Below are 115,343 nucleotides of genomic sequence, written 5' to 3'. Positions count from 1 at the left end.
CCTGTTGAACAATCAAACCGCTCCCAATTGGCGCGAAGAAGTTGTTCAGCACATTCAAAACACGATCCCGCGCGAACAGCCTTACAGTGCGTATCCATTTGCCATGGTGCGCCTGTTTGACTACCCGATTATCAAAAAGTCAAATGACCGGGTCGCACAGTTTTGGCGTGCTGCATATTTGAGAGCAATCGACGCAAACGACCTTCCAGCGCCCCCAGATGTCGTGCTTGACGAGCTGCGCCGCAAGGTGGCCAAAGATGCGCAGTAAGAATGCTTGAGGTGACTTTTTCATGACCCGCTCCCTCCTCTTCCTCACCGGCACCCGCGCGGATTTTGGCAAGCTGGAACCGCTCGCCGTTGCGGCGCGGGATGCGGGCTTTGACGTGACTTTTTTCATCACCGGCATGCATATGCTGGCGCGCTACGGGCTGACCAAAATCGAAGTGCACCGCATGCCCGGTGTCACCAAACACGAATTCCTCAACCAGCGTCCCGGCGACTCCCAAGACATCATTCTGGCCAAAACCGTGGTGGGGTTTTCAGACTATATCACCGAGACCAAACCGGATTTGGTGGTCGTACATGGCGACCGCATCGAGGCACTTGCAGGCGCGCTTGTGGCGGCAACCAACTATATCCCCTGCGCCCATATCGAGGGCGGCGAGGTCTCCGGTACGATTGATGAGATCTATCGCCACTGCAACACAAAGCTCTCCAGCCACCATTTTGTCAGCTCGGACGCCGCAAAAAAACGGGTCATGGCCATGGGAGAGCCTGAAGGTGCAATCCATGTGATCGGCTCCCCAGAGCTTGATTTCCACGCGGGACCGTCGGGTGTGACGCTGGATCAGGTCAAGGCACACTATGACATACCGTTTGCCAATTTTGGGCTTGTGACTTTCCATCCGGTGACCTCCGAGCAATCCACCATGGGCGCGCAGGCGAAGGACCTGTTTGATGAATTGAACGCATCGGGCAAAAACTTCATTGTGATTGCGCCCAACAATGATCCCGGTTCCGAAGATATCTTCAAAGTGCTCGACGCGCTGCCCAAAGACCGCTTCCGCCAATACCCGTCGATGCGGTTCAATCATTTCTCAGAGCTGATGAAAAATGCCGCCTGTATGATTGGCAACTCCTCCGCAGGTGTGCGCGAAGCGCCCTTCCTCGGCCTGCCGTCACTGGATGTCGGCACCCGTCAGACCAATCGCGCGCAAGCCAGCTCTGTAGTGTCCTGCGCCGCCTCTGATCGCGCGGCAATCCGTGATTTCCTGTCCAGCCAATGGGGTAAGCCGCACGCACCGCACACTGGCTTTGGCGAAGGCCATTCCGCAGACCGCTTTGTGGATCTGCTCAACAGCGAAACCTTCTGGACCCAGGTCCTGCAAAAAGCCTTTCAGGACAACGCCTGAAAGGCTTGATGTTTCAGGACATATCCATGTCGACCTTGCCTGTGAAACGCCGCGCCTCCCAGGCGTGCGCAATCAACAGACTGCTGTCACGCATGGTGTCAAACCGAGGCATCAGCGGGTTACCGGATGTGTCCTGACCCCGCACAAGCGCCAGAAAATCACGCATCATATCCATGAACATGTCATTGCGTTCAAACACATAGGGCGTGGTCTTCATGCCCTGCCCCATATCCTCAGACAGACTCGGCGCGAGAAAATCAAGATCGACCACGCGGTCACGCCCGCGCAGCGCTGCCTTGCGCAGCGACACGGGTGAGACATAATCCATCGAAATGGTGCCCACCGCCCCCGCGGCCGTGACAACATCCACTCGGGTGGCAAAATCAATCTGCGGGAAGTCTTTATGTGCCAAAGCGCGCACATCAGAAATCTCTAGTGGGCCCATCACCGCCAGCGCCAGATCCATTTCGTGACACAGATCCATCAAGACACCGCCGCCCTCCGGCTCTGCGGCATAGCTCCCGGCAAAAGACCAGTTCTCTCGCCACTGGCGTACGTCATGGCCGATCTCGAATGAAAACCCGTAGGTCTGACTCAGATCCAGCGCGGCCAGTGCCCGCACCGCCGGATGATAGCGCATCATGAACCCAACCATGGAGCGCGCCGCCACTGGGGTCGCAGCCGCATGGATGGCCTCCACCTGCGCCACCCGCCAGGCCAGCGGTTTTTCCGCATAAAACGGCCAGTTGTGCGCGGCACACATCTCGATCAGGTCCAGACGGATTGGCGTGGAGGTGGCAATCACCACCGCCTCGATATCCTGCCGCGCCTCAAAGGCGGCGCGGTCAAACCCGCGCCAGCCAATAAGCTCAACAGCCTCACCCAAGGCTGCCAGATTGGCGGCGTGGCGTTTGCCAATCGAGCCTGCACCGATGACCGCAATCACCACGCGGAGAAGCCCCCATCCACATTGACCATCTGACCGGTCATATGGCCGGCGTGTTTGCTGGCAAGGAAGAGCATCACATCCGCGATTTCATCCGGCTGCGCCATACGGTCCTGCATGATCAGCGCGCCCACACGTTTCTGGAACTCCTCGGAATGGCCATTGAACACCGCGCCTGGCGCAATGGTGTTCACGGTGGCGTCGCGCTTGGCCCAATAGCCTGCGAGCCAGACAGTCATGCCATGGATGCCCGCCTTGGAGACCCCGTAAGCGGAGAAATTCTTGAACGGCATGCCGTCATAAATCGGATGATGCGCGCCGTTAAGCGCATACATCGACGCCACATTGATCAGCGCGCTTGGGTATTTGCCCACGATGTCGCGATCCATCTGGCGCGCAATCATGAAAGCACCGGTGAGATTGGTACGCATGGTGCGCTCAAAATCTTCCACGCTGGTGTCGGCAAAATCCGGAAACGGCTTGCCCGCGCCCATCAGCATCTCGCCGGTGATGGCCGCGTTGTTGAGCACCACATTGGGCTGCCAGCCATCTGCCATCACCCGCTTGAATATCTCGACCACTTCTTCCTCGACACCGACGTTCAGGTCGTAATAGCCAAAGTTCGGATTGTCGCCATGCGCCTCTTTGAGGGCATACGCGCGCGCGCCGGGCAGATCCGTGGCTACAACCTTTGCACCCACCTCCAACATGCGGCGCACATAGGTGGAGCCCAAGACGCCGCCAGAGCCCGTGATAAATACCGTGCGTCCGTCCAACTGTTTGTCCATCTTGCGGCCTCCTTCAGCCTTTGCTGTCGAGCTGTTCTTGAAGAAGAAGCTCTACCAATTTGAAATCAAAAGGGGAATCGATGTCGATACAGCGCTCTGGCGGCATCTCAAACGGGATCACCCGCCCCTCATAAATGGTCTGCGCCTCGCGCAAATACTTGGGTGCAACCACATAGGTGGAAGCCGCGTGCTCATAGACGGTCGGCGCCGCCTGACGCGCCCAGACCCCACCGGGCAATGGCTTGCTCACATGCAGCGCGCCGGTTTCATCCGGCTCCACAAGGTTGAAATAAGGATTTTTGCGCGCCTCACAGACGCTCATCACCATGTCCGGCTGCTCTTTCTGGTAAAGCTCCAGCGCACCCGTGATGTCTTCGGGCAGGCGCAAGGGCGAGGTGCAATCCAGATCCAGAAAGGCTGTGGCTGCTTTGCCCGCTGCCACCTCACCAGCTTCCATCGCATGTTGCCAAACACCCCATTTAGGCGCTTCATCTGTCGCCAGATGTGCAGGCCGCAGCCCAATTGGCAAAGCCCCTTTGGCCACCGCATGTTCATACATCTCTTCATCATCTGTAGAGACCACAACCGCATCCACCATCGGGTGGGCAAACAACTGATCCAGCGACCAGTCAATCATCGGCTTGCCGCATAAGTCTTTGAAGTTCTTGCGAACCACCCCTTTGGAGCCTTTGCGCGCTCCGATGTGACCAAGGATCATAAATGGCTCTCCTGTGTTGCGGGCTCTCAGCGTCTTGCCTGCCAGTATCGCAAGCGCGCCGCGCCCGTCCAGCGCGAAACGACGCGCCGCCCCGCTGTGATCTTGTTACGCAAGCCCCCAAAACCACGCAACGCCAAACTGGCAAACGGCTTGCGCGGAAAATCCGCAAACCATATGTATCGGCTATCTTGTTGGCGCAGAATGATTGATCACACCACCCATGCCGCTTTTCTCCCGCTCCTTTGGCCATTGGCTGACTGATACGGCCATCCGCAGCTTTTTGTCTGCGATGCGCAGTCTGCCCTATGAAACGCGCATCAATACCTGTGGTCAGATCATGACCAAAGTGATCGCGCCCCTCACAGGCAACCGTCGCCGCATCCGCGAAAATCTCGCCCTGGTGATGCCGGAGCTGTCAACGGAAGCGCGCGAAGCCATTGTGCGCGAGGTACCTGAAACCATGGGGCGGATGCTGATGGAGATGTATTCCGCCGAGGAATTCTCTGCGCGTGTGGCCAGCTATCCGATCAAAGGCCCCGGCCTTGCCGCTCTGAAAGCGGCAAAAGAAGAGGGCAAAGGCGCCATGCTGGTCACCGGCCATTTTGGCAACTACCTCGCCGTCCGCGCCGCCCTTCTGGCGCAGGGCATCCCGGTTGGCGGGCTCTACAAAAAGATGTCCAACCCCTATTTCAACGCGCACTATGTGGCTGCGATGGAAGACTTCGGCAAACCCGTGTTTGAGCGTGGCCGTCGCGGCATGTCCGGCATGATCAAGCATCTGCGCAGCGGCGGTTTTCTGGGGATTGTGCAGGATCAGCGTATAAATGATGCGCCTGTGATGGACTTCATGGGCAAACCTGCGCGCACCGCGACCTCCGCTGCCGAACTCGCGCTCAAGTACAAAGTTGACCTTGTGCCCTGCTATGGCATTCGCCAGCCCGACGGCACCTATGTGATTGAGACCGAGGCTCCGGTGCCGCACACCACTGCAGAAGAAATGACGCAGGCCCTGAACGAGAGCCTTGAGGCGCTGATCCGCGCCTATCCCGGTCAATGGATGTGGACACATAACCGCTGGCGTGGCGCTGGAAATGACACATCTGAGGATCGTGCGCAGTAAATGCCCTGAGCATTCGCTGCAATTTTTCCACAAAATCATCCCATTTGCGCAACTTTTTAACCATTTCGCTCCTTTAGCAAGGTCAGTGACCCTGAAACGACTTTGCGGGTTACTGTTGCCAAAGGAGACTGTTGTGTTCCACGTCCGCTCGTCCACCTACGCCAAACCCGCGCGTCATGCGCGCCTGTTTGAGCTGCTGCGCCAGCAAAATCTGGCCCTAGCGCATGAAGAGGCGCTCGCACGCCAACCCGTTGATATGTTTAAGGCAGATCACTTTGAATTTCGCGCCGAACGCATGGTGAAACACGCCGCAGAGTCCCTGCTGCGCAGCGCCTAACCACCTCAACAACTGAGGGCTTTAGCCACGGAACCCTGTGGCCACCACGAATTTCTCGGAACTGTCCGCGCGGCTGCTTGGGGGTTTCACATTCGCCACTTTGGTGAATTTCTGCTTCAGAAGCTTTTGCAGCTCCCCTTCGGCACCACCAGCCAAAACCTTGGCCACAAACGTGCCGCCTTCTTCCAGCACATCAAAGGCAAAATAAGCCGCCGCCTCACACAGGGCCATAATGCGCAGGTGGTCGGTCTGCTTGTGGCCCGAGCTGGCCGCCGCCATGTCGCTCATCACCACATCCGCTTTGCCGCCCAGCCAGTCTTTGACCTTCACATCCGCATCGTCTTCCATGAAGTCGAGCTGATGGATGTCACAGCCAGCAATGGCTTCCACTTCCTGAAGGTCGATCCCCAGAATAGTGCCAACCTTTTTGCCGGATTTTTCACCCAGCGCGTTTACACGAGGCACGGCCACCTGGCACCAGCCACCCGGCGCACAGCCAAGGTCCACAACCCGGGCACCGGGCACCAGAAAGCGGTATTTGTCGTCCAACTCCATGATCTTAAACGCCGCGCGGCCACGATAGCCTTCGGCCTTTGCGCGCTGTACATAAGGATCATTGAGCTGACGTTGCAGCCAGCGGGTGCTCGACAGTTTGCGCCCGCGCGCAGACTTCACCTTCACGGTCAAATCGCGCTGTCCGCGCCCGGATGTGTTCTTGCCGGTCGGTTTCTTGGCCATATCGCTCACCACTTTGCTTTGAAACAAAGCCTTCTAGTCATTTTTGCCGTCACTTCAAGCTGTCTTGCACGCTCAGAACGGCCCATCCTCTAGCACGCCATCCGCGCTCATCTGCGCATAAAGCAGCCCTTCACGCAGCCCACGGTCCGCCACAGAAAGCCGATCTGTCGGCCAGCAGCGCAGCAGCGCCTGCAAAATCGCCGAGCCACTCATGATCAGGGCCTGCCGGTCCTGCCCGATCCGCGGGTCATTGCGCCGCCCCTTGGGGCCAAGATCGAGATAGCCCCGGATGACCTTGTCAATCTGGTCACTGGTCATGCGCAGACCATCCACTTTGGTCCGATCATAGCGGCGCAGCCCCAGATGGCTTGCTGCCACGGTGGTCACCGTGCCGCTTGTGCCGATGATCTGAAAGCCTTCGCTCGGCGGCGCATCCTTATAAGGAGCAAACTCGCTGAGGTTTTCCTCAAAGAACCAGCTCATCAATGCAAAGCGTGCGGCATCATCTTCCACGTCGCGAAACTGGTCGCGCAAAGTGGCCACACCCAGCGGCACGCTGATCCAGTCCACCACTTTGGCGGCTGGAAACGGGCTGTCCGCGGTGTGAAACCCGCCGCGCAGACGCATGATCGCGCGCGACCGCTCTATCGGCGGGACAGAGGACAGGTCGATCCAGACAAGTTCTGTTGACCCGCCGCCAATATCCACCACCAAGAGCTGCTCAGTCTTCATGGAGACAAGCGGTGCACAGCTGATCACCGCCAGACGCGCTTCTTCCTCGGCCTGAATGATTTCCAGCTGTAATCCTGTCTCGCGCCGCACCTGCCGCACAAAGTCCCGCGCATTCTTGGCGCGCCGACAGGCCTCAGTGGCCACCAAACGCATACGTTTGACCTTATGGCGCTTGAGCTTCTGCTGACAGATCCGCATCGCTTGGATTGTACGCCGCATCGAGCCACGGGAAAGCCGCCCGGTGCTTTCCAGCCCGGAGCCCAATTGGACAGACTTGCTAAAGCTGTCCACCACATGAATTTGACTGCCCTTGGGTTGGGCAATCAACATGCGACAACTGTTCGTGCCCAGATCCAAGGCCGCGTAAAGCGTACTTGGATCAGGCGGTTTCGGCGCGGGGCTCTCAACCGGTTTTGGGAATGCGCCCGCACCTTTGGGACGCTTGGGCGCCATCGTCACGCCCTCCATTTCGTGTTGCCTTCAACCTAGTCTCTCGCTGCCCCCCGCGCAATCCCTCCTTGGGTGACGCCGCGCATCTTTGGGGCACGCTCTTGGCGCAACGCCCCGGAAGCTCATCTTTTTCATGCAAAGATTTCACGCGCCCTGCCATAGCCAGAGCGCCGCTCAGACCGCTACAAGCAGCTCACAACAAAGCGCTAGGTCGCGGAATGCTGTCTTCGTGTCGAAATTGACACAAAGCGACAGGCGGCCCTGATTTACGTATGATGTACTGATACCGGAGGAATCAAACCCATGCCTGATGTCACCATTGTCTACTGGCGCGATATTCCTGCTCAGGTGATCGTTGGCAAAGGGCGTCGCGGCGCAAAGAAACCTTTGGCTGAACGGTTTGAGCAAGCCATCGACCGAGCAGCAATGAAGGTCGGCGCATCCGACACGGATGCCTATCTAGCAGAGTGGCGGAAGGCAGATCCCTATCCGGTTGAGGGCGAGCCGCAGGCGATTGTTGAACAAGAAGTCGCACGGCTTGAAGCAGAGTACGATCAGACGCGCATCAAGGCGCTGATCGACAATGAAGGCTGGGCATGACACGCCCCTCGATTTGGGAGGCCGCAATGGCTTTGTTGAATTTCAAGCGCAAGACCGATGAGGTCAAATCCGCCACACCGGAAATGGAAGCTTTCCTGAAAGGCTACTCCATCGAAGTGATGCCGCGCACGGCCGCCAAAGTCGACGACTTCCGCGTGCTTCTGCCTGAGGGCACCCGCGTCTATATCGCCCACATCGAGGGCACCCCGATCGAGGATATGGTCGCCACCGCCAAGCGCATCAAAGGCGAAGGCTATGACGTGATGCCCCACTTCCCGGCGCGCATCATCAAGGACAAGGCAACGCTTGAGAACTGGATCTCCATGTATCAAGGCGAAGCCGACGTGAAACAGGCGCTTCTGCTGGCCGGTGGCGTTGCCAACCCACACGGCGATTTCTCTGACTCCATGCAGCTGCTGGACACAGGCCTGTTTGACAAAGCCGGTTTCACCAACCTGCACGTTGCGGGCCACCCAGAGCCCAACCTGGACATCGACCCGGACGGCGGTCGCGCCAACACCTACGCCGCTCTGGACTGGAAACTCGAGTTCTCCAAGCGCACAGATGCTGATATGGCGCTGGCCACCCAGTTCTGCTTTGAGGCAGAGCCGGTGATCGAATGGGCCAACACGCTGAAAGAGCGCGGCATGACCCTGCCGATCCACATCGGCATCGCGGGCCCTGCCAAGCTGCAGACCATGATCAAATTCGCCATTGCCTGCGGCGTTGGCCCGTCTCTCAAAGTGCTTCAGAAGCGTGCCAAAGACGTCTCCAAACTGCTGCTTCCGCATGAGCCAACCGAAGTTCTCGCCGGTCTGTCGGCCCACAAAGCGGCAAACCCGGATTTCAACATCGAGAAAGTCCACTTCTTCCCGCTTGGCGGCATCAAAACCAACGCCAACTGGGCAATCGAAAACGGCGGCGCCTCCACGCAGCCAGCCGCCCCACAAAGCACCTCTGTCTGACAGGATAAAACATGACCCGGACCATCATTGAATCACAAACAAAAACAGCGATCATGGGTTTTGACCAGCCGTTCACCGTTATCGGTGAGCGCATCAACCCAACCGGCCGCAAGATCCTGAACGCAGAGCTGGAAGCGGGCGATTTCTCCCGCGTGCAAGCCGATGCGCTGGCGCAGGTCGCTGCAGGTGCCACTGTTCTGGACATCAACTCCGGCGCGGTCTTCTCCAACAAAATGGCCGAAGACCCACGCTACGCAGACAACAACTTTGTTGAGCCTGACCTGATGCGCCAGCTGGTGGAAAAAGTTCAGGAAGTCACTGACTGCCCGCTCTGCATCGACAGCTCCGTGCCCGGCGCGCTTGAGGCTGGCCTGGAAGCGGCCAAAGGCCGTCCGCTGCTGAACTCCGTGACAGGTGAAGAGGAGCGCCTGGAAATCGTTCTGCCGCTGGTCAAGAAGTACAACGTGCCTGTGGTGGCGATCTCCAACGACGACACCGGTATCTCCGAGGATCCGGAAGTCCGCTTTGCCGTGGCCAAAAAGATCGTTGAGCGCGCAGCCGACTTCGGCATCCCGGCGCATGACATCGTGGTTGACCCGCTGGTGATGCCAATCGGCGCCATGGGCACTGCTGGCCTGCAGGTGTTTGAACTGAACCGCCGCCTGCGCAACGAGCTGGGTGTAAACACCACCTGTGGCGCGTCCAACATCTCCTTTGGCCTGCCAAACCGTCACGGCATCAACAACGCCTTCCTGCCCATGGCGATGGCGACCGGCATGACCTCCGCGATCATGAACCCGATTGCCCTGCCTGTTGGCCCCAAAAAGCTGGCCGAGAAGAAAGCCGAAATCGCCGCCAAAGGCATCATCATTCCAGAGGACATGGACGACGAAGCCTTCTGCGAAACCTTCGGTCTGGGCTCCACCAAAGCCCGCGCAGGCAAAGAGATGGAGGCCATCCGCGCCGCCAACTTCCTGACCAACAACGACGACGGTGGTGCTGAGTGGATCAAATTCAACAAGCCACCAGCCGCTGAAGGCGAAGGTGGTGCACGTGGCCGTCGCGGTGGTGGCCGTCGCCGTCGCGCCTAAGCGCTCCCTGATACTACGAAGAAGCCCGCATCCTTTGATGCGGGCTTTTTTGTTTTCTGTGAGGGGTTTATCCGCGCTTCTTAAGAGTGCGAAAGTCACCAGCCCCCGCCGTGGGATCGTCACCTTCACCAAACAGGCTGTGTTTCTGAATCTTCTGTGTGCCGGTCACCGGAATATCCGGATGGAACCGGATCCAGCCCGGTGCTTTGTAATAGGCCAGCCGCGCAAAGCACCAATCAAACAGCTCCTGTGACAGGGTCTCGCTCTCCTCGCCGATCACCTGCACACAGGCCATCACCTCTTCATCGCGCATCTCGTCTGCCACAGCCACCACCGCCACGCGCTCAACAGCCGGATGATCCTGCAGACAGGCCTCAATCTCCGCCGCCGCAATATTTTCGCCAGACCGGCGGATGATGTTTTTCTTACGGTCCACAAAAGTGATCATGTCGGTTTCATCCATCACCACCGTGTCGCCGGTGTGAAACCATCCTCCGCGCCAGGCCTCTTCTGTGGCCTCCGGCAGGTTCAGATAGCCCGAGAAAGCGCCGCGTCGCGGGGTCTCTTCACTGTAGCGCAGCACCATTTCGCCCGGTGTGCCCCGTGGCACTTCTTGGTCGTCGCCATCCACCACGCGCACATCCAAACCGGGTTGCGGGCGGCCCATGGCGCGGGTGTCGATGCGGCGCGGCTCCTCATAGTCGCCCAGCAGACGGCACATCTCCGTCATGCCCCAGACCTCGATCAGCGGAAAGCCAAAGCGCTCTTCAAACGGGCGGTGCAGCGTGGGTTCCACCCCTGCCCCGACGGCGAATTTCACCTTATGTTTCTTTTCCCACGCCTCAGGTGCTCGGTTCATCAACGCCGGAATGACGATCCCCAGATAATGCGCCGCCGTGGCTTCTGTTTCCGCCAGTTCGCGCCACCATGCGCTGGCCCGGAACCGCTCCGGCGCAATCTGCGCGCTGCCGGTTTCAATCACCGCCATGAACAGCAGGATCGCGGCATTCACATGGAACAGCGGCAGCGGGCAATAGACCTTGGTCACCCCCGCCTCAAACTGAATGAGGCCGCCACGAGAGGCATACCACTGCCCCATCTCCACCTCATAGCCATGGCTCAGCATACAGCCCTTGGGCCGCCCCGTGGTGCCTGAGGTGTAGATCAGGCTGGCTTCGGTCTCCTGCGTGATCGGGTCTGCCTTGGGCGCAGCGGTTTTGCTCTGCGGCAGCACAGGCAAAGTTGTGCCCATCTCCACCATCGGCACATCCAGACCGCTCTCCCCAATCCCGGCTTCCATCAGCGCGCGCTGCTCCCTCACCACAAGCGCCAGCTCCGCGCCGCTGTCTTGCAGCAGATAGGCCACCTCTGCGGGGCGGTAATCCGGGTTCACAGGCACCCAACTGATGCCCAACTCTGACAAGGCCAATTTCAGCAAGAGCATCTCAGGGCGGTTTTCCAGCAGCGCTGCGATCCGGTGTCCATGGCCATAGCCCGCGGCTTTCAGCGTGGCCACCATCGACGAAACCTGCGCCTGCGCATCGTCATATGTGCAGAGGTATCCCTCCGGGTGATATGCGCGCTCTGCGTTGGCTGGAACCTGCAAAAACAGCTTGTCGGCATAGGTCTCTGCCCGTGCGGCAAACAGCGCACCAATCGTCATGCTCATGAGCCTTCCTCCCTCTTCTTGGCGCGCGACTTTAGCGGAGCGCACAGCGAGCGCAATCACCGTAGAAACACCTAGGCGGCGCCGCGTTCCTGCATCTTGCGCGCATCCATCAGCTGGCCGTTGAATTCCGCGCTCAGAACAAAAATCGCCGACATCAGATAGAGATAAACCAGCGTCGACATGATCCCGGCAAGCCCCGCATAGGTCACCGAATAGGTTGAAAACCGGCTGAGGTAGAACCCAAATCCCTTGGACACCGCCCACCAGAGGACAATACAGAGCAAGATACCGGGCAACAGCTCGCGCGACGAATGCGGCATGCCCGGCAGCCATTTGTGACAGGCAAACAGGAAGAAGACTGAAACGGATAAGGTCACAATCTGGCGAAACTGTTCGTTGCTCAAAATCGACTGTCCCAACCATGGGACCAGATCATCAAAGTAATGCACCGCCAACGGCACAATCACGTTAAACGCCCCGGCCACGACAATCACGCCAGACCCCGCAATCACAAACAGGATCGCCAGAGCGCGCGTTTTCCAAAACGGCCGCGGATCCTCATCGCGGTACGCATCCGTGATCACCAAACGAATGGCCTGCACCCCGTTTGAGGCAAAAAAGATCGCCAGAACCGCCCCGAAGGTCAACGTGGAACTCCCCGCCTGCAGCACTGCACGCAGCTCGCTCTCAATGGAATCGGCAATCGCATCCGGCCAGGTGCCAATGGTGAACTCAACCACATCGTCGATATGCGCCTGCGGGCTCAGCACCCCCGCCAAGGAAAGCGCAAACAGACAGAAGGGAAAAATCGCAAAGAGAAAAGACAGCGCAAGGTGCGAGCTGCGCACAGCACCGCCTTTTGCCCCAAATCTGCGGACGGCTTCAAAAAAACTTTGCAGGAAATTCAACAGACCCACTCACATTCAGCGACTTCAGTTCGCCACTATAATAGATTGAATAAAAGGGGTTTTCCATGACCCCAATCCAACAATCCCAGCTCTGATGCAGGGGATTTGGGCTGCCTCCTAAATTTTTAGGTAAATTCAACTAAAAACTGATGACAGTCTAAAAGGATATTTTCAGAAACTCGCTCTAACACTGATCTCAGAGGGAAGACGCGGTCTGGGGACACAGCCGCAGCCTTCCTTAAGGGTCATGCAGCAGCCTCTCCAAACGTGCTGCGTGGCCCCGGACGACCGGCGCGCGCTCTCCCTCCCGGTGGCGCTGGTTGGGCGCAAGATCGCTACGCCTTGGCGGTTTTGCAATGTCTGTGCCCATGCCAGACCACTCACAGAACCAAGGCTGGTGCTGGCTCTACTCCAAGGAGCCAGCACCAAATTCCCCAACCGAACTAAAGCACCGCGCAGAAAAAAGGCGCCCCAACCCGGGACGCCTGAAACCCTGCTTTATGGATACGTTAGTTTGCACCCAGATAGGATTGAATATCGCTTTGCGCGCGGGCCACGTCACGGCCCTTGGGCGCGGGGATCTCTCCGGCCTCTGCCATCTCTTCCACCAGCGACCGGTAGGTCTCCAGATAGTTCTCCGGCAGATTATGGGCGATGCCCTGGTGGCAATCGATACAGGTTTTGCCTTCATCCAGCGCCTGCTGGTGATTGGCCGCCGCGCGGTTCTCTTGAATGGTGAAATCCATATATTCGAAGTTGTGGCAATTGCGGCATTCGCGACTGTCGGACTTCTTCATTTTCACCCAGGATTTGGACGCCATGCCAAGCCGGTGTTCCTCGTATTTCTCCGGCGTGTTAATCGTGCCCACCAGCGTGTGATAGACATCTTTGCTGGCCAGAATCTTGGCTTTGATCTTGTGCTGCCATTCCTTTGGCACGTGGCAATCCGGACAGGTCGCACGCACACCGGAGTGGTTGTTGTAATGCACCGTCTCTTTGTACTCGACAAAGTTGGTCTCCATCTCGTGGCAAGAGACACAGAACTCCTCGGTGTTGGTCAGCTCCAGCGCCCAGTGGAAGCCACCCCAGAACAGGATGCCCCCCACAAAGCCACCAATCAGCAAACCACCCAGCGAGAAGGTTGTCGTGGGCGATGTCACCGTGCGCCACACACGCCGGAAAAAGCCGGGTTTGTCGTCATGATCAGACATGTCTCAACTCCTTTCCTGCTGCGTTATTGGGACGGGGTGAAGGTGCTCTCCACCAACGGTGGCGTGTTGGCCTGCGGCACGTGGCACTGGTTACAGAACCAACGGGTGCCCGCGACCTGATCAAGCTGTTCGCCCTCACGTCCCAGATAGTGGGTCATCGACAGCGTCGGTGCGCCGCGATCCCCGGCATTGCTCCAGTCATGGCACGCGAGACACTGGTTGGCGCTCAGATCGATTTGATACTGATCGATGGAATGCGGGATCAGCGGCGGTTGCTGGCGATAATTGCGCACAAACCGGCGGCTCTCCTGATGCAGAACCTCATCAATACGGTTGATGTGGTCGATCTGATCATTGCGCAGGCTCTTCACGGTGCCCGCCTGATCCGCGATCGCAAAGCCGCTGCCCACAACCACAGCAACCGCTGCCAAGGCGCTGACAAAACTGTATTTTCTCATCTTACAATCTCCGTAGCTTGCGGGGGTTGCCTTGGGCCGCGCCCCGCGCTGGCTATGTTGGGTGGGACGCCCCTCAGGCGCGCTCCACCTTGCAGGCACATTTTTTGAAGTCCGTTTCCTTGGACAGCGGACAGGTCGCATCCAGCGTCAGCTTGTTGATCAACTGACCCTCATCAAACCATGGGACAAACACCACGCCACGCGGCATCCGGTTGCGGCCACGGGTTTCCACCCGGCTGTGCATCTCGCCACGCCGTGTCGCTATGGTGATCTCCTGCCCGCGCCGCAGGCCGCGCTCCTTGGCATCCTCCGGGTGCATGAACACCTGCGCATAGGGATAAGCACGGTGCAGCTCGGGCACACGCCGGGTCATGGAACCGGAATGCCAGTGCTCCAACACACGACCGGTGACGAGCCACATATTGAACTCCTCATCCGGCACTTCCGCTGGCGGCTCATAAGGGGCAAAGATGATCTTCGCCTTGCCGTCTTTGTGGCCGTAGAATTTGACGCCTTCGCCTTCTTTCACGTAAGGGTCATAGCCCTCGCGGAAACGATATTTGGTCTCCTTGCCGTCAACCACTGGCCAACGCAGGCCGCGCTCTTCGTGATAGACGTCAAAGTCCGCGAGATCGTGCCCATGCCCCCGCCCAAAGGCGGCATATTCCTCAAACAGGCCTTTCTGCACATAGAAGCCGAAGTCCTCAGATTCCGCGTTGGCAAAGCCTTCTGCGGTCTCAGAAAGCGCGTATTTGTCGACCTGCCCATTGGCAAAAAGCACATCAAACAGGGATTTGCCTTTGAACTCCGGATTGGCATCCAGAATGTCGGCTGGCCAAACCTCATCTGTGGTGAAGCGCTTGGAGAATTCCATCAGCTGCCACAGATCCGACTTTGCCTCACCGGGCGCATCTACCTGCTGACGCCAGAACTGCGTGCGGCGCTCCGCATTACCAAAGGCACCTTCTTTTTCCACCCACATCGCTGTGGGCAGGATCAGGTCTGCCGCCAATGCGGTGACCGTTGGATAAGGATCAGACACCACGATGAAGTTGTCCGGATTGCGATAGCCCGGATAGCCTTCCTCATTCATATTGGGCGCGGCTTGCATGTTGTTGTTCACCTGCACCCAATAGGCGTTGATTTTGCCGTCTTTCAGGTCTCGGTTCTGCTGAACAGCATGGGAACCCGGCTTCGCATTCAGGATGCCACTGGGCAGTTTCCACTTCTTCTCGGCAATCGCGCGGTGCTCATCATTGGCCACCACCATGTCAGCCGGCAGACGGTGGGCAAATGTCCCCACCTCACGCGCCGTCCCACAGGCCGAAGGCTGCCCTGTCAGGGAGAATGGCGAGTTGCCCGGCTCAGAAATCTTGCCGGTCAGCAGGTGGACATTGTACATCAAGCCGTTCACCCAGGAACCACGGGAGTGCTGGTTGAAGCCCATGGTCCAGAGGCTCATCACCTTCCGATCCGGATCGGCATACTGCTGTGCCAGACGCAGCAGATTGCTCTCCGGCACACCGGACAGCTCACTCACATACTCCAGCGTGTATTCGCTGACATAGTCTTTGTAGGCTTCAAAATCGATCGCTTCGAGCTTGCCGCTGTTCGGGTTCGCCGCCGCTTGCTGAAGCTCGTGTTCAGGACGCAGGCCATAGCCGATGTCGGTCGCGGTTTTGGTGAAGTTGACGTTCTTGTTCACGAAGTCCCAGTTCACCGCGTCGTTTTCGATGATGTAATTCGCGATGTAGTTCAGGATGGCAAGGTCGGTCTGCGGCGTGAAGATCATGCCATTGTCCGCCAGTTCAAAGGAGCGGTGCTCAAAGGTGGAGAGCACATGCACCTGTGCGCCGGGCTTGGTCAGGCGTGTGTCGCTGATGCGTGACCACAGGATCGGGTGCATCTCCGCCATGTTGGAGCCCCAGAGCACAAAGGTGTCCGCCGCCTCAAGGTCATCATAACAGCCCATCGGCTCGTCAATGCCAAAGGCGCGCATAAAGCCGACCACCGCTGAGGCCATGCAATGGCGCGCATTCGGGTCGATGTTGTTGGACAGAAAGCCCGCCTTCATCAGCTTGGCGGCAGCATAGCCTTCCCAGACCGTCCACTGGCCGGAGCCGAACATGCCGATACCGGTCGGACCTTTGTCCTTCAGCGCGGCTTTGAACTTCTCTTCCATGATGTCAAAGGCTTCATCCCAGCTCACCGGGGTGAACTCACCTTCTTTGTCATAGACACCGTTGGTCTTGCGCAGCATCGGCTGGGTCAGGCGGTCCGCGCCATACATGATCTTGGACAGGAAGTAGCCCTTGATACAGTTCAGGCCGCGGTTCACTTCGGCCTTCGGGTCGCCTTGGGTGGCAACCACTTTGCCATCCTTGACCCCCACCAGAACCGAACAGCCTGTGCCGCAGAACCGGCAGGCCGCTTTGTCCCAGCGGATATCGGGCGTGCCCACCTGCGCCTGCGCCTCTTTGGGCAAGGTAATCCCTGCGGCAGAGGCCGTGGCCGCAGCGGCCGAGGCCTTTAGGAAACTACGTCGGGACGTTGGCAATGTCATGGCTAGACCTCCTTCAGAGCGTTTTGGATGCGGCTGCATCCGCGCCGCTTGGTTCGAAATGGTGATAGGTCAGCGTGATGGTGATCACGCCGGGGATCTGGTGCATGTCCATGATGATCTCCGAGGCCCGTCTGGTCTCGGTGTCTTCAACGGTGGTGACAATCCGCCCCTCTTCCTGGGCGTGCACCTCACAGCCTTCCGTGGCTTTGATATCAGCGACGATTTCTGAGACACGCTCAGGCATCGCATGGACTAGGCATCCGCAGATATTGTACATTTTGGCATCTCGCTGGCTTGGGTAAGGCTGGCTGGGGAAGTCTCGTCCTCCGCCCCGACTTCGGGCGCAGGATGGTGAAGCGACAGGGCATCTGCCGGACAAGGCGCAACACAGGCCCCGCATCCGCTGCAGGCATCAACATCAATGTTGGGCTGCGACCGCCCCCCTGTCATAAGGCGAAACCGAATGGCGCCTTCGTCGCAATGATCTTCGCAAGTGCGGCACATCACCCCCTGCAAAGAGAGGCAGCTCTCTGCGGCAACGGCGCGTACCTCCCATCCGTTCGCGGGCAGGATCGCACCAGCGGTGCAAACGTCAGAGCAAGCGTTACAGAACTCACAAGCGCGGGCGCTCATATCCACCACAGGAAAGCCGGCGTTATCAGCTGTGATAATGGCTTGCGGGCATGCCGCCGCGCAGTCTCCGCAATGGGAGCAGGCCTCTTCAAACAGCCCGCTCTCAAGTGCGCCCGGCGGACGCAGCGCCTGCGTTTGCGCAAACTGCCCGGTCAAAAGGGCACGGCGCTCAGGCGAATGTCGCATCTCTAACGTCACGTAAACACCGTAGAAAAATTCTGTTCGGGTCTTGAAGTCGTAAGTGCGTTCTTGCGCCACAAATAGGCTGGCGTCATTGACCTAGATCATTATGCGCCGATTTAGTGAAGCTTTTATCTGCCGAGGCAGAGGTTAAACTCAACAATTACAATTGCATATTCGCGACTTCCCCAGCGTACACCTCAAGCTATGCGTGTGTCAAAACATGCATGTTTGGCGCATCGATTTTTTGGCACTCTCAAAGCATTTCGGCAATGAGCGCTAAGACGCGGCGCATTCCGGCCCCTCAGCAGCCCCCGTAAAAAAACCTTGGCGCGCAGCGATACGACGCAGGGTCCCAATTCGAGTTCACGCTTCAACTCACTAAAGTTGTTTGTTTCATTTGCGAAGCATGTGCGGATTTTGGTAACGGAAAGCGTTACACAATTATTCTCACAATCAAAATAACGTAACTTTAACTTGCGACGAATCGAACCGACGCTTAGGAAAACACAAGGGATCGCGGCACGTGCCGATACGCAGAGATCTCGGGAGGAAATATGTCAGACGCTTTTATCTGTGACGCCACACGCACCCCCATTGGACGCTACGGCGGGGCGCTTTCTTCTGTGCGCACAGACGATCTCGCCGCAGCGCCCATCGCCGCATTGATGGCGCGCAATCCCCAGGTCGATTGGGCTGCACTGGATGACGTGATTTTCGGCTCTGCCAATCAGGCGGGCGAAGACAACCGCAATGTGGCGCGTATGGCCGCCCTGCTCGCGGGCCTGCCGACCGACGTGCCCGGCACCACCATCAACCGCCTTTGCGCCTCTGGCATGGATGCGGTTGGCATGGCCTCGCGCGGACTACGCGCGGGCGACTACGACATGGCCATCGCAGGCGGCGTGGAAAGCATGTCCCGCGCGCCATTCGTGATGCCCAAAGCCACAACCGCGTTTTCGCGCGCCAATGAGGTGTTTGACACCACCATCGGCTGGCGCTTTGTGAACCCGAAAATGAAGGCCATGTACGGCACCGACAGCATGCCGCAAACCGCGGACAATGTTGCCGAAGACTATAACATCAACCGCGAAGATCAGGACGCTTTTGCCGCCCGCTCTCAGGCGCGTTGGGCGGCTGCTCATGACGCCGGCTACTTCGCTGAAGAGATCACCCCGGTGACCGTGCCACAGCGCAAGGGCGATCCGCTGATTGTCGATACAGATGAGCACCCCCGCCCCGGCACAGACGCTGAAAAGCTCGCCAAACTGCGCGGCGTGAATGGCGCTCATCTCACCGTCACCGCGGGCAATGCCTCCGGCGTCAACGATGGCGCAGCCGCACTCTTGATGGCCACGGAAGCGGCCGCCGCCGCCAACGGACTCACCCCGATGGCACGCATCGTGGGCATGGCCGCCGCAGGCGTCGCGCCGCGCGTGATGGGCATCGGTCCGGTTCCGGCCACGCGCAAAGTTTTGAAGCGCACAGGTCTCACCATCGAGCAGATGGATGTGATAGAATTGAACGAGGCGTTCGCGGCTCAGGGACTCGCATCGCTGCGCGAACTCGGCGTGGCCGATGATGCGCCCCATGTGAACCCGAACGGCGGTGCCATTGCCATCGGTCACCCGCTGGGCATGTCCGGCGCGCGCCTCGTGCTCTCCGCCGCTTACCAGCTCAAACGCACCGGTGGCCGCTACGCGCTTTGCACCATGTGCGTCGGCGTTGGACAGGGCACCGCACTTATTCTCGAAAGGGTCTGACATTTCTCAGCCCGACGCCAGAGGAGGACACCAATCATGTACGCTCAGATGATCCAGTCAGAAGCCAGCCAGGATGATCCGCAAAAACTCGCGGAGTTTCAGGCCCGCATTGATGCCGACATCAAGATCGAGCCGCGTGATTGGATGCCCGAAGGTTACAGAAAAACCCTGATCCGTCAGATTGGGCAACATGCCCATTCCGAGATCGTCGGTCAGCTGCCCGAGGGCAACTGGATCACCCGCGCGCCTACGCTGGAGCGCAAGATGATCCTGCTCGCCAAAGTACAGGATGAGGCCGGCCACGGCCTCTACCTCTACTGCGCCGCCGAAACCCTCGGTGTGAGCCGCGATGACCTGACCGAACAGCTCCTGTCCGGCAAAATGAAATACTCCTCCATCTTCAACTACCCGACCCTCACATGGGCTGACATCGGCGCGGTGGGCTGGCTGGTGGATGGGGCGGCCATCATGAATCAGGTCCCGCTGCAACGCACCTCTTACGGCCCTTATTCCCGCGCCATGATCCGCATCTGCAAAGAGGAAAGTTTCCATCAGCGTCAGGGCTTTGACATCATGATGAAGATGGCACAGGGCACCGAGGCGCAGCGCCGCATGGCGCAGGATGCGCTCAACCGGTTCTGGTATCCCTCACTCATGATGTTTGGCCCCTCTGACGCAGAGTCGGTGCATTCCACCCAGAATATGGCGTGGAAAATCAAGATGAACACCAACGACGAGCTGCGCCAGAAGTTCGTCGACCAAACCGTGCCACAAGCGGAATTCCTCGGGCTGACCGTGCCGGATGAAAACCTTGCGTGGAACGAAGAAAAAGGCGGCTACGACTTTTCCGAGCCTGACTGGTCAGAGTTCTTTGACGTTCTGAAAGGCAACGGCCCCTGCAACACAGAACGGCTGGCGGCACGCAACAAGGCGTGGGACGACGGCGCATGGGTGCGCGAGGGCTTGCTGGCTCATGCAGAAAAGAAACGCGCCCGCAAAACCGCTGCGGAATAGGAGGCAGACATGTCCAAAGAATGGCCCCTGTGGGAAATCTTCATCCGTGGCCAGCACGGCCTCAGCCACCGCCACGTTGGCTCTCTGCACGCACCAGATGCGGAAATGGCGATCAAAAACGCGCGTGATGTCTACACCCGCCGCAACGAAGGTGTGTCCATCTGGGTGGTGGAGGCCAACCACATCGCTGCTTCGGCACCATCGGAGAAAGGCCCGCTTTATGAGCCGTCCGAGAGCAAGATTTACCGCCACCCCACCTTCTACGACATTCCTGATGACGTGGGGCATATGTGATGGTGCAGGACAAAACCCAACTTGCAGAGTTCCTGCTGCGCATGGGCGACAACGCCCTGATCCTCGGCCACCGCACCTCTGAATGGTGCGGTCACGCGCCCGTGCTAGAAGAAGACATCGCACTCGCCAACACAGCGCTTGACCTGATGGGCCAGACCCAGCTCTGGCTCACCTATGCCGCCGAGGTCATGGGCGACGGCAAAACCGCTGATGACCTCGCCTTCCTGCGCGACGTCTGGGATTTCCGCAACCTGCTGCTGGTCGAGCTGCCCAATGGCGATTTTGGCCAAACCCTGATGCGCCAATTCCTCTTTGACGCCTTCCAGTCAATCCACCTGCCCCGCCTAGCCAAATCCTCAGATCCGCGCGTGGCTGAGATTGCTGAGAAAGCCAGTAAAGAAGCCGCCTATCACGTGGAGCGGTCTGCCGACACGGTCGTTGGTCTTGGTGATGGCACCGAGGAGAGCCACAACCGTATGCAAGCCGCGCTTGATCGGCTCTGGCCTTACGTTGGCGAGATGTTTGCCACCGATCCGGTGGATGCCGCCATGGCCGAGGCAGGCATCGCCCCCGATCCCGCCAGCCTGCGCACTGAATATGACGCTCTGGTGGGCAGAGTTCTCGCTGAGGCCACGCTGACGGTCCCGGAAAGCACATTCGCGCACAAAGGTGGCCGCACTGGTCAGACGCACACCGAACACCTCGGCCATTTACTGACCCAAATGCAGTGGCTACAGCGCGCCTATCCGGGGGCAACGTGGTGATCAAAGGGCACCGCTCAACCGCGGGCGGAAGCGAAGCGCCCGCCCATGGGGGCGGTTGGGCGCTGCCCGGCCTGTCGCCGGGCGACTCGGCTTTGCCGAGTATTGAGCAAGTCTGGGCTTGGCTCCACGCCATCCCTGATCCGGAAATTCCGGTGATCTCGCTCACCGATCTCGGCGTGATCCGCGATGTGGCTTACGAAAATGAAACGCTCATCGTCACCGTGACCCCCACCTATTCCGGCTGCCCAGCCACCTCGATCATCAACCTCGATATCGAAACCGCTCTGCTAGACCACGGCATCACCGATCTCAAACTGCGAAGCCGGCTCAGCCCGGCATGGACCACCGACTGGATGACAGATCAGGGCCGCGCCAAGCTCAAAGCCTATGGCATCGCGCCTCCGACACCCACGGGCCATCCGGAATGCTGCCCGAATTGCAACTCGGAAGACCTTGAAAAGGTAAGCCAATTTGGCTCCACGCCCTGCAAGTCTCTCTGGCGCTGCAAGAGCTGCCTGGAACCCTTTGACCACTTCAAATGCATCTGAGGAGACCACCATGGCGCGTTTTCATGACCTCACAGTCACAGACATCCAAAAGACCATCCGGGACGCGGTGGTGGTCACCCTCGCCCCAACAGCAGATGACGCGGCAGTGTTTGATTTCATCCAAGGCCAATACCTGACGTTCAAGCGAGATTTCGACGGCGAAGAGCTGCGCCGCTCCTATTCGATCTGCGCAGGCAAAGACGACGGCGTGCTGCAGGTCGGCATCAAACGGGTTGATGGCGGGGCCTTCTCCACATGGGCCAACAGCGATCTGAAAATCGGCGACACGCTCTCTGCCATGCCGCCCATGGGCACGTTTTTCACCGATCTTGATGCTGATGCCGCCAAAACCTACCTCGGCTTTGCAGGTGGCTCCGGCATCACACCGGTGCTTTCGCTGATCAAAACCACCCTCAGCCGCGAACCACGCGCCAATTTCACCCTGATCTACGCCAACAAAGGCGTCTCCACGATCATGTTCCGTGAGGAACTCGAAGACCTCAAAAACCTTTATATGGGCCGCTTCAACGTTATCCACGTGTTGGAAAGTGACAGTCAGGAAATCGACCTATTCACCGGGCTGGTGACAGAGGAGAAATGCGCCCAGCTCTTTGGCTCCGGATGGATCGACATCAACAGCGTCGACACCGCCTTCATCTGCGGGCCGGAGCCGATGATGCTTGGCATCGCAAAAGCCCTGCAGGATCACGGTCTCGCCAAAGAGCAGATCAAGTTTGAACTCTTCGCCAGCAGCCAACCCGGCCGCGCCAGACAGAAAGCGGCCAGCACGACCTCAGAAGCTGACAAAGTGACTGCGACGATCACGCTGGATGGCGCCACGCAGACCATCACCATGGATCAGAACACCGCCATCCTCGACGCCGCGCGTGCGCAATCTCTGGATGTGCCCTATGCCTGCAAGGCGGGCGTCTGCGCCACCTGCCGCTGCCGCGTGCTTGAAGGCGAGGTTGACATGCACACCAACCACGCGCTGGAGGATTACGAGGTGGAAAAAGGCTACGTGCTGTCGTGCCAATCCTACCCGCTCAGCGACCGCGTGGTGGTGTCATATGACGAATGAGCGCGCTTTAAATTCAAGGCGCTAACAATCTATAATCTATGATATTTTCTTAAGTCGGGCCGTCAGTGGATGGCGCGGGGGACCCTGAGTTTTCCTCTTCGGTGTCAAACGCGCCGCCAATACCGATGCCATAGTCCAGCGCACCGATGCCGAGATCATATCCAAGGCTGAAATCGACGTAGAAATCCTCATCCAGATAGGCCGCACCCACCGTCGGCCGGATCGCGCCGGAGCCGAACTTATAGTCCGCCCCGATTGCCAGAACCGCACTTTCGGGCTCGTCATCGCTGAAAACGCGAATGCCCGCGGCAACGTCGCCGCCAAACACAAAAGTGACCCCAAAACCAAAGGACGGATCAGCTTGTGAGAAGGTCGGCCCAGCCAGCGCCGTTACCAAAACAACAGATTTCATATAGGTCTTCATGAAAATCCCTCAAACAAATTAACCAAAAAACAAATCTTAACACCGGCGCTGACCAGTGCAAATATTAACGCATATTAAGGATGTTTTGTCAGGTCAGGGTTTCCCGCCCCCGGCGGCGCCTGTGTTACCAGCTGTCCCTGTGATCCCGTTCAGCAAAAGATCGGCCACCATATCCGCATAGCGCAGCCGCGCAGCCTCATCCGCAGCGCTCTGCCACATATAGTACCAATTCAGCATGCCAAAGATCGACATGGTGGTTTCATGCAGGTGCGCCGCATCCTCGGCAAACAGCGCTGGCGCATTGGCCGCCACAACCTTCTTCATCACCGCCACCATGTCACGCTGATAGCCGCGCAGCACCTGCTGCTCTGCCTCAGGCAGGCGCGCAATGCCGCTGCTCTGCACCCGATGCTCATCGTCAGCGCCCTGATAGGCCAACAGGATTTCCCGCAACAGCGCGCGCAACTGCGCCTCGGGCGCCAACTCCCCCAGCGCCAAGCCGCAAACCCGATCTCGCAGCGCGCGCAGATAGCTGTCCAGCACATCAAACAGCAAAGCATCCTTGCCGCTGTAGTAGTGATAGATATTGGCCTTGGAGATGCCGCAAGCCTTTGCCAAAACCGTCATAGACGCGCGATCAAACCCTTCGGCGGCAAAGACTTTTGCCGCCACCTTCAGGATATGCGCCCGCTTCTGATCGTGGTCTTTGGCAATGGTGCGCGCCATGGGCTCAGCCTTCGCTCCGCCGGTCAACAACCCGGCGCGCTTTGCCCTGAGAGCGCTCGACCGAGCCAGGTGCGCCCACAGAAACCGCTGCAGAAACGCCGACCATCGCCTTGATATGTTTGCTCAAAACCCGCGTCACCTCTTCTGTATTGCCCGCTTCCGGCAGCGCCTCAACATGCACCCGCATTGCGTCCATCCGACCGTCTTTGTAAAGTTCGATCTGGTAATAGGGCGCAAGCCCCTCCGTGGCCAGCACCTGTTCCTCGATTTGTGAGGGGAACACATTCACCCCGCGCAAAATGATCATGTCATCACTGCGACCGGTGATCTTCTCCATCCGGCGCATCGAGCGGGCCGTGCCGGGCAAAAGCCGGGTCAGATCGCGCGTGCGATAGCGCACCATCGGTAGGCCTTCTTTGGTCAGGGTGGTGAACACCAGCTCGCCAATTTCGCCATCAGCGACCACTTCGCCGGTCTCAGGGTTGATAATCTCCGGATAGAAATGATCCTCCCAGATCACCGGCCCATCTTTGGTCTCCACACATTCATTGGCCACCCCCGGCCCCATGATTTCTGACAGCCCGTAGATGTCGACCGCATGCATATCAAAGGCGGCTTCAACCTCTTTGCGCATCGCGTCGGTCCAGGGCTCCGCCCCAAACACCCCAACGCTCAGCGAACTCTCGCGCGGATCAATCCCCGCCGCCTGAAACGCCTCCAGAATGTTGAGCATATAGCTCGGCGTCACCATGATCCCATCCGGTTTGAAATCTGTGATCAGCCCAACCTGTTTCTCGGTCTGCCCGCCACTCATCGGCACCACCGTCGCCCCAAGACGCTCAATCCCGTAGTGCGCGCCCAGCCCACCGGTGAACAGCCCATAGCCATAGGCGTTGTGGATCATGTCACCTGCGCGCAATCCCGACGCCCTGAGGCTGCGCGCCATCAAATCCGCCCAATTGTCGATGTCCTTTTGCGTATAGCCAACCACCGTTGGCTTGCCCGTAGTACCGGAAGAAGCATGCAGCCGCGCAATCTGCGCCCGTGGCACTGCCAGCATGCCAAACGGATAGTTGTCGCGCAGATCGTCTTTGTAGGTGAAGGGAAATTTCGCCAGATCGCTGAGCGATTTCAGATCATCCGGATGCACACCGGCCGCATCAAACCGCAGTCGGTACATCGGCACATTTTCATAGGCATGGCGCAGCGACCATTTCAGACGCGCGAGCTGCACCGCCCGGATTTCGTCAATCGAGGCAATTTCGATTGGCTCCAGCTCCTCCCGCCGTGGTGACAAATCCTTCATGAAACCCTCCCAAGTTCCCCGCTAGTCTTCTTCAAATACCGCGCCTTTGACCGCACGCGACGCCCCGCGAAAGGCGGCAATCACCTGATCGTCCTGATTGGTTACGGTGACATCATAAAGCCCGCTGCGGCCGGTGAGGCTGATCTCCCGCGCCTCGGCCCGCAGCACATCGCCTTCTTGTCCCGGGGCGAGGTAGCTGATGGCGTTGTGCTGCGCGACCGTCATCTGGTTGCGGCTGTTGCACGCAAAGGCAAACGCACTGTCCGCCAGCATAAAGGTGATGCCGCCGTGACAGATCCCATGCCCGTTGCAATGCTCAGGCCGCACCGTCAGTGTCAGCACCGCACGCCCGGCATCCACCTCGGCAATCTCCATGCCGATATGCTGACTCGCGCGATCATTCGCCCACATCGCCGCCGCAGCCTTTTCCGCCCGCGCCTTTGGCGTCAGCTCTCCCATCGCGTCCTCCCCATCACTGCCTCCCCTGCGTGATGTTCCTCTCTCCCAGCTTGCATAAACCGAACGGTTGGTCAATAAATAACCAGAGGAGACATTCAGGGAGGGGCAGCCATGTCCATTCATCAGGTGGCAAGTTTCGCCGCAGGCCAGTGGATTGCACCAAACAGCGCCGCGCGCGCAATTGACTGCGCGATCACCGGCGCGCCTTTCGCAACTGCGGGCAATGACACGCTCGATGTTCAGTTGATGCTGTCTTACGCCCGCAAGACCGGCGGCGCAGCCTTACGCCAAATGACCTTCCATGACCGCGCCCGCATGCTCAAGGCGTTAGCCTTGCATCTGCGCGAACACCGGCAGGCGCTCTATGATCTCTCCTTTCACACCGGAGCCACACAAACCGATCACCTGATCGACATCGACGGCGGCATCGGCACCATGCTGGTCTACGCCTCCAAAGGCCGCCGCGAGATGCCCGACAGCACGGTCTATCCCGATGGCGAAGTCGAGCAACTCTCCCGCAACGGCAGCTTTCTAGGCCAGCACATCTGCACGCCCCTGCAAGGCGTCGCGATCCACATCAACGCCTTCAACTTTCCGGTTTGGGGCATGCTTGAAAAACTCGCCCCCACGCTTTTGGCCGGTGTGCCCGCCATTGTGAAACCCGCCACCGCCAGCTGCTATGTCACCGAGCTTTGCGTGCGTCTCATCATCGACAGCGGCATTCTCCCTGAAGGCGCTGTGCAACTGGTCTCCGGCGGACTTGGCGACATGCTCGATCATCTCAGCTGTCAGGATGCTGTGGCCTTCACCGGCTCCGCACAGACCGCATTAAAACTGCGCTCCAACCCGCTGATTTTGCAGAACTCAACCCGATTCACGGCAGAGGCCGACAGCCTCAATGCCTCCATCCTTGGGCCGGACGCCACAGTGGGCACGCCGGAATTTGACCTTTTCATCAAAGAGGCCGCGCAGGAAATGACCACCAAAGCGGGGCAGAAATGTACCGCCATCCGCCGCATCATCGTGCCGGAAAGCGCGACGGAAAGCGTGATCGACGCGCTCAGCCAGCGCTTGGCCGACACCCTGATCGGAGACCCCCGCGCCCCCAACACACAGATGGGGGCCTTGGTCTCCGCCGCGCAGAAACGTGATGTGCATGCCAAGGCCGCGCTTCTCGCCACCGAATGTGAACAGGTGTTTGACGGGGCTGGAAACATGGAACTTGCCAGTGACCTCGCCAAGGGCGCTTTTGTGCCGCCCATGCTGTTTCACTGCTCCGATCCGGACACTGCCACCCATGCCCACGGCACCGAAGCCTTCGGTCCGGTCTCCACCATCATGAGCTACCGCACGCTCGACCACGCCATTGCACTAGCCAATAAGGGACAAGGCTCGCTGGTCACCTCACTCATCACACATGATACGGATATCGCCCGCGACGTCGCGCTGGGCAGCGCAGCCTATAATGGCCGCATCTACATCAACAACCGCGACAGCATGGCCGAGGCCACAGGGCATGGCGCGCCCCTGCCCCATATGACACATGGCGGCCCCGGGCGCGCTGGCGGCGGCGAAGAACTGGGCGGCATCCGCGCGGTCAAACACTACATGCAGCGCACCGCCATTCAGGGCAGCCCTGACATGCTCGCCAAAATCACCGGCCAGTGGGTGCCCGGGGTCGCGCAACAGCCCGCGCCTGCCCACCCGTTCACCCGCCGCTTTGGAGAACTGCAGATCGGGGAAACCCTGCACACAGAGTCCCGCGAAGTGTCGCTTGAGGACATTGAACACTTTGCCCATTTCACCGGCGACACCTTCTATGCCCACATGGATGAGGCCGCCGCCGCCCGAAATCCGTTCTTCCCCGGCCGCGTCGCCCACGGCTATCTCCTGCTGTCCTTCGCCGCCGGTCTCTTTGTTGAGCCCAACGAAGGCCCCGTGCTCGCAAACACCGGCCTTGATAACCTGCGCTTCATGAAACCGGTGGTGCCGGGCGACAGCATCAAGGTCGCGCTTACGGTGAAGCAGAAAACCAAGCGCAATGACGACTACGGAGAGGTCCGCTGGCACGTGCGCCTCACCAATCAGGATGATGAGCCGGTGGCCGAATATGAGCTCCTGACCATGGTCGCCTACTAGAGGCCCGCCAATGGGCCGCAATAAGCCGCTTGTTCAAAGGCATGCGGCGCGCTACCCCTTGGCCTGCAACCACCTCGGAGCCGCCCATGCCCCTCGCGCTCACCCAGCTTGCCGACCTCGCCGCCCTGCCGTTTGACGAGGTCATCGATGTGCGCTCCCCAGCCGAGTTTGCCGAGGATCACATGCCCGGCGCGATTAACCTGCCTGCGCTTTCCAATGAGGAACGCGCCCGCGTCGGCACCATCTACGTGCAGGAAGACCCGTTCAAAGCCCGCAAAATCGGGGCGGCGTTGGTGTCGCGCAATATGGCCGCCCATCTTGAAGGCCCGCTGGCCGATCGCGAAGGCAGCTACAAACCCTTGGTTTATTGCTGGCGCGGCGGCCAGCGCTCAGGCTCCGTGGCCATCATCCTCAAACAAATTGGCTGGCGCGCGGACACGCTGGAGGGCGGCTATCAGGCCTATCGCCGTCTGGTCTCAAAGGCGCTGTATGATGGCACGATGCCTTGCCCTGTGGTGGTGATCGACGGCGGCACAGGCACGGCCAAAACCCGTCTTTTGCACCACCTCGCGGCCCAAGGCGCCCAAACGCTCGATCTGGAGGCGATGGCCGCCCATCGCGGCTCGCTCTTTGGCCCAATCTCAGAAGCTCAACCGAGCCAGAAAGCCTTTGAAAGCCAGCTGGCCATGGGCCTCGCCGCGCTCAAGCCGGACTGTCCGGTCTATGTGGAGGCCGAAAGCTCCAAGATTGGCCGCCTGATCATCCCGCCAGCCCTCTGGCAGGCCATGATCGCCGCGCCCAATCTGCGCCTCACCGCCCCCTTGCAGGCCCGCGTCACCCACCTGATGACCGCCTATCCCGACATGCTGGAAGACAGCGCAAAACTCGCCGATGTGCTCAGCCAGCTGACCCGCTATCACGGCCATGAAACCGTGCAACAGTGGCAAGCCTTGGCGCAGGCTCGCGACTTTGCTCCCCTCATTCAGGCTCTGGTGACAACCCACTACGACCCGCGCTACGCCCGCATCAGCCGCGGGCATGCGCCGGCCGCCAAGGAGATCGCCCTGCAAGATCTGTCTGAGGATACGCTGGCCGCCACCGCCGCCGATCTGATCGCTGCGGAGTGATCAGATCAGAGTAATCGAGGGCCCGCCCTCCGTGAGGGTGCCAATCACCGCCGCGTCATGCCCCAGCGCGCGCAACTGCACCACCAAGCCAGCCGCTTCTTCCGCCTTCACCGCCGCCAACAGGCCACCCGCCGTCTGCGGATCATGCAGCAACACCGCCCGTGGGCTTTCCCCGCCAAACACCGTCGTATGCGCGGCGTTGTCGTTGTAAATCGTGCTGCGGTGCCCTGCGGCTGCCAGCGCCTCGGCACCAGCATAAACCGGCACCGCGGCCAGATCGAGCTCCGCCGCCACTTCGGAGGCTTTGCAAATCGCCATCAAGTGACCGGCAAGGCCAAAGCCCGTGACATCCGTCATCGCATGGGCACCCCGAAGGATCGCCGCCGCATCTCCCTGCGGCTGTGCCATCTGCGCCAGCGCGGCGGTCACATCCGCCCCCTGCGCTTTGCCTTGCATCATCGCCGCCAGCAGCGTGCCGGACCCGATGGGCCGCGTCAGGATCAAACGATCCCCGGCTTTCGCACCCGCCACCGTGATCGGCGCGACATCGAGCAACCCTGTGACGGTCAGGCCAATGCTCAGCTCAGCACCCATGGTCGAATGCCCGCCGACAATCTCGGCGCCCGCCTGTCGCACCACCACATCGGTTTGCTGCATCACCTCCGCCATGGCCCGCGCCTGCAGCTCTGGTGTCATGCGCGGCAGCGTCACGGACAACAGCGCAGACTGCGGCGCAGCCCCCATTGCCCAGACATCTCCCAAAGCATGTACCGCTGCAATCCGCGCCATCAGCCCGGGATCTTGAATAAAGCCGCGCAGATGGTCGACGGAAATCACCTGACGCGCCGCGCCCATCCGCAAAACCGCCGCATCATCTCCCGGCCCGCTCAACACATCCTCGCGCGTGCCCGCTGGCAAGGCTGCCACGGCCTGCGCCAATTGCTTGGGTGCCACTTTGGCCCCACAGCCGCCGCACAACATCTGATCCGCACCCAGCGACGGTCCGCCCTGCGCCACCAGCTCAGCTTTGGCAACAGGCGCCATGTTTGGCAGCTCGTCAAACTGGCGCATGAATTTCTGGTCGATCCCATCCTTGAGGGTCCACAGCGTCTTGGCCGGGCCGCGCAGCACGCGACCCCATTTCGCAGCCATCGCCTCTTTGCCCCCCAGAGAGATCAGCTTCAGGTAATCTCCCTGCGGACGGAACCTCTCATAGCTGCCCCCGGTCAGCGCAGCGCGAATATTGGCCAGAAGAACCGGCGCGGCCCGCACCGCAAACACCCCGGCCTTGGGGCGCGGCGACGCCAGCAGATGCGCGCAATCACCTACGGCAAACAGATCTTCCTGCCCCTCAACCAACAGCCGGTCATCCACCTGCACAAAGCCATCGGCGTCACAGGGAAGCCCGGAGCCCGCGACCCAGTCATGGGCAAAACCACCCGCGGTGGCCACGGTGAACTCAGAGGTCACATCCGCAGCACCTTTCAAGGCCACCGCATCCGCACGCACCTGGCTCACCTTCGCATTCACATGCACCGTGATGCCAAGCGCGGACATGGCCGCACGCAACGGCGCATCCGCTCCCGGCACCCCAGTGCCAAGCCTTGCGCCTGCCTCAATCAGATGCACCCCGCCTGGTCGACCGATCTGGCGCAGGTTGTGCGCCATCGCCATTGCCAGCTCCGATCCGGCGACCCCGCCGCCTATCACCGCCACACGGCCCTCGGCCTGTCCCATCTCGACCTGCTTGAGGAACCCCGCCCATCTGTCGGCATAGAGCCCCAAGGGCTTCGCGCCGACGCCGTATTTGGCAAATCCGGAAATATGAGGCGTGACCGCATGCAGCCCCACGTCCAGCGACGCAACATCGTAGGGGATTTCGCGCGTTCCAAGGATGGCATCTTCAACCGTCACAACGCGCGCGGTCGGATCAATCGAGGTCGCCGCCCCATCGATCAGCCGAACTCCGGCCCATGCCGCCAGCTTCACCAGATCAATATCCAGCGCCTCCCGGCTGTAGTGCCCGGCAATATGCCCCGGCAACATCCCCGAATAAGGCGCCGTCGCTCCGGGATTGATCAGCGTCACTTGCACACCGGCCACCGGCTGCATCCCCCACATACGCAACAGCAGCGCATGGGCATGGCCGCCCCCCACCAGAACCAGATCGCGGGTCAGCATCCTGTCAGCAGTCATCGGCATTCTGTCTCTGCGCCTCATCCGTCCAATTTGCCCTTGGATACCCCAAGCCAGAGCCCTGTAACACCCTTCTACCAAAACGTGATTTACGGCGACGAAAAACCTGCCTGTTGCGCGGTGTTGCGCTGCAATGCGGCGCAAAACGGCACCTCCACGATACAGCCGCAATACCGACGCGATACCGAAGCCGAAAATGAGCGGATTTCGACCGAACGGTAAAGAATTAACCCCGCCAGCGCCATGGCCGCTAGACATCGCCTGCCCACATTGTAAGTGTGCGCTCTCAACCATCAAAGAGGACGGCTATGAGCGCGCGCAAGATCATCATCGACACGGACCCCGGGCAAGACGACGCCGTCGCCATTCTGCTGGCGCTGGCCAGCCCCGAGGAGATCGACGTTCTCGGCATCACTGCCGTTGCTGGCAACGTGCCGCTCTCTCTGACTGCCAAAAATGCGCGTATTGTCTGTGAGTTAGCAGGCAAATCCGACGTAAAGGTATTCGCCGGATGTGAGCGCCCAATGGGTCGCGTTCTGGTGACTGCGGAGCATGTGCACGGCGAAACCGGCCTCAACGGCCCCGTGCTTCCCGATCCTGAAATGCCGCTTCAGGACATGCACGGCGTTGATTTCATTATCGAAACCCTGCGCGCACATGAAGCTGGCACGGTCACGCTCTGCCCGCTTGGCCCGCTCACCAATATCGCGACCGCCTTTGAGAAAGCGCCTGATATCGTTGAAAAGGTTCAGGAAATTGTCCTGATGGGCGGTGCCTATTTTGAGGTGGGCAACATCACGCCCGCAGCCGAGTTCAACATATATGTGGACCCGCAAGCCGCTGATATCGTGTTCAAATCCGGCGTTCCTATTGTGGTCATGCCGCTCGATGTCACCCATAAGGCACTGGTGACCAAACCGCGCAATGACGCCTTCCGCGCGCTGGGCACCAAAGCCGGTGTCGCAGTTGCGGAAATGACTGATTTCTTTGAACGTTTTGACCGCGAGAAATACGGCTCCGAAGGCGCACCGCTGCACGATCCCTGCGTCACCGCCTACCTGATCAACCCCGATCTGTTCACCGGCCGCCACATCAATGTGGAGATCGAAACCCAGTCTGAACTGACCATGGGCATGACCGTGGCCGATTGGTGGGGCGTCACCGACCGCAAACCCAATGCGCTGTTCATCGGCGATGTGGATGCTGACGGCTTCTTCGGCCTGCTCACAGAACGGCTCGCACGTCTATGAGCGGCGCCGTACATCTCGCCACCGAGGCAGATTTTCACCGCCTCGACGCGCTTGTGGCCGCATTTCATGCTGAAATACACATGGCGAGCTCACCAGAAAAGCGCGCCGATGCGCTGGTGCCGCTGCTAAATGGCTCGCCCTACGGAAGCGCCTATCTGATCGGCCCGCGCCGCGCCCCGGTTGGCTATCTTGTGGTGACCTTTAGCTGGTCAGTGGAGTTTGCCGGAATGGACGCCGCCATCGATGAATTCTACATCCGCCCCAATGTGCGCGGCCGTGGCATGGCCTCCAGCGCGCTTTACAACATCTGTGAAGCGCTTGAAAACAATGGCATAACTGCGTTTCATATCGAAGTGGATCGCGAAGATTCCTCCACGCAGAAGCTCTATGAGCGCGCAGGGTTCACGCGGCGTGACCGCTTCGCTTTGATGACCCGCGCGAAACGCTGACGCAAAGCCTCTGGATTTCTGGAGCGGGCGGATTATCTTGCCTCTATGAGCCTGCATATTCCCTTTGAAAACAGCTATGTCGATCTTCCTGATCGCCTGTTTGCCCGCCAGAAACCCACCCCGGTCCGAGCGCCCAAATTGATCGCCTATAACGCGTCCCTTGGTACGGAACTGGGCATCACCGAAGACACGGACGAGGCAGAACTCGCGCAGGTTTTTTCCGGCACCCAACTGCCGGAAGGCTCAGACCCGATCGCACAGCTTTATGCCGGCCATCAGTTTGGCAACTGGAACCCGCAACTGGGCGACGGTCGTGCGGTTCTCTTAGGGGAATCAAACGGTTACGACATTCAACTTAAGGGTTCTGGCAAGACGCCTTTCTCCCGTCGCGGCGATGGTCGCTCTTGGCTCGGCCCCGTTCTGCGCGAGTATATTGTGTCTGAGGCCATGCATGCCTTTGGCGTTCCAACCACCCGCGCGCTTGCCGCCGTGGAAACCGGTGAAACCGTCTTTCGCGAACGCCCACAACCCGGTGGCATCCTCACCCGCGTGGCCAGCAGCCACATCCGTGTCGGCACCTTTCAGGTCCTCGCTGCCCGTCAGGATATTGAGGGACTTCAATCCCTTATGAGCTATTCCTGCGCGCGCCACTATCCTGAGGCTTCGAGCCCTGCGGAATTTCTGGCAGCCGTCATCGCACGCCAAGCCGCACTGGTGGCGCATTGGATGGCGCTCGGCTTCATTCATGGGGTGATGAACACCGACAACTGCAGCATAGCGGGTGAGACTATCGACTATGGCCCCTGCGCCTTCATGGATGCGTTCCACCCCGGAAAAGTGTTCTCCTCCATCGACCACTACGGCCGCTATGCCTATGGAAATCAACCGGAAATCGCCGCTTGGAACATGGCACAGCTGGCCACCGCGCTGCTTCCGTTGGAAGGCAATTCCGACGCCGCTGTGCAGGAATTCACCAAGCTGGTGCACGCCATGCCCGAGATGATCCGCACCGGATGGCGCAGCCGTTTTGCCGCCAAGCTTGGCATCACGGATGTTGTCGCCGAGGATGAAGATCTGATTGCGGACCTGCTTGAAATCATGACCGACACCAAGGTCGATTTCACCAATAGCTTCAGAGTTCTAACCGATGGAACTGCCACCGATTCCTCTCTTGGTGCCAACGACACCTTCCAGGACTGGCACAGCAGATGGCAGCGTCGCCTAGAGGCGGAAACCATTGATCACAAAGCCACCATGGCTGCGGCCAACCCGGTGCGCATCCCGCGCAACCACCGCATCGAAGCGCTCATTCAGGCCGCGCTTCAGGGTGACTATGCTCCGTTTCACAGGCTGCACGCCGCACTGGCGCAGCCCTTTGAGGTCATTGATGAATTTGCCGACCTCACCGCACCTCCAGAACCGGAAGAGGTCGTCACACACACCTTTTGCGGCACCTGAACACGCTTAAAAAGCAAACACAAAGGGCTCTTTATGACCAAGTATTTTGTCTATGACGTCTTCACCGAAGCGCCCTTTGGCGGCAACCCTTTGGCGGTGATCCCCGACGCGACAACGCTCGCCGAAGATCAGCTCCAAGAGATCGCCCGCGAATTCAACTTCTCTGAAACGACCTTCGTTTACCCGCCAAATGAGGCGCAACACACTGCAAAGGTTCGCATTTTCACGCCGACCATGGAAATCCCCTTCGCAGGGCATCCGGTTGTTGGCACCGCGCTCGCGCTCGCTGATGAAGGCGCCCAGGGAGATCTGACGCTGGAGCTCGGCATCGGCCCCGTTGCCTGCAAGATCAACGGACGACATGCAGAGTTCGTCACCACCGCAGCGCTGGATTTGCAGGCCGAGCCTGACCCCGCGCTGGTCGCCGCAGCACTTGGCACCCGCACCGAAAACATCGTCTTTGCCACCCATCCGCCCGTCATGGCCTCTCTTGGACTGCCCTTCACAATCACACAGCTCAAATCCCGTGAGGTGCTCGCCAACCTGACCACGGACATTGCCGCCTTTCGGGAAGGCAACGACAAACACCCCTCCGGCCTTGATTTTGCGCAATTTGCCTATGTGCGCGACGGCAACCATGTCGATGCCCGCATGTTTGCCCCGCTGGACAATATTCCCGAAGACCCCGCCACCGGCAGCGCTTGTGCCACCCTTGGCGCTTTGCTCCATCGCATCGAAGGCGCGCCGGTGTCGCTCTCCATCGTACAGGGCGAAGACATGGGACGGCGCAGCGAGATCTCCGTGCGCGCCGACAGTGCAGGCGTGACCGTCGCAGGAAGCGCCGTGCGGGTCATGTCAGGAAATCTGACCCTCTAATCCGGAGTTTTCCCCAGAAATCTTGGCAAATTGCTGTGGAATTTGATGACGTCTTTGGATAGACAGGAAAGCCAGAAAAACAAGGCATCCAAAACGGGCGATCATGGGCGACACCATCATAGAACGCTGCGAAGCCAAAGGCTTACGCATGACAGGACAACGCAGGACCATCGCGGCCGTTTTACAGGACTGTGATGACCACCCCGATGTCGAAGAGCTCTATGCCCGCGCTTCGGCGCGCGATTCCGGCATTTCACTGGCCACCGTCTACCGCACCGTGAAACTCTTTGAAGAAGCGGGCATCCTTGACAAACATGAGTTTGGCGACGGCCGCGCGCGTTATGAGGATGCGGAGCGCGCCCATCATGATCACCTGATTGACATCAACTCCGGCGAGGTCATTGAATTTGTCGATCCGGAGATCGAAGCGCTTCAGGAAAAGATCGCGGAAAAGCTCGGCTATGCGCTCAAGGGCCATCGGCTGGAGCTCTACGGAGTTCCGATCAAGAAATAGCTGCCCTTCCGGCATAGATTTACCCCCTCTGAGGGGATCAGGTCCGTTGCGCTGCAGCGGGCCTTTTTGTTTGGGCAGACAACCAACAAAGCAGACCGCGCCCAATCGGCACCGCCAAAGATCGTGAGCCCTCAAAATCCAGATACGACACTTTCTGTCGCAATCCGACATGCCGGGGCGTTTGCGTTGTTCGCTTGATGAAACCAACAACAAGAGGGAGATCGCCATGGAGACCACCACCCGCGTGGCCGTTATTGGGGGCGGCGTTGTTGGCTGCTCGGTATTGTACCATCTGACCAAGCTTGGCTGGTCAGACGTCATGCTTCTGGAGCGCAATGAGCTGACCTCTGGTTCGACATGGCACGCTGCCGGCGGCTTTCACACCTTGAACGGCGACACCAATATGGCGGCCCTTCAGGGCTACACAATCAACCTCTACAAGGAGCTTGAAGAGCTCACCGGCATGTCCTGCGGCCTGCACCACGTCGGAGGCGTGACGCTGGCGGACAATCAGGACCGGTTTGACATGCTGTTGGCCGAACGGGCCAAGCATCGTTTCATGGGGCTGGACACCGAAATCCTCACACCAGAAGAAATTCAGAAGTTCGCCCCTGCCACCAATATCGAGGGCATCCTCGGCGCGCTCTATGATCCGCTGGACGGGCACCTTGACCCCTCCGGCACCACCCATGCCTACGCCAAAGCCGCGCGTCTTGGTGGCGCAACGATCCAGACCCACACCAAGGTTCTGGCCACCAAACAACGCACTGATGGCACCTGGGATGTGATCACCGACAAAGGCACGATCCATGCGGAGCATGTGGTCAATGCGGCGGGCCTCTGGGCGCGCGAAGTTGGGGCCATGGCCGGTGTCTATTTCCCGCTGCATCCGATGGAGCATCAATACATCGTCACCGAAGATGTGCCTTTGATTGTCGAAATGATGCAGGACGGCAAAGAGCACCCGCATGTGATGGACCCCGCTGGAGAGAGCTACTTCCGTCAGGAAGGCCGCGGCCTCTGCATCGGCTTTTATGAGCAACCCTGCCGCCCCTGGGCGGTCGATGGCACGCCTTGGGATTTTGGTCATGAGCTGCTGCCGGATGATTTTGACAAGATCGAAGACAGCATTGCCTTTGCTTATAACCGCTTCCCTGCTCTGCAGACGGCGGGTGTGAAATCGGTCATCCACGGCCCCTTCACTTTTGCCCCGGACGGCAACCCGCTTGTCGGACCCGTACCTGGCATGCGCAACTACTGGTCCGCATGTGCCGTAATGGCCGGTTTCAGCCAGGGCGGCGGCGTTGGCCTGATGCTGGCGCAATGGATGGTCGAAGGAGAATGTGAGCGCGACACATTCGCCATGGATTGCGCGCGGTTTGGCGATTGGATCACACCGGGCTACACGCGCCCGAAAGTCATCGAAAACTACCAGACCCGCTTCTCGGTCTCCTATCCAAACGAAGAACTGCCCGCCGCGCGCCCGTTCCGGCAGACCCCGATGTATGACGTGTTTGACAAAAAGGGTGCCGTCTGGGGGCAGCAGTTTGGCCTTGAGGTGGTGAACTACTTCGCAGAAGGAGATGAGCCGCGCTATGAAACCCCGTCTTTCCGCCGCTCGAACGCCTTTGACGCCACCGCGCGCGAGGTCAAAGCCGTGCGCGAAGCTGTGGGCATCAACGAAGTCCACAACTTCGGAAAATACATGGTCACCGGCCCAAATGCCCGCAAATGGCTCAACAAGATCATGGCGGGCCGCATTCCAGAGCCGGGCCGCCTGAGCCTGACCCCAATGCTGTCCCACAAAGGCCGCTTGATCGGCGACTTCACCGTATCCTGCCTGTCAGAAGACGCCTTCCAGCTGACCGCTTCTTACGGCGCGCAGGCCTATCACATGCGGTGGTTTGAGCAGAATGAGGCCGAAGGCGTTCTGGTCAAGAATGTCTCCGACCGCCTTACAGGCTTCCAGATTGCTGGCCCCAAGGCCCGCGAGGTCCTGCAGGCCTGCACCCGCAGCGATATCTCAGACATGACCTTCATGGATGTGCGGCCGCTGACCATCGGCATGGCGGACTGCATTGTCCAGCGGGTCAGCTACACCGGCGATCTGGGTTTTGAGATCTACTGCGATCCGATGGCACAACGCGCCCTCTGGAACACACTTTGGGAAGCCGGAGAGCCGCTTGGCATGCGCCCCTTTGGCATGCGCGCAATGATGTCTCTGCGGCTCGACAAATTCTTCGGCTCCTGGCTTTCGGAATATTCCCCTGATTACACCGCCGCAGAAACCGGATTGGACCGCTTCATCTCCTTCAAGAAAGAAGGCGCTTTCATCGGTCGTGAAGCCGCGGAAGCGCAGAAAGCCGAAGGTGCAACCCGCAAACTGTGCTGCTTTGAGGTAGAGGCAGAGGACGCCGATGTTCACGCTTATGAGCCGATCTGGCTTGATGGTGAGGTGGTTGGCTTCTGCACATCCGGCGGCTACTCACACCACGCGCAGAAATCCATCGCCATCGGGTTTGTTCCCACCAAACAGGTCACCGATGATCTGGAGGTCGAGATCGAAATCCTCGGAAAAATGCGCCCAGCGAAGATCATGACCACCCCGCCATTTGATGCAGACGGCACGCGCATGCGGGGCTAGTATCGCCTTAGAAAACAGAGGCGCCGCAACACCTGCGGCGCCCAAAGAGAGTGCTTGTTCAAGAAAATGATTTCGATACTGATACTTGCAGCAGGATCTTCAACCCGCATGCGCGGCGGAGACAAATCGCTGGAGGAGGTAGAAGGCGCCCCGCTGCTGCGCACTCTGGCTCTACGGGCCATGAAGACCGGTGCAGAGGTTCTGGTTGCCTTGCCCACTGACAGACCACAGCGCTGCGACGCTTTGGACGGTCTGGACGTCGGCATCGTTGAAGTTTCAGATGCACGTGAAGGCATGGCCCACTCTCTGCGCGGCGGCATTGAGGCATTGCCGGAACATACCAGCGCCGTGATGATCTTACCTGCGGATATGCCAGAGCTCACGTCAGAGGATTTTCAAACACTCACTGCCGCGCATCAAGACGAGCCAGAGGCCATTCTGCGGGGGGCAACCAGCACTAACAAACCCGGCCATCCGGTACTCTTTCCCAGGCGCTTCTTTGAAGATCTGCGCAAACTGTCAGGCGATGTCGGCGCGCGCGATATTCTTAAGGCCAACCATGATGTGGTGAAACTGATCCCCTTGCCCGGCGATCATGCCCTCATTGATCTGGACACACCGGAGCAATGGGAAAACTGGCGCGCGGCTCAGGATCAAACCCAAGCCGCGCCCTGGTCTTAGAGAAGAGATCTTAGAACAGCACTCTTAGAACAGGAAGTGGTCGCTGCTCAGATCATTGAGCTGCACATCTTCCAAAGTGATATTGTGGCTACCCAGCGAGATCACCACATCAGCCCCGCTCTGCTTGGCGTGATTTGACATCAGATCGGAGAAGCTCTTGATCTCTGTGACCTCAGAGAAGTCCAGAACATCCGCGTCGCCATCCACGTCAAAATCGGTCACCACATCGCTGCCAAAGCCATTGTGGAAGACAAACACATCCACGCCCATGCCACCGGTCATCCGGTCATTGCCCGCATCGCCGCGCAAGGTGTCATCACCACCACCGCCAATCAGCGTATCGTTGCCTGCCGCGCCACGGATATAGTTGTCACCCGCATCACCGGTCAGATGGTCGGAGGCTTCTTGCGATCCCACCAGCCCTTCGATGCTGACATAGGTGTCAGAACTGGAGTTTTCGCCGGTCTGCAGGTTGGCAGTCACGCCAGTCGCATGGCCCCAATAGCTGGCGGTGTCAAAGCCTTCACCGCCGTCAAACACATCCTTGCCGTCATCGTCGCGCAGATAGTCATCGCCCGCGCCACCTTCGAGCCGGTCATTGCCCTCGCCGCCATAAAGCCGGTCTGTGCCTTCACCGCCGATCAGCGTGTCATGCCCGTCATAGCCATGCAGCGAGTCATTGCCGCCAGCTCCGTCCAAACGGTTTGCCACCTCATTGCCGTAGAAACGGTCGTCCGCAATATTGGAGCCCAGCAGGTGCTCAATGCTGTCATAGGTGTCACCACTGGTGTTCTTGCCGGTGGTCAGGCTCGCCGCCACACCGTATTTGTGACCCCAGTAAGACACGGTGTCCTGTCCGGCACCGCCCTCAAAGACATCCCGGCCGTTCTCATCACGCAGATAGTCATCGCCATCGCCACCTCTCAGCGTGTCGTCCCCGGCGCGCCCATAGAGGCGGTCATCCCCGAAAGCGCCGTAGAGCAGATTGTCACCACGGCTGCCCACCAGCGTGTCATTGGCTTCATTGGATCCGTAGAGATTTTCGATGCTGTCATAAGTATCCGAGCTGTTGTTCTTACCGGTGTGCAGATCAACATAAACGCCGTAGTGGTGCCCCCAGTAAGAGGCCGTGTCATTGCCAGCGCCACCGACGAACTCATCCCGACCGTTTTCATCGCGCAGGTAGTCATCGCCATCCCCGCCGATCAGCCGGTCATCGCCGCTGCCGCCATAAAGCCGGTCCGCACCATCGCGCCCTTCCAAACGGTCGTCGTTGCGCCCCCCAATAACGGTGTCATCGCCGGTGCCGCCCACCAGGAAATCATCCCCGTCGCGCCCGTTGATATAGTCGTCCCCGCCGCTGCCATCAAAGCCATCTTCGCCGTCACCACCTTCCAGCACTTCTGCGGAATTGGTGCCGAAGATAACATCTTCATGCACGATGGTGATTTCAATCACCTCATAGGGATTGAGCGTCGCCGTCAGATTGGAAACATCGCTGCCAAGCGCCTGCTGCGAGACATCGGTGATCGTGCCCGTGATATCGGTTTCCGTTGCGAAATAGAAATCATTCAGGCTGGTTGCACGCGACACACCGGGGCGCAACAGAATGTCCTGTGGCTGCGGCAGGTAGGTTTTGACGTCGCCGTCAACAGTCTTGATCAGACTGTCATCCCAGGCATCTCCCAGAACATCGCGCAGCGCATTCAGCTCAGCCTGATCAATGGTCCGCCGCGGGTTGCGCGACGCCAGATCGCCATATTCATCATAAGCCGCATTGTCGCTCAAACCATCCGAGGTTGCCGCGTCAAAACCGATCAGCCGCCCGCTCCAGCTTTCAGCCATACCCGCAAGATCAGACAGATCGAGCGTAAAGTCCTGGCCAAAATTTTCGCTGTGGGAGGTCACATAGACAACCGTCCGGTAACCGTTGGTAAAGGCATTCACCTCCAACTGCGTCGGATCAAAGCCCCCCAGGCTGACGGCATACATCGCACCGTTCTCTGGGTGCAGGCTCTCGGTCATCAATTTCAGCGCGACACCCGCAGGGGTCAGTTCAACCGGACCAGCGTCATTGTTGCCGCCCGCAATCGCGGAGGCAGTGTTGTGGCGGATGGTCCAGAAATCCGCCCCATCGACACCCAGCTCCACCATGCTGTGGAATTGCTCCACAATCGCGCCAGCCGCGCGCAGGCCGAGATAGGACCAATGGCCGATTTCGACGTTCCATTCCGTAAGCTGCAGATCAAGGTCCTGAGGGATCAGCCCTTCCCAGGTTGCCAGACGCAGATCGAGGTTCTTCAGCTCCGAACGGCTTGCGGCCGGGCTGAGGTCATAACCGTCCACCTCATCATCAAAGTAGTAATGGGCAATCACCCCGTCGACGGCACCAGAGGCACTGTCTGTCTGAAAGCCGTTGGTGATATCGCGGTCCGCATCCAACTGCTCGATGAGCTCAAGGTTGCCCTTCACGATGCGTTTTTCAAAGCCGCTCAGGCTGCGATAGTAGTCTTCGCCAGATTGCGAGTCAGACCAATCCGCCGGCCGCACGTCGCGGTCCCAATGCTGCATGGCCGCAATCGCATCTTCATCCGAAATGCTCCCAAAGCTGCCACCTTTGTAGTTGGAGCCATCCCCGACGACATTGGAGCTCTGCACCCAGATATCAGGCTGATAGCCATTGATCGAAGCTCCGCTCAGGCCACGTGCAATGTCATGAGCGTATTCGCCGTATTCACGCTCATCAATGTGCTGCCAGAATTCATTGCCGATTTCATACCCGACAATCAGCTCCGCCTTGTCGCCCATGTACTGCAGCATCAAGTTGGCCCAATCGCGCACATCCTGCTGATTGGCGTTCTCAGGTGACAGCGCGGGCACCACCAAAGTGGTCCGGTTTCCGGTCTCCATCACCCAGTCGAGATAATTCCGTAGATCTTCGCGCAGCTGGTCCGTGCCGCTTTCAGAGCGGTCCAGCTCGATAATGTTCTCGCTCGCAGCGCGGCCACCGGGATAGCGCAGCCTTGTGGAGCCCAGAACATCAATGGCATCAGAAAACTCGTCTGTGGGGACGCCATTGACCTCATTGGTTGTGCCAAGGAGGTTGGCTCCAAACATGTCCGCGCGCACTTCGACTGGCGCACTACTGCGATCCACAGTAATGGTGATAGGCATCAAACTGTCCTCAGACTGAGTATTAGTGCGCGGCGCGTCCTGCGACCTGCTGTGCGGCCATGCGTCCGCCTAAGGGCATAGCGTCCTGGCTATGCGGCTTGCTCTTGGCAAAGCTGTACTGCTTGAGAAACATGACTGTGTCCCCACGATAAGGCCTTCCCAGGCCGTTACAAATCCCACCTCTATTGGTAGGACTTTCCACTTAACGAAGCCAAAACATTGAATTTTCAAGTTCTCTCAAATTTGCAGAGAACTAAAAACTTGACAGGTTTTCGACGTAAGTCACTGTAAATAATATGATTTTCAAAGTGCAACAATTCGCCAGAGAATTGCATCCTATTGTCAAAATTTTAAGAAGATGCTGATCGCCCAATTCTTGCCACATTCTAAACACGCGAGCGACTCACTGCCTCAACCTGGCTGACACAATCGATCTGACTGCCACAAAAACACCCCATTAGGGCGAGTCGCAGATTCGGTTCACGAGAGTTTTTAGTAGGGGAAATGGCGCACCCAGAAGGATTCGAACCTTCGACCTTCGCCTTCGGAGGGCGACACTCTATCCAGCTGAGCTATGGGTGCTTCCAAAACGGGGTATAGCCAGTGTGGCTACGCCCCGCAATCGCAAAATGCTTGCTTACGCAAAGAGTTCGTGGGCGAGTTCCAGCGCGTCCACCAACACATCCACCTCTTCTGTGGTGTTATAAAGGCCAAAGCTGGCACGGCAGGTGGCCGACACGCCCAGATGATCCATCAGCGGCCCGGCACAGTGGTGCCCTGCCCGCACAGCCACACCTTTCTTGTCCAGAATGGTGGAGATGTCATGCGCGTGCGCCGCGCCGTCCAGCGTAAAGCTGAAGATCGCCGCCTTATCCGCCGTTGTGCCCTGCACCTGCAGCCAATTCAGCCCGGAGAGCTTCTGCACTGCATAATCCCGCAGCGAGGCCTCATGTGCTGCGATGTTCTCCGTGCCGAGATCCATCATATACTCCAGCGCCACGCCCAGACCGATGGTCTGCACAATGCCCGGTGTACCTGCTTCAAACTTCATTGGCGGATCATTGTAGATGACAGCCTCTTTGCTGACTTCCTTGATCATGTCGCCGCCCCCGATAAAGGGGCGCATCTCCGCCATGCGTTCTGCCTTGCAGTAGATCGCGCCAGAGCCGGACGGGCCATAAAGCTTGTGCCCGGTGATCGCATAGAAATCGCAGTCGATGTCCTGCACGTCCACAGGTGTGTGTACCGAGCCCTGAGAGCCATCCACCAGCACCGGAACGCCTTTTTCATGGGCTGCTGCGGTGATGGTTTTCACATCCACCATGGTGCCAAGAACGTTGGAACACTGCGTGATGGCGACCAGCTTGGTCTTGGGGCCGATCGCGTCAATCACCGCCTGCGGGTCCAGCGCGCCGGTTGCGTCCACATCCACCCATTTGATCACCACACCCTGTCGCTCGCGCAAGAAATGCCACGGTACGATATTGGCGTGGTGCTCCATCACCGACAGGACGATCTCGTCGCCCGTTTCCATACGCGGCATGGCCCAGCCATAGGCCACCATATTGATGCCTTCGGTGGTGCCGGAGTTCAGGACAATCTCATCCTCGCTCTTGGCGTTCAGGAACTTGGCAATGATGCCCCGCACAGCCTCATATTTGTCGGTCGCCAGATTGGAGAGATAATGCAGACCGCGGTGCACATTGGCGTATTCATCGGCATAGGCCTGCGTGACCGCATCAATCACCACCTTGGGCTTTTGCGCGGAGGCCCCATTGTCCAGATACACCAGCGGCTTTCCATTCACCTCACGGCTGAGGATCGGAAAATCAGCGCGGATTTTATTGACGTCATACATGTTAGGACATCCCAATTGCGGTTGCGGCGGTCAGTGACAGCAGCATGGTCATTCCGAGCACAAGGCCCAATGAGGTAAAAAGCAGCAGCACAAAGGTTTTGCCGAGGCTGCCAATGCCATGGATCACATTGACGAAATGCAACACGATCCAGATCGAATAAAGCCCCACGCCAAGCGACAGCAGCAACGCGAAGTTTGGCAGCAAAACCATGAGGATAAGAACAAACAGTTGAACCACGAAACGCATATACTGCAGCCAGCCCATGGCCAGCAGCAGATCGTCAAACCGCCCGCGTCCGCCAATCGCACGACCGCCCCAGAAGAAGGCAAAGATCAGCACAATCAGACCGCCACCCATGGCAAAAGCATAGAGGAACGGCGCATTCAGCAAAGGTGTGGCAAACTCTTCCGGCGCGGGGAAAATGGCCAGCGTCAGGAAATGAGCAAACACGTTCAGCAGGATGCCCAGAAACAGGATCATCCAGCCAATTTGGCGGGCCACAGGGCGGCTCATGATTGCCAGGGCCGCTTCCGCAGGGTCACGGATCGTGAGCCAGAACAAAGCGCTCAATTGGTCTTTCATGCGTCTACCCTGCCCGCCTCAATCAATCCGGAAAACCAGATCCACAGAAACACCGCAAACCACAAGCCCCCCACGATGGTCAAGGCGGTGCCCTCACCGATGAAGCCCTCCACAAGCCCCACCAAAAGATAGAGCGGGCCGGTGGCGATCATCGCCCAGAACAGCGACATACGCGCACCAAAGGCACTTTGCTTGCGCCCAACGGTGCGCAGGATCAGATGTGTCACATATGCCAGAACATAGGCACAGAGCGGCAAAATGAACAAAAGCGCAAAAAGGCTGCCCCCCAGAAGCGGGTTCAGCTCGATCTGCTCAAAATGAGCTTGTCGCGCAAGCGCAGGCCAGCGCGATACAAAAATGACCGCGCAAGCGGCCATGAGGATCGCGAAAGCGCGATCCTCTCGTTCTCCCATTGCAAGCAATCTGCGCACCACAGGGCGTGGTGCGCGATAGCTCGCAACAATGTCTTGCGTGATTGACATCAGTGGTGACGACGCTCCAGCCAGCCTTGCAGACGCTCAATCAGCGCCTCACGCAGCTCTTCGCTTTCGACCTCATCCACCGCTTCGGCCACAAAGGACATCACCAACAGATCGGTGGCAATGTCTTTGGGCACGCCGCGCGCGCGCAGATAGAAAAGCGCATCTTCGTCGATCGCACCGGAGGTGGAGCCGTGTGAACAGGCCACATCATCCGCGTAGATCTCAAGCTCTGGCTTAGCGAGGAACTGACTGTCTTCATCCAGCAGAAGTGACTGGCTGATCTGATAGCCATCGGTCTTCTGTGCGCCTGCTTTCACGAGGATCTTGCCCTGGAAGGTGCCAACCGCGCCATTGCGCAGCACCTTCTTGAACACCTGACGGCTTTCACAGTTCAGCGCATCATGGGTCACAAACACCGTGTCATCATGGTGGAAGTCACCATCGCCAAGGCAGGCACCTGCCACATGAGCCACCGCATCATCCCCGGTCAGCTCAAGCACCGCTTCGTTGCGGGTCAGACGGCCATTCACAGTCAGCGTGAAAGATTTGAACACGCTTTCAGTGCCCAGACGCCCAAACAGATGTGTCACCGCACGGCGCTCGTGATCACGGCCCTGCGCCCGCACATGGTGGAACGCCGCCCCATCCGCAACATCCACTTCCATGGATTTGTTGAAACGCGCCGCTGCCGGGCCGTTTTCAAGGATGGTCACTTCCGCACCGGCGTCCAGTTTTACAACATGGTGCAGGATCGCGTCAGAAGTGGTTTCCTTGTGGCGGTAGATCAGGTTCACAGGCTTGCTCACCTTGCCGGTCACATGGATCACCACACCGTCGGTGGCAAAGGCCGTGTTCATGGCCGCCATCGGGCGCTCAACCGGATCCTGCCCCTTGGCTTCCAGATGCCCATAAAGGTCTTTGGCCCAGTGAATGTCCTTGCTGGCCACATCCGCCAGACGCTCGATGCTCAGGCCTTCACCGGCCAGTTCATCGGAGGCATCCGCGTCAAACACACCGTCCACAAAGACCACTTTGATGCGGTCAAAATTGTCAAACAGCGGTGCTTCACCGGTTTCAAACACAGCCGCCTCGGGCGCCTCTGCTTGGGTCAGCGTGTCAGGGCGGGTGAACTTCCAGTATTCGTCGCGACGATCCGGCAGGCCCATCTCCTTGAGACGGCTCAGCGCCGCCTCACGTGCCTCAGTGGCCCACTGGCCACCGGCTGGCAGGCTCAGCCCGTCCAGCCGCGCCGCCGTTGCCTCTTGTTTCTTTGCCAAAGCGGCCATTATGCCACCTCCGCCAGAATGTCGGCATAGCCGTTCTTTTCTACTTCCAGCGCCAGCTCTGGGCCACCGGTCTTCACGATGCGGCCGTTTGCCATGATGTGCACAACGTCCGGTTTGATGTGGTCCAGCAGACGCTGGTAGTGGGTGATCACAAGGAAACCACGGCCTTCATCACGCAGCGCGTTCACACCCTCAGACACCAGCTTCATCGCGTCCACATCCAGACCGGAGTCGGTCTCATCAAGGATGCACATCTTTGGCGCAAGCATCGCCATCTGCAGGATCTCGTTACGCTTCTTCTCACCACCGGAGAAGCCCACGTTCACCGGACGCTTGAGCATATCCGCATCGATCTTCAGAGTCTTGGCTTTGGCACGCACCTCTTTGAGGAAGTCCGCCGCAGAGAGCTCTTCTTCGCCACGCGCCTTGCGCTGTGCATTCACCGCGGTGCGCAGGAAGGTCATGTTGCCAACACCGGGGATCTCCACCGGATACTGGAACGCAAGGAACAGGCCAGCCGCCGCGCGCTCTTCCGCTTCCATCTCCAGCAGGTCTTCGCCCTCAAGGGTCGCTTCGCCGTCGGTGACTTCATAGCCGTCTTTGCCGGACAAAACATAGGACAGGGTGGATTTGCCGGAGCCGTTCGGGCCCATGATCGCATGCACCTTGCCCGCTTCCACTTTCAGATCCACACCTTTCAGGATCTGCTTGTCTTCTTCTTCCAGTTTGACCTTCAGGCCTTTGATTTCCAACATTTTCTATTCCTCAGAATTTCTTCGAGCGCGCGCGCCCGGTCATAACTTTTGGGGAGAAGGCGCCGCTTTTGTGCCGCCGCGCCCTCATACAGGCCGTATCAGCCCACAGAGCCTTCCAACGAGATCGCCACAAGCTGCTGCGCTTCCATGGCGAATTCCATCGGCAGCGCCTGAAGCACTTCCTTGGCAAAGCCGTTCACGATCAGCGCCACGGCCTCTTCCTCGTCCATGCCCCGCTGGCGGCAGTAGAACATCTGTTCATCATCCACCTTGGAGGTTGTCGCCTCATGCTCCACACGGGAAGAGTTGTTCTTCACCTCGATGTAAGGCACCGTGTGCGCCCCGCATTTGTCGCCGATCAGCAGGCTGTCACATTGCGTGTAGTTCCGGCTGTTCTTGGCTTTCGGGTGCATGGAGACAAGACCGCGATAGGTGTTCTGCGCCACACCTGCGCTGATGCCTTTGGAGACAATGCGCGATTTGGTGTTTTTGCCCAGATGGATCATCTTGGTGCCGGTGTCGGCCTGCTGGTGGTTGTTGGTGATCGCAATCGAGTAGAACTCGCCCTGACTGTCATCGCCACGCAGAATGCAGGACGGGTATTTCCAGGTCACAGCAGAGCCGGTTTCCACCTGTGTCCACATCACTTTGGAACGATCGCCACGGCAATCCGCGCGCTTGGTCACAAAGTTGTAGATACCGCCTTTGCCGTTCTCATCCCCGGGATACCAGTTCTGAACGGTGGAGTATTTCACCTCAGCGTCTTCTTCGATGATGATTTCCACCACGGCGGCGTGCAGCTGGCTGGTGTCTCGCTGTGGCGCGGTACAGCCCTCCAGATAAGACACGTAAGAGCCTTTGTCCGCGATGATCAGCGTGCGCTCAAACTGGCCGGTGTTTTCCGCGTTGATCCGGAAATAGGTGGACAGCTCCATCGGGCAGCGCACACCGGGCGGCACATAAACAAACGAGCCGTCAGAGAACACCGCGCTGTTGAGCGTCGCATAGAAGTTGTCGCTCACAGGCACCACGGAGCCGAGGTATTTCTTCACCAGCTCAGGATGCTCGCGGATCGCCTCGGAAATCGAGCAGAAGATCACACCCGCTTCTTTCAGTTCTTTCTGGAAGGTTGTGCCCACGGAAACAGAGTCAAACACCGCATCCACAGCCACCTTGCGGCCTTCTGCAGGGGCGTTATCAGCGCCTTCAACGCCCGCCAAAATCATCTGTTCTTTCAGAGGGATACCGAGCTTTTCGTAAGTGGCCAACAGCTTGGGATCCACCTCATCCAGAGACTTCGGCTTCTCTTCCATGCTTTTGGGGCGCGCATAGTAGTACTGATCCTGAAAATCCACCTCAGGATAGTCCAGCATCGCCCAATCGGGTTCTTCCTTGGTCAGCCAGCGCTGATACGCCTCAAGCCGCCATTCGGTCATCCACTCAGGCTCTTCGTTCTTCTCGGAAATCAGGCGAACGATGTCAGGGGTCAGCCCTTTTGGGGCGTATTCCATTTCGATCTCGGTTTCCCAACCGTATTTGTATTTGCCGCCCACTTCGCGCACGGCATCTACGGTTTCCTGATCGACGCCTTCTTTTACTTGCGTCTGGTCGATTGCCGCCATCTGCTACTCCTATGTGTTCGCTGCCCTGCCGTGTTCTTATGCAGAACGGGCAAGGTGTTTCCTCTGGACGGAGAGCCAAGCATCGGCAAACCCCATCACATCGTTCTCTGTTGTTACGGGCCCCAAGCTGACCCGGATTGCACTCGCGGCTGTGGGTTCATCAAACCCCATTGCGGTCAGCACCTTGCTCGCCCGGACTTTGCCCGACGAACAGGCTGAACCGGCAGACACCGCAAAGCCTGCCAAATCCATCTGCATGACCTGCGTCTCTCCCTTCCAGCCGGGGGTCGCAATGCAGCTTGTGTTGGGCAGACGTTTTGCACCCTGCCCCACAAAGATGGTGTCAGAGGTCTCGCTCGCAAGACGTGCCTCCAACATATCGCGCAGCTCGGCCACGTGGTCCCAAACGCCGTTGGCCAGATCACGTGCCGCGGCGCTCGCTGCGGCGGCAAAGCCCGCTGCGCCAATGATGTTTTCGGTGCCCGCACGACGGCCCATTTCCTGACCACCGCCCAAAAGCTGCGCAGGCACATCGGTGCCGCGTTTCACCACCAGCGCGCCAATGCCTTTGGGGCCGCCTAGTTTATGGGCCGAAATCAGCGCCATCTGCGCGCCGCTCCAGTTAAACGCCAGCGGCAGCTTGCCAAAGGCCTGCGTCATATCGCTGACCGCCAGCCCTTCGGGCAGATCCTGCACAATGCCGGTTTCCGAATTGGCCAGCTGCACGCAGCTTTGGCTCGGGTCAGTGATCACTACGCGTCCGTCGCCATCCACAGGCAAGGTGCCAGAGGTCCAGGCCGCTACAGCATCATGTTCCACATCCGCACCCAGCAACGCGCGCCCACGCAGCGCCAAAGCCGCCGCCTCGGTGGCGCTGGAGGTGAAAATCACATCCGCCCCGTCCGCGCCAAAGGCTGTCGCGATCTCTGCCCGCGCCCGCTCCAGAAGGCTCTTGGCCGCGCGCCCTTCGGCGTGAACGGAGGATGGGTTGCCCACCACATCCATCGCCGCGATCATCGCGTCCTTGGCCTCCTGCCGGATCGGCGTGGTGGCATTATGATCCAGATAGGCGCGCATCAGGCTTCTTCATCCACAACCGCAAACAAGGTTGGGACCGCCGGACATGGCGCAAGATCGTTCTGAACGATGTCAGACAGGCGAGTCTGATGCAGGAACACATAGACATGTGCCGACAGGCCTTCCCAAAGGCGGTTGGCCATCGACTGTGCCCGCGATCCGCTGGAGCCACCGCTCGCTCCGGCACCGGTGTGCAGTGCCGACACGGTTTCATCCACCGCCGCCAGAATATCCGCTGTCCGAATCTCAGACGCGCTGCGTGCCAAACGATACCCGCCACCCGGGCCACGTACAGATTCAACCAGCCCGGCCCGGCGCAGCTTTACAAACAGCTGCTCCAGATACGGCAGCGAAATGTCCTGACGCTTCGCAATCTCATTGAGGCTCACGAGGTTCTCTGGCGGCCGCAATGCAATATCCGCCAACGCAACCACCGCATAGCGTCCTTTTGTCGACAGTTTCATGACAGACCCCTTCGAACTGATTGACCTCGGCCACTTCTGAGCTTAAGTCGCTAGAACCTGCACGGCGCACAAGCGCCACACGATTTAGAAGCGTTCTAAGGTGATAGAGGGATTTCGTCAAGAATTCCCGGGCACCTTTCTGAGGGAGATTGACGACAAACATGCCTGAGGTGATTTTTCCAGGACCAGAAGGCCGCCTCGAAGGCCGCTACCACCCGCAGAAAGAAAAAGACGCCCCCATCGCCATCGTATTGCATCCGCATCCGCAATTTGGCGGCACGATGAACAACAAGGTCGTCTACAATCTGCACTACGCATTCTACAACATGGGGTTCACCGTTCTGCGGTTTAACTTCCGTGGTGTTGGCCGGTCTCAGGGCGAATACGACCAGGGCGTGGGTGAGCTGTCTGATGCGGCCTCCGCACTCGACTATCTGCAGTCGATGAACAACAATTCCAAGCACTGCTGGGTTGCTGGCTTCTCCTTTGGTGCCTGGATCGGCATGCAGCTTCTGATGCGCCGTCCGGAAATCACCGGCTTCATCTCCGTGGCCCCGCCCGCCAACATGTATGATTTCTCCTTCCTCGCGCCCTGCCCGAGCTCTGGTCTGATCATCAACGGCAAGAACGACCGTGTGGCGCCTCCGGCAGAAACCCATACGCTTGTGAACAAGCTTCACGAGCAAAAGGGCATCACCATCACGCACACCGAAATCGACGGTGCCGGCCACTTCTTTGAAACCGATGAGTATATGGATCAACTCACCGGCAATGTGACCGACTACGTGAAGCGCCGCCTGACGGAAAGCACCCGCTGATGAGCTCTTCGCTGGAGACGCTGGCGGCCAAACTTGCCGAAGACACTCTCAAAGCCCAGAAAGAGCTGGGTGATGAGCGCCTCTTTGTGGAAGTTGGAAATATGCTGGCGGCGTCTTCGCAGTCTCTTGAAGAGGCCTTTCTGACCGAGATCCGCGTGCGCATGTCGGAAGAGAAAGCGCGCGCCTTTCTGGTGAACAAAGTCAAAGCCGCCCGCGCGGCCAAAGCAGCAGCGGAAACAAAGCCCACATGAGCGATCGTCTCAGCCAGCAAATTGCCTTTCTGACTGAGGCGGACAAACTCAAATCTGTATATCGGGCCACCAAGGTGCTCGATGGCCACCGCAAAGAAGACAGCGGCAGCCACAGCTGGCACATCGCGCTTTATGCGATGATCCTGGCTGAACACGCCAATCGTGACATCAACATCGACCGCGTCATCCGCATGCTGCTGATCCACGATCTTGTGGAAATCGATGTGGGTGACAGCCCCATCCATGGCGATCATGACATTGCCGCGATGGAGGCCGCCGAAAGCGCCGCCGCAGATCGCATCTTCGGTCTTTTGCCTGCCGATCAAGCCAATGAATTCCGTGCCTTATGGGATGAATTTGAAGCCGCCGAAAGTGATGACGCGGTCTTTGCCAAAAGCATTGATCGAGTTCAACCGGTGATTGGCAATCTGGAAACCGACGGCGGCACGTGGCCTGAATACAACGTCACACGCCAGCAGCTTGAAGACCGCGTCGGCTGGAAAGTGGCCAAAGGCGCGCCCGCGATTTGGGATCATCTCAAGGCCCGCATTGCCGCGTGGTTTGACGGACGCGCCTAAAGCGCAGCTCACCAGCATTGCGGCCAGCCATAGCCCCAGCGCCAGGACAGCCCTGAGCACGGCCACCCGCCAAGGCGCACGGCCTCATACATCCGCTGACTGACAAAAGTGATGATCGCCGCCACTTCCTCAGCATCGCGCCCGTATTGCGCCGCCAAGGCCGCACTGTCGCGTTGCCCGACGTCTTGCACACAGCTGCGCAGCGCCTCATCCGCCTGCAGGCGCGCCCAGTAACCGGCCTCCGGCGCAGCATCATCGCCGCCCAGATGATACGCCCGATCATGGGTCACACAGCAGACATGCCACGGCGCCTGCGTTTCAAAGACCTCATAAAACCAGGGCGATTGCTCTGCCAGCGCCTCCCAAGCAGCGGACATGCCCCCCGAACACCCATCTGTGGTGAAGGGCTGCAATGCATCTGGATCGCTGTCCCGCACCAATTCCAATCGGCTGTGCCGCCAGATTTCCACCTTGGCCGGAAAGGAAAACCGCGCCGCATCGCGCTCATCCGCGAAACTCATGTGCCCCGGCACAAATGCAGCCGCGAGGCACAGGCTCAGCCGTTTAAGCATCCTCATCGCCCTGCTCCGGCAGATCCAGCCCAATGCGCCCGGCCATACCAAGGATCGCCCGCTCAATGCCGCTCAGCGTCTTGCGCTCGGCCAGCACCTGCCGCGCCAAGGCAGGCTCATCCGTGATCAAACCGTCCACACCCAGCGACAGCATGCCAGACATCGACAGCGCATCATTGACCGTCCAGACATAGACGGGCTTGCCCACCGCCTGCGCGGATTTCACCAGATCAAGCGACACGGTCGCGCTGTTCACCGCCAGAAAATCCGCATCCAGCTTCCACATATTGCCAAGCGCGGCCGAGGCCAGCAGTCCCACAGACCATTCCGGGCGCAGCCCATGCATCTTTTGCACCGCATCATATTTCAGCGACATCAACTGCACCTGCTCCACCATGCCGGTCTCTTCGACAATATCGACCACACGCTGCTCCAGCTGTTGATCATGGCCGTAGTACTTCAGCTCAATGATCACCCCGGCCTTGTCTTTGGCCGCCAAAAGAACATCGCGCAACAGCGGCACGCGCTCTGTCGCAAAAGCCGGATCATACCAGCTGCCGATGTCGATCTCCTCCAGATCCGCCAGTGTCGCGTCCCAGATCTTAATGGGATTGCCCGCAAGCTTCATGAAATCGCTGTCATGCATCACCACTACCGCGCCATCGACGGTTTCCTGCACGTCGATCTCGATCCAGTCAGCCTGATCCTCAATCGCCTTCATCACTGAAGCCATGGTATTTTCCGGGCGCGCACCCGCTGCGCCGCGATGGGCAATCACCGCCACCGGCCGTGTCTGATCAACGCGCGCCAGCTCCAGCACACCCGCACCGCCAAGACCCGCAGACCCGGCGGCCACAGCGACCACCGCGATCAACAGCCCGCGCGGCGCAAGCGCTTGGCGCTCTGCCTTGCTGTCAGGCCACTCGGCGGCATCCAAAAAGGTCACCGCCAGTGCTCCGGTGGTCCAGGACGTCAGGAGCAAATTCAAAAGTGACCAGCAAGCAACTGAAACCAATAAGAAAGCCGCAGTTGCACGCAGGTTCTCAGACAGCATATGCAGCCCCGCTTGCAGCCCAAACGCCACAAGGCCAAGCACCAGCGCACTCACCAGCGCGCCAATCAGCGCCCATGCAATGATCTGAACCGCAAACGCCATGCGCTTGCCGGTCATCATCCCTTTGCTCTCTCTGATCGCGTCTGCTGGCGCCATGCTCTCAAACAGCACCAACGGCAGCGACAGCACCCAGCCCAAACTGCGCCACAGCATCACCCCTGCCATGACAGCCAGCGTCGCGGCGATCACCAAAACGGCACGCTGAAACTCCGGCGGGCGCGTGCTGAGGTAATAGTTGATGTCATAGGCGCTCAGCCAATACCAAAACGCCAGCCCTGCCACCGCGAGAAAAGGCACGGCAAGCGCCAGCAGCCTCAGCGCAATCTGCACCGCCAGCCCCAGCACCGCAGGCAAGCGCGGCATCACCAGATCGATGCCATCCCAAAGCCCGTGTGATTTGCCCACCCGGTCTCTGAGCGCCACCGCCATCATGAACGACAGGTTCAGCGTCAGCAGCACAAGCACCATGCCAATCAACAAAAGACCGGCCACAAACCCCACCGGAGAAAGCAGGAAATACGCGATATCAAAATCCGCGAGCGCCGGTTTGCCGGAGAGCTTCAAGGCCAGAAAAATCGCACCTGCCATCATCGGCGTGAACACAGCTGCCAACAGCAGATTGAAAACCAGATGGGATTTCACAAAAGGCACCCGCAAGCGCCAGGAGTCGCCATAATGTCTTAAGACTTCTGTTGTCATATGCGGCTCAGGCTCCCAATGGCGTTAATCAATGGCCACATGGTATCCTTGCGCGTGCGTGCGGTCGAGATGCCTTCTCGCCAACCCGCAGCGCTCACGCGGCACCGCAAGGCAGAGACTTCTGCAGATGTTACGAATTTTTAGTATACTATTGCATACAATACTTTCAAATCGGCCTGACTTCCGCTAAGGAAGCGGCAAGAAGGACTCGGCTCACAGGAGACCCCCATGACCAAGATCAAAGTTGATAACCCGATCGTCGAAATGGACGGCGATGAGATGACCCGCATCATGTGGCAGTTCATCAAAGACAAGCTCATCCTGCCCTATCTCGACCTCGATCTGCTCTATTATGATCTCGGCATCGAAGAGCGTGACCGCACCAACGACCAGATCACCATCGACGCCGCCGAGAAGACCAAAGAGGTCGGCGTAGCGGTGAAATGCGCGACCATCACACCGGATGAGCAGCGCGTCGAGGAATTTGGCCTCAAACAGATGTGGCGCAGCCCCAATGGCACCATCCGCAACATTCTCGGCGGTGTGGTCTTCCGCCAGCCGATCATCTGCCGCAACGTGCCCCGCCTTGTGCCGGGCTGGACCTCCCCCATCGTTGTGGGCCGCCACGCCTTTGGCGATCAGTACAAAGCCACCGATTTCACCTTCCCGGGCGCGGGCAAGCTGACCATGAAATTTGTCGGCGAAGACGGCACGGTGATCGAAAAAGAGGTCTATGACGCCCCATCCGCAGGCGTCTATCAAGCGATGTACAACCTCGACAGCTCGATCATCGACTTCGCACGCGCCTCGCTGAACTACGGCCTCAACCTTGGCTGGCCAGTGTATCTCTCCACCAAGAACACCATTCTGAAAGCCTACGACGGCCGTTTCAAGGACCTGTTCCAGAAGGTCTATGAGGAAGAGTTTGAAGAGAAATTCAAAGCCGCCGGCATCTGGTATGAGCACCGCCTGATCGACGATATGGTCGCCTGCGCCATGAAGTGGAACGGCAAATTTGTCTGGGCTTGTAAAAACTACGATGGCGACGTGCAGTCAGACACCGTGGCACAGGGCTTTGGCTCGCTCGGCCTGATGACCAGCCAGCTGATGACCCCGGACGGCAAGATCGTGGAGGCAGAGGCGGCCCATGGCACCGTCACCCGCCACTATCGTCAGCACCAGAAAGGCGAAGCCACCTCCACCAACTCGATCGCCTCGATCTACGCCTGGACCGGCGGCCTGAAGCACCGCGCCAAACTCGACAACAACATCGCCCTGCGCGCCTTTGCCGAGACGCTGGAGCGTGTGATCATCGAAACCGTTGAAAGCGGCTATATGACCAAAGACCTCGCCTTGCTGGTTGGTCCGGATCAGGGCTGGCTCACCACCATGGGCTTCCTTGAGAAGATCGACGAGAATCTCAACAAGGCGCTTGCCGCGTAACGTTTGAGAGGGCGCCCCATGCGGGCGCCTTTTCTTTTTACCACCTGAATTTACATGCCCAAACTTCATGCAACGGCAGAGCTTTGTGCAGCGTTCATAGCTGCTTTGCCCTGCCCCCTCTGGACAGTCCGCGCTCTCTGATCCAAATCGCACCCCATGGTTAGCTTTCTGGAATCCCCTCACCCCGAAAAACACAGCCTCTTTGATGATTTTCAGGGGCTTATGGTTGGCACACTTTTGGTGGCGCTGTCTGTGACCTTCCTGCAGAACAGCGGGTTGTTCACCGGTCAAATCGCGGGCCTCGCACTTGTGGCCAGCAAAGCGCTTGGCGTGCCCTTCGCCGCGTTGTTCTTTGTGTTCAACATGCCGTTCTACGTGATCGCCTACCTGCGCATGGGGCTCACCTTCACGCTCAAAACCTTCATGGCTGTCGGGCTGCTGTCGCTCTGGTCCTATCTGCTGCCCAGCTTCTTCACCATCAGCGACCTCAACAATCTGGTGGCCGCAATCCTCGCAGGCATCACCGCAGGCTCCGGCCTGATAGCCCTGTTCCGCCACGGTGCCACCCTTGGCGGTGTGGGTATCGTTGCGGTCTGGCTGCAAGACACCCGCGGCATCAAAGCAGGCTGGACGCAACTTGGGTTTGATGTGGTCGTCTTTGCACTCGCCCTGTCGTTTTTTGACCTGAACGCTGTCGTCTTCTCGCTGATCGGCGCCGCGATCACCAATATAATGATTGCAACCAACCACCGGCGCGATCGCTACATCGCGCGCTGACCATCAGGACGCCCCATGCCCAAAGCCTATCTGATCCTCTTGATCGCCGTTGTGTTTGAAACCATCGGCACCGCCGCGCTTCAGGCAAGCCAGCAGTTCACCAAACCGATCCCCTCCATCATTGTGGTGATCGGCTATGGTCTGGCGTTCTACATGATGGCGTTGACCCTCAAGTTCCTGCCAGTGGGCATCACCTATGCGGTCTGGTCCGGCCTTGGCATCATCTCGATCTCCGTGATCGCCTATTTTGCTTTCGGCCAAAAGCTCGACCTGCCCGCCATTTTGGGAATGGGTCTGATTGTGGTTGGCATCTTGATCATCAACCTGTTTTCTAAGACCGCAGTGCATTAATTTCCCTATAAAGGGCTGGCCTTTTGTCGCAACCCGCGTTAGGGCGGGCGCGAACAGAAAAGGCTGCCCTTATGGATCTTCGCAACATCGCCATCATCGCTCACGTTGACCACGGCAAAACCACGCTTGTGGACGAGCTGCTGAAACAGTCGGGCGCATTCCGGGAAAACCAAGAAGTGGCGGAACGCGCCATGGACAGCAACGATCTGGAGCGCGAACGCGGCATCACGATCTTTGCCAAGCCAACTTCCGTGGAATGGAAAGGCACCCGCATCAACATCGTGGACACCCCCGGCCACGCCGACTTCGGTGGCGAAGTGGAGCGTATCCTGAGCATGGTGGATGGTGTGGTTCTGCTGGTGGACGCCGCAGAAGGCCCAATGCCCCAGACCAAATTCGTGACCTCCAAGGCGCTTGCGCTGGGTCTGCGCCCGATTGTGGTGCTGAACAAAGTCGACAAGCCAGACGCCGAGCCGGACCGCGCGCTGGATGAGTGTTTTGACCTCTTTGCCTCGCTTGATGCAAACGACGATCAGCTCGACTTCCCGCATATGTATGCCTCCGGCCGTAACGGCTGGGCGGATGCAGAGCTTGATGGCCCGCGCAAAGACCTGCACGCGCTCTTCAACCTGATCGTGAACCACGTTCCTGCCCCCAAGCAGGTGACCCGTCAGGACGATGATTTCCGCATGCTGGCCACCACGCTGGGCTCTGACCCCTTTGTGGGCCGCATCCTCACCGGTCGTGTGGAATCCGGGACACTGAAAGTGGGCGCAACCGTCCAGGCGATCTCCCGCATCGGCCAGAAAATCGAACAGTTCCGCGTCACCAAGATTCAGGCCTTCCGTGGTCTTGCCCAGCAGGACATCGAAGAAGCCCAAGCTGGCGACATCGTCTCCATCGCGGGTATGGCGAAAGCCACCGTGGCAGACACCATCTGCGCGCTGGCCGTGGATGAGCCGCTGGAAGCACAGCCAATCGATCCGCCCACCATCACCGTGACCTTTGGCATCAACGACAGCCCTCTGGCCGGTCGTGACGGCAAAAAAGTGCAGTCCCGTGTGATCCGTGACCGCCTCTATAAAGAAGCGGAATCCAACGTCGCGATCAAAATCGAAGACACCCCGGGTGGCGAAGCCTTTGAGGTGTCCGGCCGTGGCGAACTTCAGATGGGCGTTCTGATCGAAAACATGCGCCGCGAAGGCTTTGAGCTGTCGATCTCCCGTCCGCAGGTGATCATGCGCGAAGAGAACGGCGTGAAGATGGAGCCGGTCGAAGAGGCCACCATCGACGTGGATGACGAATACTCCGGCGCGGTGATCGAAAAACTCACCGGCGCGCGCAAAGGTGAGCTGGTTGAAATGCGCCCCGCAGGTGCAGGCAAAACCCGCATCATCGCGCACGTCCCATCCCGTGGCCTGATCGGCTACCACGGTGAATTCCTCACCGACACCCGCGGCACCGGCGTTCTGAACCGCGTGTTCCACGGCTGGACCGAATTCAAAGGCGCCATCCCGGGCCGCCGCGCAGGTGTGCTGATCTCCATGGAGAACGGCCAGTCTGTGGCCTACGCTCTCTGGAACCTCGAAGATCGCGGCAAGATGATGATCGGCGCACAGGCCGACGTCTACACCGGCATGATCATCGGCGAGCACTCCCGTGACAACGATCTCGAAGTGAACCCGCTCAAAGGCAAGAAGCTCACCAACGTTCGCGCCTCCGGCTCTGACGAAGCGGTGCGTCTGACCACGCCGATGGTGCTCTCTCTGGAAGAGGCAATTGCCTACATCAACGACGACGAGCTGGTGGAAGTGACCCCCAACAACGTGCGTCTGCGCAAACGCTATCTGGACCCGCATGAGCGCAAGCGGATGTCCAAGCAAGTTGGCTAAATGACAAAACGCCGGAGCCCCGCTCCGGCGTTTCTTTTTGGGATCTGCTGCACCATGGTTTTGCAACCGCGCGCGGCATATCGCATTAAGTCTTGAGAAAACGCGCATTTTGTTTGACCTTTGGGACAATTGATTTCCAAAGGTTCTTTTTTGTCGCCATGTTGCTCAGACTGCTTGCAGCTTTTGCCCTCAGCCTCCTTACCTTCACGCCCGCGCTCCTGCATGCCCAGATGGAAGGCTTTGGCGCGCTCCCCGCGCGACAAGCGATCACCACACAAAACGCCCATAAGCGCGTGGGCGTTGGCATCAAGATCGACCAGATCACCTTTGTTGATCAGCAGTCCGAAAACTTCGGCGTGGTCGGCACGCTATTTCTGCAGGTGGACTACCCCGATCTCGCCTTTGACGCCGAAGAACACGGCTTTGAATACAAAACCTACAGTCCGGAAGGGTTCAGCGAAGAACTGAAAGAGAGCGGAGAGTTTCTGCCCTATTTCATCTTCCGCAACCAGCAGGGCCGCCGCTTCACACAGCAATCCTCAATTCTGGTCTCTGCAACGGGTCAAACAAACTACGCCGAACGCTTCAGCGCCACCTTTCAGGCGCCACACTTCAATTTTAAAAGATATCCGTTTGATAAGCAGGAGTTTTTTGTCGAAGTCTCCTCCCTGCTTCCTACCGAATTTGTGGAATTCTACCCACTGGAGGACAAAACCGGCATGGGGGATTTGCTCGGCGAAGAGGAATGGATCCTGTCCAACTCCAGCATCGCCGCCTCAAACGTGCCCGGCATTGGGGAGCGCGAAACCTCCATGGTTGCCCTGCGGTTTGAGGGCAAACGCCATGTGCAATATTACATGCTGCGCATCATGCTGCCGCTGGTCATCATCCTCTTTGTAACCTGGGCCACGTTCTTTCTCGAAGAATATCGCCGCCGCATCGACATGGCCTCCGCCAATCTGCTGGTGTTTGTCGCCTTCAACTTCGCGATTTCCACGATGCTGCCAAAGCTCGGCTATCTCACCTTTATGGATTCCCTGCTGGCGGGCATGTTTGTCATCACCGGCTCAACCGTGCTTGTGAACATCATGCTCCGGCGCATGAAAACCACGGGCCGCGAAGCCCTGGCGCGCAAGATCGACACCTATCTGGTGATCTGGGTCTACCCGATCCTGCACGGCATCTTCCTGTTCTGGGCCGTGCGGTTCTTCCTGATCTGAGGTCAACTCAGCGGCGAGAACGGCTCGATCTCATAGCTTCCGTCTTTGTGAAAGCGGCAGAAGCTGCCCGGCGGCACCACTTCCCAGCCATCTTCGGCGGGCACCAGAGGCTCGCTCACCACCGCACGGCCGCTCCGGCTTTCGCTGATCTTGTGATAGACCGTGGGCGCGCGATCATCTGAGGCATAGCGGATCGTATAAAGCGTCTCGCCATCAGAAAACGCTGTGGCCAGCCGCATATGTGGCGTGCTGCCCCGCTCCCGGCTCATCCGCTCCAGAATACCCACGGCAATTTCCATCGCCTCACGTGGATTGTCCTGCAAGCCTTCGGTCAGCCCCAAGAGAAACAGAACTTCGCTGTCCGTTGCGCCTTTGCGTTCCTGATAGAGGTCATCTGGGATCAGCATATCAGCACGGCGGCGGAAATTTTCAAATCCCCCGATCTGCCCGTTGTGCATGAAAGACCATTTGCCCATCGCAAAAGGATGGCAATTGTTGCGGCTGGTAGCAGTGCCGGTTGAAGCGCGCACATGCGCCAGAAACAGCTCCGATTGCACCTGCGCCGTCAGCGAGCGCAGATTGGGATCAGACCAGGCCGGATGGGTGTCGCGGTACAGCCCCGGTTCCGGACGGCTTCCATACCACGCCAGACCAACGCCATCGCCATTGGTCTGGGTTTTGCATTCAGTCGCCTGCATGCTTTGCTGGATCAGCGAGTGATCTGGCCGCGTGACGAGATCTTCAAGATAACAGGGGTGCCCGATATAGGCGGCCCAACGACACATCTGGCCAGTCTCCTTCCGCTTAATCGGTGGTTTCAACCACCATCAGTTCGCGCTCACTTGCGCCACGCGCATGGTTCAGCGCCTCTTGGTATTCAGGGCTGTGATAACAGGCCACCGCCGTGTCCACATCCGGGAATTTCGCCACCACATTGCGGGGGCGCTCTTTGCCCTCAAGCTGCACAAATTTGCCGCCGCGCGCGATGAACTCGCCGCCATGTTTGGCAATCGCAGGGCCTGCGAGCTCTGCGTATTTTCCATAGGCCTCCGCGTCGGTCACGGTGACATGTGCAATCCAAAGTGCGCCCATCTGGCTCTCCAATCCTGTTGTTCTGCCCGACACTCTAAGCCAAATGCCGGGCAGTCCAAGTAGAATTTGACCAAATGGTCAGCCAGCGATCACCGCTTCAGCAGCGACAAAGGCTTCGTCTGCTTTGGAGGCATCTTTGGCACCGCCCTGCGCCATATCCGGACGACCACCGCCGCCCTTGCCACCCAATGCGCCCACAGCCGCGCGCACCAGATCCACAGCGCTCAGGTCGCCTTTCAGATCATCGGTCACGCCAGCAGCCACAGCCACTTTGCCATCGGTGTCCGCAATCAGCAGCACCGCACCGCTTTCCAGACGCGCCTTATGCTCGTCTATCAGCGGCGGCAGGTCTTTGCCGGACACACCAGAGAGCACCTGTGCAAAGAATTTCACACCGTTGATCTCTTTGGCTTCCGGGCCAGCGCCCTGACCAGCACCACCAGACATGGCGAGCTCACGACGCAGGGTCGCCACTTCGTTTTGCAGCGCCTTACGTTCATCCAGAAGCGCTTTCACACGGTCCACGATGTCAGCAGGCTGCGCCTTCAACGTGCCAGCCACTTCGGCCACACGTTTGGCTTCACGCTCCAGATGCGCAAACGCCACCTCACCGGTCAGCGCCTCGATCCGGCGCACACCGGCAGAAGACGCGCTGTCAGACAGCAGCACAAACACACCGATGTCGCCGGTCTGTTTCACATGGGTGCCGCCGCAAAGCTCCAGCGAGTAAGTGTCGCCATTGAGGCCTTTGCCGGTGTTGGCACGGCCCATAGAGACCACGCGCACCTCGTCGCCATATTTCTCACCAAAGAGCGCCTGCGCGCCCATTTCACGGGCATCATCCGGGGTCATGATCCGGGTTTCCACGGCGGTGTTCTGACGGATATAGGCATTCACATCGAGGCCAACCTGGGTCAGCTCCTCAGCGCTCAGCGCCTTATTGTGGCTGAAGTCAAAGCGCAGACGGTCATCGGCGTTGAGCGAGCCACGCTGTGCCACGTGATCGCCAAGCGCCTCGCGCAGCGCTTCATGCAGCAGGTGGGTCGCGGAGTGGTTTGCGCGAATGGCGGTGCGGCGCGCGTGATCCACGTCCATGGCAACCGGATCACCTTTGGAGATCGTACCACGCGCCACTTTGACCTTATGCGCAATCAACTTGCCATCAGCAAACTTCTGCACGTCGGTGACATGGCCCAGCTCATCGCGGTTCTCAAGGCGCGCAACCACACCATGGTCTGCCACCTGGCCACCGCTTTCAGCGTAAAACGGCGTCTGGTTCATCACCAGCCAGCCTTCTTCGCCTTCCGCCAGCGCATCAACAAGCGCACCATCCTTCAGCACGGCCTGCACCTGCCCCTCGGCGGTTTCGGTGTCATAGCCAAGGAACTCGGAAGATCCGTTGTCCTCGGCAATGTCAAACCAGATCGCGTCTTCAGCCACATCACCGGAGCCCACATGGGCCGCACGCGCCTTGGCTTTCTGCTCCGCCATCGCGGCGTCAAACCCGTCGGTGTCAACCTCACGGCCCTTCTCGCGCAGCGCATCCTGCGTCAAATCCAGCGGGAAGCCATAGGTGTCATAGAGTTTGAAGGCCGCCTCACCAGAGAGTGGCGCGCCCTCTTCCAACCCGCCAAGCTCGTCATCCAGCAGCTTCAGACCACGATCCAGCGTCGCTTTGAACTTGGTTTCTTCCTGCTTCAGGGTCTCTTCGATCAGCGCCTGCGCCTGTCCCAGCTCCGGGTAAGCTTGACCCATCTGAGTGACCAGCGCTGGCACCAGCTGATGCATCACAGGATCTTTTGCCCCCAAGAGGTGCGCATGGCGCATCGCGCGGCGCATGATACGGCGCAGCACATAGCCACGGCCATCGTTGGACGGCATCACCCCATCCGCCATCAGGAAGGAAGTGGAGCGCAGATGGTCCGCAATCACGCGGTGGTGCACGTTCTGATCGCCATAAGGATCGGTCGAGGTCACATTGGCAGAGGCCTCGATCAGCGCCTTGAACAGATCGGTGTCATAGTTGTCGTGGCTGCCCTGCAGCAACGCGCCGATCCGCTCCAGCCCCATGCCGGTGTCGATCGACTGCATGTCCAGCGCTTTCATCGAGCCGTCTTCAAACTGCTCGTTCTGCATGAACACCACGTTCCAGATCTCAATGAAACGGTCGCCATCTTCCTCAGGGGAGCCGGGAGGGCCACCCCAGATGTGATCGCCGTGGTCATAGAAGATTTCCGTGCACGGACCACAAGGGCCGGTTGGCCCCATCTGCCAGAAGTTATCCGAAGTGGCGATGCGGATGATCCGCTCCTCAGCCACGCCGAGTTTCTTCCAGATCTCAAAGGCTTCGTCATCGGTGTGATAGACGGTGGTGTAGAGCTTGTCCTTCGGAATGCCGAATTCCTTGGTGATCAGCTCCCACGCAAATGGGATCGCCTCATCTTTGAAGTAATCGCCAAACGAAAAGTTGCCGAGCATCTCAAAGAATGTGTGGTGGCGCGCGGTATAGCCCACGTTGTCCAGATCGTTGTGCTTGCCACCGGCGCGCACACATTTCTGGGAGGTTGTCGCGCGCTGATAGTCGCGTTTTTCCACCCCTGTGAAGAGGTTCTTAAACTGCACCATCCCCGAGTTGGTGAACATCAACGTCGGGTCATTGCGCGGCACCAACGGGCTTGAGTCCACAATCTCATGGCCCTGTTTGGCGAAGTAATTCAGAAAGGTCGACCGGATGTCGTTAAGGCTGGCCATGGGCTGATCTCTTTACCTGAGTTTCGGTATTGCAGCGGGTTTATAACCCCCACGCCTGCCTGTCCACATGTCAAAGAGATCAAGGCGCAGCTGGACCTATATCCGGTCGATTTTCCGCATCACATCCCCGCTGCGCACGACACCGTCCTTCTCAATGCTGCACAAAATGCCCCGCAGTCGCAGGTTGCGGTATTCCGGCGTGCGCACCCAGTCAAAAACCGGCTGACCATAGCGCGCTTTCCACTTCACACAGGCATCATTGAACACCTCAGACACCCGCAGCACCGCGCTGCCCACCGAAAGATATTGCCCCTCGGGCAGGTTCGCCTCGGTCATATCCAAATCGGCGGTAAAGGTATCACCGGGAAACAGCGCGTCATCTTCTGGGGACCAGACCAGATCCAGAACCCGTTTTGGAATCACACAGACCTGAATGCCCGGATGCGGATCACCGTTTTCCGTGCGGATCCAGGGTTGGGTCATCCACCGCTCGCCCGGAATGCCCTGCGCTTTGGTCAGGGTGATCTCATCGACAAATTTGCGCGCATTGCGTTCAGGGCGCAGGCACAAATGCGAAATGGCCGCCCCGTCTTTGGGAGCGGCCAAAACATGCGGCAAAGCCCGCATTAACTCTTCATGTGAAGGGGTCAATCTTCCAAAAGCTCTTCGTCAGCAGGTGGCATGTCGAAATCCAACCCATGTGCGGCGCGGATCTTGTCTTCGATCTCAAGCGCCATACGGGTGTTTTCCTTCAGGAAGGTCTTGGCGTTCTCACGCCCCTGCCCGATCCGCTCATCACCATAGCTGAACCAGCTGCCGGATTTCTCCACCACACCGGCTTTCACGCCCAGATCCAGCAGTTCCCCCATTTTGGAGATGCCTTCACCATACATGATGTCAAATTCCACCTGCTTGAACGGCGGTGCCACCTTGTTTTTCACCACTTTCACGCGGGTTGCGTTGCCGACCACCTCGTCGCGGTCCTTCAGCGCACCAATGCGGCGGATGTCCAGACGCACGGAGCTGTAGAATTTCAGCGCGTTACCACCGGTCGTGGTTTCAGGGCTGCCAAACATCACGCCGATTTTCATCCGGATCTGGTTGATGAAGATCACCATACAGTTGGAGCGTGCGATAGAGCCTGTGAGCTTACGCATCGCCTGGCTCATCAGGCGTGCCTGCACACCCACATTGCTGTCACCCATGTCGCCTTCAAGTTCGGATTTCGGCGTCAGTGCCGCCACCGAATCGACCACAACCATGTTCACAGCCCCGGACCGCACCAGCGTGTCGGTGATCTCAAGCGCCTGTTCCCCGGTGTCAGGCTGCGAAATCAGCAGCTCGTCCAGATTGACGCCAAGCTTCTTGGCATACTGCGGGTCCAGCGCGTGTTCCGCATCCACAAAGGCGCAGACGCCGCCTTTTTTCTGCTCCTCTGCAATGCAATGCAGCGTCAGCGTGGTTTTACCGGAGCTTTCCGGCCCGTAAATCTCAATGATCCGGCCCTTGGGCAGACCGCCAATGCCCAACGCAATGTCCAGACTCAGGGACCCGGTCGAGGTCGCCTCAATCTCCTGTGCAGGGTTGTCAGCCCCCAGCTTCATGATGGAGCCTTTGCCGAACTGCCGCTCGATCTGTGCCAGCGCGCTGTCCAGCGCCTTCTGTTTATCCGGGGATGAGGATTTCTTGGAGGTCATTGTCAAAAGATCTGCCGTTGCCATTTTGCTTGGTTCCTTATTCCACACCCGCACGCGGGCGGCAATCACTGCCTGTGTTCACCTCTTGTTCCACAATCTTATGAGATCAAAAGGAGAACAAATCAATAGAAAAGAATAAGAACATCTTCCGCAGGCGCTGGTTAACAACTAGTTTACGGATCAATAATAAGTTGAGACAAACCATAACGAGGCCGCGCAGATGCTTGTTTTCTGGAACAAAAAACTTGTGTTCCTATCGGTGCCCAAAACCGGCACCACCGCGATTGAGGCCGCTTTGGCCCCTGTGGCCGATATGGTGATTGCGAATCCCCCGGAGCTGAAACACGCGCCGGTCTATCGCTATAACCGCTTCTTCCGCCCGATGTTTGAACGCGCCTGCAACCGCGATGACATGGAACTCATGGCCGTGATGCGCGAACCTGTGAGCTGGCTGGCAAGCTGGTATCGGTACCGCCGCCGCGACAGTATGCGTGGGCATCGCAACTCCACCCATGAGGTGAGCTTTGACGAATTTGTGCAGGAATACATGAAAGGCGACAAGAAAGCGCCGTTTGCCAATGTGGGCAGCCAGGCCAAGTTTCTGGAGCCGCGCCCCAATGGCGTGCAGGTCGATCACCTCTTCCGCTATGAGGATCAGCCCAAGATGCTCGCCTTTCTTGAGGCACGTCTGGATCAGAAGATCACTCTGGAGCGGCGCAACAGCTCCCCGTCGATGCCGCTTGATCTGCCTGAGGCCACCTTGGCGAAACTGCGCCGCAAATGCGCCGCAGAATTTGAGCTTTACGAAAGCCTGTCTTAACCGCTGATCCGCGCCTGCACCGCTTCGGTGAGATCGCCAAGCGAAAACGGCTTGGGCAGGAAGCTTGAGTTGTCGATACGTGACTGATCGTCTGAAAAACTGTCTTCCGCGTAACCTGACACAAAGATCACCGGCACTTCCGGATATTCCGAGCGCGCCTGACGCACCCACGTTGGCCCGTCCATCCCCGGCATGATCACATCGCTGACAAAGACATCGATGCCGGGCTGATCTGCGGCCAAAATCTCCAGGGCTTCTTCGCCACTTGCAGCTTCAAGCACCGTGAAGCCCCGCATCTTGAGCGCACGGGTCGCAAAAGAACGCACCGGCGCCTCGTCTTCCACCAGAAGCACCACACCGCTGTGCTCCACCGCCGGCAGATCAGGGCGTTTTTCATCCAGCTCCGGCACAAATTCTTCCGCCGCGCCATAGGCCGGGAACATCAGCGTAAATGTGGTGCCCACGCCCTCGGTGCTGTCCACAAAAATGAACCCGCCGGTCTGTTTCACAATGCCATATGCGGTGCTGAGCCCCAGTCCGGTGCCCTCACCGGTCTTCTTGGTGGTGTAAAACGGCTCAAACACCTTCTGCATCTTGTCCTGCGGGATCCCGATGCCCTGATCAGCCACTTTGACCGCCACATATTTGCCAACCGGCACCACAACACGGTCCCGCTCCAGCGGCGCATCCAAGGCCACCTCTTCGGTTGTGACACGGATTTCACCGCCATCCGGCATCGCATCACGTGCATTCACCACGAGGTTCATCAGCACCTGCTCAAGCTGGCGCTTGTCTGCGCGGATCGACGGCAGCACCGGATCATTGCTCAGCGAAAGCGCCACGCGTTCCCCCACCAGCCGGTTCAGCAGATGGGTCAGATCCGCCAGCGTGTTGCGCAGATCAAGCACTTCGGGCCGCAGGTTCTGTTTACGTGAAAACGCCAGCAGCTGCCCCACAAGTGCTGCGGCTCGGTTGGCGTTCTGGTTGATCTGGATGAGGTCTGCATAATCCGCATCCCCCTGATCATGGCGCAGCAACAGCAGGTCGCAATGTCCTGAAATCGCGGTCAAAAGATTGTTGAAATCATGCGCCACACCGCCAGCCAACTGGCCAATCGCCTGCATTTTCTGGCTTTGCACAAACTGCTCTTCCAGCGATTTGAACTCAGTTGCGTCGTTCAAAACCGCGATCAGGGACCGCCCGTTGCCTTCCACAATACGGTTGAGGCTCACCTGCACGATGACCTCTTTGTCTTCGCGCTTCAGGCGCAGGAATTCACTCTTCTTGGCAGATTTACCCTGTGCAGCCTCCACCAGCCAATCGCGAATGGACCGGCCCAGACCTTCCATCAGATCGCTCATCACGGTGTCTTCGGTGATGTCCAGATGGATCAGGCTGCGCGCGGCACGGTTGGCGAGAACCACGCGGCCCTCAGGCTCAAGCTTCACAATCGGCACGGGCAGCTCATCAAACTGCATCGCACCGCCGCGGGTCACCGGGGTTTCGGTCGGCAAGAGATAGATCTCACGACGGCCCGCCGTGGCATCATATTGCGCCACCAGACACTGCTGCTCGCCGCTTGAGGTGTGGATCACCGTCGCATCACGCGGCTGCGCGACATCGGGGCCAAACACATCCGTCAGCGTCTTTTTACGCTCACCCAGCAGCGCGCGCGCCGCGGCATTCATGAACAAAATCGTGCCGGTGCGCCCGGCTGTTAGCATCGGCAGCTTTGGTCCTGTGCCCGCGCCAGCGGCGTCTTTCGCCGGGTGGGTCTTGCTCATAGTCCAGAGCAGAATATCCTCGTCAACCAGCTGAACCTTGAGCCGCAACATATTGTCACGCAACACAAGTTCGTCTTCGTGCTTGCCATCGGTCAGGCTGGTGGCAATGGCATCCGCGACCTTGTTTTCCGCATCCAGAACATGACCGGCCAGCACATCCTGCATGGTTTCGCGCGCATCGCCGCCCGCTTCCTGCGCTGTCTTGTTCGCATAAAGCACACGACCTGCAAAATCGGTAACAACCACCTGCTCTTCGGCGTCCACATGCAGCTGCGTCAGCAGCTCCACAACGCCATTCTGGACAGCGCGGCGGCGCATCGACAGCGCCATGGTCACCGCACAGGCAAAGCCCGTCAGCCCGCTGGCAAACAGCATGATCAGCCGCAACATCTCGTTTTCGAGCATAAATGTCGTGGCCACCATGGCGAGCGCGGCAAAGGCGAGAAGTCCGGCGTGATGGGGAGTTGCTGCCTTTTTGCGGGGCAGCGGTTGCGCTGCATCGGTCGAGCTAGACACGTTTGCACCTACTGTTTTTGGTTTTCGTTAATATGCGCGAAATATCCTTAATCACGCATTAACGATAACTGAGGATTCATCTATTCTACCTTATTTTCGACGCAAAACCGCGTCAAAAAATCCATCACCGCCATCGGCGAATGAATACTGCCGCGACGAGAGCGTCTCCCACCCCGGATGACGGTCGTGGAAGGCGTTGATTTGCGCCATGTTTTCGGCCTCAAGGAAAGAGCATGTGGCATAGGCCAGCACGCCATCCTCTGCGACCAAACTCTGCGCCTGATCCAGAATTTCCGCCTGTATTCGGGTCAGATCCGCCAGATCGTCTTGGCTAAATCGCCACTTCGCATCCGGTGTACGCCGCCATGTTCCGCTGCCCGAACAAGGCGCATCACAGAGCACCAGATCATATGGCGCATGTTTCTGCGGCGCATCCACCAGCGTGACCTTTACGCCCGCGCGTTTGGCGCGTTCCGGCAAATCCGCCATCCGGCGCGGGGCAGCATCATGGGCATAAAACTGCCCCTCCACCTGCCCCGCCATGGCAAGGGTTTTGCCCCCGCCGCCAACGCAGTAATCCAGTATTTTCATGCCCTTGGCCAGCGGAAGCTCTGCCACCATCGCTTGTGAGGCCGCATCCTGCAGCTCCACGGCGCCATTCAGATAAGGTCCTGCCTGCCGAATGCGCCGCGCCCCTTCCGTGACCTCCAGCGCGGTATCCACAAGCGCCACCGCGCGCGTCGCAACACCCGCCGCATCCAAGGCCGCCCGCGCCTCTGCCACAGTGGATTTCGCGAGGTTCACGCGCAGAAACACCGGCGCACGCGCACGCATCTGCTCAAGCGTTTCGTCAAATTGTCCGCCAAGACTTTCTCGTAACAGCTCAACTAGCCAGTCAGGCACATCCAAGGGCAAATCTGTTGCTGGGGCCGCGATTTCCGCATCATCCAAAGCTGCTGGCGCATAGGCCGCACCCGTGAACAACGCCGCCAAATCAGCCCCCTGCGCCCGCAGAACCCCGATCATCAGCCCGCGCCCGCTCAGCCCGCCGCCCAGATGGGCCGCCGAATTGCGCTGGCGCAAGGCATCAAACACATGATCGCGGATTGCGGCCCGGTCCTTGGACCCGGCAAACCGGCTGCGTCTTGCCCAGCCGGTCAATGCTTTCTCTGCTGGCGCGCCTTCCAGGATCTGATCCAGAACCTCAATCGCCGCCTGAACGCGCGCCGCTGGCGTCATCCGCCAATCCGGTAGTTTGGTGCCTCACGGGTGATCTGCACATCATGCACGTGGCTCTCTTTCAGGCCCGCACCGGTGATTTTCACAAACTTGCAGTTCTTGCGCATCTCTTCGACCGTCGCGTTGCCGGTGTAACCCATGGCCGCACGCAAGCCGCCCACCAGCTGGTGGATCACGGTGCCCGCCGGACCTTTGTAAGGCACCTGCCCCTCGATCCCTTCCGGCACCAGCTTGTCGCTTGCCGCATCCTTCTGGAAGTAGCGATCAGCCGAGCCACGCGCCATCGCGCCAAGGCTGCCCATACCGCGGTAGGATTTGAACGAACGGCCTTGATAGAGGATCACCTCACCGGGGCTCTCATCGGTGCCCGCAATCATCGAGCCCACCATCGCACAGCTTGCACCCGCCGCAATCGCCTTGGCGAAGTCACCGGAGAATTTGATGCCACCATCCGCAATCACTGGCACGTCACCGGCGGCGGTCGCACAATCATCAATCGCGGTCAGCTGAGGCACGCCAACGCCTGCCACCATCCGTGTGGTACAGATCGAGCCCGGCCCGATGCCCACTTTCACCGCATCCGCGCCTGCATCAATCAAGGCGCGTGTGGCGTCACCGGTGGCAACATTGCCCGCAATCACCTGCACCGCGTTGCTTTGGGATTTGATGCGTTTCACCGCTTCGATCACCCCTTCAGAGTGGCCATGCGCGGTATCGACCACCACGATGTCCACACCCGCATCAATCAGCATCTCGGAGCGCTCAAAGCCGCTATCGCCCACGGACGAGGCCGCAGCCACGCGCAAACGGCCCAGCTCGTCTTTGCAGGCGGTCGGGTTCAGCACAGCCTGCTCGGTGTCTTTCAGCGTCAAAAGACCAGTCAGCTTGCCCTGCCCGTCATGCACCAACAGCTTTTCAATCCGGCGCGCGCGCATCAGGCTCTTGGCCTCTTCCAGATCCGCAGGCTCCGCCAGCATCGCCAGATCATTGGTGGTCATCATCGCGTGTACCGGCGTGTCATCGCTCTGGGCAAAGCGCATGTCGCGGTTGGTCACAATGCCGACCACGCGGCCCTCTTCGTCCACCACCGGGAAACCGGTAAAGCGATAGCGCTCAATCAGCGCCTTGGCATCCGCCAGCGTCTGGTTCGGGGTCAGCGTGACCGGGTTATAGACAATCCCGCTCTCAAAGCGTTTCACCCGGCGCACTTCGCGTGCCTGGGACTCCGCATCAAGGTTCTTGTGGATCACGCCCATGCCACCGGCCTGCGCCATGGCAATCGCCATCCGGCTTTCGGTCACAGTGTCCATCGCCGAGCTGAGCAGGGGAATGTTCAAATCAATGCTCTTTGTGACCCGTGTGCGCGTGTCCGCCGTCGACGGCAGCACCACCGACGCGGCTGGAACCAGTAGAACATCATCGAAAGTCTGCGCCTCACGAATCTCCATCGCAAATCTCCTTGGGGGAACCTCGTTTGGCACGTCCCTATCGCACGCCCTCCGCCTGTGGAAAACCCCTAATCCGCCCCAACCTCCTCTCAGACCTCAAATAACTGCCCCGGCGGAGCCCCCCCGGTCATTTTTCGCGCATCCATCGCAATTTACGCCTGACCGTGCCGCCCACAGACCAATCCATGCCGCTCCTTGTCATTCCCGCCTGCGCACGCCAGATATGCTCTCAGACACGCGAACAGACCCAAGGCACTCCAATGAGCAGCGATCCACTTGTGATTTTCACTCCCTCCGGCAAGCGCGGCAACTTCCCGGTCGGCACCCCCATTCTCACCGCCGCACGCCAGCTTGGCGTCGATCTGGACAGTGTTTGCGGCGGGCGTGGCGTCTGCTCCAAATGTCAGGTCACCCCGTCTTATGGCGAATTTCCCAAGCACGGCGTGACCGTCGCGGATGATGCGCTGTCTGAATGGAACGCGGTTGAGCAGCGCTATGATGACAAGCGTGGCCTCACCAAAGGCCGCCGTCTGGGCTGTCAGGCCACCGTTCAGGGCGACGTGGTGATTGATGTTCCAGCGGAAAGTCAGGTCCACAAACAAGTGGTGCGCAAACGCGCCGAGGTGCGCGACATCACGCTCAACGCCACCGTGTCTCTTAGCTATGTCGAGGTGGAAGAGCCCGACATGCACAAGCCCTCCGGCGATCTGGAGCGGCTTCTGACCGCGCTGAAGACCGCCACGGGTCATGCAGAAATCGCGGTAGACACCCATCTTCTGCGCCCACTGCAGCCGCTCTTGCGCAAAGGCAACTGGGCCGTGACCGCCGCGCTGCATCAGGGCCACAACGACAGCACACCGCGTGTGATTGCGCTTTGGCCCGGCTATTTCGAAGGGCCGATCTACGGCCTCGCCGTTGACCTTGGCTCCACCACCATCGCAGGCCACCTCTGTGATCTTTCCTCCGGCGAAGTGGTGGCTTCCTCCGGCCTCATGAACCCGCAGATCCGTTTTGGCGAAGACCTCATGAGCCGCGTCAGCTACGCCATGATGAACAAAGGCGGCGATCTGGAAATGACCGAGGCCGTGCGCGAAGGTCTCAACCAGCTGGTTGTGGACATCGCGCAAGAGGCCAAAATCGAGACCAGCCAGATCCTCGACGCGGTCTTTGTGATGAACCCGGTGATGCACCACCTGTTCCTCGGCATCGACCCGTTTGAACTGGGTCAGGCGCCTTTTGCGCTTGCCACCTCTGATGCGCTCGAACTCATGGCCTCTGATCTGGGCCTTACTATCGCGCCGGGCACCCGCGCCTATCTGCTGCCCTGTATCGCGGGCCACGTGGGCGCTGATGCCGCAGGCGTTGCGCTCTCCGAGGCGCCCGACAAATCCGAAGACCTCGTTTTGGTGGTCGATGTGGGCACCAACGCCGAAATCCTGCTGGGTGACAAAGACGGCGTTCTGGCCTGCTCCTCCCCAACCGGCCCGGCCTTTGAGGGCGCACAGATCAGCGCAGGCCAGCGCGCCGCGCCCGGTGCCATTGAACGTGTGGAAATTGATCCCGTTACCAAAGAGCCACGCTTCCGCGTGATCGGCTGTGAGCTCTGGTCTGACGACGAAGGCTTTGCCGCCGCTGTCGCGGGCACCGGCATCACCGGCATCTGCGGCTCCGGCATCATCGAAGTGATCGCCGAAATGCGCCTTGCCGGTCTGGTGGATGCCTCAGGCCTCATCGGCTCAGCCGAGCAAACCGGCACCGCCCGCTGTTTTGCGGACGGGCGCACCAACTCCTACACCCTGTGGGAAGGCGACGCGGATCAGAAATCCGTCACCGTCACCAACGGCGACATCCGCGCCATCCAGATGGCCAAAGCCGCGCTCTATTCCGGCGCGCGCCTGCTGATGGACAAACGCGGTGTCGATCAGGTCGATCGCGTTGTGCTCGCCGGGGCTTTTGGTGCGCATATTTCGGCCAAGCACGCCATGGTGCTGGGCATGATCCCCGACTGCACCCTGGAGAAAGTCACCTCCGCAGGCAACGCCGCCGGCACCGGCGCGCGCATTGCGCTGCTCAACCGCGAAGCCCGCGGGCAGATCGAAACTCTCGTGCGCCAGATCGAGAAGATCGAAACCGCCGTGGAGCCACGCTTTCAGGAGCATTTCGTAAATGCCTCCGCCATGCCGAACTCCTCTGATCCCTTCCCGATCCTGCGCACCGTGGTCGATCTGCCGGAGGTGAGCTTCAACACAGGTGGCGGCGATGGCGGAGCCGCTGGCGGCGGACGCCGCAGACGTCGGCGCGGCTGACATACACAGAACCCACATCTCTGCGGCCAGCCATATGGCCGCAGGGATCGCGCAGAGGTCGCCAGGTATCTCATTCCCGAATTGTCCCCAACCCCATTCAGGCCTAGTCTTTAGACTGGTGAGGGAGTGGGTTTCATGGCGCGAAAACTGATCATCTGTCTGGACGGCACAGGCAACGAGGTTGAGAAAAACGAAAGCAACATTCTCCGCCTTTACAAGTGCCTGAAACATGACGAGCAGCAGCTTGTTTACTACGAGCCGGGCGTCGGCACCCTGTCCACCAGACCTTTCGCACGCGGCCATTTCTCAAAAATCAAACTGCTTCTGGGGCTGGCCACCGGCCTTGGGCTGCACCAGAACGTCATGCACGCCTATTCCTTCCTCTGTGAAAACTACCGCAACGGCGACCAGCTCTATTTCTTTGGCTATTCCCGAGGTGCCTACACCGCGCGCGTGCTCGCGGGCTTCATCAATGACTTCGGTCTGGTCGCGCCCCATGAGCTGCATCTGGTTGGCCCGGTGTTCAAAGCCTGGCGCAAACTGCGCACCGACAGCGACTCCAAAGATTATGCCACCCTGCGCATCTCCGAACAGTTCTTCCACATGCGCCACCCCTCGATCCGCTTTCTGGGGCTTTGGGACACGGTCAGCTCCATGATCCGAATCCGCCTGAGATGGGGCAGCCTTATCGAATTTGGCAGCCATTCCAGCGTAGATGAAAACCCAAGCGTCAAGGCGGTGCGCCACGTGCTCGCCATCGACGAAACCCGCCGCTTTTTCCGTCATCAGTTCTGGAAACCCGGGCAGAAATACTACGGCAACCGCTTCAAGAAGAAATCCGATCCACCAGATCAGGACGTCAAACAGGTCTGGTTTGTCGGCACCCACACCGATGTGGCCGGATCTGTTACCGAAAAAGAGGCTGGGCTCGCAAAAGTAACAATGCAATGGATGCGCGAAGAGCTTGATGGCCTCGACAGCGACAGCACCCTGCTGTTCCGCGATATTTTCTACAACCGCTATGTGCAGGGCAAAGAAGATGAGGTCACCAAACGCATGGGGCTGGAGATCTCCTCCCCCGATGCCAAAGCCCCGATCCACAGCCAGATGAAGCTGCGCAAATTCTGGCCCATTCTGGAGATCTTTCCCCGTCTGGTCAGCCGCAGCCGTCACCCCGATCAGAAGGGCTGGTTTGGCTACTACCTGCCCCTCGCCCAGCCCCGCTACATTGCACCCGGCTCAGACATCCATCCCACTGTGACGGAACGCAAATCTGACCCGGCCACAGACTATGATCCGCCCAATCTGCCGTGATTCCAGAATGGTCTCTTGCGCCGCCAGACACGTGGCAAAAATAATGCCCCGCCCGCCACTTGACCTTCGGACGGGTTAGAAGTAGCTCTGCCAACCAGAGCGCGGGTATGGTGAAATGGTATCATGCGAGCTTCCCAAGCTTAAGGTGCGGGTTCGATTCCCGCTACCCGCTCCAACTTCCCCCATTTGATGTCGCCTGCCGGAATGCTACGCCGCGTCTCCGCCATGTTGCGTAAGGTCATGTTTGCCGCCCACCTGACGTGCAGGTAAAGTTTCCGGCAAACATCCAAACCTATGAGCCTTCCATGTCTATCGTGACCTATGAAACCCGCGGCAAAACCGCGATCCTCACGCTGAACAATGGCGAAAACCGTCAGAACCCGGCCTTCGCCACAGCCATGCTGGATGCCTTGCAGCAAGCTGAGGACGACAAATCCATCCGCGCCGTTGTGATCACCTCCAGTGATGAGAAAAACTGGTCCCAGGGCGTCGATCTCAACTGGCTGATGGCCGCCAAACAGGCAGGCAACGTCGATGACATGCGCGCCTTCATGAACGGCATGAACGAGGTCTTTGCCCGCGTCCTGACCTTTCCGATGCCGGTGATAGCCGCGATCACAGGGCACGCCTTTGGCAATGGGGCGATGCTGGCCTGCGCCTGCGATTTCCGCTTCATGCGCGCAGATCGCGGCTATTTCTGCTTCCCGGAAGTGGACATTAACATCCCCTTCCTGCCCTCCATGATCGCCTATGTGCGCAAAGCCATCCCCGAATACCGCTTCAACGAAATGAAGCTGACCGGCCGCCGTGTCACTGCACCAGAGCTTGAGGTCGACCACGTGCTGACCGCCGCCCCTGATGCCGAAGCAACCCTGACGGCGGCGCTGGAATTTGCCGCAACCTTCTCAAAAGGGCGCGCGATCTTTGGCGAGCACAAACGCCGGATGCACAAGGATATCCTTGAAACCATGGCACGCGATGACGCGCCCCTGATCGCGGCGCTCAAGCTCACCGTTTAACGAACTTCTGGCCGCCGCTAGCGGCCAGCTCCATATCAGCTGTGAAAGCTGCGGATATAGGTCAGAAGCGCCTTCGTGGATGCGGAGGCCGCTTCCGGCGCTTCACCACTTGCCACAGCATCCAGCAATCCCCCCGCCAGCTCTTTGCCCAGCTCCACGCCCCATTGGTCGTAGGAGTTGATGCCATAGATCACCCCTTCGACAAACACCCGATGCTCATAAAGCGCCACGATCTGGCCCAACACAAAAGGGGTCAGGCGAGGATAGACAAGCGTCGTTGACGGGCGGTTGCCGCTGAACACGCGGTGTTTGGCCAGTTGATCCAGCGTCTCGCCCGAGACGCCCTTCGCCTCCAGCTGCGCGCGCGCCTCTGCCTCGCTGCGCCCCTTCAAAAGCGCCTCAGACTGCGCCAGACAATTGGCCACAAGCGCACGGTGATGGCTGCTCAAGGCAGGTTCATGCCCTTCGGCACCCACGATAAATTCACAAGGCACCACCTGCTTGCCCTGATGGATCAGCTGATAAAACGCATGTTGCCCATTGGTGCCCGGCTCCCCCCAGACAATCGGCCCCGCCACACGGTCAAGCGTTTGGCCATCCACTGCCACCCCCTTGCCGTTGCTCTCCATCTCAAGCTGCTGCAGATAGGCCGGCAAGCGCGCCAGCCGCTGCTCATAGGGCAGGACAGCGCGTGTCTCATAGCCACAAACCTGCTGATGCCAGATGCCCACCAAGGCCAGCAGCACAGGCAGGTTTTCCGCCAGCGGCGCGTCACAGAAATGGCGATCCATCGCCTGCCCGCCTTCAAGAAAGCCCTCAAAGGCTGTCGGCCCAATCGCCAGCATCAGCGAAAAGCCAATTGGCCCCCAGACCGAATAGCGCCCGCCAACCCAATCCTCAAAGCCAAACACCCGCTCCGCCGGAATGCCAAACTCGGCACAGCGCTCCACAGCAGAGGAAATCGCCACAAACCGCTCCAGCTCTGCCTCACCACCGGCCCAGTTCAGCACGGTGCGCGCGTTCATCAACGTTTCCTGCGTGGTGAAGGTCTTGGAGGCCACAATCACCAGCGTGGTTTCAGGGTCCAACCCGTCCAGCGTGTCAGTCGCGTCCGCGCCATCGACATTTGAAATGAAGTGGCATTTCGGCCCGTCGTGATAAGGCGCCAGCGCCAGCACCGCCATCAACGGCCCCAGATCAGAGCCGCCAATGCCGATGTTCACCACATCGGTGATGCGTTTGCCCTGCCCCGGAAAGCTCCCGTCGCGCACCGCAGAGGCCAGTTTCGCCATGCGCGCGCGGGTCTCCTTGATCTCCGGCAGCACGTCTTCGCCGTCAACAACCACCGGCGCGCCACTCAGATTGCGCAACGCCGTATGCAGCACCGCGCGCCCCTCGGTGGCATTGATCTTTTCCCCGCCAAACATGGCCGCCCGCTTTTCAGCCACACCCGCAGCCTCTGCGATTTCGATCAGCGCAGCCTTGGCCTCGGCGTTGATTGTGGTCTTGCTGAAATCAAACAGCACCCCATCCGCCGTCAGCGAAAACCCCGCCGCGCGCTCAGGATCATGCGTAAAAAGATCTGCAATCTGAGCATCTTGCGCGTATGTCTTCAAGGAATCCAGTTTGGTCCACATCTCACTCACTCCGTCCAATGCACATCAGCACCCGCGCAGACCGCACGGATCGGGGCGTCCACCTCAGGCAGGCTCTGCGCCGCATTCAGCGCCTCACGCTTGTCCGCCCCTTTGATCAGGATGTGCTTGCGCAAGGCCCCATTCAGCACCCGCGCCGACAGCGTGATCCGAATGTCAGGCAGATCATCGCGCCGCACAGGGATCAGGATCGGCGCATCAGCAGCCAGTGCCGCCTCAAGCCCTTCCGCGCCGGGGAAAAGCGAGGCGGTGTGCATATCCGCGCCCATGCCCATCACCGCCACATCCACCGGCAGCGATGGCGCAATGCCTGCCTCAAGCTCAGGCAAGACGTTTTCCGGCACATCCGCAGGCGCATAGAGCGGCAGGTAGCGTGCCGCCATGGCGCGGTTGGTCAGAAGCCGCGCCTTCACCAGCGCCGAATTGGAGCGCTCGTGATCTTCCGGCACCCAGCGCTCGTCGGTCAGGATCACATCCACGCGCTCCCAATCCAGATCCACCGCGCTCAACGCATCAAAAATCGGCCCCGGCGTGGTGCCACCCGGCACCGCCAACACAACCCGTTCCTTCTGGTGCAGCGCCTCGCTCAGATCGCCCGCCAGCGCTTGCGTCACATCCATCGCCAGCATGTCGGCATCGGGGTAACTCTTGAAATTCATTTGTCTAAACCTCTCCATGCGCGCGCATCCCGCCGCATCATCAATTCCGCATCATCCGGCCCGTCAGAGAACGCATCATAGGGTTTGGGCACATCGCCGCGCGCTTCCCAACCGCGAATGATCGGATCGGTCCAGGCCCAGGCCGCCTCCACCTCGTCATCGCGCATGAAAAGCGTCTGATTACCCCGGATCACATCCATGATCAGCCGCTCATAGGCGTCCGGCGTGCCCTCAGCAGAGGGACCCAAAGCCTCCGCAAAGCTCATGTCCAGCGGCACATCCACCAGCCGCATGCCACCCGGCCCCGGCTCTTTGATGGTCACATTTAATGTAATACCTTCATTGGGTTGCAGCTGAATATTCAACTCGTTGCGATGCCGTCCAGCCTCGGGGCCAAAGATCGAATGCGGCGTGTCCTTGAACACCACCGTGATCTCGCTGTCCCGCGCGCTCAGCCGCTTTCCGGTGCGCAGATAAAACGGCGTGCCCGCCCACCGCCAGTTGTTGACCTGACATTTCAACGCCACAAAGCTCTCGGTTTTGGAGCGCGCATTGTCCACATCCTCACGATAGGCCGCCGCGCCATCCGCCGCCGTGTACTGGCCGCGCACAATATGATGGGGCTGCACATTGTCCAGCGCGCGGATCACCTTGAGTTTCTCATCGCGCACCGCATCCGGCTCAAACTGCGCCGGTGGCTCCATCGCGATCAGACACAGCAGCTGCATCAGGTGGTTCTGCACCATATCGCGCATGGCACCGGATTTTTCGTAGTAATCCCCGCGCCCCGCCACGCCGACAGTTTCCGCCACCGTGATCTGGATGTGATCGATGTATTGCGCGTTCCACAGCGGCTCAAACAGCATATTGCCAAAGCGCACCGCCATCAGGTTCTGCACAGTCTCTTTGCCAAGGTAATGGTCAATCCGGTAGATCTGCCCCTCGTCAAAATACTGTGCCAGTTCGCTGTTCAACGCCTGCGCGCTCTCCAGATCATGACCAAAGGGCTTTTCCACCACGATCCGCGTGTCATCTTCCACCAGCCCATGCCGCTTCAGGCCTTTGGCAAGATCGGAAAACACCCCCGGCCCGACCGAGAAGTAAAACGCCCGCACAGAGCCCGGCGTCAACAGCGCCGCCAGCTCAGACCAGCCGCCCTCGCCCCGCGCATCCACCGCGACATAATCCACATGTTCGCAAAACTCCGCGACCTGCGCATCATCCAGCGCCAGCTCTCCGGCAAACTCCTTGAGCGCTGTGCTCACAGTGGCGCGATAGGCCTCAGAGCTTAGCGCACTGCGCGCCGCGCCAACCACTTTGCTGCCATCCGGCATCTGTCCGGAACAAAACCGCCGAAACAGCGCTGGCAAGATCTTGCGCCGCGCAAGATCACCCGTTCCCCCAAACACCACCAAATCAAAAGGCTCTACTGGAATAATACGAGAAACCATGCGGCCTCTTCCCTTGCTTTCTGCTCGGACCGTCGCTGCGGCGCCGTCCCATTGCCCCAACATCGTTAGCGCTAACGACGCTTTCGAGTGATCTAACATCGCCACTCTAACACCGCAAGCGCGCATCACAACTCTGTCAGAAGCGCTGCGGCACGGATGGTCAAGCCCTATAACATTGGGTAGGAGGCATTGGGCACATAACAGATGGCAGTTTCATGAAAGATCAGGCAAATCTCGGCAAATTCCAGGATCCGTTCATCACAGCCAAAGGCGAAGATCGGGCGCATGTTGCACTCAACAACCCTGAAACGCTGTGGTTCAACACCGGAACGCTCTGCAACATTGAGTGCGAGAACTGCTATATCTTCTCATCGCCCACCAATGATGACCTGCTCTACATCACCGCTGATGAGGTGAGCGACTACCTCGACCAACTTGAAACCCGCGAATGGAACGTGCGCGAGATCGGCTTCACCGGTGGCGAGCCTTTCATGAACCCGGAAATGATCGAAATCACCCGCCGCTCGCTGGAACGCGGCTACGATGTGCTGATCCTCACCAACGCCATGCAGCCCCTGATGCGCAAACGTGTCCGCGAAGGCCTCCTGGAGCTGCGCGAAACCTACCGCGACAAGCTCACGTTCCGCATTTCCATCGACCACTGGAACCCGGAGCGCCACGATCAGGAACGTGGTGCCGGCTCCTTTGACCGCATGATCCTCGGCATGGAATGGCTGCGCGACGAAGGTTTTCAGATGACCGTTGCCGGCCGCACCCTCTGGGGCGAGTCCGATGCGGACTCCCGCGCCGGATACGCGCGCCTTTATGCCAAACACGGGTTCGAAATCGACCCGCAGCATCCGGCGCAAACCATGCTCTTCCCGGAGATGGATGAAACCGTCGAAGTGCCGGAAATCACCACCGCCTGCTGGGGCATCCTCAACAAATCTCCCAACGACATCATGTGCGCCAGCTCACGCATGGTTGTGCGCCGCAAGGGCTCCAAAGCCCCGGCGGTCATTGCCTGCACTTTGCTGCCCTATGTCGAAGAGTTCGAGCTTGGCCAGACGCTCAAGGAGGCCGAGAAGCCCGTGCTTCTCAACCACCCCCACTGCGCCAAATTCTGCGTTCTCGGCGGCGCGAGCTGCTCCGCCTGAGCGTATTTCCCTACTGAGCTTCATTCAGCTCCGGAGAGCGCCAATATTTGCTGCCTTCCAGACTGGCGTTCACGCGCCAGCGGTTTTTGTCGAGCAAAAACACAGACCGCCCATCGCGAAAGCTGGTCTGCTCGGTGTCCCCATCCGATCCTGACTGCGCGCCGCCGCTTGCGCCCGCATCATAGCCATGGGTGACAAAATTGTTCAGATCCCCAGCGGTCTCAAACAGGATCACAAACTGATTGGTAAACCCGCCAATGCCAATCGCCCCGCCAAGCCCGCCAGTGCCCATATTCATATAGACCCGTCCAGAGCCGTCTTTGGCCATCGCCACCCCGCGCCCATAGCCAGTGGTCAGCGGGAAAATCGTCACCTTACGCGCATCAAACGCCGCATAGCCTGCGCCCTGCTCATAAAGCCGCGCCGCCTCCGGATTTTCCTTCAAAAGCCGCGCCAGAATCTCATCCGCCATTGCATCAAGCCGCGCCCGCGTCTGTTCGACTGTCTCTTCATTTGAAAGCAACTCATCGGTGGAGGTCACAGTGTTCTCAACCGCCTCAGCGCCCTCGTGGACCACGTCGCCCACGGCCTCAGCCCCGCCTTCAATCGCATGGCCTGTCGCGCTCAGCCCGTCACCGATCGCTTCACCGGCATTCTCCGCCCCGCGCTTGATCTTGTCTGCCAGTGAATCCGCCGAGGCCACAGAGGCACAGACTGAGCCAACGGCCGCCCCGCCGCACAGCGCAACAACTCTAAAAATATTCTGCTTCATAAAATACCCTCAAAACTGGTTTTACCACGGCTCCTACCAAGAACGCCGCGCTGCGCAAACCCCTGTTGGGGCAGCGGCATCCTCTGGCTAAAACCATGCGGGATTTCCCTCAAAAACTCAAAGGGCTAGGGTTTTTTCGGCGGAATAGCCGCAGGATCACCACAGCCCCATTGCACCCTACATGTCGCCTCTGATATAAGCGAGCCAACAAGATATGGACCGCCAAAAAGAAGCGAGATCGGGACTTGAGCGACACGCCGGAAACCCCTGAAAACGAAGAAGAAAACACGCATGAACGGATGATCCACGACGGTCCCACTGTGACCATCGAGGAGGAAATGCGCGCCAGCTACCTCGACTACGCCATGAGCGTGATCGTCAGCCGCGCCATTCCAGACCTGCGTGATGGCCTCAAACCGGTGCACCGCCGCATTCTTTATGCGATGCATGAAACCGGCAACACCCACGACAAAGCCTACCGCAAATCGGCCCGTCCTGTGGGCGACGTGATGGGTAAATACCACCCGCACGGCGATGGCGCGATCTATGACGCTCTGGTGCGGATGGCACAGGATTTCTCCATGTCGCTGCCGCTTCTGGACGGTCAGGGCAACTTCGGCTCCATGGACGGCGACAACCCGGCGGCCATGCGTTACACCGAGGTCCGCATGGACAAACCGGCGGCTGCGCTGCTGGCCGACATAGACAAGGAAACCGTTGATTTCCAAGACAACTATGATGGCAAAGACCAGGAGCCAACCGTGCTGCCTGCGCGCTTCCCCAACATGCTTGTCAACGGCGCGGGCGGCATCGCGGTGGGTATGGCCACCAACATTCCGCCGCACAATCTGGGCGAAGTGATCGACGCAACCTTGGCGCTGATCGAAGACCCGGATCTGACCTCTGAGCAGCTCATTCAATATGTCCCCGGCCCGGACTTCCCCACCGGTGGCATCCTTCTGGGCCGCTCTGGCGCGCGCAAAGCCTATCTTGAGGGCCGCGGCAGCGTTGTGATCCGTTCCAAAACCCGCGTTGAGGAAATCCGCAAGGACCGCTACGCCATCGTCATCGACGAAATCCCCTATCAGGTGAACAAAGCCTCGATGATCGAGAAGATCGCCGAGGCCGCGCGCGAAAAGCGTATCGAAGGCATCGCCCACGTTCAGGATGAATCTGACCGTGACGGTGTGCGCGTGGTGGTCGAGCTCAAACGCGACGCCACCGCCGAAGTGGTGCTGAACCAGCTCTTCCGCTTCACCCCGATGCAGACCCACTTTGGCTGCAACATGCTGGCCCTGAACGGCGGTCGCCCAGAGCAGCTCACCCTGCGCCGCTTCCTGACCTCCTTCATCGACTTCCGCGAAGACGTGGTTGCCCGCCGCACAGCCTACCTGCTGCGCAAGGCCCGCGAACGCAGCCACATCCTCTGTGGTCTGGCCGTGGCTGTCACCAATGTGGACGAAGTGGTTGCGACCATCCGCAGCTCCGCCGATGCAGCAGAAGCGCGTGAAAAGCTGATGACCCGTCGCTGGCCCGCGGCAGAAATCGCCGGCTACATCCGTCTGATCGACGATCCGACCCACACCATGAACGAGGACGGCACCTACAACCTGTCGGAAACACAGGCGCGCGCCATTCTCGAGCTGCGCCTGCAGCGCCTCACCCAGATCGGTGTGAAAGAGGTCACGGACGAACTCGAAGAACTGGCCGCTAAGATCAAGGAATACCTTGAAATTCTCGGCTCACGCGAGCGCATCATGGGGATCATCGGCGACGAGCTGCGCGAAGTCCGTGAGAACTTCGCCGTAGAACGCCGCACCGAAATCGTCGACTGGTCCGGTGACATGGACGACGAAGACCTGATCGAGCGCGAAGACATGGTCGTGACCGTCACCTCCGGCGGCTACATCAAGCGCACCCCATTGGCCGACTTCCGCGCCCAGAAACGCGGCGGCAAAGGCATCTCGGGCATGCAGACCAAAGAAGAGGATGTGGTCACCACCCTCTTTGTGGCCAACACCCACACCCAGCTCTTGTTCTTCACCACCGATGGCATGGCCTACAAGCTCAAGACCTGGCGCCTGCCGCTGGGGGGTCGCACCGCCAAAGGCAAGGCGATTGTGAACATCCTGCCGATCCCGTCCGGTGTTTCGATTGCTGCGATCATGCCGGTGGACCGCCCAGAGGATGAGTGGGACGATCTGCAAATCATGTTTGCGACTTCTGCAGGCACCGTGCGCCGCAACCGCCTGTCCGATTTCACCAATGTGAAATCCAACGGCAAGATCGCCATGAAGTTTGAGGATGATCACGCCGACACCAAGCTGATCAACGCCCGTATCTGTACCGAAGAAGACGATGTGATGCTGGTGACCAATTCGGGCCGTGCGATCCGCTTCCCCACCACCGAGGTGCGCGTGTTCAACAGCCGCTCCTCCACTGGTGTGCGTGGCATTCGCCTGAACGGCAATGACGAAGTGGTCTCCATGTCCGTCATCCGCCACTTCCGCGCAGAAAGCGAAGAGCGCGCCGCCTATCTCAAGATGCGCCGCGCCGTGGCCGGTCTCACCGATGATGGCGGGGATGAAGACGAGGCGCCAGCGGGCGAACTTTCCCAAGAGCGCTACGCTGAAATGTCCGCCGCCGAGAACCTGATCCTCACGATCACCGCAGGCGGCGCAGGCAAGCTCAGCTCGTCTCATGACTACCCCGTGCGCGGCCGTGGCGGCCAGGGTGTAGCAGCCATGGACAAAGCCATGCGCGGCGGCGAACTTGTTGCCTCCTTCCCGGTGGAACTGGGCGATCAGATCATGCTCGCCACCTCCAAAGGCCAATCCATCCGCGTCCCTGTGGATGGCATCTCCTTCCGCTCCCGCTCTGCTGGCGGCGTCAGGGTGTTCAACACCGGCAAAGGCGAAGAAGTGGTCTCCGTGGCCTGGATTGCGGAACAAGACGACGAGGATGTGGCGGAAGAATAAACCGCCCCACCCAAGCAACACACAAGCCCCGGCGCTCACCGCGCTGGGGCTTTTTTTCTGCAAAGACAGAGCATTACGAAGGCTTCTTGAGATGCCAGACCTGCTCCGTCGGATAGGTTTTGGCCCATTCCGCCGGGATCGCCGCCCGTGTCCCTTTCGCCCATTCCGGCGCATAGACCTCCCGATAACGCACCACCGCGAAACCGATCTCAGAAAAGAGCGCCATCCAATCGGCAATTGTCAGGTTGAAACACACCCCGCTTGGCTCAAAATCGACCTTTGTCCAATCCGCGCCCCACATATCTTTGTAGGGCCTATGCAACTGGCGATCACAGGGCGCGCCATCCAGCGGCGAACAGATCAGAGACAGCGGATGATTGCCCAGAAACACCAGCGCCCCCTCCGGCTTTAACAGCCGCCAAGCCTCCCGAAGCCAAACCTCCGGCGGGCACCAGATCGCCGCGCCATATTCCGAGATCGCAAAATCAAACGACGCATCCGGCAATCCGGTCGCCTCTGCATTGCCTTCCAGAAAGTGGATTGCCGCCCCATGGGTCTGTGCCAGTTGCCGCGCTGTCGCCAATTGCTGGGGAGACACATCAATCGCCGTCACCTCCGCGCCCCGCTGGACCATCCAGCCGGAGGCATAGCCGGTGCCGCAACCCAACTCGATTGCCGCCATGCCGCGCATGTCTTCAGGCAAGATATTCAGCGTTTCCTCGGGCGTGTTCCAGTTTCCCCAAACCGGCGCTTCCATCGCCCAAAGCCGCGCGCCAATCTCTTCCCAATTGGCCGCATCCGCCTCCCAGACCGCCTTATTGATCGCCACATGATCCCGTGTCACCGCACCACCTCCAAACCGCACATCACCAAACCTTCCGGCAAGCTTTTCCTTGCCTCACCAACATTTCTGTGTCGAAGTTCGCACAGACTATCACTGACTTTAGAAAACACCTAAATACCTATGATAAAATACCTTTCCGGCGCAGCTCTTTTGAGCGCCTGCCTCGGCCTTATGACCACCTCTCCGGCACAGGCCGCCACCCTGATTTACAACACAACCGAAAGCCAAGACGCGCTCGACAGCCGATATGGTGGCGCCGTCACAGCAGAGCAGCTCACCGGAAAATACGCCGACTGCACCCTGCTTTATGACGGTGACGTCACGCCTGGCGATCTTCAGAAGTTCCAAGCCATTTATGAGTACAACGGTCTCCCCGAAGGCGCGCGGCTCTGCCTCAACAGCCGAGGCGGCAGACTCTATGAAGCCCTTTCCATTGTGGATTTCCTGCGCGACTCCTTTGCCGATCTGCAAACCTATGTGGCAGAGGATGACCGCTGCGCCTCTGCCTGCTCCACGCTCTTCCTCGCCGGGGCACATACCTTTGAAGGAGAGAGCTACGAAACGATTGCGATGCGCGCCATTGCGCCCACCGCCCGACTGGGCGTGCATGCCCCGCGCATTGTTTTGCCAAACTATGGTGAGCTCTATGACGCCGACGAAGTCGAAGCCGTTTACGACGACGCTATCCGCGATTCCGCTCTGCTCTTTGCCTTTGCGCAAAAGGCTGATGACGAAGGTACCCCCTATCTGACACCCTATCTTTACGCGCGCAGCATCGAAACACCGCCACAGGAGATGTACTACCTCACCACCGTGGCCGATGCGCTGTTCTCACAGATCCCCGTCACTGGGATCTCCTATGACGTCACGCTGAATACAGATCTGATCACCTCAATATGCCACAATGCCTTCCTGATGGATGACGGCGCTTTCACCTGGTCTTTTGCCCCCACATGGAAGCCGCATAGGCTCGCCTCTTTTGAGGAGTTCTGGCCCAATTTTGTCGAGATTGTTCGCAGCACCTATCAACCTGACGCCCCGCAGTTTGCGACCGATGTTCAAATCGAGCAAAAAGACGGTGCCATCTACGGCGTTCAGCGTGGCTACCCGGTCGGCGGGCCTTATTATGCCGAAGACTGCCTTGTGCGTCTGCCCACCTCTGCAGAGGTTGGGGAGCAAACCAGTTTTGGCATCATTCGGGATGCCTGGGACGCCCGCATTAGCCCTGACATAGACATCCGCATCGGCACGCAATACCCACGCGGCCCCCACAGCCTGCCGGAGCCTGACCATGTGGCCACGCCTTACAGCTACTGGCAGTATGAAAGCGCCACCAGCGACAGCGAGCCTCACAGCTATCCAACTCTGATGCTGTTTCCCATGGGCCAGCCTCTCGCGGATTTGCCCCACATCCCCGAGCCAACCCAAACAACCGAAACCCCGGAAGCCCCACACACGCAACGGCTCTCCTGCGACGATCTCTGGTATCACCGCAACCGCATCTTCCATGAAAACGGCTATTGCTTCTCCTCAGAGCGCGGCATCGCCACATTCGGCAACGAAGGCTGCTTCACAAAATCCCCCGAACTCTCAGGGCGGGATGCAGAGCTGATGCAAATCATCAAAGCCGGAGAAAAAGAACTCGGATGCTAAAGCAGTTTGCGTTTTATGTGAGGCAAGTGGATCGCTTTTCGCGTTCGACCGAAAGGGAGAGGCAGCAAACAAGCGATCCAGATCAAACGGAAACTGCTATAATCCGCGCTCTGCGCTTGCCTCAACCTTGTTTTAAGGCACGCGCGCCCCGGCTTCTCATTCTTCAAATATCCCAAAAACAAAGGGGACGCCAAAGAGTCCCCTTTTTTTCATCCAACATCTGATCAAGCGATCACAGCTTGTAGATGTCACCAAACTTCTCTTCCAGATAGGCCAGCAGCGGCTCCCCGCTTGGCGCAGCGCCCGTGGCATGTGCGATGGTCGCCGCAGGCTCGCGCAAACCACCGTGCTGCTGCAGGTTTTCGCGCAGCCAGCCTGTTGCCGCCGAGGTGTCCCCCTGCGCCAATTGCGCATCCAGATCCGGCACCGCGCGGCGCAGCGCTTCATTCAGGCAACCCGCATAGACATTGCCCAGCGAATAGGTCGGGAAGTAGCCAAACAGCCCCACCGACCAATGCACATCCTGCAACACCCCGTTGGAGGGCTTGTCCACCGCATAGCCAAAATCAGCGGCAAAGCGGTCATTCCAGGCCGCTTCCAGATCATCCACCGCCAGATCCCCCTGCATCAATGCGCGCTCCAGATCAAAGCGCAGCATGATGTGCAGATTGTATTGCACCTCATCCGCCTCGGTGCGGATATAGCCGTCATTCACCCGGTTCACGGTGCCATAAAACGCCTCAGCATCCGCGATGCCAAAATCGCCAAACTCCGCCTTCATCTGCTCATAGAGCCAGCCGGTATAAGCCCGCCCGCGCCCCAGCTGGTTCTCATAAATCCGGCTCTGGCTCTCATGCACGCCCATGGAGACCCCATGCCCGATCGGCGTCAGCAGATAGTCGCGGTGAATGCCCTGCTCATAGGCGGCATGGCCCACCTCATGAATGGTGGAGTAGAAACAGTTGAACGGATCGCTCTCACTGGTGCGTGTGGTGATGCGCACATCCAGCCCGCTGCCCGAGCAGAACGGATGGGTCACACAATCAATGCGCCCATGGTCAAAATCATAGCCAAAGGATTTGGCCAGTTTGGCGGTCAGCGCCATCTGCTTGTCGCTGGCAAAGGTGCCGCTCAGTTTCGCCGGGGCCTCTGCCGCCAGCACGGCTGCGCGCAACGCCACCAGCCGGGGCCGCATCGCATCAAACATCGCCGCGATCTCAGCCGCCGTCATCTCCGGCTCATAATCATCAATCATGGCGTCATAGACATCGCCACCGGCTGCCAACGCCTGCCCTTCCTGACGCTTCAGGCTCACAACCTCCTTCAAGGTTGGCAAAAACGCCGCCACATCCTCATCACTGCGCGCCTGCGCCCAAATGCCCTGCGCACGGCTGGTGACTTTGGCAATCTCCGCCGCCAGATCCGCCGGCACTTTGGAGGTGCGCTCAAAGCTTTTTTCGATGTGGCGCAGCTGTGCACGGCCCACCTCATCCAGTTGCGCCGGATCAATCTCCGCCAGCCAGTTGCCCACTTTGGGGTCGGTGCGGCGCGCGTGCAGCACGCTTTCCATCGCCGCCATTTCTTCGGCGCGCTGCGGCGCAGCCCCTTCCGGCATGATCGCTTCCTGATCCCAGCCCAGACGTCCGGCCACCTGACCCAGCGCCTCTGTGGTGTGGCTGAACGCCATCAACTGCTCATATGCAGACATGTCTTTTCCCTCTCTCTCGGGTGAAATCTTCAGGCTGCGTCGCGCACCGACGTGGCAACTGGATAATGGCTCAGGAACCGCGCCCGCAGGATCAGCGCGACAACAAGCACCGCCATGATCTGGTGGGTGATCGCCACATGCATATGCGCGAAGGTCATCACCGTGACCACGCCCAGCACCATTTGCAAAAACACCGCTGCCAGCACCAGATTAAAGGCAAAGCGCGTGGATTTATGCGCAGAGCCCTGCCCCTTGCGCCACACCACGATAGCAAAAATCATCAGCAGATAGCCCCAGCTGCGGTGAATGAACTGCACCAGACCTGCATTCTCAAAGAAATTGCGCCACGCAGGCTCAATGTAAAACGCATCCGGCGGAAACATCTGCCCGGCCATCAGCGGCCAGTCGTTAAACGTGCGTCCCGCATCAATCCCGGCCACCAGCGCGCCCAGCAGGATCTGCACAAAGGTCATGTGCAAAAGCCCTGTGGACATGGAGAACTGCTTAGCCTCCTTGCCGCGCCGCGCCTGCATCAAATCGCGCTCGCTGCGCCCCAGCATCAGCACATACCAGCCAATGAAGGCAAGGATCAGAAAGGCCAGCCCCAGATGCGTGGCCAGACGATAGCTCGCAACGGTTGTGACCCCTTCACCGGAGGTCACGCCAGAGGCCACCATCCACCAACCAATCGCGCCCTGCAGACCACCCAAAGCACCGATCAGCAACAGCCGTCCGGTCCAGCCTGTCGGGATCTGCCGCGCCAGCGCAAAGCCGGCAAAACCAACCGCCCAGACCAAGCCGATCACCCGGCCCAGCTGACGGTGGCCCCATTCCCACCAATAGATGACCTTAAAGTCCGCCAGCGTCATCCAGTTGTTCTCAAGCGCCCATTGGTCGATCTGCTTGTATTTCTCAAACTCGCTCTGCCAGTCCGCTTCATTCATCGGCGGCACAGCCCCGGTCACCGGACGCCATTCGGTGATCGACAACCCGCTGTCCGTCAGACGTGTGAGGCCGCCCACGGCGATCATCACCACCACCAGCGCGAAGAGGATCATCAGCCAGATCCGAATGCCGCGCCGCGCGCCTTTGGCACCGGCATCAATCACGCCAACAGCCTTGGGGGCCTCTTTGGGCGCCTCGCTGCCAACCTCTTCAAAAATGCTGCGTTTCTGGCTCATCGCTGCCTCCTGATCTTGCGCGCGAGCCTAATCCGGCCACACGCGCGCTGCAACCACCCAAGGGGTTCTCAATGGTACGGATAGACTATCTGTTCAGACTTGGAATTAAGGGCGAAACTCACCCCTTTTCCTTCCAGCGGACCATCTGTCGCATGACCCCATGCAGCATCTGCACATCCGCGCGTGTCAGCCGCATCCGGCTCCACATATTGCGCAGATTGATTTTCATGCCCTCAGCCTTCTCCGGCGGAAAAAAGAAACCGGCCGCGTCCAAACGCTCCTCATAGTGACGCTCCAGCGCCTCCATCTCGGCGTGATTGGCCCAGTCGGTCTTGGTCATATCCACGCGCTCATGCACAATATCCGCGCTCTGACGCCGCCACTCATAGGCGGTCAGCAGCACACATTGCGCCAGATTGAGCGAGGCATACACCGGGTTCACCGGCACATTGATAATCGCATTTGCGCGCGCAATGTCTTCGTTCTCAAGGCCGGAGCGCTCAGGCCCAAACAGCACCGCCACTTTCTCGCCGCGCGCAATCATCTCGGCCGCCTGTTTCATCGCCACTTCCGGCGTCACCACAGGTTTGGTCAGCCCCCGCGCCCGCGCCGTGGTGGCAAAGACATAATGACAATCCTCAAGCGCCGCCTCTGTGGTCTCGGTTAGGTAAGCTGCATCCAGCACCCGCCCCGCACCGGAGGCCATCGCCACCGCGCGCTCATTGGGCCAGCCATCGCGCGGGTCCACCACCCGCATCTTATCCAGACCGAAATTCAGCATCGCGCGCGCCGCGCCACCGATGTTTTCCCCCATCTGCGGGCGCACAAGAACAAAGGCAGGCTGCGGTGTGGCGGATGTCATGGCACTCTCCGGGGCATCTCATAAGAAAATCTGGCCGCTGATACCGCTCCGGGCGGCTCAAAACAACCCACCCCGAATTCTCATTCTTCAAATATCCCCGCCGGAGGCTAAACTCTCTTGCACCACCCCCGATCCGCCGCCCAGGAGAGTGACACAGGAGAGCGACAATGGCATATGACGAAGGACACGCCACCCTGATGCGCGAAGAGCTCTATAACATCATCGGCCACAACAATATCACCGAGAAAAAGATGTTTGGCGGGCTCTGCTTTCTGCTCAACGGCCATATGGTCTGCGGTGTACACAAAGACGGCGGCATGGCACGCATCGGCAAATCCCGTGAGGCCGAGGCGCTGCGGATCGAAGGCACCGCCCCGCTCTCGTTCACCGGACGCCCCATGGGCGGCATGGTCGATCTCTCTGAGGATCTGCTGGAAGATGACAGCCGCCGCGCCGCCGTGCTGCGCCTCGCGCTCAAAAACGCCCAAAGCCTTCCGCCCAAATGAAAACCTGTTTTGCGCAGATGCGCATAGCCAAGCCGCAAAATCCGCGTTATAGCGGCGCGATCAAGACACGAGGAGCCCGCGCATGGCCGAGACAGAGCTGCCGCAGATCTATCTGATCACCCCGCCAGAGATCGAACTCTCCCGTTTCCCCGATCAACTGGCCGCTGTGCTGGACGCAAGCGACATCGCCTGCGTGCGCCTCGCCCTTGCCACACGGGACGAAGACCGCCTGTCGCGCGCCGCTGACGCCCTGCGCGAAGTGGCGCATGCGCGTGACGTGGCCATTGTGATCGACGAACATGTGCTGCTGTTTGAGCGTCTGGGCCTGGACGGTGTGCATCTCACCGATGCCGCGCGTTCTGTCGCCAAGACCCGCAAAGAGCTTGGCAAAGACGCCATTGTCGGGGCCTTTTGCGGCGCCTCCAGCCACGAAGGCATGACCGCCGGGGAAAACGGCGCGGATTATGTAAGCTTCGGCCCTGTTGGCAGCACCCCGCTGGGCGATGGCACGCTGGCGGAGAAAGACCTCTTTGAATGGTGGTCTCAGATGATCGAAGTGCCTGTGGTCGCCGAAGGCGCGCTAGACACCGACATCATCCGCACCCTTGCGCCTTACACCGATTTCTTTGGCATCGGCGAAGAAATCTGGCGCGCCGAAGATCCGGTTGCCAAACTCAAAGAGTTCGAAGCCGCCTTTGCCGGCTAAACGCGCACCCAAACCCCTCTGTGCGGGCCAGCACCTGTCTTTGGCCCGCCCACCCTGTGAGCTGCCATGACCGCGACATCTGCCACCTCATCCGCCACACATCCTGACATTCTCTGCATCGGCTCCGTTCTTTGGGACATCATTGGCCGAGCGCCCAGCCATATGCGGCAGGGCTCTGACGTGCCGGGGCGGATCTCCCGCCTGCCCGGCGGCGTCGCCTGGAACATCGCCATGACGCTTGCGCGCTTTGGCCTGCGCCCCGCCGCGCTCTCGGCCATCGGTCAGGATGTGGAAGGCGACGAGCTGATGACCGCCTGCCGCGAAATGGGCGCGATCATGGATTACGTCTACCGCTCCGCCGATCTGCCCACCGACACCTATATGGCGGTGGAAGGCAAAAACGGCCTGATCGCCGCGATCGCTGATGCCCATTCGCTTGAGGCCGCAGGCGACAAAATTCTGGCCCCGCTGGAAAACGGCACGCTTGGCTCAGGGGCCGCCCCCTATGGCGGGCTGATTGCGCTCGATGGCAACCTCACCCAGCGTCTGCTCGATCAGATTGCCCGCAGCCCGCTCTTTGCCGCCGCCGATCTGCGCGTCGCGCCTGCCTCTCCGGGCAAGGCCGAGCGCCTGATGCCTTTCCTAATGCATTCCCGTGCGGTGCTTTATGTGAACCTGGAGGAAGCAGGTTACCTCTGCCAGACCGAGTTCACATCCTCGGAGGCCGCCGCCGAAGGTCTGCTGGCGCGCGGCGCAGCCCGCGCCCTTGTGACCGATGGCGGAAATGCCGCGTCCGACGGCACCGCCGAGGGCGTCATCACCCAACAACCGCCCGCCGTTCTGGTGACCCGCGTCACCGGCGCAGGCGACACTTTCATGGCCGCGCATATCGTGGCCGAATCCCAAGGTGCCAGCCGCGACGAAGCGCTCTCCCGCGCCCTCACCGCTGCCGCCAAATACGTCTCTGGAGAACACGCCACATGACCCTGATCACTCTGTCCCCCGAAGTGTCTGAGGCCAAGAAAAACGGCACGCCCATCGTGGCGCTGGAAAGCACAATCATCACCCACGGCATGCCCTATCCGCAAAACCTCGAGGTGGCGCGTCAGGTGGAAAACGACATCCGTGAAAAAGGCGCTGTGCCGGCCACCATGGCCGTGATCAACGGCACCCTGCACGCAGGCCTGACAGATGCGCAGCTCGAAGCGCTCGCACAAGCCAAAGACGTGGCCAAAGTCAGCCGCGCCGATATGGCCGTGATCATGGCGCAGGGCCGCACCGGTGCCACCACCGTCGCCGCCACCATGATCGCCGCGCATCTTGCGGGCATCTCCGTCTTTGCCACCGGCGGCATCGGCGGTGTCCACAAAGGTGCCGAGGAGAGCTTTGACATCTCCGCCGACCTCACCGAACTGGGCCACACCCCTGTGACCGTTGTGGCTGCGGGCGCGAAAGCCATCCTGGATGTGCCCAAGACGCTCGAAGTGCTGGAAACCAACGGCGTGCCGGTGATCGCCTATGGTCAGGACAGCTTCCCGGCTTTCTGGTCCGCGCAGTCTGACCTCGCCGCCCCCCTGCGCATGGATGACGCCTCCGCAATCGCCGCCGCCCACAAAATGCGCGGTGCCATGGGCCTGCCGGGCGGCCAGTTGGTCGCCAATCCGATTCCCGCCGCCGATGAAATCCCCGCAGCCGAGCTGGCCCCTGTGATCGCGCAAGCCACCCGCGAGGCTGACGAACAAGGCGTCACCGGCAAGGGTGTCACCCCCTTCCTGCTGCAACGCATCTTTGAGCTGACCGCAGGCCGCTCGCTGGTGGCCAATATCGCTCTGGTGCGCAACAACGCGCGCCTCGCAGCAGATATCGCCGCCGCGCTGGTCTGACCGCTTTAAAATCTGCCTGCTGAGAAGGCACAAAAACGGCCGCTGCCCCGCGCGGCGGCCACATTCACTTGCCCCTAGCGTAAACGTCATTGCAGCCTCTGCCACAAATGCCTAACTAGGTATCAGAATTTGGCAGGACCCACGAATGACGACCCCATTTGACGAAGATCCAAACAAACACAAAGTTGGTTTTTTTGGCAGCCTCCGCTCCAGCTTCTTTACGGGCATCGTCGTCATTCTCCCCATCGCGCTGACCATCTGGCTGGTCTGGACCCTGATCGGCTGGGTCGACGGCTTTGTGCTGCCTCTGGTGCCAAGCACCATCCAGCCGGAGAAATACATCGGCATCAACCTGCGCGGCGTGGGTCTGATCATCTTCCTGATCTTCACCGTACTGGTTGGCTGGATCGCCAAAGGCCTCATCGGCCGCTCCCTGATCCGCTATGGCGAAAGCCTTGTGGACCGTATGCCGGTGGTGCGCTCGATCTACTCCGGCGTCAAACAGATCGCTGAAACCGTCTTCGCCCAAAGCGAACGCAGCTTTGAAAAAGCCTGCCTGATCGAATACCCCCGCCGCGGCATCTGGGCGATTGGCTTTATCTCCACCACCGCCAAAGGTGAGGTCGCAGACTCTGCGGCCACCACCAACGGCCTAGTCAGCGTCTTTGTCCCGACAACCCCCAACCCGACCTCCGGCTTCCTGCTGTTCTTCCCCAAGGACGACATCATCGAGCTCGAAATGTCCGTTGAGGACGCCGCCAAACTCGTGATCTCCGCCGGCCTGGTCTATCCCAACCCCAAAGATCCAAGCGCCCCCGCCGAGGAAGCCTCAAAAAAAAACCGCGCAAGCTAAGCGGCCTCCAGAAAACGCTGCGCGCATCGCTGCTGCTGATCGCCACCTTGGGCGCGCTGTTTCTATTTGAAATCCGCCCCGCCATGACACCCGTCATGCGCCCATCGCCGGACACACCGGTCTTCACCATCGGCGAGCGCGCCAGCTACACACCTGCTCTGGAGGCTGGCAAATCCGTGGTCAAATTCGGCCCGCTGCTCTTTGGCCTCTATCCCGGCGGCCTTGCCTTTGCCTCCCCGCAGGAGGCCGAAGATCATATGCGCAGCCACAATTGGGACCGTGCAAAATGGGCGATCTACGAGCTGTCAGGCGACTATGCGCAAGACACTAAAGATGGCCACCTGACCAACTCTCTGCGTGTGGTCAAAGCGCAATAAGCCAGACAACAGCTGCGATTTACGCGCCTCCCAACGTGCAAAACCCACTTCAGGATCCCCCTCTAAGCCACTAACTAAAAACACTTTCCCAAAATATACCAAACCTCCACCTCTCGACCACCACACCCCCAATCTCCGCCCAGCCCCCAATCTGTGCTATCCTCCTCCCATTATCGAGGAGCATTTAAATGTCAGAGTATTTTGATCTGGGCAGCCACAGCCGCCCCGCAAGTGACGTTCCCGAAGCGCAAATCTGGTGTGATCGCGGCCTGATCTGGCTCTTTGCCTACAACCACGAAGAGGCCATCGTCTGTTTTGAAAAGGCGCTTGTTGCCGATCCCGCCTGCGCCCTGGCCCATTGGGGCGTCGCCTACGGGTTTGGGCCCAACTACAACAAACCTTGGGAAGTCTTCACACCTGAGGAAAAAGCCCCCGCCCTGGCGCGCGCCCACACAGCGCTCCGCGACGGGCTGGCCCTCAAAAACGCCGCCCCGGCAGAGCGCGCCTTGCTGGAGGCGCTCGCGTCACGCTACCCCACCGATCCCGAGATCGAAGACTACCAGCCCTTCAACGACGGGTTTTCCGCCGCCATGAAACCGGTTTATGAGGCCAATCCCGACGATCTGGACATCGCCTGCATCTACGCCGAAGCGATGATGAACCGCACCCCATGGCAGCTTTGGGATTTCAAAAACGGCGTGCCAAATCCCGACGCCTCCACACCTGAGGCCATCGCCGTGCTGGAGCGCGCCTTTGATCACACCCCGGGGGCTTGGGATCATCCCGGCCTCTTGCACATGTACATCCACCTGATGGAGATGTCCCCGCACCCCGAGCGCGCGCTGCGTCACGGCGACCGGCTCAAAGACCTTGTGCCCGATGCGGGTCATCTCGTGCATATGGCCACCCACATTGATGTGCTCTGTGGCGAGTATCAGAACGTGCTCTACCGCAATCTCGCCGCCGCCGCGGTGGACGACAAATTCAAAGCCTACGCTGGGCCTGCCAATTTCTACGCGCTTTACCGCATCCACAATCTGCACTTCGCCTTTTACGGTGCGATGTTCTTGGGCCAGAAAGCCGCCGCCGTGGAGGCCGTTATGCGCCTGCGCGAAGAGGTGCCGGACGAGGTGGTGCGCTCCTATCCCGACATCTTTGAAACCTTCGTCGCCGCCGCACCCCATGTCTATATCCGCTTTGGCATGTGGGAGGAGATCGTCGGGCTCGCGCAACCTGAGGACAAAGAGCTCTATGTCACAACCAACGCCCTGATCTACTACGCCAAGGCCGTGGCACTCGCCAATCTTGGGCGGCACGCCGAGGCGCAAGCCATGATGGCCACCTTCACCACCGCCTATGCCGCCGTGCCGGACACACGCATGCTCTTTAACAACAAAGCACGCGACGTGCTGGCCGTGGCCGAAGAGATGATGAAAGGCGAGCTCGCCTTTAAGGCAGGCGATCACCACACCGGGCTGAACCACCTGCGCAAAGCGGTGCATCTGGACGATCACCTTGAATATGAGGAGCCGTGGTCATGGCCCCAGCCGACCCGCCACGCCTTAGGCGCGCTGCTGATGGAGGCCGGTGTCTATGAGGAAGCAGAGGCCGTCTACCGCGCGGATCTCGGCCTTGATGGCAAACTGCCCCGCCCCAGCCAGCACCCCCGCAATGTCTGGGCGCTGCACGGGCTGCATGAATGTCTGGTGCGCCGTGGCGAAACCGTGGAGCTGCCGCATGTGAAACTGCTGCTCGATCAAGCTCTCGCCCGCGCCGACATCCCAATCCGCGCCAGCTGCCTCTGCCGCGCCACCGCTGCTTAGAGCGACTCCAAGGCGCCCTTCATTCTGCCCAAAATACTCTGGGGGAGTCACATCTGTGATGGGACGGGGGCAAAGCCCCCTCGCCCTTTTTGCCCGCTCAATAGAGCGTCTCGCGATACCGCTGCTCGGCATAAGACTGCTCTGTAGAGGGCACCTCAAGCTCCGCATGATCCTGAATCATCGCATAAAGCGAGGGCACAGGGCGCTGGGTCGGCCAGGTCTCGGGCTTCCAGAGGCCAGAGCGCACCGGCGCTTTGCCGCAATGCAAAAACACCTCCTCCGCCGTCACCCGCAACACGGTCTTGGGTGCGCGTCCTTTGATGGCAAAGCGCGCGCAAAGCGCCGCAGCATCGCTGATCTCTGCCACGCCATTGACCCGCAGCGTCTCCGCCACGCCGGGGATCATGAACAGCAGTGACACTTTCGGATGCGCCAGAATGTTGAGCAGTCCGTCAATCCGGTTGTTGCCCGGCCGATCGGGGATCAACAGCGTGGTGTCGCTCTCCACCTCCACAAACCCCGCCGGATCGCCTTTGGGTGAGGCGTCCAGATTTTGCCCGTCTGAGGTCACCAGCACCAGAAACGGCGCATGGGCGATGAAATTGCGGCAATGCGCGTCAAACTGCGCGATCACCTTCTGCGCTGCATGCGGCGACACATCCCCATAGATCTCTCTCAATTTCTCAGGTGTCATCATGCCCGTCTCTCCCTTCGCCCATTGCAAGGGCGTCCAGCCCTGCACACCCTCTGTCTTGAAGCGCGTTGACCGCCCTGATGCAAGTCTCGCGCATCACCCGCCATACATCGCCGCCAGATCCACCGTGCCTTGCGCGTTCAGATCCTCCTTATGGGCGGAGAGGAACGCTTTGGCCGCCGCCTGCCCCGCTTCCTTAAGCTGCAGCAGAACAGAGGTCACCGGCCAGCTTTTCGTCATCACCGACAGGCTGTTCATCAGCGCATCGTCGGCAATCATATGCACCTTCACATCGCGCTTTTCTTCCTGTTTCAGCGCACCTTGGGCGATCAACCGCTGCACAAAGGCCACCGCCCGCAATTCGCTCATCAGCGAGGCGTTAAAGCTGATCTCATTGATCCGATTGGCAATCTGCTGCGGCGTCACTGGCAGGGTTTCGCGCCGCAACGGGTTGATATTGACGATTACCACATCATCCGGGAACTTCCGGTCAAACAGCGGCCAGAGCGACGGGTTGCCGGTGTAACCCCCGTCCCAATAGGCCTCCGTCTGCCCGCTCTTGGGATCATAGACATCCACCGCCTGAAACATGGTTGGCAGACAGGCCGACGCCAAAAGCGCATCGGTGCTGATCTCGCTGCCGGAAAACACCCGCGCCTTTCCGGAGCGCACATTGGTTGCACAGACAAACAGCGCAGGCCCCTGATCGGCGCAGATCAGATCAAAACTCATCTCATCCACGATAGCGCGCAGCGGATGCGCATAAAGCGGCCCCATCGCATAAGGCGAGGTCATCTGTTGCATCATATCAGCCACCATAAACGGCCAGCTGTACTCCATGCTGCGGCTAACGATACCGGGCGGCACAGCGGCAAACCACAAATCCAGCCCCGGCACCTGCGCCGCGCCCATTTTCTCCCAGAACCAGTCGAGATTTGCGCGCGCCCCGTCCCGGCCGCCTTTCAGCATGCCAGCCTTGAGCGCGGCCCCATTCATCGCGCCTGCCGAGGTGCCGGTGATCCCGGCAATCTCGATCTCTTCATCCTGCAACAGCGTGTCGAGCACGCCCCAGGTGAAGGCCCCATGCGCGCCTCCGCCTTGCAGGGCCAGATTGATGCGCTTCATGTAAGCCTCCTAAACACCTGAACTCAAGCCAAAATCACAATGCGGTCCAGCCACCATCCACACTGATCGTGGTGCCGGTGATCTGCGCCGCTGCGTCACTGGCCAAAAAGGCCACCGTGCCGCCCAGCTGCTCTACCGTGGCAAACTCCCGGCTTGGCTGACGCTCCAGCATCACCTTCTTGATCACCTCCTCGCGGCCCATGTTGTATTTTTCCATGGTGTCCGGGATCTGCGCCTCCACCAGGGGGGTCAGCACATAGCCCGGGCAAATCGCATTGCAGGTGATCGGCTCCTCTGCGGTTTCCAGCGCCACGGTCTTGGTCATGCCAACCACGCCGTGTTTCGCCGCCACATAGGCCGCCTTGTAAGGTGAGGCGGTCAGGCCATGGGCGCTGGCGATGTTGATCACCCGGCCCCAGCCCCGTTTGCGCATATGCGGCAGCGCCGCCGCGGTGGTGTGAAACGCCGAATTCATATTGATCGCAATGATCGCGTCCCATTTCTCGGTCGGAAACTCGTCAATCGGCGCCACATGCTGGATACCGGCATTGTTGACCAAAACGTCACAACCGCCCGCCGCTTCGATCAACCTCCGGCATTGGTCCCCTTGTGACATATCTGCCGCAATATAGCGCGCGTTGACGCCAAATTCCGCCGCGATCTCTGCTGCCAGCGCGTGATCTTCGTCCCGATCGGTGAATGAGTTCAAAACCACATCCGCCCCGACTCGCGCCAGCTCCCGCGCCACGCCCAAACCGATTCCCGAATTGGATCCGGTGATGATCGCGCTTTTGCCTTTCATACTCATGCCTCAGCCCTTCCCTCTGCGACTGCACAATGTTAGGCGCAGCATAGCATGCTGCACTCGCAAAATAAGGGGGATTACGGCCCTACCGTAGTCTTACGTAAACGCCTCACAACGCCCTCATCAGACTGTGATTTGACCTGTCGGGATCCGGGCCATTAGGCCAAAAAAAACGCCCGCGCGAAGCGGGCGTGAAGTTATTGAGGCAGGTTTCATACAGGCAAGAAACCTATCGAGCAGTGATCTTGTTATAAGCGTTCTCGCGCCGACCTCCAAGCTAAAAGTTTGATAAGCCTCAAATCCCTCGCTAGTTTTTGGACAACGACAAGAAATCACCAACAGGATTGTTCAGGCGATGACACCAATCAGTTTCCCCAAAGTCACCAGTGCAGCAGCATTGCTTGCGCTTTCGCTCGCCGGTGCGCAAAGCGTGGCAGAGCCGCGCCATGGCATCGCTATGTATGGCGACCCTGCACTTCCACAGGATTTTGTGTCCCTCCCATACGCCAACCCCGACGCCCCCAAGGGCGGCCGCGTGGTCACCGGCAACGGCGGATCCTTTGATTCTCTCAACCCGTTTGTGCGCAAAGGCGAGGTTCCATGGCAGCTCCGTTTCTTTGCCTATGAATCCCTGATGGGCCGAAACTGGGACGAACCTTTTGCCCTCTACGGCCTCCTCGCCGAATCGATTGAAACGCCGGAAGATCGCTCTTGGGTGGAATTTACACTGCGCGAAGAGGCACGATTCTCTGACGGCGTGCCGGTCACTGTCGAAGATGTGATCTGGTCTTATGAGACCCTCGGCACGGTCGGCCATCCGCGCTATCTCGGCTTCTGGCAACAGGTCGAAAGCATTGAGGCCACCGGCCCCCGCACCGTGCGCATCACCTTCAACACCGAAGATCGCGAATTGGCCCTGCTCGCAGGCCTGCGTCCGATTCTGCAAAAGGCGCAGTTTGAGGGCAAATCCTTTGAAGACATCACCTTGCAGGAAGTGCCCATCGGCACTGCCCCCTATGTGGTGTCAAATTTCGAAGCCGGTCGCTTTGTCACCCTCAGCCGCAACGCAGACTACTGGGGCAACGATCTGCCGTTCCGCAAAGGCACCAACAACTTTGACGAAATCAAAATTGACTTCTTCGGCGACGCGGCGGTGATGTTTGAGGCCTTCAAGGCCGGTGAAATCTCCTATGTGCGCGAATTCAACGCAGAGAAATGGGCCACCGCCTATGATTTCCCGCTCGCCCAATCCGGCGATGTGGTGAAATCGGAAATCCCGCACCAGAAACCCTCCGGCATCACCGGCCTTGTGCTCAACACCCGCCGTGCCCCGCTGGATGACATCCGCGTGCGTGACGCGCTGATGCATGTGTTCAATTTTGAGTTCATCAACGACACCATGACCGGCGGCCGCCAGCCCCGCATCAGCTCCTTCTTCTCCGGCTCCCTTCTGGCAATGCAGGACGGCCCCGCCACGGGCCGCGTGGCCGAGCTGCTTGCCCCCTTCGCCGCAGAGCTCCCTGCCGAGGCTCTGGAAGGCTACACACTGCCGCAATCTGACGGCTCCGTGCGCAACCGCAAGAACCTGCGCAAAGCCATGGGCCTGATGGAAGCCGCCGGATACAGCGTGGTTGACGGCAAAATGCAGAACGCCGCCGGCGAAGTGCTCACGCTCGAAATCCTGCTCAAACAGGGCGACACCGAAAACAAGGCCATCACCGATATCTACAGCAAATCGCTGGAGGCGCTTGGCATCGATGTGACCATCAACCTTGTGGATGGGCCACAGTACAATCAGCGCACCGGATCCTTTGATTTTGACATCACCAACTACCGCCGCGCCATCTCGCTCAGCCCGGGCAACGAGCAACGCCTCTATTGGGGATCTGATGCCGCCGAACAGGAAGGCTCGCGCAACCTGATGGGTGTGCAGTCCCCGGCAATCGACGCCATGATCACCGAGATGCTCACCGCCACCTCACAGGAAGATTTTGTCGCCGCCACCCGCGCGCTTGACCGCGTGCTCAGCACCGGCCGCTATGTGATCCCGATCTGGACGTATGCGGTTGGTCGCGTGGCCCATAACAAGAACCTGCATTTCCCGGAGACCCTGCCGATTTACGGCGACGGGGTTGATTGGCTTCCAGGTGTCTGGTGGTATGAAAAGCAATAACGATCTGAGGCGCCTGCGGGCGCCTCTTTTCATCTCAGGCAGCACAAATTGGAGCGCTCAATTTTGTCGGCAAAACCTGCCGCCTCGGCCCGTGTCGTGCATTAACGTTAACCTTTAAAACCGCGATTTTGCACCTACGCAATAACGTCGCATTACCGACGCGATACCGACGTTAAATCCGGCGCTCAATCCGAAGGTTAATGCCATCGCGCGACCGCACCGTCAGATGCGCAATCGGCACCGGTGGATCGCCCACAGGGGTCAGTTTGAAATGCTTCAAAATCATCGACAGAATCAACACCCCCTCCACCATGGCAAAGCCCGCACCGGTGCAAACCCGCGCCCCTGCCGAGAACGGCACATAGGCCTCCCGCGCGCACTGCTTGCCGTTCTCCGTCTGCCACCGCGTCGGGTCAAACCCATCCGGATTGTCCCAAAGCCGCTCCTGCCGATGCAAATGCCAGGGTGAGATAACAATCTGAGATCCTTGACGAATTTCACGGTCTCGGAAGTCTTCCGGACATGTTGTTTCGCGCACCATCATTGGCACTGGCGGATAGAGTCGCAGCGCTTCGCGGAACACATCACGGCTGATTTTCAGACGGCTGATCGCGGCAAAATCGGCTTCAAGCCCTTGTGCTTCTTGGGCAATTTTCTCCTGCCATTCCGGAAACAACGCACAGAGATACAGCGCCCAGGCCAGTGCAGAGGCGCTTGTCTCATGTCCCGCCAGAAAGAAGATCGCAACCTGATCCACCATCTCATTGGTATCAAACGGTTTTCCAGTCTCTGGATCAACCGTTGTCATGATCTTGGTGGCCAGATCATCCGGCGCGGTCTCCGCTTCAATCGCCGCCATCCGCTCTTCTGTGAGCCCGGTGATCAAAGCCCGAATGCTGGCTGCGGTGCTCTTTGTGTCTTTGTGAAAAAACCTTGGAAACCAACGGGGTAACGGCAGGAACGCACCTAAATTCACAATCGGAGCTGAGCGCTGATAGGTGCGAAATTCGCTGAAAACCCGCCCGGCGATCTCATGCTCAATAGGAATTGAGAACAGCGTGCGAAAGATCACATCCGCCGCCGCGTGGCTGGTTTCCTCTTCGATTTCAATATCTTGACCGACATTTCTCTCAAGCCGGGCAACCGCAGATTCCGCCGCAGCCCACATCGCCGGAAAGGTATCGCGCAGCCGCCCGCCCTCAAAGGCCGGATCAATAATCCGCCGCTGCCGCTTCCAGGTCTCCCCATTGGTGAGGAAGACCGACTCCCCCAACAGAGGTTTCAAACCCTCGCTAACCCTTTGAGATTGCGGGAAATCATCAGGCCTTTCCTTGAGCACAGTCTGGATCAGCGAGGGTTGATTGATCATGTAGGACCGGAAAAACGGCGTGCGAAACTCCGCCATCCAAGCGCGATAAAGCCGCTGCGGTTGCGCCGAAAGCAGATCTTGCCGAAACAGCTTAACATATTGACGTAATGAGACTTTATCCGGCCGCGGTGTCGGCTTTGGTGGGATCATGGGGCTATCTTCGTAAACTTGTTCACCGGCTTTTCAATCCGCGACTTGGACGGGCTCCGCCCCTCATAACGCTCCGCCAGTGTTATTGGGCCAGCGGTGATCTGAAAATAGTCATAGTGGCCGGGCTTATCAAAGGCGCAAAGGTATTGAAAATGCAGCCGAAAAAAGCGCCAGCGCAGCTCTTTCCAACGCTCTGCGGTCAAGGTCAGCGTGAAAGCTGCAGAGACCACCAGAGGCCATTTTTTGCCGCTCTCAGGTGCAACTCCGGTCACCGAAACCGGATCACACAGCGCAAAGGCACAGCCATCTCCGGGCGCAGTCACATCGACCCAGGTGATGTCCTCGCGCTGACAAAGAAAGGCAAGATCATCACGTAACCGATAGGAATCACTCAAGAAAGAGACCATGGGCACAACCTGCCCAAGCGACAAAAACGCCAGTTTTGGCCCCTCTTTTGGCAGCCGGTTTTCGCGGATCAGATCGGACAGGACAGACACAGCCAAATGCGCTCCGCTGGAGTGCCCGACCACCAAAACCTCATCACAGTCGCTCTGCAAGGCTTCCGCAATGCGCTCTTTGAACTGCGCCATTCTCGCTTCCAACGCCGCAGGATTAGCCCCGCGCGTCGACGCCGAATAGGCGTAGTCATGCATCAGATAATAGGCAAAGAACTTCCCATCATGTCTTTGAAACCACTTAAGAATTGGCAGCACGACAAGCAGGCCAAAAACTTTGCTCCACCATGGCAAAACCAGCGCCAATAAGGCACCGACGCCCCAGGCCACCAGCAAGGCGAATATCAACTGGGTCAATAGAAAGACAACCGGGTAAAGTGCCGCAATGACCGGCCCCTTACGCAGCTTCATCAGACGCGCAAGCGCGCCACTGCCAATATAGATCCAAGCTGTCCGCAGGAGTTGGACATAGGTGGCAAAGATGCCCTGATCCATGCTGTCCTTGACGATGTCCGACCAGATCAGAACCTCAAAATCCGCTTCACTTTCAACGCCTTGAAAGTTTCCAGTGGCATGCCAGCCAAACGGACCAGCGCCTGCCACCTTAGGGGCAAGCGCCATGTCATACCCTGAAATCTCCGCCTGAGCGGCCCCCTCCTTGCGGTACAGTTCACGGTACCGGCGCGGGTGGATCGGGTCATATCCGGGAATATAAAACACACGGCGCTTACGCACGCTCTGGTGTTGGGTGTTTTCGCCCATTGGCTGCTCTCTCCTTTGGAGAGAGCATAGACCGTCAGTTGGGCAAAATTAAGCCTTATCCGAGTGTTGCAAGCGCTGGGAATGTTTCCAGCAGCCAAAATGAGAATGTGGAGAACGCACCGGTCAGGAGCATGATGCCCACAAACAGCAGCAGCCCGCCCATCACCTTCTCAATGGTGCCCATGTGGGGCTTGATCTTGTTCATCACGCCCATGGCACGGTTGAGGAAGACAGCCGCCAGCAGGAACGGAATGCCCAGCCCCGCCGCATAGACACCCAGCAAAACGGTGCCACGCGCAATGGAGGCTTCACTCGCCGCAATGGAGAGAATCGCACCAAGCTGAGGGCCGATGCATGGCGTCCAGCCAAAGGCGAAGGCGAGGCCCAGCACATAGGCACCAAAGGCGGATCCGCCAGAGTCCCCGGCATCAATCCGGGCTTCGCGATCCAGAAACGGGATGCGGAAGACATTCAGGAAATGCAGGCCAAAGATGATCACCACGCCACCGGCGATTTTGCTGAAAAGCTCTTGGTTTTGCAGGAAAAATGCACCAAATGCCGAGGCCGTAAATCCTAGGAACAGGAAGACCGTGGAGAGCCCCAGCACAAAGAACAGCGCCGTGATAATGACCTTCCGGCGCGCCTCTTGTTGGGTGGTGAGCTCTGACATGCTCATGCCACTCATATAGGCAAGATAGGGCGGCACGATTGGCAGCACACAGGGGCTCAGAAACGAGATGGTCCCCGCCAGCAAAGCCACGAACATGGCAGGGAGCAGCCCTGCATCGATGATATCAATTCCAAACATGAGGCAACACTTAGTGTATCCCTTCGCCAAGGTCACCCATGCTCCGGTAACATCCTTGTGGACACTTCGAAACATCGCGCATATGTGATTTTCATGGATCTGGAAATCGACGCCCTCGGCCTGTTGTGCCCCCTCCCCGTTCTGCGCCTGCGCAAGCGCATGGAGCCGCTGCAACAAGGCGCCAAAGTGCTGCTGATCGCAGATGATCCCGCCGCCATCGTCGACGTTCCGCACTTCTGCAATGAAGCCGGCCACCAGTTTATCGGCATGTCCGAGGTGGAAGGCCGGTTGGAGTTTACGATCCAAAAGGGCTGAGCTGCCCTCCCTTTTTGCAGCAGTGCATGGCCAAGCACTGTGGGAACACAACTCTCAACGTAACCTACTGACAAACATAAAAAAGCCCGAGACGATCCAGCGTTTCTAGCAGGATTATCCCGGGCTCTTTTTGTTTCAGGCCGATTTGGCGTTTCGCAAAACAGCGGCACCAAAATTGGCGCGGCACCGCTGCCAAGGCATCCCCACCGTTATCTGCGAAACGCCGGGGACCTTAGAGTGGGTTTCACCAGCCCATCACGCAGAGGCGTCAGCTGGGGTTGCCTCCACAGCCTCATCGCGGCTCAACCAGCGGAACAGGAACATCACCGGCAAAACCACCACATACATCGTGATCGAGTACATGGCAGACGGCAGCGCCAGTGGCACCTCAGCAAAGTTGGTAGAGGTCCCGGTGATCACGATGGCCAGCGTGATACCTAGCGGAGAGTTCTGAACGCTTGTCTCGATGCTGACCGTCTTGGACTCGGTTTTGTTGAGACCAAAGAGACGTGCCACCAACAGGCCCATCACCACCAGCACCGCAGGCAGCAGCATGGTCGCGTAGCCAAGGGTCGGCATGTTGTCGATGATCACCTGACGGTTGCTGGCGAACAGCGCGAGCAGCAGCAGCACCCAAAGAACGATGGCAATGTTTTGCAGCGGACGCTCCAAACGACGCGCAAGTTTGTTCACCACCGCACGCACAAAAACACCGGTCAGAACCGGCAGCGTGGTGACGAGGAAGGTGAAGATAGCGATGTCAAAGAAGGAGAAATCAGGCGCTTCAGAGCCCATCAGATAGAGAATGGACCAGGTCGCAAGCGGTGGCACCGTGATAAAGGCGATCACCGATGTAACAGCGGTCATAGAGACAGACAGCGCAAGATCACCGCGCGACAGCTTGGTGATCACGTTGGAGCTGACCCCGCCCGGGCAGAAGCTCAGCAGCATCAAACCAGCGCCCAAAACAGGCGGCATATCCAGCACCATCACAACGCAGAAAGCGGCGAGCGGCAGCAGCGCGATCTGTGCAAAAGCACCAATGGCAAAGGCGGTGCGGCGTGTGAAAACACGTTTAAAGTCAGCGATTTCCAGGCCGAGGCCCAATGAGAACATAATGAAGGCCTGCGCTGCAGGCACCACCACGTTGATTGCAAAGTCCATAGTATTCCTCCCTTGAGTGGATTGGGGTTGCCTTAAGCGCTCTCCTCTGGCGCCGCAGGCGACTGATCAGTCCTCGTAGTCGACGTTGAAAGCATAAAGACCGAGGACATGACGCATCTCGTCGGTACTGTTTACCATACGTAGTTTCGCCACAATGCCGCGCTGATTGTCCTGCGTCAGTTCCAGCTCAGCGATATCGAGGTTTTTCGCTGCGGCTTCAGCTCGGATGACGCGTTCGATCTCCATCATCATCAGGCTTGGCTTGTGGATCTTTCCAACACCCGTCACCGGAAGCTCTTCCAGTCGGATGAAATCTTTCGGGATGGCAGCCCGCTCAGCCACGTTGCTTGCCGCAAACTCGGCAAGTTCCGCGGTGGAGAGCTCTTCCCCTTGGTAGTAGAGAACAGGTAACTCGCCGACCTTGGCGTCGGGCCGGCCGATGGCCGCGGCCATGGTGATGCCGGGGTGCATGTGCATCGCCTCTTCGATGATCTTCGGGTCGATGTTATGCCCACCGCGAATGATCAGCTCTTTCTTGCGCCCGGTCATCCAGAAGTATCCTTCAGCATCCTGACGTGCCAGATCGCCGGTGCTCATCCAGCGCTCGCCCTCGATCTCGAAGAAAAGCCCTTTGTTCTGGCTCTCAACCAGATAGCCGTCAAAGACGTTTGGGCCAGAGATCAGGATGACGCCGACCTCATCGATCTCGGCCCAGCGTTCAAAGCTGTCGTCGTCCGCCAAAACAGCACAGCGCATTTTCTGGTGCGGTAAACGCAGACCAATGGAGCCAATACGCGCGCCGCCATCCGGATGTGTCGGGTTCAAGGAAGAGGCCACCGCCCCTTCTGTCAGGCCATAGCCCTCAACAATCGGGATGCCAGTCTGCTCGACAAAATTGTTGAAGAGCTCAACCGGCATCGGCGCGGCACCACAGGCACCAAATTTGACGGAAGAGATATCCAGACCATCACGCGGCACATCAAGCAACGCGGAATAAACGGTTGGCACGCCAGAGAAAGTGACAATCTTGTAGTGATCAACAATCTTCCAAAAATTCGGAAACACCCCATCGCCCCGATAGCCTTGCGGCGTTGCTAGAACGACGTTGCCACCTGACATCAGAACCAAAAGGCCGGTCACCAGGATTGCGTTGGAGTGAAACAGCGGCAGGCCGCAGAGCACCGAAACGCCTGGCGAGGAGATCTCTGGGTTAAACTGCGCAAGCGCCCATGCGTCATAGACCTCAGAGGCATGAGTCCGCGGGGCGATCTTTGGCAGACCCGTGGTACCTCCGGTGCAGAGCATCGTAGAGGTGTCTGAGGCTTTTGGAGCCTCAAATTCCAGATCGTCAGACCGCGCCCCTTTGATCAGGTCCTCAAAGCGTGTGACCGGTATCGGGCGCTTGAAAATACGCAGCTTGGACGGCCGGCTCTTGCCCAAAGCCCGGAAAACGGATGCTGCAGCCCCATCCATCCAACCAAAGACGCTACAGGTCACAATATGCTGGATGCTTGGCACCATAAGAACCGCCGCGCGGCACTTTTCCCAAAGATCCGTGCGTGGGGTTTTCTCCAGTGTCACCAAGACTTTGGTGTTTGCAGCTTTGAGCAGTTCGGCAATCTGATCCGCTTCCAGAAGCGGATTGATGGCCAGCACACGGCCCGCAGCGGAACCACCCCAAATCACCATATGGGTTTCAGGCAGGTTCGGCAGCACATAGGCCACCACATCATTGGAGCCAACGCCAAGCTTGCGCAGCGCGTTGGCGGTTTGAGTGACTTTGGCCAGCAGCTCACCATGTGTCAGCGTCTTCGGCTTGTCATAATCTTTGCCGGAGACAAAAAAGCTGATCGCAGGCGCTGCCGGATTGAGCGCCGCGCCGCGTTTCAGCGCGTCATAGGTGGTGGCAGGAAGGTCATGGCTGTTTAGCGGCGTTTGTTCAAAGCTTTCGATATCAGCAAGATTTGCGAAACCGGTTTGAATGGCGTGGCTCTGGTTCATAGCAATCCTTGAATTTGTGTCCGAGACGGCGCGGATACCGGGCTTAAGCCCCCAGATGATCCTGCGCTAACGGCTCTTGGAGTGTCTGAATAAGGGATAGGAAACACGGCGGCTGCAGACAGTGCTCCGACCGTCCGACAAGCTTGTTGACGTGTTTCCCAGCGCGCCATCTTAGGTGGCCCCGCAATGTTGATCGATCATGCGGCCGAATTCGCGCTCTACCCAATTGTGCACATCGATGGTCGGCTGAGCGTCTGGCACATTGTCTTCCATCGCGTGGAACAGGCCGTCAAAGACGCGGAATGTCACATCGTTCCCAGCCGCTTCAACGCGCTCTGCGATGTCTTTGACTTCATTCATAAGAATGTCGTCAGCACCGACGTAGCTGAGCATGGGCGAAAGCTTAGAAAGATCCGTTGCCAAAGCCGGCACCGCATAGGCTGGGATGTCGTAGCGTTTCTCCGCACGGAGACCGCGCAACAACAGGTGCCACGCCATCACACCATGCTCTTTGGTCCAGGTGATCTTGTCTTTGGGCAGTGCACTCCAGTTCTTGGAGCGGTCGTCAACCATCGGATAAAGCGGCATCTGGAAGGCGATATTCACCTCACCAGTATCGCGCGCGCGCAATGCTGTTGAAAGCGCGATGCCGCCACCGGAGCTGTTGCCAGCCACAATGATGGACTGGCTGTTCCCACCGATGCTTTCGGCATTGTCGCGCGCCCAAAGCAGCGCGTCATAGCAATCGTCATGCCCAGCAGGATAAGGGGCCTTCAATGAGGAACGAAACGCAGGTGCCACAATGATGCATGGGCGCGTTTTCATCAGGCGCTGGTAGATCGCGTGATGACGCTCCGGCCATCCGGTCGCAAAACCACCGCCATGGAAATAGACCACAACAGGCAGAGGCCCCTTGGCATTCGCGGGCTTATAGATGCGCGTGCGGATGGTCCCGTTGCCGTCCCGTCTTGGAATGGCGACGCGCTCATTGACGGCCCCTTCCAAGTCACGCAGCGCCGCTTTCTTGCTTCCGCGCAACGAAAAGCGCAGTCCTGCCGGGCGCTTGATCAGCCACATGGCAAAACGTTGTTTCAAAGGTCTCAGATCGTTTTTTGACATTAGTAACTAGAGCTCGGTTCGAATGAGGACAGAGATCATCGCTGAATGATCACAAACGGGCGCTCTCAGCATGTGCCGACGCGATGCCGACGGAAACCCCATCGGCATCGCATTGGTTTTTCGGACAACATGCCAATCACGTGTCGGATTACTCCGCTGGGGTGGTGTTCCCCATACCCTTGGCCTTCGCCCATTCATCAGAGCTGAAGTAAAGGGTGCCGCAGAGCCAATCAAAGAGCGGCAGCGTGATGTTGAAGTTGCCTTCTGCCATCAGGTGACGGTTGTGGTGCACCGTGTGGAACAGTCGCAGATAAGTCCAACCTGGGATCAGTTTGAAGATCCGTTCGGTGACAGAGCCTTTCTGCAAATGGTAGCTGAAGTGCAGCACCTCATAAGCGAGATAGCAGCACATGATGGTCACAAACGCCAACCAGCCGTAGTTCCAGCCCAGCACAAAGTAAGACACAAGGCCCGCAGGCAGCGCAAAGATGACAGCAGTCGCCACCAATAGCGCGATCGGGAAGATCACAACACGCCAGTCGAGCACCATCTGGTATTCCATGTCATGCTCGACAAAGAACGTATGGTGGTCGCCGGTGTGACGCTGGTAGAAGAACTTGAACAGATCTGTCTTCTTGTGACCCCAAAAGCAGTGCGTGTACCACTCTGCCCAATTGTAGACGACATACAGCGCCACAACGAACAGGATCTGCAAAAGGGTGACATTTTCCAATTGGGAAATGCCGAAACTGATCAACCCGCCTGCTCCGAAGAGAACAACAGAGAGGTGTAGAAAACCACTGTAGTTGGGGCTGATGGCTGCGCGATAGCGAGCGCGAAATTTTTCGCGTGCTTCATCGTTCATGGCTCGTTCCTCCCTAGTTAAGCCAAACTAAAGACATAATAGCCCGCATTGATATCGCGTCTAATATATATTACAAAACCACATTATAAGCCTGATGAATGTTGGTGTAATGTTAAGAAATCATGACTTAAATTTGCTTCCAATCTTCGAAGCCCTGATGCGCGAACAGCATTTGTCCCGTGCTGCAGAGCGTCTGAACATGAGTCAACCAGCCGTCAGCAATGCTCTAAAACGGCTGCGGCTGGAGTTTGAAGACGACCTTTTTGTGCGCACAGCGCGCGGTCTCAAACCCACGCAGCGTGCATTGGAATTACATGAGCGCATCCAACCGGCATTGGTGTCTATTCTTGACGGATTTGAGGATCGTGGCTTTGAAGCGGACACCTTTTCGCGCACCATCACCATCGCGATGAACCATGCCGTTGAATACCTCTGGGGAGGCGCGTTGCTGCAGGCCATCCGCGCGCAGGCACCCATGGCCAAACTCAAAGTGCATCCGGATTACAGCGATGACGTCCCCACGCAGCTGAAGGCCGGACACCTCAACTATGCTGTCGACTACAACCCATTGCCCGAAGATCAGTTCTGCTCCATCGCCCTAGCGCATGAAAAACTGACACTGATCTGCTCCGCGGATCATCCAAAGGCCAACTCCGGTTTTGACATCGCGGATTTTGAAACACTGCCCCAAGCCTCGCTCCTACGGCGTTCAGAGTGGATCCGTTCCAAAAACAGCAGACGCCACACGCCGCTTGAGTATCTCATGGGTGAAGAACTGCCCAACCGCAACGTCGTCGTTCAGGTGGCAAGTTTCTTGTCGATCCCCAGTATCGTTGCTTCCACGGATTTGATCGCGGTTGTGCCACAGCAGCTCGCCGACCCGCTCCTGCAAACCGGTGCGTTATGCGCCCACGATCTGCCCTTTGAGTGCCCTGATGTTGTATTGCATCTGTTTTGGCACAAGAGCCGGAACAGTGATCCCAGCCATATCTGGCTTCTCGACCTGCTAAAGGACCGCGCAAGAGTGGCTTTTGGTGCGATGCCTGAGCGACAATAACGAGAGCAAACCCACTGGCAAAAGAATACCTTTAGGCCTCTCGTAAAGATTGCATTCGTCACATCGAACAAACCGTTATGGTTAAATTGCGATCAGCGAAACCTAATCGTTCTGCACCAATTTTGTGACATCAACAAAACGCTTATGCGCCAAGCCAGAAAGGCTCAAAGGGCATTTAGTCAGTCCCTCCGTTACACACCTGCGCTGTCTCCAAACCCAGTATTCATTTGATTTTGAGGGGCAAAATGGCGTATCGCTTACGAAGAACGACTTTTAATCAGTACTTTCATTTTATGTCACTTCGTTTGATCCATGAAAAATCTTTTTGCCTTCGCGGCGATCGCGACTACATGCATTTATTCGGTTTTCCCTCAAGGTACCCGCGCTGAAACACTGGTAGATGCGGTCTACAATGCCGTGTCAAACAGCGAAGCCCGCAAGGCGGCCATTTCCGGGATCGAGGCCCAAGGGCGCATGATCACCATCGCCCAAGGCGACAAGCGCGCGCAGGTGAATTTGTTTGGCAGCGTGGCCGCCGAATGGGTCGATGACCCCACGCTGGATGCCGCGGACAATCGGGACACAAAAATCGCGCGCATCATCGGCGTAGATGTTCAAGTCAATCTGCTTGATGGCATGCGTGCTATGAACCGGATCTACCGCGAAGCAACTTTACTGGACGCAGAGATCATACGTCTGTCCGATGCGACCGAGAGTTTGGCGTTGAATGCGATCCAAGCCTATATCGACGTGGTCAGACACCGGAATATCGTTGAGGCGTCGCGCCGCAATCTGGCGCGTCACGGCGAAATCTCTCGGCAGGTCGCGGAACAAGTCGATGCCGGGAAACTGTCCGAAGCAGATCGTTTTCGTGCCAATGACAAGCTGCTGGCCGCGCAATTGGCGCTTGCGGAATCTGAAGCACAACTCGGCGATGCGGACTCGCAATTCGAGTTGGTGACCGGCAAGCGGCCGACATCAACTTTGTCTCGCGCCTTTCATACGCACACGCCGCCCTCCCGCGAGGCGGTTGAAACCGCCGCTGTCACCAACAGTTTTCAGATGCGTCTGGCACAGACCGATATTCAGGCCCAAACCTATCAGGGCGCAATTGACGAAGCTGATTGGAAGCCCCGCTTAGACGCATTCGTCGGCGCCGACATTGGTCAAAACCAAGAGGGCGCACGCGGAACGGATTCGACAATCGCTGCCGGAGTGCGGCTGAATTGGACCCTCTATAAGGGCAACACCAGAGAGGCCACGCGCGCGCGCAACCGCGATTTGCTCATCCGGGCGCACTACCGCTTAAAGCAGGTGGAAAACGAAGTGCGCGATTTTGCACGGCGGGCTTGGAATTCCTACGATTCAGCTCGTGAACGCAAACTTCTGTTAGATCGCTCCGTCTCTACCAACGAATTGATTGTGGAAGCCTTCCGGCAGGAATTTGAAGCTGCCAAACGGCCGCTGCTACAGGTTCTTGATGCGGAGCGTGCCCTTTTCAACCTTCGCATTCGTCAGATCAACGCCTCAGCTGCGCATCACTATCAGGGCTACCGCGTTCTTGCAGCGCAAAGCAAACTCTCCGATCATTTTGGCCTCACCAAAGAAGGACGCGCTCTCAACGCGGACTTCGAAGATCGCGTCAAATCCGCGCCAATGGATCGCTTTGACGTCTCTGCCCCTGCCCTTGAGTAGAGCCCGTCGTAGTGGCTGACCCTGATCTTTCCACCCCTTCCAGTGAACTTCACAGCGCGCTTGACGTCGTGGCTTGGCTGGCGCGCTATCATGGTCGACCGTTTGTTAAAACCGGTGTGACCGGACGCCTGCCTGAAGGGTTCGAAACGGTTGGAGCCTTAGGTCTGATACGCGCGCTCGACGTGGTCGGCCTCAAAGCCAAAAAAGTGAAACGCAGCCTAGCGCAGCTTGATCGCGGCAGCTTACCCGCCGTGCTCATTGCAAAATCAGCGGCCCCGAAAATCCTAGTGGGACTGGATGACAAAACGCGCATGGCCTCAATCGTTGATCCTGCAACAAACGAAAGTGATGAGGTTCCGACCCGCTCTCTATCGCGCCAGTTAACTGGTGAGGTTCTTTTGGTTGCGTCAAAGGAAGCTTCGACCTCCTCACGTCTGAGCCCGGATGCACAAAAGATCACCCCAAATGGTGGACATTGGCTCTGGTCAGAACTGGCCCGCCACAAATCTGCATGGTTGCAAGTGTTTCTGGCTGCCTTCGGCGTCAACTTGGCAGGGCTTGCGTTACCGATTTTTGTGATGAATGTCTTTGATCGCGTGATCCCGAACCTTGCGTTTGTCACTTTGATCACACTGGCGATTGGGGTCGGGCTGGCGCTCGGGCTGGATCTCTTATTGCGACTCCTGCGTAGCGCCATCATTCAAAGAGTGTCGCGCAGAGCGGACTTAGCCTTGGCCTCCCGCCTCTTTCAATTGGCGCTTGCACAAAAAATTCTGGCCCGCAAAGGCGGTGCAACCGGCGCAATCACAACTTTGCGCGACTTTGAAGTGGTGCGGGATTTCTTCACCTCCTCCACCTTGATCGCGCTCATTGATCTTGCTTTTGTCGGCATCTTTCTGACGGTTCTAACCATGATTGTGGGACCGCTTGCCTGGATACCAATCGCAGCCATTCCGGTGATGATCGCCATTGCCGTTTTGGCGCAGGTGCCAATTGCCCGATCCGCGCGACAGGCGCAGCAAATGACCGTAAAGCGCAATCAGGTGTTGATTGAGGCGCTGACCGGACTGGAAACCGTCAAGAGCGTCGGTGCGGAGCCAGTGTTGTTACGCGAGTGGGAGAACGCGGTGGCAGCATCGTCACGTGTAACGGCCCAAACCCGAAACTGGGCGAACTTCACAGGATCGGCCACGGTTCTTGTGCAACAAGCCGTCAGCGCTGGGATTATTTGTCTGGGTGTCTTTCTAGTGTCTAAGGGAACCGTCACCATTGGCGCCCTGATTGCGGCCAACATCATGGCAGGTCGTATCCTTGCACCGCTTGCAGGTATCACGCAGACCATCTTCAGGGCCAACTTTGCGATTTGGTCCATGAGGTCGATTTCACGCTTCGTAGAAACAGACGTCGAGCAACGCGAAGCCTTGCGCAGCGATCTACAAGTCAGAGAAGGCAAGATCGAATTGCGCGAAGTGACATTCATATAT

The 115,343-nt window shown here is 58.9% G+C and carries 103 protein-coding genes and 2 tRNA genes (2 of these 105 running past the window's edge); 50 read left to right on the top strand and 55 right to left on the bottom strand.

Going from position 1 to position 115,343, the window contains the following annotated elements; translation table 11 throughout:
* Window positions 1–268, top strand: the 3' portion of a protein-coding gene (locus tag ACO07T_RS13555) for a rhamnan synthesis F family protein (RefSeq protein ID WP_422049849.1). Its footprint begins 815 nt before the window's first position; only the last 268 of its 1,083 coding nucleotides appear in the window; its start codon lies beyond the left edge, outside the window; it ends in the stop codon at window positions 266–268.
* Between the two features lie 22 nt (window positions 269–290).
* On the top strand, window positions 291–1,412 hold the full coding sequence (gene neuC / locus ACO07T_RS13550) for a UDP-N-acetylglucosamine 2-epimerase (RefSeq protein ID WP_422049848.1): 1,122 nt from the start codon (window positions 291–293) through the stop codon (window positions 1,410–1,412).
* A 13-nt stretch (window positions 1,413–1,425) separates the two neighbouring features.
* Here the strand turns inward: neuC and ACO07T_RS13545 are convergent, their stop codons facing one another.
* From ACO07T_RS13545 to ACO07T_RS13535, 3 genes are read right to left on the bottom strand one after another with little or no spacing between them, the layout of a single operon-like run.
* Window positions 1,426–2,361 carry a Gfo/Idh/MocA family protein gene (locus tag ACO07T_RS13545; protein ID WP_422049847.1) on the bottom strand — a complete coding sequence of 312 codons (936 nt, stop codon included), beginning with the start codon at window positions 2,359–2,361 and terminating at the stop codon, window positions 1,426–1,428.
* Complete coding sequence (locus ACO07T_RS13540) at window positions 2,355–3,146, bottom strand: SDR family NAD(P)-dependent oxidoreductase (RefSeq protein ID WP_422049846.1); 792 nt, start codon at window positions 3,144–3,146, stop codon at window positions 2,355–2,357. The genes ACO07T_RS13545 and ACO07T_RS13540 overlap by 7 nt, the downstream gene beginning before the upstream one ends.
* Window positions 3,147–3,159: 13 nt before the next feature.
* A complete protein-coding gene (locus ACO07T_RS13535; protein ID WP_422049845.1) occupies window positions 3,160–3,864 on the bottom strand; it encodes a cytidylyltransferase domain-containing protein in 705 nt (234 codons plus the stop codon).
* 220 nt (window positions 3,865–4,084) lie between these two features.
* Here ACO07T_RS13535 and ACO07T_RS13530 point away from each other — a divergent pair, with 220 nt between their 5' ends.
* On the top strand, window positions 4,085–4,984 hold the full coding sequence (locus tag ACO07T_RS13530) for a lysophospholipid acyltransferase family protein (RefSeq protein WP_422049844.1): 900 nt from the start codon (window positions 4,085–4,087) through the stop codon (window positions 4,982–4,984).
* Window positions 4,985–5,117: 133 nt separating this feature from the next.
* The gene (locus ACO07T_RS13525) at window positions 5,118–5,321 is read left to right on the top strand and encodes a hypothetical protein (protein WP_209078810.1); all 204 of its coding nucleotides are present in this window, start codon (window positions 5,118–5,120) and stop codon (window positions 5,319–5,321) included.
* A 21-nt stretch (window positions 5,322–5,342) separates the two neighbouring features.
* Here ACO07T_RS13525 and ACO07T_RS13520 read toward each other — a convergent pair whose 3' ends face one another.
* Window positions 5,343–6,059: an RlmE family RNA methyltransferase gene (locus ACO07T_RS13520; protein ID WP_209062827.1), complete on the bottom strand. Its 717-nt coding sequence runs from the start codon at window positions 6,057–6,059 to the stop codon at window positions 5,343–5,345.
* A 72-nt stretch (window positions 6,060–6,131) separates the two neighbouring features.
* On the bottom strand, window positions 6,132–7,244 hold the full coding sequence (locus tag ACO07T_RS13515; protein ID WP_209078809.1) for a Ppx/GppA phosphatase family protein: 1,113 nt from the start codon (window positions 7,242–7,244) through the stop codon (window positions 6,132–6,134).
* A gap of 300 nt (window positions 7,245–7,544) precedes the next feature.
* Between ACO07T_RS13515 and ACO07T_RS13510 the strand changes: the two genes are divergently transcribed.
* Genes ACO07T_RS13510 through ACO07T_RS13500 form a run of 3 tightly spaced genes read left to right on the top strand, consistent with a single transcriptional unit; the run spans window position 7,545 to window position 9,897 of the window.
* Window positions 7,545–7,841 (top strand): virulence factor, encoded by a 297-nt coding sequence (locus tag ACO07T_RS13510; protein ID WP_209062831.1) that lies wholly within the window; start codon window positions 7,545–7,547, stop codon window positions 7,839–7,841.
* A 26-nt stretch (window positions 7,842–7,867) separates the two neighbouring features.
* Complete coding sequence (locus tag ACO07T_RS13505; protein ID WP_422049843.1) at window positions 7,868–8,806, top strand: methylenetetrahydrofolate reductase; 939 nt, start codon at window positions 7,868–7,870, stop codon at window positions 8,804–8,806.
* An 11-nt stretch (window positions 8,807–8,817) separates the two neighbouring features.
* Window positions 8,818–9,897, top strand: a complete 1,080-nt coding sequence (locus tag ACO07T_RS13500; RefSeq protein ID WP_422049842.1) for a methyltetrahydrofolate cobalamin methyltransferase — start codon at window positions 8,818–8,820, stop codon at window positions 9,895–9,897.
* Between the two features lie 67 nt (window positions 9,898–9,964).
* On the opposite strand, the gene ACO07T_RS13495 is transcribed toward ACO07T_RS13500, so the two are convergent.
* The 7 genes from ACO07T_RS13495 to ACO07T_RS13465 form a co-directional block, all read right to left on the bottom strand.
* Complete coding sequence (locus ACO07T_RS13495) at window positions 9,965–11,566, bottom strand: AMP-binding protein (protein ID WP_422049841.1); 1,602 nt, start codon at window positions 11,564–11,566, stop codon at window positions 9,965–9,967.
* Window positions 11,567–11,637: 71 nt separating this feature from the next.
* Window positions 11,638–12,483 (bottom strand): YihY/virulence factor BrkB family protein, encoded by an 846-nt coding sequence (locus tag ACO07T_RS13490; RefSeq protein ID WP_422049840.1) that lies wholly within the window; start codon window positions 12,481–12,483, stop codon window positions 11,638–11,640.
* A gap of 500 nt (window positions 12,484–12,983) precedes the next feature.
* Window positions 12,984–13,685, bottom strand: a complete 702-nt coding sequence (locus ACO07T_RS13485) for a NapC/NirT family cytochrome c (protein WP_209062842.1) — start codon at window positions 13,683–13,685, stop codon at window positions 12,984–12,986.
* Between the two features lie 23 nt (window positions 13,686–13,708).
* Window positions 13,709–14,143 (bottom strand): nitrate reductase cytochrome c-type subunit, encoded by a 435-nt coding sequence (locus tag ACO07T_RS13480; protein ID WP_422049839.1) that lies wholly within the window; start codon window positions 14,141–14,143, stop codon window positions 13,709–13,711.
* A 73-nt stretch (window positions 14,144–14,216) separates the two neighbouring features.
* Window positions 14,217–16,706: a nitrate reductase catalytic subunit NapA gene (gene napA / locus ACO07T_RS13475; RefSeq protein WP_209078803.1), complete on the bottom strand. Its 2,490-nt coding sequence runs from the start codon at window positions 16,704–16,706 to the stop codon at window positions 14,217–14,219.
* 13 nt (window positions 16,707–16,719) lie between these two features.
* Window positions 16,720–16,950: a chaperone NapD gene (locus ACO07T_RS13470; RefSeq protein ID WP_247738735.1), complete on the bottom strand. Its 231-nt coding sequence runs from the start codon at window positions 16,948–16,950 to the stop codon at window positions 16,720–16,722.
* A gap of 8 nt (window positions 16,951–16,958) precedes the next feature.
* Entirely contained in the window at window positions 16,959–17,525 is a 567-nt protein-coding gene (locus ACO07T_RS13465; protein WP_422049838.1) for a ferredoxin-type protein NapF, read from the bottom strand.
* A 551-nt stretch (window positions 17,526–18,076) separates the two neighbouring features.
* Between ACO07T_RS13465 and pcaF the strand changes: the two genes are divergently transcribed.
* From pcaF to ACO07T_RS13435, 6 genes are all read left to right on the top strand, one after another.
* Entirely contained in the window at window positions 18,077–19,282 is a 1,206-nt protein-coding gene (gene pcaF, locus ACO07T_RS13460) for a 3-oxoadipyl-CoA thiolase (protein ID WP_422049837.1), read from the top strand.
* A 36-nt stretch (window positions 19,283–19,318) separates the two neighbouring features.
* A complete protein-coding gene (gene paaA, locus ACO07T_RS13455) occupies window positions 19,319–20,296 on the top strand; it encodes a 1,2-phenylacetyl-CoA epoxidase subunit PaaA (RefSeq protein WP_422049836.1) in 978 nt (325 codons plus the stop codon).
* A gap of 9 nt (window positions 20,297–20,305) precedes the next feature.
* A complete protein-coding gene (gene paaB, locus ACO07T_RS13450) occupies window positions 20,306–20,590 on the top strand; it encodes a 1,2-phenylacetyl-CoA epoxidase subunit PaaB (RefSeq protein ID WP_209095634.1) in 285 nt (94 codons plus the stop codon).
* A complete protein-coding gene (gene paaC, locus ACO07T_RS13445; protein ID WP_422049835.1) occupies window positions 20,590–21,354 on the top strand; it encodes a 1,2-phenylacetyl-CoA epoxidase subunit PaaC in 765 nt (254 codons plus the stop codon). The genes paaB and paaC overlap by 1 nt, the downstream gene beginning before the upstream one ends.
* Window positions 21,355–21,425: 71 nt before the next feature.
* On the top strand, window positions 21,426–21,902 hold the full coding sequence (gene paaD / locus ACO07T_RS13440; protein WP_422050509.1) for a 1,2-phenylacetyl-CoA epoxidase subunit PaaD: 477 nt from the start codon (window positions 21,426–21,428) through the stop codon (window positions 21,900–21,902).
* A gap of 10 nt (window positions 21,903–21,912) precedes the next feature.
* Window positions 21,913–22,983, top strand: a complete 1,071-nt coding sequence (locus tag ACO07T_RS13435) for a 2Fe-2S iron-sulfur cluster-binding protein (protein WP_422049834.1) — start codon at window positions 21,913–21,915, stop codon at window positions 22,981–22,983.
* A 49-nt stretch (window positions 22,984–23,032) separates the two neighbouring features.
* On the opposite strand, the gene ACO07T_RS13430 is transcribed toward ACO07T_RS13435, so the two are convergent.
* The 4 genes from ACO07T_RS13430 to paaI form a co-directional block, all read right to left on the bottom strand.
* A complete protein-coding gene (locus ACO07T_RS13430; protein WP_422049833.1) occupies window positions 23,033–23,407 on the bottom strand; it encodes a hypothetical protein in 375 nt (124 codons plus the stop codon).
* Window positions 23,408–23,500: 93 nt separating this feature from the next.
* Window positions 23,501–24,133 carry a TetR/AcrR family transcriptional regulator gene (locus ACO07T_RS13425; RefSeq protein WP_422049832.1) on the bottom strand — a complete coding sequence of 211 codons (633 nt, stop codon included), beginning with the start codon at window positions 24,131–24,133 and terminating at the stop codon, window positions 23,501–23,503.
* A gap of 4 nt (window positions 24,134–24,137) precedes the next feature.
* Window positions 24,138–25,439, bottom strand: a complete 1,302-nt coding sequence (gene paaK / locus ACO07T_RS13420) for a phenylacetate--CoA ligase PaaK (protein WP_422049831.1) — start codon at window positions 25,437–25,439, stop codon at window positions 24,138–24,140.
* 21 nt (window positions 25,440–25,460) lie between these two features.
* Window positions 25,461–25,889 (bottom strand): hydroxyphenylacetyl-CoA thioesterase PaaI, encoded by a 429-nt coding sequence (gene paaI, locus ACO07T_RS13415; RefSeq protein ID WP_422050508.1) that lies wholly within the window; start codon window positions 25,887–25,889, stop codon window positions 25,461–25,463.
* A gap of 120 nt (window positions 25,890–26,009) precedes the next feature.
* Here paaI and paaZ point away from each other — a divergent pair, with 120 nt between their 5' ends.
* The gene (gene paaZ / locus ACO07T_RS13410) at window positions 26,010–28,037 is read left to right on the top strand and encodes a phenylacetic acid degradation bifunctional protein PaaZ (protein WP_422049830.1); all 2,028 of its coding nucleotides are present in this window, start codon (window positions 26,010–26,012) and stop codon (window positions 28,035–28,037) included.
* An 86-nt stretch (window positions 28,038–28,123) separates the two neighbouring features.
* Window positions 28,124–29,164 carry a tRNA 2-selenouridine(34) synthase MnmH gene (gene mnmH, locus ACO07T_RS13405; RefSeq protein ID WP_422049829.1) on the top strand — a complete coding sequence of 347 codons (1,041 nt, stop codon included), beginning with the start codon at window positions 28,124–28,126 and terminating at the stop codon, window positions 29,162–29,164.
* On the opposite strand, the gene selD is transcribed toward mnmH, so the two are convergent.
* Entirely contained in the window at window positions 29,165–31,366 is a 2,202-nt protein-coding gene (gene selD / locus ACO07T_RS13400) for a selenide, water dikinase SelD (protein ID WP_422049828.1), read from the bottom strand. It abuts the gene before it with no gap.
* Window positions 31,367–31,668: 302 nt separating this feature from the next.
* Between selD and ACO07T_RS13395 the strand changes: the two genes are divergently transcribed.
* From ACO07T_RS13395 to ACO07T_RS13365, 7 genes are all read left to right on the top strand, one after another.
* Window positions 31,669–32,610 carry a nucleoside hydrolase gene (locus tag ACO07T_RS13395; protein ID WP_422049827.1) on the top strand — a complete coding sequence of 314 codons (942 nt, stop codon included), beginning with the start codon at window positions 31,669–31,671 and terminating at the stop codon, window positions 32,608–32,610.
* Window positions 32,607–33,059 carry a GNAT family N-acetyltransferase gene (locus ACO07T_RS13390; protein ID WP_422049826.1) on the top strand — a complete coding sequence of 151 codons (453 nt, stop codon included), beginning with the start codon at window positions 32,607–32,609 and terminating at the stop codon, window positions 33,057–33,059. Before ACO07T_RS13395 ends, ACO07T_RS13390 begins: the two co-directional genes overlap by 4 nt.
* Window positions 33,060–33,104: 45 nt before the next feature.
* Window positions 33,105–34,517: a protein adenylyltransferase SelO gene (locus tag ACO07T_RS13385; protein ID WP_422049825.1), complete on the top strand. Its 1,413-nt coding sequence runs from the start codon at window positions 33,105–33,107 to the stop codon at window positions 34,515–34,517.
* 33 nt (window positions 34,518–34,550) lie between these two features.
* Window positions 34,551–35,393: a PhzF family phenazine biosynthesis protein gene (locus ACO07T_RS13380; RefSeq protein ID WP_422049824.1), complete on the top strand. Its 843-nt coding sequence runs from the start codon at window positions 34,551–34,553 to the stop codon at window positions 35,391–35,393.
* 103 nt (window positions 35,394–35,496) lie between these two features.
* Window positions 35,497–35,907 (top strand): Fur family transcriptional regulator, encoded by a 411-nt coding sequence (locus tag ACO07T_RS13375; protein ID WP_209062882.1) that lies wholly within the window; start codon window positions 35,497–35,499, stop codon window positions 35,905–35,907.
* A gap of 226 nt (window positions 35,908–36,133) precedes the next feature.
* Window positions 36,134–38,551: a GcvT family protein gene (locus ACO07T_RS13370; RefSeq protein ID WP_422049823.1), complete on the top strand. Its 2,418-nt coding sequence runs from the start codon at window positions 36,134–36,136 to the stop codon at window positions 38,549–38,551.
* A gap of 66 nt (window positions 38,552–38,617) precedes the next feature.
* Entirely contained in the window at window positions 38,618–39,232 is a 615-nt protein-coding gene (locus ACO07T_RS13365) for a nucleotidyltransferase family protein (protein WP_422050507.1), read from the top strand.
* 24 nt (window positions 39,233–39,256) lie between these two features.
* On the opposite strand, the gene ACO07T_RS13360 is transcribed toward ACO07T_RS13365, so the two are convergent.
* The 10 genes from ACO07T_RS13360 to ACO07T_RS13315 all read right to left on the bottom strand — a co-directional run bounded on the left by ACO07T_RS13360 (window position 39,257) and on the right by ACO07T_RS13315 (window position 50,533).
* A complete protein-coding gene (locus ACO07T_RS13360; RefSeq protein WP_422049822.1) occupies window positions 39,257–42,406 on the bottom strand; it encodes a calcium-binding protein in 3,150 nt (1,049 codons plus the stop codon).
* A 505-nt stretch (window positions 42,407–42,911) separates the two neighbouring features.
* Window positions 42,912–42,988, bottom strand: a tRNA-Arg gene (locus ACO07T_RS13355).
* 55 nt (window positions 42,989–43,043) lie between these two features.
* A complete protein-coding gene (locus ACO07T_RS13350) occupies window positions 43,044–44,264 on the bottom strand; it encodes a cysteine desulfurase (protein ID WP_422049821.1) in 1,221 nt (406 codons plus the stop codon).
* A gap of 1 nt (window position 44,265) precedes the next feature.
* Window positions 44,266–44,847: a YIP1 family protein gene (locus tag ACO07T_RS13345; RefSeq protein ID WP_209062889.1), complete on the bottom strand. Its 582-nt coding sequence runs from the start codon at window positions 44,845–44,847 to the stop codon at window positions 44,266–44,268.
* On the bottom strand, window positions 44,844–45,329 hold the full coding sequence (locus tag ACO07T_RS13340; RefSeq protein WP_422049820.1) for a YIP1 family protein: 486 nt from the start codon (window positions 45,327–45,329) through the stop codon (window positions 44,844–44,846). Before ACO07T_RS13340 ends, ACO07T_RS13345 begins: the two co-directional genes overlap by 4 nt.
* Window positions 45,329–46,615 (bottom strand): Fe-S cluster assembly protein SufD, encoded by a 1,287-nt coding sequence (sufD, locus tag ACO07T_RS13335; RefSeq protein WP_422049819.1) that lies wholly within the window; start codon window positions 46,613–46,615, stop codon window positions 45,329–45,331. The genes ACO07T_RS13340 and sufD overlap by 1 nt, the downstream gene beginning before the upstream one ends.
* Window positions 46,615–47,370, bottom strand: a complete 756-nt coding sequence (gene sufC / locus ACO07T_RS13330; RefSeq protein ID WP_209062892.1) for a Fe-S cluster assembly ATPase SufC — start codon at window positions 47,368–47,370, stop codon at window positions 46,615–46,617. The genes sufD and sufC overlap by 1 nt, the downstream gene beginning before the upstream one ends.
* 98 nt (window positions 47,371–47,468) lie before the next feature.
* Window positions 47,469–48,992 (bottom strand): Fe-S cluster assembly protein SufB, encoded by a 1,524-nt coding sequence (gene sufB / locus ACO07T_RS13325; RefSeq protein ID WP_422049818.1) that lies wholly within the window; start codon window positions 48,990–48,992, stop codon window positions 47,469–47,471.
* A 36-nt stretch (window positions 48,993–49,028) separates the two neighbouring features.
* Window positions 49,029–50,072, bottom strand: coding sequence for a cysteine desulfurase family protein (locus ACO07T_RS13320; RefSeq protein WP_422050506.1), 1,044 nt, complete (start codon window positions 50,070–50,072; stop codon window positions 49,029–49,031).
* Entirely contained in the window at window positions 50,069–50,533 is a 465-nt protein-coding gene (locus ACO07T_RS13315) for an Rrf2 family transcriptional regulator (RefSeq protein WP_422049817.1), read from the bottom strand. Before ACO07T_RS13315 ends, ACO07T_RS13320 begins: the two co-directional genes overlap by 4 nt.
* A gap of 161 nt (window positions 50,534–50,694) precedes the next feature.
* Here ACO07T_RS13315 and ACO07T_RS13310 point away from each other — a divergent pair, with 161 nt between their 5' ends.
* The 3 genes from ACO07T_RS13310 to ACO07T_RS13300 are packed head-to-tail and all read left to right on the top strand — an operon-like array spanning window position 50,695 to window position 52,180.
* On the top strand, window positions 50,695–51,351 hold the full coding sequence (locus ACO07T_RS13310; RefSeq protein ID WP_209062898.1) for an alpha/beta hydrolase: 657 nt from the start codon (window positions 50,695–50,697) through the stop codon (window positions 51,349–51,351).
* Window positions 51,351–51,602, top strand: a complete 252-nt coding sequence (locus ACO07T_RS13305; protein ID WP_209062900.1) for a hypothetical protein — start codon at window positions 51,351–51,353, stop codon at window positions 51,600–51,602. Before ACO07T_RS13310 ends, ACO07T_RS13305 begins: the two co-directional genes overlap by 1 nt.
* Window positions 51,599–52,180 (top strand): HD domain-containing protein, encoded by a 582-nt coding sequence (locus ACO07T_RS13300; protein ID WP_422049816.1) that lies wholly within the window; start codon window positions 51,599–51,601, stop codon window positions 52,178–52,180. Before ACO07T_RS13305 ends, ACO07T_RS13300 begins: the two co-directional genes overlap by 4 nt.
* An 8-nt stretch (window positions 52,181–52,188) precedes the next feature.
* Here the strand turns inward: ACO07T_RS13300 and ACO07T_RS13295 are convergent, their stop codons facing one another.
* Together ACO07T_RS13295 and ACO07T_RS13290 are read right to left on the bottom strand one after the other, a co-directional pair.
* Window positions 52,189–52,758: a hypothetical protein gene (locus ACO07T_RS13295; RefSeq protein WP_422049815.1), complete on the bottom strand. Its 570-nt coding sequence runs from the start codon at window positions 52,756–52,758 to the stop codon at window positions 52,189–52,191.
* A complete protein-coding gene (locus tag ACO07T_RS13290; protein WP_422049814.1) occupies window positions 52,745–54,565 on the bottom strand; it encodes a glycerophosphodiester phosphodiesterase family protein in 1,821 nt (606 codons plus the stop codon). Before ACO07T_RS13290 ends, ACO07T_RS13295 begins: the two co-directional genes overlap by 14 nt.
* Before the next feature lie 228 nt (window positions 54,566–54,793).
* Here ACO07T_RS13290 and ACO07T_RS13285 point away from each other — a divergent pair, with 228 nt between their 5' ends.
* The 5 genes from ACO07T_RS13285 (at window position 54,794) to ACO07T_RS13265 (ending at window position 60,248) form a co-directional block, all read left to right on the top strand.
* A complete protein-coding gene (locus tag ACO07T_RS13285) occupies window positions 54,794–56,008 on the top strand; it encodes an NADP-dependent isocitrate dehydrogenase (RefSeq protein WP_209080951.1) in 1,215 nt (404 codons plus the stop codon).
* 156 nt (window positions 56,009–56,164) lie between these two features.
* Complete coding sequence (locus tag ACO07T_RS13280) at window positions 56,165–56,785, top strand: YitT family protein (protein ID WP_422049813.1); 621 nt, start codon at window positions 56,165–56,167, stop codon at window positions 56,783–56,785.
* Between the two features lie 15 nt (window positions 56,786–56,800).
* Window positions 56,801–57,136, top strand: a complete 336-nt coding sequence (locus ACO07T_RS13275) for a DMT family transporter (RefSeq protein ID WP_422049812.1) — start codon at window positions 56,801–56,803, stop codon at window positions 57,134–57,136.
* Between the two features lie 71 nt (window positions 57,137–57,207).
* The gene (gene typA, locus ACO07T_RS13270; RefSeq protein WP_209062916.1) at window positions 57,208–59,028 is read left to right on the top strand and encodes a translational GTPase TypA; all 1,821 of its coding nucleotides are present in this window, start codon (window positions 57,208–57,210) and stop codon (window positions 59,026–59,028) included.
* A 158-nt stretch (window positions 59,029–59,186) separates the two neighbouring features.
* Window positions 59,187–60,248, top strand: coding sequence for a hypothetical protein (locus ACO07T_RS13265; protein WP_422049811.1), 1,062 nt, complete (start codon window positions 59,187–59,189; stop codon window positions 60,246–60,248).
* A 2-nt stretch (window positions 60,249–60,250) separates the two neighbouring features.
* Here ACO07T_RS13265 and ACO07T_RS13260 read toward each other — a convergent pair whose 3' ends face one another.
* From ACO07T_RS13260 to recA, 5 genes are all read right to left on the bottom strand, one after another.
* The gene (locus ACO07T_RS13260; protein WP_422049810.1) at window positions 60,251–61,033 is read right to left on the bottom strand and encodes a class II glutamine amidotransferase; all 783 of its coding nucleotides are present in this window, start codon (window positions 61,031–61,033) and stop codon (window positions 60,251–60,253) included.
* A 19-nt stretch (window positions 61,034–61,052) separates the two neighbouring features.
* Window positions 61,053–61,340: a DUF1330 domain-containing protein gene (locus tag ACO07T_RS13255; RefSeq protein WP_209062921.1), complete on the bottom strand. Its 288-nt coding sequence runs from the start codon at window positions 61,338–61,340 to the stop codon at window positions 61,053–61,055.
* A gap of 78 nt (window positions 61,341–61,418) precedes the next feature.
* Complete coding sequence (alaS, locus tag ACO07T_RS13250; RefSeq protein WP_422049809.1) at window positions 61,419–64,091, bottom strand: alanine--tRNA ligase; 2,673 nt, start codon at window positions 64,089–64,091, stop codon at window positions 61,419–61,421.
* Window positions 64,092–64,187: 96 nt separating this feature from the next.
* The gene (locus ACO07T_RS13245) at window positions 64,188–64,718 is read right to left on the bottom strand and encodes an MOSC domain-containing protein (protein ID WP_422049808.1); all 531 of its coding nucleotides are present in this window, start codon (window positions 64,716–64,718) and stop codon (window positions 64,188–64,190) included.
* A gap of 20 nt (window positions 64,719–64,738) precedes the next feature.
* Window positions 64,739–65,812 carry a recombinase RecA gene (gene recA / locus ACO07T_RS13240; RefSeq protein WP_209080932.1) on the bottom strand — a complete coding sequence of 358 codons (1,074 nt, stop codon included), beginning with the start codon at window positions 65,810–65,812 and terminating at the stop codon, window positions 64,739–64,741.
* A 196-nt stretch (window positions 65,813–66,008) separates the two neighbouring features.
* On the opposite strand from recA, the gene ACO07T_RS13235 reads away from it, so the two are divergent.
* The gene (locus ACO07T_RS13235) at window positions 66,009–66,608 is read left to right on the top strand and encodes a sulfotransferase family 2 domain-containing protein (protein ID WP_209086773.1); all 600 of its coding nucleotides are present in this window, start codon (window positions 66,009–66,011) and stop codon (window positions 66,606–66,608) included.
* On the opposite strand, the gene ACO07T_RS13230 is transcribed toward ACO07T_RS13235, so the two are convergent.
* The 3 genes from ACO07T_RS13230 to guaB all read right to left on the bottom strand — a co-directional run bounded on the left by ACO07T_RS13230 (window position 66,605) and on the right by guaB (window position 71,595).
* Window positions 66,605–68,815 (bottom strand): ATP-binding protein, encoded by a 2,211-nt coding sequence (locus tag ACO07T_RS13230; RefSeq protein WP_422050505.1) that lies wholly within the window; start codon window positions 68,813–68,815, stop codon window positions 66,605–66,607. The genes ACO07T_RS13235 and ACO07T_RS13230 overlap by 4 nt on opposite strands.
* A gap of 183 nt (window positions 68,816–68,998) precedes the next feature.
* On the bottom strand, window positions 68,999–70,147 hold the full coding sequence (locus ACO07T_RS13225) for an RsmB/NOP family class I SAM-dependent RNA methyltransferase (protein WP_422049807.1): 1,149 nt from the start codon (window positions 70,145–70,147) through the stop codon (window positions 68,999–69,001).
* On the bottom strand, window positions 70,144–71,595 hold the full coding sequence (gene guaB / locus ACO07T_RS13220; protein WP_422049806.1) for an IMP dehydrogenase: 1,452 nt from the start codon (window positions 71,593–71,595) through the stop codon (window positions 70,144–70,146). Before guaB ends, ACO07T_RS13225 begins: the two co-directional genes overlap by 4 nt.
* A 260-nt stretch (window positions 71,596–71,855) precedes the next feature.
* Here guaB and ACO07T_RS13215 point away from each other — a divergent pair, with 260 nt between their 5' ends.
* The 4 genes from ACO07T_RS13215 (at window position 71,856) to ACO07T_RS13200 (ending at window position 76,234) form a co-directional block, all read left to right on the top strand.
* Window positions 71,856–73,901: an ASKHA domain-containing protein gene (locus ACO07T_RS13215; protein WP_422049805.1), complete on the top strand. Its 2,046-nt coding sequence runs from the start codon at window positions 71,856–71,858 to the stop codon at window positions 73,899–73,901.
* 135 nt (window positions 73,902–74,036) lie between these two features.
* Entirely contained in the window at window positions 74,037–75,215 is a 1,179-nt protein-coding gene (locus tag ACO07T_RS13210) for a DUF2235 domain-containing protein (protein ID WP_422049804.1), read from the top strand.
* A 101-nt stretch (window positions 75,216–75,316) separates the two neighbouring features.
* Window positions 75,317–75,390: transfer RNA gene (locus tag ACO07T_RS13205), tRNA-Gly, on the top strand.
* A 130-nt stretch (window positions 75,391–75,520) separates the two neighbouring features.
* Window positions 75,521–76,234, top strand: a complete 714-nt coding sequence (locus tag ACO07T_RS13200) for an enoyl-CoA hydratase/isomerase family protein (protein WP_422049803.1) — start codon at window positions 75,521–75,523, stop codon at window positions 76,232–76,234.
* A 35-nt stretch (window positions 76,235–76,269) separates the two neighbouring features.
* Here the strand turns inward: ACO07T_RS13200 and pgi are convergent, their stop codons facing one another.
* From pgi to zwf, 3 genes are read right to left on the bottom strand one after another with little or no spacing between them, the layout of a single operon-like run.
* Window positions 76,270–77,871 (bottom strand): glucose-6-phosphate isomerase, encoded by a 1,602-nt coding sequence (gene pgi / locus ACO07T_RS13195; RefSeq protein WP_422049802.1) that lies wholly within the window; start codon window positions 77,869–77,871, stop codon window positions 76,270–76,272.
* Window positions 77,872–77,876: 5 nt separating this feature from the next.
* On the bottom strand, window positions 77,877–78,548 hold the full coding sequence (pgl, locus tag ACO07T_RS13190; protein ID WP_422049801.1) for a 6-phosphogluconolactonase: 672 nt from the start codon (window positions 78,546–78,548) through the stop codon (window positions 77,877–77,879).
* Entirely contained in the window at window positions 78,545–79,999 is a 1,455-nt protein-coding gene (gene zwf, locus ACO07T_RS13185) for a glucose-6-phosphate dehydrogenase (protein ID WP_422049800.1), read from the bottom strand. Before zwf ends, pgl begins: the two co-directional genes overlap by 4 nt.
* Window positions 80,000–80,214: 215 nt before the next feature.
* On the opposite strand from zwf, the gene ACO07T_RS13180 reads away from it, so the two are divergent.
* A complete protein-coding gene (locus ACO07T_RS13180; RefSeq protein WP_209080892.1) occupies window positions 80,215–81,156 on the top strand; it encodes a radical SAM protein in 942 nt (313 codons plus the stop codon).
* 10 nt (window positions 81,157–81,166) lie between these two features.
* Here ACO07T_RS13180 and ACO07T_RS13175 read toward each other — a convergent pair whose 3' ends face one another.
* Window positions 81,167–81,928: a hypothetical protein gene (locus tag ACO07T_RS13175; protein ID WP_422049799.1), complete on the bottom strand. Its 762-nt coding sequence runs from the start codon at window positions 81,926–81,928 to the stop codon at window positions 81,167–81,169.
* A 245-nt stretch (window positions 81,929–82,173) separates the two neighbouring features.
* Here ACO07T_RS13175 and gyrA point away from each other — a divergent pair, with 245 nt between their 5' ends.
* Window positions 82,174–84,906: a DNA gyrase subunit A gene (gene gyrA, locus ACO07T_RS13170; RefSeq protein ID WP_422049798.1), complete on the top strand. Its 2,733-nt coding sequence runs from the start codon at window positions 82,174–82,176 to the stop codon at window positions 84,904–84,906.
* 73 nt (window positions 84,907–84,979) lie between these two features.
* Here gyrA and ACO07T_RS13165 read toward each other — a convergent pair whose 3' ends face one another.
* A complete protein-coding gene (locus tag ACO07T_RS13165; protein ID WP_422049797.1) occupies window positions 84,980–85,750 on the bottom strand; it encodes a class I SAM-dependent methyltransferase in 771 nt (256 codons plus the stop codon).
* Window positions 85,751–85,870: 120 nt separating this feature from the next.
* On the opposite strand from ACO07T_RS13165, the gene ACO07T_RS13160 reads away from it, so the two are divergent.
* Entirely contained in the window at window positions 85,871–87,403 is a 1,533-nt protein-coding gene (locus ACO07T_RS13160) for a YARHG domain-containing protein (protein WP_422049796.1), read from the top strand.
* A 232-nt stretch (window positions 87,404–87,635) separates the two neighbouring features.
* Here ACO07T_RS13160 and ACO07T_RS13155 read toward each other — a convergent pair whose 3' ends face one another.
* The 3 genes from ACO07T_RS13155 to ACO07T_RS13145 form a co-directional block, all read right to left on the bottom strand.
* Entirely contained in the window at window positions 87,636–89,111 is a 1,476-nt protein-coding gene (locus tag ACO07T_RS13155; RefSeq protein ID WP_422049795.1) for a carboxypeptidase M32, read from the bottom strand.
* A gap of 29 nt (window positions 89,112–89,140) precedes the next feature.
* Entirely contained in the window at window positions 89,141–90,292 is a 1,152-nt protein-coding gene (ctaA, locus tag ACO07T_RS13150; RefSeq protein WP_422049794.1) for a heme A synthase, read from the bottom strand.
* Between the two features lie 118 nt (window positions 90,293–90,410).
* Complete coding sequence (locus ACO07T_RS13145) at window positions 90,411–91,154, bottom strand: RNA methyltransferase (RefSeq protein WP_422049793.1); 744 nt, start codon at window positions 91,152–91,154, stop codon at window positions 90,411–90,413.
* Between the two features lie 167 nt (window positions 91,155–91,321).
* Here ACO07T_RS13145 and ACO07T_RS13140 point away from each other — a divergent pair, with 167 nt between their 5' ends.
* The 7 genes from ACO07T_RS13140 (at window position 91,322) to ACO07T_RS13110 (ending at window position 97,302) form a co-directional block, all read left to right on the top strand.
* Window positions 91,322–91,660 (top strand): TfoX/Sxy family protein, encoded by a 339-nt coding sequence (locus ACO07T_RS13140; protein WP_422049792.1) that lies wholly within the window; start codon window positions 91,322–91,324, stop codon window positions 91,658–91,660.
* A gap of 82 nt (window positions 91,661–91,742) precedes the next feature.
* On the top strand, window positions 91,743–92,366 hold the full coding sequence (locus ACO07T_RS13135) for a thiamine phosphate synthase (RefSeq protein ID WP_209062965.1): 624 nt from the start codon (window positions 91,743–91,745) through the stop codon (window positions 92,364–92,366).
* A 66-nt stretch (window positions 92,367–92,432) separates the two neighbouring features.
* Window positions 92,433–93,350 carry a PfkB family carbohydrate kinase gene (locus ACO07T_RS13130; RefSeq protein ID WP_422049791.1) on the top strand — a complete coding sequence of 306 codons (918 nt, stop codon included), beginning with the start codon at window positions 92,433–92,435 and terminating at the stop codon, window positions 93,348–93,350.
* Entirely contained in the window at window positions 93,347–94,249 is a 903-nt protein-coding gene (locus tag ACO07T_RS13125) for a pseudouridine-5'-phosphate glycosidase (protein ID WP_422049790.1), read from the top strand. The genes ACO07T_RS13130 and ACO07T_RS13125 overlap by 4 nt, the downstream gene beginning before the upstream one ends.
* 145 nt (window positions 94,250–94,394) lie before the next feature.
* Window positions 94,395–95,102, top strand: a complete 708-nt coding sequence (locus ACO07T_RS13120) for a DUF502 domain-containing protein (protein ID WP_422049789.1) — start codon at window positions 94,395–94,397, stop codon at window positions 95,100–95,102.
* Between the two features lie 95 nt (window positions 95,103–95,197).
* Window positions 95,198–95,479, top strand: a complete 282-nt coding sequence (locus ACO07T_RS13115; RefSeq protein ID WP_422049788.1) for a hypothetical protein — start codon at window positions 95,198–95,200, stop codon at window positions 95,477–95,479.
* A gap of 188 nt (window positions 95,480–95,667) precedes the next feature.
* Complete coding sequence (locus ACO07T_RS13110; RefSeq protein WP_422049787.1) at window positions 95,668–97,302, top strand: hypothetical protein; 1,635 nt, start codon at window positions 95,668–95,670, stop codon at window positions 97,300–97,302.
* A 97-nt stretch (window positions 97,303–97,399) separates the two neighbouring features.
* Here the strand turns inward: ACO07T_RS13110 and ACO07T_RS13105 are convergent, their stop codons facing one another.
* From ACO07T_RS13105 to ACO07T_RS13095, 3 genes are all read right to left on the bottom strand, one after another.
* The gene (locus ACO07T_RS13105; RefSeq protein WP_422049786.1) at window positions 97,400–97,999 is read right to left on the bottom strand and encodes a pyridoxamine 5'-phosphate oxidase family protein; all 600 of its coding nucleotides are present in this window, start codon (window positions 97,997–97,999) and stop codon (window positions 97,400–97,402) included.
* Window positions 98,000–98,092: 93 nt separating this feature from the next.
* Window positions 98,093–99,121: a patatin-like phospholipase family protein gene (locus ACO07T_RS13100; RefSeq protein WP_422049785.1), complete on the bottom strand. Its 1,029-nt coding sequence runs from the start codon at window positions 99,119–99,121 to the stop codon at window positions 98,093–98,095.
* Between the two features lie 34 nt (window positions 99,122–99,155).
* A complete protein-coding gene (locus tag ACO07T_RS13095; RefSeq protein WP_209080845.1) occupies window positions 99,156–99,929 on the bottom strand; it encodes a 3-hydroxybutyrate dehydrogenase in 774 nt (257 codons plus the stop codon).
* A 352-nt stretch (window positions 99,930–100,281) separates the two neighbouring features.
* Here ACO07T_RS13095 and ACO07T_RS13090 point away from each other — a divergent pair, with 352 nt between their 5' ends.
* Entirely contained in the window at window positions 100,282–102,099 is a 1,818-nt protein-coding gene (locus ACO07T_RS13090; RefSeq protein WP_422049784.1) for an extracellular solute-binding protein, read from the top strand.
* A 172-nt stretch (window positions 102,100–102,271) separates the two neighbouring features.
* Here ACO07T_RS13090 and ACO07T_RS13085 read toward each other — a convergent pair whose 3' ends face one another.
* The 3 genes from ACO07T_RS13085 to ACO07T_RS13075 are packed head-to-tail and all read right to left on the bottom strand — an operon-like array spanning window position 102,272 to window position 105,643.
* Window positions 102,272–103,618: a cytochrome P450 gene (locus tag ACO07T_RS13085; protein WP_422049783.1), complete on the bottom strand. Its 1,347-nt coding sequence runs from the start codon at window positions 103,616–103,618 to the stop codon at window positions 102,272–102,274.
* Complete coding sequence (locus tag ACO07T_RS13080; protein WP_422049782.1) at window positions 103,615–104,835, bottom strand: hypothetical protein; 1,221 nt, start codon at window positions 104,833–104,835, stop codon at window positions 103,615–103,617. Before ACO07T_RS13080 ends, ACO07T_RS13085 begins: the two co-directional genes overlap by 4 nt.
* 55 nt (window positions 104,836–104,890) lie before the next feature.
* Window positions 104,891–105,643 carry a cytochrome c biogenesis CcdA family protein gene (locus ACO07T_RS13075; protein WP_209062983.1) on the bottom strand — a complete coding sequence of 251 codons (753 nt, stop codon included), beginning with the start codon at window positions 105,641–105,643 and terminating at the stop codon, window positions 104,891–104,893.
* Window positions 105,644–105,736: 93 nt separating this feature from the next.
* Between ACO07T_RS13075 and ACO07T_RS13070 the strand changes: the two genes are divergently transcribed.
* A complete protein-coding gene (locus ACO07T_RS13070; RefSeq protein ID WP_422049781.1) occupies window positions 105,737–105,958 on the top strand; it encodes a sulfurtransferase TusA family protein in 222 nt (73 codons plus the stop codon).
* A gap of 255 nt (window positions 105,959–106,213) precedes the next feature.
* Here the strand turns inward: ACO07T_RS13070 and ACO07T_RS13065 are convergent, their stop codons facing one another.
* From ACO07T_RS13065 to ACO07T_RS13050, 4 genes are all read right to left on the bottom strand, one after another.
* On the bottom strand, window positions 106,214–107,122 hold the full coding sequence (locus ACO07T_RS13065; RefSeq protein ID WP_422049780.1) for a bile acid:sodium symporter family protein: 909 nt from the start codon (window positions 107,120–107,122) through the stop codon (window positions 106,214–106,216).
* A gap of 66 nt (window positions 107,123–107,188) precedes the next feature.
* Window positions 107,189–109,123 (bottom strand): acyl-CoA synthetase, encoded by a 1,935-nt coding sequence (locus tag ACO07T_RS13060; RefSeq protein WP_422049779.1) that lies wholly within the window; start codon window positions 109,121–109,123, stop codon window positions 107,189–107,191.
* A 171-nt stretch (window positions 109,124–109,294) separates the two neighbouring features.
* Window positions 109,295–110,218, bottom strand: a complete 924-nt coding sequence (locus tag ACO07T_RS13055) for an alpha/beta hydrolase (protein ID WP_422049778.1) — start codon at window positions 110,216–110,218, stop codon at window positions 109,295–109,297.
* A 172-nt stretch (window positions 110,219–110,390) separates the two neighbouring features.
* A complete protein-coding gene (locus tag ACO07T_RS13050) occupies window positions 110,391–111,107 on the bottom strand; it encodes a hypothetical protein (RefSeq protein WP_422049777.1) in 717 nt (238 codons plus the stop codon).
* Between the two features lie 94 nt (window positions 111,108–111,201).
* Here ACO07T_RS13050 and ACO07T_RS13045 point away from each other — a divergent pair, with 94 nt between their 5' ends.
* The 3 genes from ACO07T_RS13045 to ACO07T_RS13035 form a co-directional block, all read left to right on the top strand.
* Window positions 111,202–112,164, top strand: coding sequence for a LysR substrate-binding domain-containing protein (locus tag ACO07T_RS13045; protein WP_422049776.1), 963 nt, complete (start codon window positions 111,202–111,204; stop codon window positions 112,162–112,164).
* Between the two features lie 312 nt (window positions 112,165–112,476).
* Window positions 112,477–113,859 (top strand): TolC family protein, encoded by a 1,383-nt coding sequence (locus tag ACO07T_RS13040; RefSeq protein WP_422049775.1) that lies wholly within the window; start codon window positions 112,477–112,479, stop codon window positions 113,857–113,859.
* An 11-nt stretch (window positions 113,860–113,870) separates the two neighbouring features.
* On the top strand, window positions 113,871–115,343 hold the 5' portion of the coding sequence (locus ACO07T_RS13035; protein ID WP_422049774.1) for a type I secretion system permease/ATPase. 705 nt of this gene lie beyond the right edge of the window; only the first 1,473 of its 2,178 coding nucleotides appear in the window; its start codon is at window positions 113,871–113,873; its stop codon lies beyond the right edge, outside the window.

The organism is Shimia sp. (assembly GCF_965227725.1).
In the GTDB taxonomy this organism is placed as follows: domain Bacteria; phylum Pseudomonadota; class Alphaproteobacteria; order Rhodobacterales; family Rhodobacteraceae; genus Shimia.
The sequence above is the reverse complement of the archived record's forward strand: the minus strand, read 5'-3'. Positions and strand labels throughout refer to the sequence as shown.

Coding starts and splice junctions, on each gene's coding strand:
- pgl (WP_422049801.1), bottom strand. CDS start 78,548: ATGAATTTCAAGAGTTACCCCGATGCCGACATGCTGGCGATGGATGTG.
- ACO07T_RS13115 (WP_422049788.1), top strand. CDS start 95,198: ATGCGCCCATCGCCGGACACACCGGTCTTCACCATCGGCGAGCGCGCC.
- selD (WP_422049828.1), bottom strand. CDS start 31,366: ATGCCGATGACTGCTGACAGGATGCTGACCCGCGATCTGGTTCTGGTG.
- ACO07T_RS13235 (WP_209086773.1), top strand. CDS start 66,009: ATGCTTGTTTTCTGGAACAAAAAACTTGTGTTCCTATCGGTGCCCAAA.
- recA (WP_209080932.1), bottom strand. CDS start 65,812: ATGGCAACGGCAGATCTTTTGACAATGACCTCCAAGAAATCCTCATCC.
- ACO07T_RS13265 (WP_422049811.1), top strand. CDS start 59,187: ATGTTGCTCAGACTGCTTGCAGCTTTTGCCCTCAGCCTCCTTACCTTC.
- ACO07T_RS13430 (WP_422049833.1), bottom strand. CDS start 23,407: ATGAAGACCTATATGAAATCTGTTGTTTTGGTAACGGCGCTGGCTGGG.
- ACO07T_RS13200 (WP_422049803.1), top strand. CDS start 75,521: ATGTCTATCGTGACCTATGAAACCCGCGGCAAAACCGCGATCCTCACG.
- ACO07T_RS13350 (WP_422049821.1), bottom strand. CDS start 44,264: ATGTATGACGTCAATAAAATCCGCGCTGATTTTCCGATCCTCAGCCGT.
- ACO07T_RS13155 (WP_422049795.1), bottom strand. CDS start 89,111: ATGTCTGCATATGAGCAGTTGATGGCGTTCAGCCACACCACAGAGGCG.
- ACO07T_RS13480 (WP_422049839.1), bottom strand. CDS start 14,143: ATGAGAAAATACAGTTTTGTCAGCGCCTTGGCAGCGGTTGCTGTGGTT.
- paaB (WP_209095634.1), top strand. CDS start 20,306: ATGTCCAAAGAATGGCCCCTGTGGGAAATCTTCATCCGTGGCCAGCAC.
- ACO07T_RS13380 (WP_422049824.1), top strand. CDS start 34,551: ATGACCAAGTATTTTGTCTATGACGTCTTCACCGAAGCGCCCTTTGGC.
- ACO07T_RS13210 (WP_422049804.1), top strand. CDS start 74,037: ATGGCGCGAAAACTGATCATCTGTCTGGACGGCACAGGCAACGAGGTT.
- paaZ (WP_422049830.1), top strand. CDS start 26,010: ATGTCCATTCATCAGGTGGCAAGTTTCGCCGCAGGCCAGTGGATTGCA.
- ACO07T_RS13510 (WP_209062831.1), top strand. CDS start 7,545: ATGCCTGATGTCACCATTGTCTACTGGCGCGATATTCCTGCTCAGGTG.
- ACO07T_RS13495 (WP_422049841.1), bottom strand. CDS start 11,566: ATGAGCATGACGATTGGTGCGCTGTTTGCCGCACGGGCAGAGACCTAT.
- ACO07T_RS13255 (WP_209062921.1), bottom strand. CDS start 61,340: ATGGGCGCACTTTGGATTGCACATGTCACCGTGACCGACGCGGAGGCC.
- ACO07T_RS13050 (WP_422049777.1), bottom strand. CDS start 111,107: ATGAACGATGAAGCACGCGAAAAATTTCGCGCTCGCTATCGCGCAGCC.
- ACO07T_RS13315 (WP_422049817.1), bottom strand. CDS start 50,533: ATGAAACTGTCGACAAAAGGACGCTATGCGGTGGTTGCGTTGGCGGAT.
- ACO07T_RS13065 (WP_422049780.1), bottom strand. CDS start 107,122: ATGGACTTTGCAATCAACGTGGTGGTGCCTGCAGCGCAGGCCTTCATT.
- ACO07T_RS13300 (WP_422049816.1), top strand. CDS start 51,599: ATGAGCGATCGTCTCAGCCAGCAAATTGCCTTTCTGACTGAGGCGGAC.
- ACO07T_RS13215 (WP_422049805.1), top strand. CDS start 71,856: ATGAGCAGCGATCCACTTGTGATTTTCACTCCCTCCGGCAAGCGCGGC.
- napA (WP_209078803.1), bottom strand. CDS start 16,706: ATGACATTGCCAACGTCCCGACGTAGTTTCCTAAAGGCCTCGGCCGCT.
- ACO07T_RS13305 (WP_209062900.1), top strand. CDS start 51,351: ATGAGCTCTTCGCTGGAGACGCTGGCGGCCAAACTTGCCGAAGACACT.
- mnmH (WP_422049829.1), top strand. CDS start 28,124: ATGCCCCTCGCGCTCACCCAGCTTGCCGACCTCGCCGCCCTGCCGTTT.
- ACO07T_RS13290 (WP_422049814.1), bottom strand. CDS start 54,565: ATGACAACAGAAGTCTTAAGACATTATGGCGACTCCTGGCGCTTGCGG.
- pcaF (WP_422049837.1), top strand. CDS start 18,077: ATGTCAGACGCTTTTATCTGTGACGCCACACGCACCCCCATTGGACGC.
- ACO07T_RS13125 (WP_422049790.1), top strand. CDS start 93,347: ATGACCCTGATCACTCTGTCCCCCGAAGTGTCTGAGGCCAAGAAAAAC.
- ACO07T_RS13085 (WP_422049783.1), bottom strand. CDS start 103,618: ATGATCCCACCAAAGCCGACACCGCGGCCGGATAAAGTCTCATTACGT.
- ACO07T_RS13360 (WP_422049822.1), bottom strand. CDS start 42,406: ATGCCTATCACCATTACTGTGGATCGCAGTAGTGCGCCAGTCGAAGTG.
- paaC (WP_422049835.1), top strand. CDS start 20,590: ATGGTGCAGGACAAAACCCAACTTGCAGAGTTCCTGCTGCGCATGGGC.
- sufB (WP_422049818.1), bottom strand. CDS start 48,992: ATGGCGGCAATCGACCAGACGCAAGTAAAAGAAGGCGTCGATCAGGAA.
- ACO07T_RS13245 (WP_422049808.1), bottom strand. CDS start 64,718: ATGCGGGCTTTGCCGCATGTTTTGGCCGCTCCCAAAGACGGGGCGGCC.
- ACO07T_RS13385 (WP_422049825.1), top strand. CDS start 33,105: ATGAGCCTGCATATTCCCTTTGAAAACAGCTATGTCGATCTTCCTGAT.
- ACO07T_RS13515 (WP_209078809.1), bottom strand. CDS start 7,244: ATGGCGCCCAAGCGTCCCAAAGGTGCGGGCGCATTCCCAAAACCGGTT.
- paaA (WP_422049836.1), top strand. CDS start 19,319: ATGTACGCTCAGATGATCCAGTCAGAAGCCAGCCAGGATGATCCGCAA.
- ACO07T_RS13060 (WP_422049779.1), bottom strand. CDS start 109,123: ATGAACCAGAGCCACGCCATTCAAACCGGTTTCGCAAATCTTGCTGAT.
- zwf (WP_422049800.1), bottom strand. CDS start 79,999: ATGGTTTCTCGTATTATTCCAGTAGAGCCTTTTGATTTGGTGGTGTTT.
- ACO07T_RS13045 (WP_422049776.1), top strand. CDS start 111,202: ATGAATGTTGGTGTAATGTTAAGAAATCATGACTTAAATTTGCTTCCA.
- ACO07T_RS13095 (WP_209080845.1), bottom strand. CDS start 99,929: ATGAGTATGAAAGGCAAAAGCGCGATCATCACCGGATCCAATTCGGGA.
- alaS (WP_422049809.1), bottom strand. CDS start 64,091: ATGGCCAGCCTTAACGACATCCGGTCGACCTTTCTGAATTACTTCGCC.
- guaB (WP_422049806.1), bottom strand. CDS start 71,595: ATGGAGATTCGTGAGGCGCAGACTTTCGATGATGTTCTACTGGTTCCA.
- ACO07T_RS13395 (WP_422049827.1), top strand. CDS start 31,669: ATGAGCGCGCGCAAGATCATCATCGACACGGACCCCGGGCAAGACGAC.
- ACO07T_RS13425 (WP_422049832.1), bottom strand. CDS start 24,133: ATGGCGCGCACCATTGCCAAAGACCACGATCAGAAGCGGGCGCATATC.
- ACO07T_RS13160 (WP_422049796.1), top strand. CDS start 85,871: ATGATAAAATACCTTTCCGGCGCAGCTCTTTTGAGCGCCTGCCTCGGC.
- neuC (WP_422049848.1), top strand. CDS start 291: ATGACCCGCTCCCTCCTCTTCCTCACCGGCACCCGCGCGGATTTTGGC.
- ACO07T_RS13040 (WP_422049775.1), top strand. CDS start 112,477: ATGAAAAATCTTTTTGCCTTCGCGGCGATCGCGACTACATGCATTTAT.
- ACO07T_RS13130 (WP_422049791.1), top strand. CDS start 92,433: ATGACCGCGACATCTGCCACCTCATCCGCCACACATCCTGACATTCTC.
- ACO07T_RS13345 (WP_209062889.1), bottom strand. CDS start 44,847: ATGAAAGACCAATTGAGCGCTTTGTTCTGGCTCACGATCCGTGACCCT.
- ACO07T_RS13275 (WP_422049812.1), top strand. CDS start 56,801: ATGCCCAAAGCCTATCTGATCCTCTTGATCGCCGTTGTGTTTGAAACC.
- ACO07T_RS13340 (WP_422049820.1), bottom strand. CDS start 45,329: ATGTCAATCACGCAAGACATTGTTGCGAGCTATCGCGCACCACGCCCT.
- ACO07T_RS13140 (WP_422049792.1), top strand. CDS start 91,322: ATGGCATATGACGAAGGACACGCCACCCTGATGCGCGAAGAGCTCTAT.
- ACO07T_RS13370 (WP_422049823.1), top strand. CDS start 36,134: ATGGAGACCACCACCCGCGTGGCCGTTATTGGGGGCGGCGTTGTTGGC.
- sufD (WP_422049819.1), bottom strand. CDS start 46,615: ATGGCCGCTTTGGCAAAGAAACAAGAGGCAACGGCGGCGCGGCTGGAC.
- ACO07T_RS13520 (WP_209062827.1), bottom strand. CDS start 6,059: ATGGCCAAGAAACCGACCGGCAAGAACACATCCGGGCGCGGACAGCGC.
- ACO07T_RS13110 (WP_422049787.1), top strand. CDS start 95,668: ATGTCAGAGTATTTTGATCTGGGCAGCCACAGCCGCCCCGCAAGTGAC.
- sufC (WP_209062892.1), bottom strand. CDS start 47,370: ATGTTGGAAATCAAAGGCCTGAAGGTCAAACTGGAAGAAGAAGACAAG.
- ACO07T_RS13260 (WP_422049810.1), bottom strand. CDS start 61,033: ATGTGTCGTTGGGCCGCCTATATCGGGCACCCCTGTTATCTTGAAGAT.
- paaK (WP_422049831.1), bottom strand. CDS start 25,439: ATGAAGGATTTGTCACCACGGCGGGAGGAGCTGGAGCCAATCGAAATT.
- ACO07T_RS13100 (WP_422049785.1), bottom strand. CDS start 99,121: ATGAAGCGCATCAATCTGGCCCTGCAAGGCGGAGGCGCGCATGGGGCC.
- ACO07T_RS13295 (WP_422049815.1), bottom strand. CDS start 52,758: ATGAGGATGCTTAAACGGCTGAGCCTGTGCCTCGCGGCTGCATTTGTG.
- ACO07T_RS13530 (WP_422049844.1), top strand. CDS start 4,085: ATGCCGCTTTTCTCCCGCTCCTTTGGCCATTGGCTGACTGATACGGCC.
- ACO07T_RS13500 (WP_422049842.1), top strand. CDS start 8,818: ATGACCCGGACCATCATTGAATCACAAACAAAAACAGCGATCATGGGT.
- ACO07T_RS13465 (WP_422049838.1), bottom strand. CDS start 17,525: ATGCGACATTCGCCTGAGCGCCGTGCCCTTTTGACCGGGCAGTTTGCG.
- ACO07T_RS13285 (WP_209080951.1), top strand. CDS start 54,794: ATGACCAAGATCAAAGTTGATAACCCGATCGTCGAAATGGACGGCGAT.
- ACO07T_RS13535 (WP_422049845.1), bottom strand. CDS start 3,864: ATGATCCTTGGTCACATCGGAGCGCGCAAAGGCTCCAAAGGGGTGGTT.
- ACO07T_RS13135 (WP_209062965.1), top strand. CDS start 91,743: ATGGCCGAGACAGAGCTGCCGCAGATCTATCTGATCACCCCGCCAGAG.
- ACO07T_RS13090 (WP_422049784.1), top strand. CDS start 100,282: ATGACACCAATCAGTTTCCCCAAAGTCACCAGTGCAGCAGCATTGCTT.
- ACO07T_RS13505 (WP_422049843.1), top strand. CDS start 7,868: ATGGCTTTGTTGAATTTCAAGCGCAAGACCGATGAGGTCAAATCCGCC.
- ACO07T_RS13435 (WP_422049834.1), top strand. CDS start 21,913: ATGGCGCGTTTTCATGACCTCACAGTCACAGACATCCAAAAGACCATC.
- ACO07T_RS13485 (WP_209062842.1), bottom strand. CDS start 13,685: ATGTCTGATCATGACGACAAACCCGGCTTTTTCCGGCGTGTGTGGCGC.
- ACO07T_RS13470 (WP_247738735.1), bottom strand. CDS start 16,950: ATGCCTGAGCGTGTCTCAGAAATCGTCGCTGATATCAAAGCCACGGAA.
- typA (WP_209062916.1), top strand. CDS start 57,208: ATGGATCTTCGCAACATCGCCATCATCGCTCACGTTGACCACGGCAAA.
- ACO07T_RS13310 (WP_209062898.1), top strand. CDS start 50,695: ATGCCTGAGGTGATTTTTCCAGGACCAGAAGGCCGCCTCGAAGGCCGC.
- ACO07T_RS13540 (WP_422049846.1), bottom strand. CDS start 3,146: ATGGACAAACAGTTGGACGGACGCACGGTATTTATCACGGGCTCTGGC.
- ACO07T_RS13280 (WP_422049813.1), top strand. CDS start 56,165: ATGGTTAGCTTTCTGGAATCCCCTCACCCCGAAAAACACAGCCTCTTT.
- ACO07T_RS13175 (WP_422049799.1), bottom strand. CDS start 81,928: ATGAAGCAGAATATTTTTAGAGTTGTTGCGCTGTGCGGCGGGGCGGCC.
- ACO07T_RS13365 (WP_422050507.1), top strand. CDS start 38,618: ATGATTTCGATACTGATACTTGCAGCAGGATCTTCAACCCGCATGCGC.
- pgi (WP_422049802.1), bottom strand. CDS start 77,871: ATGTGGACCAAACTGGATTCCTTGAAGACATACGCGCAAGATGCTCAG.
- ACO07T_RS13180 (WP_209080892.1), top strand. CDS start 80,215: ATGAAAGATCAGGCAAATCTCGGCAAATTCCAGGATCCGTTCATCACA.
- ACO07T_RS13375 (WP_209062882.1), top strand. CDS start 35,497: ATGGGCGACACCATCATAGAACGCTGCGAAGCCAAAGGCTTACGCATG.
- ACO07T_RS13080 (WP_422049782.1), bottom strand. CDS start 104,835: ATGGGCGAAAACACCCAACACCAGAGCGTGCGTAAGCGCCGTGTGTTT.
- ACO07T_RS13390 (WP_422049826.1), top strand. CDS start 32,607: ATGAGCGGCGCCGTACATCTCGCCACCGAGGCAGATTTTCACCGCCTC.
- ACO07T_RS13105 (WP_422049786.1), bottom strand. CDS start 97,999: ATGATGACACCTGAGAAATTGAGAGAGATCTATGGGGATGTGTCGCCG.
- ACO07T_RS13120 (WP_422049789.1), top strand. CDS start 94,395: ATGACGACCCCATTTGACGAAGATCCAAACAAACACAAAGTTGGTTTT.
- ACO07T_RS13230 (WP_422050505.1), bottom strand. CDS start 68,815: ATGGTGGCCACGACATTTATGCTCGAAAACGAGATGTTGCGGCTGATC.
- ACO07T_RS13225 (WP_422049807.1), bottom strand. CDS start 70,147: ATGACGCCAGCGGCGCGCGTTCAGGCGGCGATTGAGGTTCTGGATCAG.
- ctaA (WP_422049794.1), bottom strand. CDS start 90,292: ATGAGCCAGAAACGCAGCATTTTTGAAGAGGTTGGCAGCGAGGCGCCC.
- ACO07T_RS13075 (WP_209062983.1), bottom strand. CDS start 105,643: ATGTTTGGAATTGATATCATCGATGCAGGGCTGCTCCCTGCCATGTTC.
- ACO07T_RS13145 (WP_422049793.1), bottom strand. CDS start 91,154: ATGACATCCGCCACACCGCAGCCTGCCTTTGTTCTTGTGCGCCCGCAG.
- ACO07T_RS13070 (WP_422049781.1), top strand. CDS start 105,737: ATGGATCTGGAAATCGACGCCCTCGGCCTGTTGTGCCCCCTCCCCGTT.